The following is a 115,343-nucleotide window of genomic DNA, read 5'->3' as shown; positions in this document are numbered from 1 at the left end:
CATCATGGGTAAAGGCCAATGGACCTGTCGAATTTCCAGCTGATACAAAACCTACAACGAGCTAACTCAACTTTTGAGTTATGTACTTCTCCAACTTTTCGTGCTTTCCAGTATCAAAACGCAAACCCATTTTAGAGCGACGCCAGAGAAAATCTTGCGCATTGTGAACCCATTCGTTCTTGATCGCCCAATCTATCTCTCGAGAATAAATACCATGACCAAAATCAACGCCCATATCTTCAATAGATGATACTTCGCCAAATATGTTTGCCGTCTGCGTGCCGTACTGCCGGATAAGCCTTCTAATGGTAAAGCCGTTTAAAAATGGCAGCTGGCCCGCAAGTTCATTTTGCAAATTTGCGACCTGATCAACCGGAAAATCCCCACCTGGCAAACTAACACCAGCAGTCCAAGGGGCAGTCTGCTTATCCAAAACATCATCGATTTTCTCAAGGGAACTTTCTGCTAGTTTTCTATAGGTCGTGATTTTCCCGCCAAAAACATTCAAAACAGGTGCACCAGCTGTATCATTGATCTTTAACACATAATCTCGTGTCGCTGCCGATGCAGATGACGCACCATCATCGTAAAGTGGACGAACACCTGAATAGCTCCAGACGACGTCATCCCGAGTGAGATTTTTCTTAAAATAATTGTTCACGAAACTAATCATATAGTCAGCTTCCTCATCAGAACATTCAGGTTTGATGGATGGATCTAAATGTTCAGCATCAGTGGTACCTATAAGTGTGTAATCTTCTTCATAAGGGATCGCAAACATGATACGACCATCTTCACCTTGAAAAAAGTAGCACTTATCGTGGTCATACAATTTTTTGGTAATGATGTGGCTGCCACGAACAAGACGGACACCCTCATTGGTTTTAAGACGAACCGTGTCTTGAATAATATTGCCGACCCAGGGACCGCCGGCATTCACAATCATTTTTGCGTAATGCACTGCCGCATTGTCATTCGCATCAAGCGTATGAATTTCCCAAATACCATCTTCTTGTTTTGCGGACACAACCTTGGTTCGGTCCAGAATAGTTGCACCCCTGTTCTGGGCATCTATGGCATTGAGCAGCGTTAGACGCGAATCCTCCACCCAGCAGTCGGAATATTCATAGGCGTTCTTATACTTATCCAATAAAGGTTCACCCTCGACCGAAGATGTCAGATCAATTGAGCTTGTCGCCGGGAGAATTTTTCTACCACCAAGATGATCATATAAGAACAGACCAAATCTTATGAGCCACTTTGGTCGGCTGCCCTTCATCCATGGCATAAAGGTTGAAAGTAATTTCGACGTGGGAGTGCTATTTTCAAACCGCATTTCAGGATAAACCGGAAGCACGAAACGTTTAGGCCAACTGATGTGTGGCATGGCAGAAAGCAATACTTCCCGCTCTATGAGCGCTTCGCGTACGAGACGAAATTTGAAATATTCAAGATAACGCAATCCACCGTGAAAAAGCTTGGTCGAAGCCGATGACGTTGCAGATGCGAAATCATTCATTTCCGCAAGAGCTACGCGATAACCGCGCCCTGCAGCATCCCGCGCAATACCGCAGCCATTTATCCCTCCACCAATAACAAATACATCATATACTTCATTCTCGTGATCTGCTGAGTTACTCATTATTCATTTCCGTCATAATAATTTTCGTGTTTGACTTGACTGCAATTTCTTGAAAGCTGGATGGTGGAGCGGTGTCGGTGACAATGATATCCAGTTGAGAAATATCGCAAATTCTGTGCGGGGCCGAGACTTCAAATTTTGAACCGCCACAAACCAATATTTTAGTACGTGCATTGGCGATAATCGCGCGAGCCACAGCAACCTCTCGCTGATCAAAATCCAAGACAGAACCATCGTGATCTAATGAAGAGGCACCGATGATCGCATAATCTACTTTGTAGTTACGAATGGCATCGACAGCATCAGCCCCGACAATGGCTCCATCAGATAATCGAACTTCGCCACCGATAATAGATAGAGATTTCAATCTCGCATTGCGTAGAATATGAACAACATTAATATTGTTTGTAATGACCGTCAGATCCTTATGAAGTTGCAAGGCATCTGCGACTTGTTCTGTTGTTGTCCCAATATTGATAGCAACCGAACTTCCGTTAGGAATTAACTTCGAAGCGGCGTTGGCGATGCTCGACTTTGATGCTTTAGCTGCTAATCGCCGTTCTTCGTATGTTGCCATAGACGTTGATATTGCACGCCTGGCACCACCATGAACGCGGGACGCAAGACCACGATCACACAATTCACTTAAATCTCGGCGTATGGTCTGTGTGGCAACATCAAATGAAGATGCCAACATCTCCACCTCCACGTACCCAGAGTTGTTTAGAATCTCTAGAATTTTCTCTTGGCGAGAATTAAACATATCTTCCATACATTCAAATGAACATTAATTGTTCAATACATTACATATGAAATTGCAAAAGTCTATCAAAAATCGACATTCAGCTGCATATTCGCGCATATGAAATTCAAATGAACATATCTCAAAACTAAATGAATGGCTCTCTCAACCAACATTGAAATTATATTCTGGTTATCAATCTATATTGCGGGGGATAATGGCGCTGACTTTAGCAAATCATAGACTATATTCGGAGCAGCATTACTCAATATCCCAGATAACAGATTCATTTAGTGTCCGGCGTGCCGATGCCAAATGTATCTCGAACTCTCGCAACGCCTTTGTATTGTCGCCTTCTAACAATGCATCGATGATTGCCAGATGCTCCGCCAAGGCTGCAAGGTTCCGCTCGACCTCCTGCGATTTATTCCACCGATAATGATAGTGAAAAATCACTGCTACTATCTGATAGAAATCATCGACAAATCGATTGCCAAGTTTACGTGTGATTAGAGAATGCATTCTTTCATCAAGTTGACCAAATTCGGTCGTAGAGACTTCTCCACTTTGGATATATCTTACATGCTCTGCTTTTACATTGAGCAAAAGCTGCCTATCTTCATCCGACAGCACATCAGCACAAAGTTTTCTGAAGGCGCTAAATTCGAACATTTCTCGTACATCAGATAGTTCATTTGCATAGGCGCGAGTAAATCCACGTAATATCCAATGGCGGTTAGGCTCTTTTTCAATCAACCCAAACCGCGAAAATCTTATCAGATATTCTCTAATAACAGAGGCGCTGACACCAATCTCTCGTACAAGATCACTTTCCCTAATAATCGCACCGGGTTTCAAATCTCCATTGAGCACGTACTCAATAAAGGCAATCTCTACCTTCTCACTGGATGCACGGGTCTCCTCTATCGGAAAGTGATCTCGCTTAAGTGGCTTACGAAGGATTGTCTTTTTTCGGCCATCCCAGTTTATTATTTTGGCGTCATGTAATTGTTCCAGAACAGAGCGAATAGTCGTTCGGCTGATCCTTAGATCTTTCGAAAGCTGAGTTTCAGAAGGTAGGTTTGCACCACAATCCAACTCAGCAATAGCTGACAACAATTCATTGTAACATTCTTTATATAGGTTCTTCGCGCGTGACAAAATAGCGTCCCTTGGAGGTGTCAGTAACCAATCACCATCTATTATACATCTTCATTTACAATCAACCCTGCTTTAGTAAGATCATCCCATAGAGCATCTGGAATTCGTTGTTCTAGCATATCCATATTACGAGTAAGTGAACTCGCCTTTGCCGTACCGATTAGAATAGACGCCACAAGCTCATGTTTTTTTGGAAAATTAAGGGCAGCGGCAGGAAGTGTTATTTTATGCTTCTTACAAATTTCCATAATTGCGGCAACCCGTTGCTGTATCTGTTTCGGCGCAACTTCATAGTCAAAATGTGCGTTAGGTCCTGGACCTGTCGCCAGAATACCTGAGTTGAAGACCCCGCCAATTACCAGTTTTGCATCATATTCGCGGCACTTCTGAAATAGCGGAAATGCCTGCTCCTGCTCCAAAAGAGTGTAGCGCCCTGCTAATAGGATTAAGTCTATTTCCACTTTACCAAGCAGATATTCGCATATATCCGTTTGGTTGACACCCAGTCCCATAGCTTTGATCACGCCTTGGCTTTTAAGCTCCGATAACGCTTTGTGGCCACCATCCTCAAATTGATCATAGTAAATTTGCTTGTTTGATCCATGCCCAATGTCGCCAAGGTCATGCACAAACAAAACATCAATCTTGTTTAAACCAAGTCGTTGGAAACTATCCTCAACTGACCGCATTATGCCATCGTAGCTAAAATCAAAATGCTGATCAAAGCTAAGTGGGTTCTTAAACCCACTTATTTCGCTATGAATTTCCACGCTCGGTTTTAAGATACGCCCTACTTTGGTAGATAATATCCATTCATCAGGGTTCTTCTCCCGCAAGAAATCTCCTATCCTTCGCTCGCTTAAACCGTGGCCATAATGCGGTGCGGTATCAAAATAACGAATTCCGGCATTCCATGCAGCCTGCAGAACTTCATCTGCTTGTTCACGGCTAACCGTGCTATACATACCTGCGATATTGGCCGTACCCAAAGAAACTTGAGGTAACAACATCACCTTCTCCTACATAACTGCACCTAGTTGCCAGGGTACAAACTCAACACCACCAAACCCTAATCTCTCGCTTTTGGATTTTTTACCTGAGGCAATTGCAATGATTTCTTCAAAGATCTCTTCCCCCTTAGTTTCAAGCGAAATACCGTCCTCAATAATGTCACCACAATTAACATCCATGTCTTCTTCCATACGTGAAAACATATCTGAATTTGTTGCAAGTTTAATGCAGGGAGATGGCTTAAAACCAGAGACGGAACCGCGTCCGGTCGTAAAGATTATAAGGTTTGCGCCAGACGCTATTTGGCCAGTTACAGAACAAGGATCGTAGCCTGGACTATCCATGAAAACTAAACCCTGTGTACTTATTTGCTCGCCAAACTTAAAAACACCGGCAAGCGGCGCTGATCCTGCTTTTGCTACAGCACCTAGCGATTTTTCCAAAATGGTGGTCAAGCCACCCTTTTTGTTTCCAGGTGACGGATTATTGTCCATTGAACCATCATGTTTCTCGCAATAAGCTTCCCACCAATGAATAAGTTCTATGAGATCTTCACCAATTTCAGCCGACAGCGCTCTTCTGGTTAGCAGGTGCTCTGCACCATACACTTCAGAAGTTTCAGATAGAATACTTGTACCACCATGCTTGACCAATAAATCTGAAGCAACGCCAAGAGCTGGGTTTGCAGTTATGCCTGAATAACCATCTGATCCGCCGCATTGCATACCAAGCATCAAACCGGACAGAGGCGCTTCAACACGTTCAACTTCATTAACCACCGTGGCCATATTCTTGATTGCAGAAATTCCAGATTCAATTGATTTCCGTGTTCCGCCGGTTTGTTGAATGGTCATATAATGAAAAGTCCCATCTTTCCGCTTAACCAAATCACCGACCAGTGATGGCAATTGCATCACCTCACACCCAAGCCCTATAAGTATGACACCACCAAAATTCGGGTTTTGAGCGTAGCCCGAAAGAGTTCGAAACAGTGTGTCATACCCCTCGCCGCTTGACGCCATACCGCAACCGGACGAGTGTACAATAGGCACCACGCCATCAATATTTGGATACTCATCAAGCACACCGCTTTTTTCAACCGCCTCAGCAATAAAACGTGCAACAGAACCAGAACAATTTACAGATGTAAGAATGCCAATGTAATTGCGAGTTCCAAATCTACCATTTGCTCGTGGATAGCCCATAAATGTTCGCGGACTTTTTGGGGCCTCCAGCGGAACAACCTTTGTTCCATAGGCATAGTCCTGCGTGTGATCAGACATATCCAAATTATGCGAATGCACATGGCAACCTGATTGGATTATTTCTGTTGCGCTCCCAATTATCTGCCCGTATCGAATAACATTTTCGCCCTTATCAATCTGACGAATAGATAATTTATGCCCTTTTAAAACAGGCGTTTTAAGCTCAATTTCATGGGGAGAAACTTTATCCCCAATACGTAAATTCTCCAACGCAACAACAATATTATCATCAGAATTTAAATGTAACGTTTTAGATTGAGCTATCGACATACAAAAACCTTCTCAAAAATATGCGCATAACCAAAATTGGTCGGCAAAAACGAGCAACTTCACAATTTTCGAAATTCAACACAGAATCATTGCCTAAAAATTTGAAATTTCCAAATATGTACATTATGCAATAAAAACAGAATTCGCAATAATAATGTTTTTTATCAATTATAAACAGAGTGACGGAACTTAAACCTAGCACGTTGAGTGACAAACAAATGATTATCGATGCGCACCACCACCTTTGGAAAATTGAACACGGTATTTACGATTGGATTGGAGATGAGATCTCAGGCATCAAGCGAGATTATCAACCAGAACATTTACAGCCGTACCTTAGCCACCTGAAAATTGACAAAACAATTTTAGTTCAAGCTGCGGAAACACTCAAAGAGAATGAGCTCATGCTGGATGCCGCTGAAAACAACTCATTCATTGGAGGTGTCGTTGCATGGGTGGACCTTTTGTCCGATACCTGCGCTTCAGAACTAGATTTTCTAGCAAGCAAACCAATCATCAAGGGAATACGACCCGTTCTTCAAGGTATTGATGATACAAATTGGATATTGCGGGATGACGTGATGCGTAATCTGAGCAGCTTGCCAAGATTAAACCTGCGCTTCGATGCACTTATCCAACCTCGTCACTTGAACGCGATGGAAACCTTGGCTCGTCAGATCCCTGATCTATCTGTAGTCATTGATCACGGCGCGAAACCAATCATAAAAAATGGACAAGCTCCTGACCAACAATGGCTTGAAGGAATTGCGAAACTAGCGGAATATCCAAACATATACTGCAAAATTTCAGGTCTTATAACAGAGTACGGCGCAGGATGGTCAGCCAAAGCTTTACAACCTGTTACTCACCACCTGTTAGATACGTTCTCGCCAAAGCGAATAATGTGGGGCAGTGATTGGCCCGTATTAGAACTCGATGGCTCTTACACTCAATGGTTCTCATGTATACTGGAATTGATCACTGATTTAAGTGCGCAAGAACAAAAGCGCATTCTTGGTGAAACCGCACGTGAGTTCTATGCCATTGAATAAACAAGTCTCCAAAACAAGTAATGTAAGGAAAATTCATGCTCATCGGATTGGATCCAATTTTATCTCCCGAACTTCTCTATGCACTTCGAGCCATGGGGCATGGAGATGAAATCGCAATTGTCGACGCAAATTATCCTGCCAGTAGCTCAACTGAGCAGCTCATTCGTCTAGATGGTGTGGATGCGCCGACGGCATTAAAGGCGGTTCTTTCAGTAACACCGTTAGATATCTACGTCGAAGATGCAGCCTTTTCTATGCAAGATGCAGGCGATCCCGATAACTTGCCTGCTGCTGTTCAAACGTTCCAGACAATTATAAATGATGTCTGTAATTCCAGTCACAATATCAAACAGCTCGAACGTTTTGCATTTTACGAACATGCAAAGAACGCATTTGCAATTGTCCAAACAGGTGAAACCCGACATTACGGCAATATTATTTTGAAGAAGGGCGTTCTTCCCAGCGCTTAACTCACCGAAAGCGCAGAAAACTTTACAAGTAAACAAAATCGAAATTTATTAAGCTTCGGGTAACCATCAGCGTTTAGGTTTAGTAAACCTATCTCTTTATCGAGAGGAAAAGGAAGATGAAACCGAATGCTAAGAGCAATATAGCAAAATTTGTCTCTCCAGAGGAGACAACATTTAAATACGACCATATGTATGACGCAGGTCTTAAGCTACCACAGCGCGCACGGGCAATGATTGCACAACATTACTATCAACGTGTCCACCTTCGTGAACTGGGTCTTCGCCTTATAGCAACATGCGATTTGCATATTGTTCAGCAGGTTTTTGGTTCCGCTTCTGATGTTCTGTTGCAGCAAGCTGAACAATTTAAAGAACAAGACTAAACGACCAAAACCTCATAACGAACAATCGCTAACTAAGCACCTTAGTCCGCACTTGGTGCATCCTTCGTATTACGCCTCATCTTCGCAAACAATGGCGATAGCATTGGCACAAAAAGACAAGCTACAGCGATTGCCAAAATAGTGAACGTCAACGGACGTTCCCAAAGAAATGACCATGAATCATTGTTAATCAACAATGCACGTCGTAGGTTCTCCTCCATCATCCCGCCCAAAATGAAGCCCAGAATCATTGGGGCAAGCGAGAAAGAAAGCAACCGTAGAACCGTTGCAGCCAAACCAAATAGCACCATCAATTGAATATCAAACGTATTAAACGAAACAAAATAAACGCCAATTAATGAAAAGAACAAGATCAAGGGCAGCAGGAACTTTGCTGGAATAGCCAGAACGCGCGCAATATATGGTATCAGTGGCAGGTTAAGAACAAGCAGAATAATATTGCCCAGCCACATCGACACAATCACTGCCCAGAATACATCCGGCTGATCGATATACAGTCGCGGCCCAGGTTGAATTCCATAACCTATTAATGCGCCAAGCATGATGGCAGTGGTCCCAGAACCCGGAATGCCAAGTGTAAGCAACGGCACAAATGAGCCGGTTGCGGCTGCATTATTCGCGGTTTCCGGAGCAGATAATCCACGCACAGATCCCTTGCCAAACAGCTTACCCTTTTCAGCACCTGCAATACGTTGTTCGGTACCATAAGCAAGGAAACTCGCAATCGTAGCCCCGGCACCAGGTAAAACACCAATCAAGAAACCAAGAACGGAAGAGCGGCCAATAACCGGCACCATTTCTTTCACTTCGTCCTTACTTACGGCCATAGACCCCAATTCAGCGGCAGCTTTGCGCTCTTCCTCGCGTTTACTTTCATCCACTTTCTTAATGATCGCCATCAGCGCCTCTGACAAGGCAAAGGTCGCCATTACAAGAAGGAGAAATGAAATCCCGTCAACAAGATCAATCATCCCTAACGTAAAACGCGGTACACCAACGGTTTGATCGGTCCCAACGGTTGATAACATGAGCCCAAATATTGTCATCAGGAGCGCTTTGAGAACTTCACCTTTACCAGCAAAGGCCGCAACCGCCGATAGGCCAAGTACCATCAATGCAAAATAATCAGTTGATTGAAATGATAGGGAAACAGAGGCCAAGTATGGTGCGGAAACAAGAAGTAATAATGCGGCAATAACACCGCCTGAGAAAGATGAGTAAGCAGCAATAGCTAAAGCCTTACCCGCCATCCCTTTCTTTGCCATCGGATAACCATCAAATGAAGTTGCCACTGTTGATGCCACTCCAGGTGCGTTGATTAGGATTGATGATGTTGAGCCACCAAAAATAGCACCATAATAAACCGCAGCCATCAGGATGATGCCGGCCGAAGGTTCAAGACTTGCCGCAATTGGGATCATCAGCGCAATGGCCGACATTGGACCAAGGCCCGGGAGCATACCAATGAACGTGCCCACAAGGCAGCCCATGATAACGAACCCAATATTTTGCAGCGTAAAGGCAGTTTCTAAACCAATCAGAATACCGTCTAGCATGGCCTTAACCTCTTAAAAAGAATGGAAATGGTTCGATAAATACGCTCAGCCCGTAATTCATCAAAACCCAAAAACTGATAACGAGCGGAACAGCCACAAGAACTAACTTAAGCACGTTACGTTCACCCAACATTGTAAAACCAATCATTAGAAATAACGATGTTGACAGAAGAAAACCCAATGGGCGAACAGTTAAGCCGTAGATTGACATCAAGATAAGAAATGCTAGCCCCAACGGCCAGTTCAAATTCTTAAGAGTAAAACGCTCAGTATTGGACGGGAACACGATGATCGCGACGGACAGTGCCATACCTAAATAGGCCAATGCCTGCGGTATTGTACGCGGCGTAAAAGCTTGCCCCGCTTGAAAGGGAAGTAAGCGAATGTCGCCAATTTTCAAAAAGTAGAAGATGCAAAATGCCAAAAGTAGCATGCCGCCTATGCGGTCTTTTGTAAAGAACATCACATCCTCCCAGAACATGTTCATATAAAATAGGCAAATTGCCGGATCAATCATCTGACCCGACAATTGTTTACTTAGGTTATTGACGTCCTAGAGGAAGCCAAGTTCCTTCATGAGACCACCAATTTGCTCTTCTTGACCTTCCAAGAAATTCACAAAGTCAGCATCCGCGTTGAAGATATCAACCCAGCCATTACGGTCGCGAACAGCTGCCCAATCGTCTGTTGAATACATTTCTTTCAACGCAGCTATATATTCGGCCTTTTTCTCATCTGAAAGACCGGGAGCCCCAAAGAAACCACGCCAGTTCACAAAGCTAGTTCCTTTTGAACCTGCTTCATCACATGTTGGAACAGTATCCATTGCAGCAACGCGTGCTTCTGATGTTACGCAAAGGATTTTAACTTCACCTTGGCGTGCCAATTCAATAGCCTCACCAAAACCAGTCGCAAGAGCTTTGATCTCGCCTGAAAGAAGGCCAGCCATAGCTTTACCGCCAGCATCATATGGAATGTATTTGACTTTCGTCGCATCAGCACCAGCATTTTTCATAACGAGAGCCGCAATCAAGTGATCCATACCACCTGCAACAGAACCGCCACCAACAGCAACATTTGTTGAATCAGCATTATAGGCTGCAACGAGATCACCAAAAGAATTCAAAGTAGAATCCTTATTCACAACCATCGCACCATAATCACCAATTGTACCGGCGATTGGCGTTAGATCACGAAAAGACTGCGGGAACACTTTTGTCAAAGAACGAATGACGATCGGTGTCGAATTTACCATCAATGTGTCTTGATCATTGGTTTCAATAATGTGAGCAATTGCTTTACCGCCGCCGCCGCCAGACATATTTTCATATGTTGCATTGCCAACAAGGCCAGATTTTGTCAAAGCTTCGCCAGTTCCGCGAGCTGTACCATCCCAACCACCACCAGCACCGCCTGGGATCAAGAATTTGATAGTGTCGACTTTTTTATGACCATCAGCTTGAGCAACTCCCATTGCGCCAAACGCAACGGCACTTGCAGCAAGTGCTATTTTAAGTGTATTTAACATATTTTCCTCCACGAAAACTTATCAGAACGTGTGTCCTGTTCGCAGAGTAGAACAAAGGAAGCTGACATTTAGCTGACAATGAGCCAATGTACATCTATTCTCCGCGAAGCGCCCTGTTCCAGCGTTCAAAAAACCGGGCTCGTTTTACTTGGTCAAGATAAGCAACCAAACCAGGTCCAATGGAGATCGGCCTTAATCTTGTACCAAACTTTTCTCTAAAAGCCGATGCGGTATTATCCCCCTTTATGGCTGGATGAACTGCTGCTAGCTCCAGATCCTCCGCCATTATTCTCTGGCCTTTTTCAGACATAAGAAAACGCAAAAATTGCGCACTTAACTCTGGATTTTCAGCTGCCTTTGGTACGAGTGCTATGCGCGTCATCACAACGGTAAAATCTTCTGGCAAAATTATTCCCAAATCAGAATTGGTAGCTGCCCACGACTGGGCATAGGAGCCTAAAATATTGTATCCCAAAGACAGTTTACCATCAGATACGCGCTCGAGTATAGAAGCAGAACTTGGATACAGTTTAACACCAGATGCGCCCATGGCATTTACAAGTGACCATATATCCCTGTCATGCTCGATATCTCTTGCTAAAAACAAGAAGCCAAGACCTGACCGCTCAATGTCATAGGTGCCTATTTGGCCAAACAAATCAGAATCTTGGTCCTTCAAAAGCGATGCAAGCTCCGACCGATTGGCGGGCGGTTTTAACGTCTTAAATTTTGTTTTGTTATAAACAATAACAGATGGCTCAAACGTTAATCCAAAGGCACTATCTTGCCATTTAGCCCAACTTGGCCATTGTGGGTCCGTTGGGCGAATAGCAAGAACATACCCGTCGTTGACTAGCTTGACCTGCAAATCCATAGCTGAGGAAATTACAAGGTCAGCTGTGTTTTGACCGCCATCACTTTCTTGTATTACTCGTTCATAAATATCTAATGTTTGAAGGTCGTAATATTGAATTTCTATGTCTGGATTTTGTTCTTGGAAAACAGCGATTAGAGGCTCAGCCAAAACCTCTTCTAGCGATGAATAAATGGTCAAGATCGAACTATTTTGATCACTTTTTGCTGGAAAAATCGATTGACCGTGAGCAATATCATGGGCATGAATTGAGAAAAAACATGAAAATAGAAATATTAGGATCTTACGCATAGGTTTAATGTGCATGAGTTCTTACCAATGACAAGGTGAAAAATATCTTTCATTGTTTTTGAAGCGAGATTGAATGCGAATTTTACTAATTGAAGACAATGAAGAGCTCGGCTTGGGGATTATGAAACTCCTTGGGAAAACTTATGCAATAGATCAAGCGAACAATGGCGAATATGCCATTTCTTCAATCCTCGTGCAGGATTATGATTTAGTTATCCTGGATCTTGGCCTACCCGATATGGATGGTCTGGACGTTCTAAAGGAAATTCGCAGCAATCGAAAATCCACACCTGTTCTAATTCTAACGGCCAGAGGCGCGCTCGATGACCGAATCTCGGGACTGGATTTAGGGGCGGATGATTATATGACAAAGCCCTTTGAAATCGACGAATTGCAAGCGCGCGTGCGGGCTCTTCTTCGCCGGGTATCAATGGAGAAAACATCTCTTTTAGAGTTTGGCGCAATCAATCTGGATGTCCGATCCAATGTCGTATTGTCCGGATCTGAACCGATAGAGATGACACCGAGGGAGATCATGGTCCTGCAGGCGCTCATGATGGCAAGCGGTCGTTTGCTATCCAAATCGCAACTACTCGAGAGCATCACAAATTTCGAAGAAGATGTCAGTGAAAATGCGATTGAACAATATGTCAGCCGCGTACGCAAAAAACTTACACCTCACGGTGTGACCATTCATGCAGCACGAGGTTTGGGCTATCATTTGAGAGAGTTAAATTGAACAGGCCCAACATAAGTCCCGACACCGAAAATCGGACCTACTCAATTCGCACAAGATTGTTGTTATGGTTGCTTGGGCCACTTATTATAATTGGGTTTGTTGCACTACTTGATGGCTATCGGGAGGCAAGAACCACTGCAGACAAAGTTTCAGATCGCGTTCTTTCTGGGTCAGCACTCGCAATTGCAGAGCGCGTTTTTGTCAATGAAAATGGTGATCTGGAAGTTGACATCCCCTACGTCGCACTTCAAATGCTAACGTCATCAGAGGATGATCGTGTATTTTATAAAGTAGAAAACGGTTCAGGTGAATTCATCACAGGTTATCGAAACCTCAATATCCCAGACCTAGACAACAGATCTGCGGATGAGATAACCTTCACTGACGGGCGATTTCGCGATGTAGCAATACGAATAGCGACCTATAAAGCAGCAGCATCTTCTAACACAAAATCTCTAGGTTTTACTGTAGCCGTGGCGGAAACCACAAATGCGCGAAATGCGATTGCGGAGGACTTGCTAATAAGTTCCGCCATTCGAGTGTCGGCGCTCATTTTTGCAGCAGCTATTCTCGTCTGGTTTGCAGTAACGCGATCCCTGATACCTCTGCTTAAACTAGAAGCAGCCGTAGAACGTAGAAGCCCAGAAGATATCCGTCCTATTGAACATAAAGTGCCAAAAGAAGTATCTGGGTTAGTTGTCACGATTAATGATCTTGTTGCAAGGTTTGCAAACTCTATTAGAGCCTTAAAGAACTTTACGTCCAATGCAAGCCATCAGTTCCGCACACCATTAGCAATCATAAAAACTCATCTGGAAATTGCTTCTCGCGAAGAAAACCCCGACGCTCGAAAGAAAGCAATAGCAGATGCTCAAATTGCAGTTGGAGACGCCGAGCGCCTTATGTCTCAGATGCTTCTTCTGGCTCGTATCGATGCCTCCTCAAAAAGAGAAATGCAAAGTCAAACTTGCAACCTGACATCCATCACCAAAAAAGTATGCGAAGACACGGTTTTACAACTCTCAAATAGCAACAGACTTGATGTCGACCTAGGATATACAGGCAAGGATGATCTTCAAATCATCGGCGATAAAACGCTCATTCAGGAAGTCGTGCGCAACCTTATAGACAATGCAATGAAGCATGGAGGAGCCAATGTGCAAATCGACGTCTCTGTGACAAGATCTGAAAAGCATATAGCACTAGAAATCTCTGACGATGGTCCTCAGTTTGAAATGCCTAGTTTTGAAAAAACCGCGGCAATGCAAGTTAAAAACGAGAGAAAGAGAAACTCCAATGGCTTTGGACTTTCCATTGTGAAAGACATTTTGGACTTATTCGATGCAAAGCTCGTTTATCAGGCCTGTTCTCTTGGACAGGGAAAAACAATCAAAGTAATCTTTATGAAAATCTGAACGCGGCACATAGAAAGACCTGTAGCTTGTTCCAGATCTCTCTACAATTTAGAACGCAGATGTCATATCAACATCGCTGCTGTTTAAAGACAGAAGTTTAAAAGCCTATCCAAAGATCCGTTTAAACTCAGCGATGCACTGCCTGAAACCAGCTTCAAAGTCACCATTGCCGGGATGGTAAACACTTTCGAATGAAACAACACCATCATACTGATCACGCCGAAGAGCCTCTGCAATTGGTTGAAAATGGTTTGCCAATTGCCCCTCGCCCATTTTGCGAACTTCCAATGTTGCACGCGGTGTATCAACCTGAACATCCTTGATGTGGACATGACCTAGATAACCATTACTAACTTCATTATATCCATCTGGATAAGCTAATTCATGACACCAGCAATTATTTGCCGGATCCCAAAGAACCTTTAACGTGTCTTTTGCATCAAGGTCGTCGATCAATTTACGTGCCGTATAGTTGGAATTCACCATTGTCCCATTGCCGGTCTCAACGGCGAGGACAACACCTTCCCGTTTGGCAAGCTCCACTGCAGGCGCAATTAGAGGCGGCATACTATCCCAAGCCCCAAGGGCGACGTTCCACCTTTCTGCTCCGTTCTTGCCCCAAAGGATTTGTTCCTTCTTTTGTGTCATTATTCGAACAAGAGGCGAGTCTACTATATGAGCCATTTCAATAACTCGTTTGAGGGCGTCCATATGTTTAGTGTGCAAATCATCACCCGGCTTATTCGCCGATGTCATACCTGCAAAAATATGTCGCGAAAGACAAGAAACAGGCTTACCGCGGTCACGTAACAACAAATCAATATCGCGGATTTCATCCACGGTATGACCGCCAACTTCCTTATCGTCGACAAATTGAAGTTCTGCATATTCAAGGTCAAATTCATCCATCACATCGATAGCATGCTTAAGATCACGGCTGATGCCGTCACAAATCACTCCTAGTTTCATTTTGATCTGGCCTCCATACGATGTAGTTCAGCACCAACAATATCTTCAATTACTTTCGTACAGATCCAATTATCACCGTCTGGAAATTTCGATTTCCCCGCATGAAATATCTGCATTGCCGCCGCAGCCGTGTGCAATGGAACACCCAGCTCTTCACCCAAATTCATTGATATTGTCAGGTCTTTGTGCATTGTATTGATGTGACTGCCTGTACCTTCAAATTGCCGGTCGATAATTTTTTCAAGCGCATTATTTACCACACCGCAGCCGGCGGATGACGTTGAGAATACATCAAGAATAACTTGCCCAGGAACGCCGGCCTTCGCAGCGAGAGCTGCGGCTTCAAACGTGGCAGAAAATTGAGCCCCTATGAGCGATTGAAGACACGCTTTAACCGTTTGCCCATCTCCGGCCCGTGACCCCACGCGGTGAATATTGGCGGATACCGCTTCCATAACAGGCGCAAATTCATCAAGAACATCATTGGGTGCTGCTGCCATCATCGTAAGTGTTCCGCCTTGTGCGCCCGGAAAGCCACCGGATACAGGACTATCTATCAACTTAACACCTAGATGTTCTATCGCTTCACCAATCTCGCGCGCTTCCTTAGGCTTGATTGTTGCAGTTAAAATAATGGCACCTTGACCATTCATCTTATGAATGAATCCATCTTTGCCATAAATAACAGATTTCGCCTGGGCACCGGTCATAACCATGACAAAAATTACATCTGCATTGGACCCCACTTCAGAAACATCCGATGCAGCATAACCACCCATTTTTGAGAAGGCTTGCATTCGTTCTGGTTTCAGATCAAAACCCCAAGTCTCATACCCATTACTAATAAGATTTTTGGCAATGCCCGACCCCATGTCGCCCATGCCTATGACACCAATTTTTTTCATAACTCTTCTATGCTCCCGTTTTGGACACAATAAACAAAGGCTTTCGCCTCAACCATTGTGCGGGTTTCAAGCACTCCACCGGAGTGTCGGGCGGGTCCGGAAGACACCCGCTGCCCGAAATCAGTCGTTAGCCTGTCTGGCCTCCAACGTATCTTTAACAAGAACCCATGCCACAGAAAGATGCTCACTTAAAGCATTCTCTGCCTGAGTGGGGTCGCGCTCTAAAATAGCTTCATAAATCTTTCTATGTGCGTCATAGTTAACTTGATTATGATCAGCAGGTCTTTTCATTCTGCCCCAGTTCGGTGCCAACCATGAAATATAACCTTTGTGAATTGTCGAAAATATCGGATTATCCATAATCTGATATAAAACCCCGTGAAACTGCATATCAGTTTCAAAAAAAGTCGGTGTATCATTAATTGCTGCCTGATTAGCATTAAGCGCAGCTTTTAAATTGGCAATATCATCTTTTGTAGCATGAAGCGCCGCGTGACGAACTAATCCTCTCTCCACAAATTCCCGGCTTTTATATAAGTTTGCAACGCCACCAGGTTCATCTAAAAGATGTGTAATGATCTTTCCGGTTGCAGTAAGAACCGTGCCATAATCAGGTTTCTTAACGATCGGTCGATATCGAGGTCTCGATTCTATAAGGCCACGATTTGCTAATGTTGAAATTGCCTCACGCACAACAGTTCTACTCATGTTAAATTCTTCCATCAGATCTCTTTCCGCTGGCAAAGGTCTATTATTCTCAAATTGTCCGGAGGCAATTCGTCCCTCTATCTCAGCTACTAGATCATCTGATGCTCTTCGCATAACACTCGCCCGACTTCATATTCAGATCAACTTTGGCACAACCAAAATGAAATTGTAAATATAAAAAAATTTATAAGATATGAAACTAATTGACATGAATCGTCAATGACGAAAATTTTTATTATTTATTTTCAATAACATAATAAATAAATTCGAAGAAATCGTTTGAAAAACTATTAAAAACAACTTGACTCAAACAGACTTTCCCGATTTCCTGCACCCAAGTTTGGTTCTACCAAATAAGATTATTATTATTAAGGGAAGTTGGTTTGGCAAAAATAACCTCTATATGTGTTAGGTTATTTCACATTCCGCTAGCAGAAGTGCTGGTCGACGCTAAGCATGGAAATCACACCCATTTCGAACTCATCACCACAACAATACAACTCGATGACGGACGAAAGGGCACAGGATATACATACACGGGTGGTAAAGGCGGTTTTGCGATCAGTGCAATGATTGAGCATGACCTAGCACCGTTTTTAATTGGAAAAGATGCCGAACCAATTGAAGAGCTCTACGAAGCGATGCTTTGGCATGTCCATTATGTAGCCAGAGGTGGCATCGCGTCATTTGCAATCTCAGCAGTTGATATAGCCTTATGGGATCTTAAAGGTAAAGAACTCGGCAAATCCCTTAAACAAATGGTCGGAAACGCAAATTCCAGTTGCAAAGCATATTGTGGTGGCATTGATTTGGCATTTTCACTACCGAAGCTCTCAAGTAGCGTTGAGAATTATCTTGAACGTGGTTTCAACGGCGTAAAAATTAAAGTCGGGCAGCCAGAACTGAAGATAGACATTGATCGCGTAGAAGCAATACGAAAGCTTATCGGACCTGATTTAGCCTTCATGGTCGATGCAAATTATTCAATGGATGTCGATCAGGCGATCGAAGCAGCAAATGCTTTTTCTGACTATGATATAAAATGGTTTGAGGAGCCTATCATTCCCGATAATTATGCAGGTTATGCACAGATCGCTACGATGACCGGAGTTCCTCTGGCGATGGGTGAAAATCTACACACAATTCATGAATTTGGTTATGCACTAAACCAATCAAAACTGAGCTACATTCAGCTTGATGCTTCAAATTGCGGCGGAATAACCGGTTTCATGCAAGCCGCCAATTTGGCAAAATCCTTTGGTGTGCCTGTCTGTAGCCATGGCATGCAAGAACTTCATGTCAGCCTTCTGTCGGGCATTCCAGATGCTGGGTGGTTGGAAGTGCATGCATTCCCGATTGAACATTATACTGAGCGTCCGCTGGTCATCGAAAACTGCCTTGCCATTGCACCAGACACACATGGAACCGGCGTGACGTTTAATTGGGAGAAGCTGGAAAAAGAAGATCTACTCTCCGCGAACATCCGGAGGGTTGCTTAACAGTTCAATTTTAAACGAACTCATTAATTGAATATATAAAATGTTCAGTTCGGAGGAACCTGTACATTACAAACATTCTAAAGACACATGAAAAACTTTGGAATTTAAGGTCATTACAAAGACCAACAATGTGGCGGCAATTTAGCTGCCAATAAAATGACTAAAGCAAAACTGGGAGGAACCTTATGCTTAAAATACTAACACAAACATTGCTTGCAGGTGCAACTGCATTGGCATTTATGGCTGGTAGTGCAGCTGCGGAACAAACAAAGCTTCGCATTCAAACGCACTTTTCAACTGAAACACTATCTGGCAAAATGGCCGGAGAATTTATTGAAGACGTTAAGGCAATGTCCAACGGCGAAATTGAAATAGAAATGTTCTATTCAGGTGCCGTTGTTAAAGCAGCTGAGACATTTGATGCCGCTGCAACCGGTATCCTCGATTGCGACATGACAGGTGGCGCTTATCAAACTGGTAAAAACCCGGCATTTCAGTTCGCTGGCGATTTAACCGGTGGTTACCAAAACCCATATCAGCAATATGCCTGGCTTCTTCACGGCGGAGGTTATGATGCGCTAAACAAACTCTACAATGCCAATAATATGGAATTCGTTGGCTGGTGGATTCCAGGTCCTGAATCGCTATCTTCAACAAAACCATTTACAGGCGTTGCGGACCTTAAGGGCTGGAAATTCCGTTCACCTCCAGGTGTAATTACCAACATTTTCACAAAGCTTGGTGCTTCGCCAATTGTGATGGATTTCAACGAAATCTTTACAGCTCTTGAAACTGGTATCATCGATGGCGCCGATGCAGCCAACTTGACGAACAATGTCGGTCTTGGCTTGTATGATATTGCGAATAACACAAACTATCCAGGTTTCCACTCAATGCCTGCTGATCACCTGGCTTGTCGCAAGGACATCTGGGATGCAATGCCAGCACACCATAAGGCAATTTTGAAAGTTGGTATGCAGGCACTTGGCCTGAAAAACTCAACAATCAACGAAGTTCAAAACGCTCAAACAGCAAAAGAACTGGCCGCAAAGGGTGTGAAACTAAATACTTGGTCTGATTCCGACATGGCAGTTTATCGTGGTGCCGTTCAAGAAGCTTGGACAGAATTTGCGACAACACCAGAAGCAAAAGAGCTTTTGGATAGTCACGTTTCTTTCCTTAAAGACCTTGGCGCAATGAAATAACAGCCAAACTAAATTAGGTTGGCGGCAGTTGTAAAACACTGTCGCCAATTTTATATGGGCACCCCAACTATGAAAATCATCAAAGTAACCAGTCATATTCTCCAATATGACATGCCGGAGCAACTTGGATATTCGCAACAATATTATGCGAAGCGAAGTGCGCATTTGGTTGAAGTAGAAACTGATGATGGCATCACGGGTTGGGGAGAATGTTTTGGGCCAGGAAACATTGCAATCGCCAATAAATCCATTGTTGAGAATGTCATTCAACCCATGATCTTGGGTGATGATCCGATAGATAGAGACGTCATCTGGCATAAAGTTTATAATCTCATGCGCGATCATGGGCAAAAAGGCATGCCGATGCAATCACTATCTGGTGTAGATATAGCCTTGTGGGACATCGCAGGCAAGGTTGCAAAACTTCCACTATACAAGCTCATTGGCGGCGCGCACAGAAAGGATATTTCCGTATATGGTTACGGAATGATGCTGCGCCCAGAGCCCATAGAGCAACTCATCTCTCGGTTTGCGGACGAGGCTGTCGCAATTAAGGACATGGGCTTTTCAGCTACCAAGATGAAAATTGGCATGGGTCCGAAGGATGACATTCGCCTGGCAGAAACCGTCCGATACAGTGTCGGGGATGATTTTCGTTTTATGGCTGATGCAAACCATTGCTACACGACAAGCGACGCCTTCTACGTTGGCAGAGCGCTGGATGAATTAGGTGCTTATTGGTTTGAAGAACCAATTGCACCTGAGGATTTGGACGGTTATCGTGAACTTCGACAAGGCTTGAAAGTTAATATTTCTGGCGGGGAAGCTGAATTTAACCGATGGGGTTGGCGCGGCCTTCTAGAGGCAAGAGGACTGGACATTGCCCAACCGGAGGTCTGCGCATTGGGCGGAATTTCCGAATATCTACGAGTACTAGCCCTATGTCATGCGCATTTCACACCCGTAGTTAATCATGTGTGGGGTTCGGCAATCGCAGTTGCCACAAATATGCATCTCCTGATGGCAATGCCGGATTTACCGGGTGGATTGCACCCTTGGGAACCAATGCTTGAATTTGACACAACAGATAACAAGTTCCGTGATGAGTTACTCACAACGCCACTTGATATTCAATCACAGGTAAAACAGAATGGTGGACGCGTGGTAGCGCCCGTTGGAGACGGGTTAGGAGTGGAACCTGATCGAGATTTCATTCGCCATTATAAGATTCATTGATGGGAGGGGCTAAATTGGACGAGAAAACTGGTGGTCTAAAGGAGTGGATATACCCATTTGCATTCATTTTTTGTGCTGGTTGGGTCATATGGCACGGGCCTGCATACATTCTTGATTTTGTACCCCATGATAATGAAAGCATGGTTGCACAGATGACAGAACTGCATCAGCGCAAAGACGTTTCACCCGGCCTATCTGGCCTCTTCGGCGGATTAACAGATATTATAGATTGGATTGCGCTTCTACTCGTTCCAGTATTTTTCTATCTTGGTATGCGATCTTTAATGCTAGCGACAATGGAATTTCAACAATATAGTCGCGCCGATAAATTCGCAATGTTCATTGGCCGCATCACCATGATCTTGATCATTTCCATGACATTGATCATGCTATACGAGGTTTTACTACGTTATGCGATTGAGGCTCCAACCCTTTGGGCCAACGAGCTGACTCTTTGGATTGCAGGCTTTGTCTTTATGCTGTCGGGTATTTATGCCATGCAACAGCGCAGCCACATACGTATTTTTATCATCTATGACATCATGCCCAGATGGGCTCAACATGTATGCGACACCATATCAGTTACACTGCTTTGGTTCTTTGCTGCCTGTCTGGTTTTTGGAAGTTACAATCAAGTCTTCATCATCAAATTTTATCGCTGGCAGACGTTTGGAACCGCGTTTGACCCACCCATTCCAGCGACAATTCAACCAATGATCTTGATCACTGTTTGCCTCATTTCTTTGCAAGCGCTGCTTAACTTGATAGCCGATTGGAACCGAGATCCATCAGAGATTATCGAAAAAGATGTTATCGACGAAGAAGAACTTGAAGCGATCAAAAAAAGCGTAGGGGCAAGTTAATGGATATAGGAACTATATCAATAGTATTGGTTATCGGACTAGTCTTTCTGCTGGGTATCGGCATGCCGCTTGGATTTGCATCTGCGGTCCTTGCAGCGCTTGTAATGATCATGAAATTTGAGCCAAATATTCTCGTCGATCCTCTTAGTTTTGGTGAGGGCATGCTGACGGGACGTCCGGGAACAGGTGCGCTCTATATTCTAACTCAAAAAATCTATGACTTGATGACAGAATATGTACTCATATCAGTCCCCTTATTTATATTCATGGCAGCCTTGTTGGAACGTTCAGGCGTTGCGAAACAAATGTATGATAGTCTGGATTTCTGGATGTCGCGTATGCGCGGCGGCATCGCTATTGTGACATCGCTTATGGCAGTTTTGATGGCCGCTATGTCAGGTATTATTGGTGGCGAAGTGGTATTACTTGGCCTGATCGCACTGCCGCAGATGCTGCGCCTTGGCTACAATCAAAATTTGGCGATCGGTACAATCTGCGCTTCCGGCTCACTTGGCACCATGATTCCACCCTCAATTGTTTTGATCATTTACGGTTTGATAACCGAAACATCTATTAAGGCACTATTCACTGGCGCTTTTTTACCGGGCTTCATGCTTGCAAGCTTCATTATCCTATACATTATCATCCGTACACAACTTGATCCTTCACAAGCACCATTACCTGAACCTAAAGAAGGAGATCCAGAAGGCAGCGAGAAGGCTGTTATGTTCTGTGGGTTCCTATCCATTCTGGTTGCCAGTGCAACGACTCTACTGCTGGCCCGGGTAGCCTTCCTCACCCTAACCGAACGTAATGTTCCCACCGGTGAGAATTTCGAACCACCAGCCTTAGGCATGCTAGATCAGGCGCCATATATGATCGGTATACTGATGATAGCATTGGCGTTCATATTCTTTGTTGTCGGAATTGAAAAAACAAAAAGTGGTTGGAAACATGGCAAAGGTTTAGTTCCGCCACTTACTGTTATCGGCATTGTACTCGGCTCAATTTATGGCGGCATAACAGGCATCACAGAGGCCGCAGGCATGGGTGCTTTGGCTGTCTTTGGCATTGCTGCATTACGGGGTGAAGCATCCGTCGAACTCGTATGGGTCAGCCTTATGCGCACCCTACGTTCAACCGGCACAATTATTTGGGTTACAGTGGGTGCGGCAGCTTTGGCAGGCGCATACACGCTTGCAGGTGGGCCGGCCTATATCGCACAATTAATTGTTGGCGCGGAAATGCCGACAATGGTGGTCATCCTGACAATGATGGTCATTCTACTGTTCATGGGTGCTTTCATGGATTGGGTCGGAATTGTCTTGCTCATCATTCCTGTTTTCCTACCTATCGTGAAGAAATTACCAATTGATGAGATTGGCTTTATCGGCCAACTTTCGCCTCAACATGTATCAATTTGGTTTGGTGTTCTGTTCTGCATGAATATGCAGGTTAGCTTCTTGTCGCCGCCATTTGGACCAGCGGCTTTCTATCTGAAATCAGTTGCACCATCGCATATTTCACTAACAGACATTTTCAGAGGTTTCTTACCATTTATCGGTGTTCAATTATTGGCATTGATGGTCCTCCTCATATGGCCATCGATTGTTACGTTATTGCTCTAATATAAGGACTCGCTCGATGATTAACGAAAGTCAGGTCGAAACATTTAAAAATCAAGGCTACCTTGTTGTCGAGGATCTATTGGATCAAAAAACGCTCCGTGCGATTCATCAGGAATATAGCGAGTTGATGGATGAACTATATGAAACATGGTGGCGCGAAGGAAAGCTTAAAAAAACACCAGATAATTTGAGTTTCTGGGAAAAACTTGATTGTGCCTATCAAGGAGGATTTGACTGGTATCAACCATTTGATATCAGCCTGCCTCATTCCAATATCACCGACAAAACGCCCATACATATTGGCCCAGCAGTGTTTGCCATGGCTACGCACAAAAATATTCTTGATATGGTTGAAAAGCTTATAGGCCCCGAAATTACATCTAACCCAATACAACATGTGCGGATCAAACCACCACAACAATCGGTGTCAAATTCTGAAAACCGAGCACACGTGATCGCTACAGATTGGCACCAAGATATGGGGGTTACGTTGCAGGAAGCAGATAAAACAGAGTTTGTAACCGTTTGGCTCGCAATTACAGACGCAACAATTGAGAATGGATGTCTTCAAGTTGCAGCTGGAAATTATGACCAGATGCTGCCGCATTGCTCAAAAACGCAAGTTGGAATTGCAGATAAATTTATACCTTCCGGCAAAACAACACCTACGCCTGTTAAGGCTGGTGGAGCTGTGATTTTTCACCCTCTTACACCACATTCTTCATTGGCAAATAACAGCGATGGATATAGGTGGTCGTTTGATCTTCGATATAATGTAACAGGACAGCCAACCGGGCGTAGCCAATTCCCTAGTTTTGTTGCACGTTCAAAAAACAATCCAAAAACAGAATTAAAGGACTGGAAGGTTTGGAAAAAAATGTGGGAAGATACACGTCACAAACTAGCACACGCCGACCATATCCCTCAGCATCGCTGGAATTCTGATAGTCCCTATTGTGCATAATGTAATCAATAAAACGCAGGCCGTCCGAATTGCGATCATGGGTGCGGGATTAATTGGGGAGCGCCATGCGCGACTTGCTGAGGTGCATCCAGATGTGGAGCTCGCAGCTATTATTGATCCAGACCCCAAAAAAAGCACATTAGCCGCTGAATTGAATTGTGGGCATTTCAATTCTCTGACAGACATTGCACCCAACATTTGCGATGCAGTTGTCATAGCAACCCCTAATTCAGACCATCTAAAGTCAGGCCTCCAATGCCTTGAAATGGGTTTGCCTTGCCTAATTGAAAAACCAATTGCAGACACCGTTGAAAATGCGGAGAAATTAGCTGTAGCATTTGAAAATCAGAACATTCCATTGTTAATCGGTCATCACCGTCGATATCATCATTTTTCAACGCGAGCTAAGGACATCATAGAAAAAAATAAACTTGGGCGACCTATTTTAGCGTCCATAATTTGGGCGGTACGGAAACCAGATTCTTACTTCAAACAAGGAGTTTGGCGAACCAAATCAGACGGCGGTCCACTTTTAATAAACTTTATCCATGAGGCAGATCTGCTCCTCTATATATTTGGTAAAGTTATTAATGTTCAGGCCACAACATCAAATAGGCAGCGCAAACAAAGTGTAGAAGATACGGCTGCAATTATATTGACGTTTGAAACAGGTGTAATTGCGACGGTTGTTTTGAGCGATACTGCGCTTACCCCTTGGAGTTTTGAGGGCGCGTGTGGTGAAAACCCAAACATTGCCGAAACTGGTATTTCCTCATGGAGAATTGGCTGTACTGAGGGGGCTTTCGATTTTCCAAACCTAAACATTTGGACAGATAGCGAAAACGGAATTGGAGACTGGTCCCGTAAGCTTAAATCACAAACTCAGCAAGTGAGCCAAGTAGATCCACTTTATGACCAGCTATCACACTTTGTGGAGTTAATACGCGGCACAGCAAAAAAACCAATCTGCAGCGGTCGTGACGGTTTAGAAGCGCTCCGTCTCGTCGAATGGATAAAGCGTTCCGCCGACACTTCGCATTTCAGTAATGCAGATGTAACCAGTCCCTTGGATATCAAAAAGCGATTGGCATAAATGAACAATATTTCGAAAAAATTTGCTGCAGGTGGGCCACTCGTCGGCATCATAATGATCCTGATCGCAAATTTTCTCTTTTCCTTTGTTGACACCGGAGCAAAATGGCTTGCCATCTTAGGGATGTCTGCATTGCAGATCGCATTCATGCGATATGTAGGACATTTTGCAATTTCGTTGGGGCTCTTCGCTAAAGAAGGTTTCGATTGGAATGTCATAAGATGCGAAAAACAATTTCTAGTCATTTTGCGAGCGCTTTGCATTATGTTTGCAACCATCGCGAACTTCTTTGCAATTCGCTATCTATCACTATCTCTTACATCAACAATTCTGTTTTCCTCACCAATTATCATCTGCGCGTTGTCTTGGCCTCTCCTTAGGGAACGAGTAGGAAAATTCCGATGGATGGCAATTGGTTTGGGTTTCATCGGAATATTAATAGCTATCAGACCTTTTGACGAAAGTTTTCACTGGGCCGTGCTTGTATCTTTGAGCGGAGCATTTGCTTATGCGCTCTACTCAATCATAACACGCAAATTATCCGGTACCGTTCCGGCAAATACGATGCAATTTTGGACCGGGCTTATTGGAACAATTGCGATCCTACCATTTGCAATTCTAGATTGGCAAACACCTGTATCCAACTTCGAGTGGTTAGTTATGTTTAGTTTGGGCGTATTTGCATGGGCCGGGCATCAATTCTTCACAAAAGCTATAGCGCACGCCCCACCTAATCTGCTCATGCCATTTGGGTATGTGTTCATTTTGTATGTAACAACTTGGAGCTTCTTTGTATTTGACGAAGTCCCCGACATGTGGACGATTACTGGTGCGTTCATCATCATCATAGCTGGTCTTTTAATATGGTTCCGAGAGAAAAAATTAAGCGCATCAAATATTCAAACTTAGACGAATACTGCAAATTACATAACCTATTATTGCAACACGATAACACTCACTTGAACCGACACAACATTTAGAGGTATATGTTTTTATCTGCTTGAAGAGAAAAATGAACTTCTTATTTCGAGATCAAGTTTTAGAACATCTATCTGTTTGATTGCAAAGGCGGGTCGAAACTTTAAACTAACTATCAGGATAGAATAATGATCGTCTGTTGCGGAGAGGCATTAATTGACATGCTTCCAAGAAAGTTAACCTCTGGCGAGGATGTATTCCTTCCTGTCCCGGGTGGTGCCATATTCAATACAGCCATCGCTCTTGGTCGTTTGGGCGAAGACGTCGGTTTCATCTCCGGAATATCGACAGACATGTTTGGCACACAGCTTGTCGAGGCTTTAAACGCATCCCATGTTTCCGAAAGCTATTGTATACGAAATGACCAGCCTACCACACTTGCATTTGTTAAGCTGACAGACGGAAATGCCAAATATTCTTTCTTTGATGAACAAAGCGCAGGGCGCAACATCTCCCAACAAGACTTACCGACAATAAGTGCTGATGTTGAGGCGCTTCATTTCGGAGCCATCAGTTTGATCCCCGAACCATGTGGTTCTACTTACGAAACATTATTACTCAAACAAGCTCCCTCCCACGTCATTTCTCTCGATCCCAATATCCGAATAAGCTTCATAAAGGATGCTGAGAAACATCGGGCGCGAATAAAACGCATGGCAGAAGCTTCCGACATCATAAAAGTCTCCGATGAAGACTTGGCATGGATTGCGGAAACTTCAAATGAAAGGTCTCAAATAGATCAATGGCTTTCTGTCTCCGCCTCAATTGTGATCATTACACGCGGAGGCGATGGCGCAGACGTCTACACGAAGAACTATCATTTCAATTCACCCGCAATCAAAACTACAATAGTTGATACCGTCGGTGCTGGTGACACATTTAATGCTGGCTTATTATCAGGGCTTAAACGTGAAAACCTTCTCCGTAAAGACAAGCTTGTATCCATTGGGCAAGACGATCTAGAAAAAGCAGTCCACCTAGCCAACAGGGTCGCAAGCATTACTGTTTCTCGAGCAGGTGCAAATCCTCCTTGGAAGCATGAACTATAGAACGATAATAACCCATGCCCTCAAGTGAAGCGTCTCTAGAAGGTTAACCACAGCTTAATCAAACAAGCTCTTCAAGAAGTTTACGCGTATTCTGCTCGTTCATTTCGATCGGATTTCCGCCGGTACTTGGGTCAGCCAAAGCACCTTTTACGAGCCGATCCATATCTGGATTTTCAATTCCAAGTTCAGACAGAGTTTTCGGAATTTTCATTGAAGCATTGAGATCATCCACATAGGTGCAGAAACCACTAAACCCGCCTTCAATATCTAGATATGCCGCAGCCGAATTAAAACGTTCTTCGATAGCACCTTTATTAAACTGCAAAACAGCAGGCATGCAAACTGCATTGGTTGTGCCATGATGTGTATGGTAGATCGCGCCAATTGGATGACTTAGTGCATGGATAGCACCCAAACCCTTTTGAAAGGCTGTGGCTCCCATCGCCGCCGCAGACATCATATGCGCACGCGCCTCAATGTCTGTACCATCAGCATAAGCACGTGGTAGATATTCTTTAACCAGACGCATTCCTTCAAGCGCTATCCCCTGGCTCATTGGATGGTAATGGGGGCTAGAATAAGCCTCCACGCAATGGGCAAACGCGTCAAGCCCGGTTCCAGCAGTCAAAAACTGGGGCATTCCAACGGTAAGTTCCGGATCACAAATCACAACAGTTGGAAGCAATTTGGGGTGAAAGATAATTTTCTTCTCTTGGCTATCAGATTTTGTGATGATGCTGGCGCGTCCTACTTCAGAACCGGTACCAGCTGTTGTAGGGACGGCAACAATTGGAGCAATTGCATCGGCATCGGCTCGCGTCCACCAATCATCCACATCTTCAAAATCCCATAATGGTCGTGTCTGACCTGCCATGAGCGCTATAACTTTAGCTAAATCCAGGCCAGATCCGCCACCAAATGCGACCACGCCATCGTAACCACCATCACGATAGATACGGACACCTTCTTCGGCATTGTTATCCGTCGGATTGGGATCAACCTCGGAGAACATCCCCCGTCCCAGGCCGTTTGCCTCAAGAATATCAAGTGTACGTTTTGTGATATCCATACTTGCTAATCCGCGATCCGTAACAAGAAGTGGCTTCTTCATTCCAGATTGAATACAAGCATCTGCAATTTCCGAAATTCGACCAACGCCAAATTTCATTGCTGTAGGGTATGACCAGTTTCCAACGAGTTGCATTTAATTAGCTTTCTTAAGGTGGTATGATTTTGGGCGTGTTAGATTATGATAACCGATAATTGAAAGGCCGCCGCCGCGTCCGGTATCCTTGCAACCAGTCCAACATAGAGCCGGATCGAGGTAATCACATCTGTTCATGAAAATAGTACCAGTTTCGATTTGATCACCGATACGCTGCGCGCGATCAACATCCTTTGTCCACAAAGATGCAGTCAAACCGAAATCACTATCGTTCATCAATTTTATAGCTTCATCATCGTCACGAACCGACATAATTCCAACAACGGGACCGAATGACTCATCACGCATTACGCGCATGTCATGGCTCACATTGGTCAGGATTTGCGGAGAAAGATAAGCACCACCATCATCCTCGGCGAACCTATCGATATGAGCTTTGGCGCCAGCAGAAATCGCTTCATCTATTTGCGCACGTACTTCATCTGCAAACCGCTTGTGTGCCATAGGCCCAATTGTAGTTTCAGCCTCGAGCGGATTGCCAAGCTTATAATTCGATACGATCGAAACAGCTTTTTCTACGAAACGATCGAACAGGCTTTCAGCCACATAGATACGCTCAATTCCACAACAGCATTGGCCTGAATTAAACATGGCACCATCGATCAGCGTCTCAACGGCCGCATCAAGATCAGCATCTTCCATGACATAGCCCGGGTCCTTACCACCAAGTTCCAACCCAAGCCCTGTAAATGTGCCCGCAGCTGCTTGCTCCATAGCTTTGCCACCACCGACAGATCCAGTGAAATTTACAAAACCAAAATTTTTAGCAGCGATGAGATCACTTGTTGTTTGATGATCAAGGAATACATTTTGAAATAATCCTTGCGGCAGCCCCGCTCCCAGAAAGGCTTTCGCCATGCGCTCACCCACCAATAGAGTTTGCGTTGCATGCTTTAGTAAAACAGCATTGCCCGCAATGAGCGCCGGAGCAACGGTATTTATGGCGGTCATATATGGATAATTCCACGGCGCAACAACAAGCACTAAACCATGCGGAACTCTCTTAATGTAACGCGCAAAATTATCGTCATTGGAAATTGATACATCAGCAAGAGCATCATGGGCGATATCAGCCATATAGCTTGCGCGCTCGTTAAAGCCGCCAAACTCTCCACCATATCGAACCGGGCGTCCCATTTGCCATGCAAGCTCGGTTACGATTTCATCATTCATCTTACCAATAGCGGCAACGCCAGCCATCACGAGATCTACACGTTCCTGTAACGGGCGTTTTGCCCAATCAATTTGCGCTCGTTTTGCAACGGCAACGGCATGCGAAGCCTCTGATGCGTTTAGAACTGGACGCTCCGCATAGATGGACCCATCAATCGGGGATATACATTTTAGTAGTTTAGACACTGTTGGTTAGGACCTTTCAAAACCACGTGCAACTTCATAATCAGTTACAACTCTATCAAATTCTTCTTGCTCCCAAGTGGCCGCACGAACATAGTGATCAATAACATCATCACCCATCGCTTCACGCAACATTTTGGAATTCCGCAACGTTTCAGCCGCCGCCCGTAATGAGGTCGGGATATCTTCCAGTTTTTCACTTTTATACACATCACCATCGCTTGGCGGCGCAAGTTCGAGTTTGTCTTCAATACCCTTTATGCCCGCAGCAAGTTGCGCAGCTATCGCAAGATAAGGGTTTAAATCCGAACCACCAATACGACATTCAATCCGAACTCCTAATGTCCCCTCACCGCAAAGACGAAAGGCAGAAGTTCTGTTATCGACAGACCAGGTGATCTTTGTCGGCGCAAAAGTGCCAGGCGCAAAACGTTTATAGGAGTTAATATAGGGAGCTAAAAAGTATGTTGCATCGCTTGCGTAGGTTAAAAGTCCAGCAACATAGTGGCGCATGATGTCAGACATTCCGTATTTTTTATCTTTGTCAAAAAACGCACTTTCACCATCCTTTGTCCATAAAGATTGATGTATATGAGAAGATGAACCAACTTTATCATGGTGCCATTTTGGCAAGAAGGTGGCTGCCCTACCCTGCTGCCAGGCGATCTCTTTGACAGCGTGTTTTGCTATCGTATGATATTCAGCACACTCCATTGCAAGCCCATATCGAATGTTTAATTCCTCTTGGCCTGCCTCCGCCTCACCTTTGGTGTTTTCTACAGGAATACCAGCAGCAACCAGATGATTACGCAACGGGCGCATAATGCCCTCTTCCTTCGTGGTTTGCAGAATATGATAATCCTCATTATATCCGCTGATCGGCTCAAGATCTTTAAATCCCGATTTACGAATATCATCGAAGCTCTTTTCAAACAAAAAGAACTCAAGTTCGGTTGCAGTTTTAGCCTCAAAACCCAGTGCAGAAAGTCGTTCAACCTGACGTTTTAAAACAGCGCGAGGTGAATGCGGAATTTCCTCATGTGTATGATGATCAAGAACATCACACAGCACAAGTGCTGTACCTTCCAACCATGGAACAATGCGAATGGATGATAGATCAGGCTTCATGACATAGTCGCCATAACCAGTTTCCCAACTGGTGGAGGCATAACCATCCGGCGTTGCCATTTCCAAATCTGTTGCCAATAGATAGTTACAGCAATGGGTTTCTTTATAGGCGCTTTCCAAAAAATTGGATACGTGAAAACGCTTGCCCATTAACCGGCCCTGCATATCAACAAGACAAGTCAGAACGGTGTCAATTGTACCATCTTCTGCCAATTTTTTGAGTTCGTCAAATGATATGGTTCCGGGCATTTCAGTCAATCCTTTAAAACTTGATGCAAACAGACGCCCGTTTTCGAGCGGCTGTTCTTCTTTTGATTTATGCTAGGACATTGCCTATCTATAAGGACGGCCAGCTTTTTGCATATCCGAATTATATTTGCGGAAGATTTCAACCACTTTTGCTTTTGTTTCAGATTCTGCAGCAATTTCATCCCAGAATTTAACAGCAGCAGCCTCTACCGGTGCCCATTCTTCATCTGGAATAGTTGTAAGCTTCATCTTTGTGCCATTCACACGAAGATCAGCTTCACCGCCCCAATACCACCACTGACGATAATAATGGCTCTGATCTGTACAAACTTTAAACAGTTCTTGAAGATGTGGAGGCAACTCATTCCAACGATCCATATTTGCAAAGAACGAGCCAGCCCATGCACCAGAAATATTGTTGGTTAGGAAGTAGTCCGTCACATCAGCCCAGCCGACCGTGTAATCTTCGGTGATACCTGACCATGCAACACCATCAAGCTCGCCAGTTTGCACGGCAGTTTCAATATCTTCCCAAGGTAGCGTGACGGGGATGACGCCAAATTGGGACAGGAACCGACCCGCCGTTGGGAATGTAAAGACACGCAGCCCTTTCAAATCCTCAAGTGAGTTAATTGGTTTTTTGGTAGCAAAGTGACATGGGTCCCAAGCACCAGCTGAAATGTGCTTCACACCAACTGCTGAATATTCCTGATCCCAAATCTCGCCCAGACCATATTGATTAAACAGAACTGGAACATCTAGCGAATAGCGGCTTCCAAATGGAAAATAACCACCGAACACTGTCACTTCCGTTGGCGATGCCATTGAATCATCATCTGATTGCACCGCATCAATAGTGCCCTTTTGCATCGCACGGAATAATTCACCTGTTGGTACGAGCTGATCTGCATAGAACAGTTCAATTTCCATCTCGTCGCCAGCAATTTTGTTAAAGCTGTCTATCGCAGGTTTTATCACATGTTCTGCAAGTGCAGCGCCTGCATAAGTTTGTAATCGCCATTTGATCTTAGATTGCGCAAGGGCTGGCGTAGCCAATGCAGCTGCTGGCGCTGCAATGGCAGCTCCCTTAATAAAGGTCCGTCTTGAAGTCGTCATTTCATTTCTCCTTGTTGTGGTTGTTCCCAACCGGTTTGGCTTCATTTTAGAAGTTCTTATTATTTTCCATAAACCTGTTCTGGCAGCCACATTGCGATTTGCGGAAACACGATGACCAAAGTCAAAGCGAACAGCATAACCAAAACAAATGGTGCAATGGAGCCATAAATATCTCTAAGTGTTATTTCTGGTGGTGCCATGGCACGCATCAAGAATAAATTGTAACCAAATGGTGGCGTCATATACGCGATCTGGGTCGTGATCGTGTAAAGCACACCATACCAAACAAGATCAAAACCCAATGCCTGAACCAGAGGCACATAAAGTGGGGCAACGATTACCAGCATCGCCGTATCATCCAAGAAAGTTCCCATCACCAGGAATGAAAGCTGCATTAGGATTAAAATAACCCACGGATTTAATCCAAGTTGGTCAGTGAATAATGTCTCAATTGCCTTAACGGCACCAAGACCATCAAACACCGCGCCAAAACCAAGCGCCGCCAAAATAATCCACATAAACATGCATGAAATTGCTAGAGTTTGACGAACAGAAACCTCAAAGACTTTTCGGTTCATGCGACCTTTTAAAACAGCTGCTAAGAAGGCCGTACTTGCGCCCACTGCGGAGCTTTCGACCAACGAAGTCCAGCCTTTTACAAACGGAACCATCATCACCGCAAAAATGAACAGCGGCAGCAAACCCGCGCGTAGGAGCTTCATTTTTTCGCCAAAAGACAGATTATCTCGTTCATCCTCGCTAAGCGCAGGACCAAGTTCTGGCTGTATGCGACAACGAATATAAATATAGATCATAAACATCGCGGCCATCATCAAACCAGGGAACACACCTGCTAACCATAGCTGACCCACAGGTTGGCGAGCGATCATAGCATAAAGAACAAGCACGACAGATGGCGGCACAAGAATACCAAGTGATGACCCTGCCTGTATGACACCTGTGACCATGCGTTTATCATATCCGCGCTTAAGTAATTCTGGCAGGGCTATCGTGGCACCAATTGCCATGCCTGCAACCGATAATCCATTCATTGCTGAAATCAGGATCATCAACCCAATTGTGCCAATCGCTAGCCCGCCCCTAACAGGTCCCATCCAGACATGAAACATCTTGTATAGATCATCAGCGATTTTAGATTCTGATAAAACATATCCCATGAATATGAACATCGGCAGAGTGAGGAGCGGATACCATTTCATGAGCTTCATGGCTGATGAGAATGCAATATCAGAACCGCCAGTCCCCCACAGAGCTAAAGCGGCAATAGCACCCACAGCGCCAATTGCACCAAACACGCGTTGACCGGTAAAAAGCATCAACATCATAGATGCAAACATGAAGAGGGCAATCATCTCATACGACATTAGATTTTGCCTCACGCAGCTTGATTATATCTTTTAAGAATTCTGATATGGCTTGAAGCAGCATTAGAAAAATTCCAACGCACATGATCAGTTTGATTGGCCATAAATATGGTCGCCAAGCCGTCGGTGAGCGCTCTAAACGCCCAACATCTTCCTGTCCGGTTAACAGCCCGGCCAAAAATTGCATCGGCTCGTCGCTATAATGGCCGAGTGAATAGGCCATTGATCCCAAACCGCCATAAAGCAACACACCCAGATACAACATCAGGAATAAAACCGTTATCGCATCAACTTGAGCTTTCTTCTTTGTTGACCATTCGCCGTAGAACAAATCCATTCTAACATTAGAGCCCATCTGGATTGAATATGGCCCGCCCAGAATGTAGTAAGTCACCATAGCAAATTGGGCAATTTCAAGAGTCCAGAGAGATGGCAGAAAAAAAGTCTTGGAAATTGATGACCACATCAAAATGGCGATCATAACAAAAATGCCATACATCATAATGCGCCCAATGCGATAGTTCACAGCATCGACAACACGGATATATGATCTTGCAAAACTCATAAAACCACCGCTTCCGTCGTTTTATCTTTTGCCAGCTGACCAAGAGCAGCTGATATAAGGCTTTCCAAAGTATCAGCTATTGATGTGCAATCCTTGTGACACGTCAACAGATCATTTCGCACTTCAATCATGACATTGAGCAAACCTTTTTCAACACCATGTAATCGAATGGTATGAGTTACACCGTCACTGGGTCCATATGGTTCATTTCGCCTAATATTGAACTCTTGATAGCCTGCAATGGAATTTAACATCGCATCAACGACACGAGAATCATCATCATGCAGTAAGCCAATTTCAACGTCTCGTTTCTGCCCCCTATAAACTGGCGTAAAACTATGAATAGTCACCAACATCGGAGCGACTTGATGTTCTTCGATGGCCTCTTCTAAAGTACGTTTAAACGGTAAATAATAGTTCTCAACGCGATTTGTGATTTGAGCGCCAGAAAGATTTTTGTTTCCCGGAACTTCAAATATTTCGCTTTTTTGCGGAACCGCATCAATCGCATCCGGCGGGCGATTGCAATCATAGACTAAGCGTGAAATACGACTAATCACAGCTGGTGCATTAAATCGATCGGCCAGTATACGAGTTACCGCTTCTGCTCCTGGATCCCATGCAATGTGACTGCTACGCGCTGGATCGACAAGCCCGAGTTCGTTGAAGCATTCAGGGATAAAGGAACTTGCGTGTTCACACACAAAGAAGACCGGAGCCTGCGAATTATTACGGATATGATCAACAATTTCTTCGCTCATTAACCGGATTACCTTAAATTTATCACATATCAGAATTGCAATTTTGTTAAATTCTCTTCAATTCAAATCAGTTTGTCAATATTTGTTCTTAAATTTTCTTCTCATTCCATATTAATATGATTATACTCACTGAGTAAGAGGTACCCAGTGACACCAAAAACAATTGCAGAAAAGTTACGTGATATGGCCGGAGGGCTAACACGTGCGGAGCGCCAGCTCTCAGATTCGATACTTAAAAATTATCCGGTTTCGGGTCTTGGGAGCATTACAAAAGTTGCTCATGCCGCCGAGGTTTCCACACCTACAGTTGCGCGCCTTGTTCAAAAACTCGGTTTCTCCGGTTTCCCTGATTTTCAGGCCAATTTACGCATTGAGTTGGATGAAAAAATTTCCGGCCCTATCGCGAAACGTGAGCGATGGGCAAATGATGCACCCGAAGGGCACGTACTTAATCGTTTTACAGAAGCTGTAATCGATAATATAAGCCAATCTCTGGGCGATATCGATACAGCAAAATTTGACGCAACCTGCGCTCTATTAAGCGATCCAAACAGAAAAATCTTTGTCGTTGGCGGGCGAGTAACCCGTACGCTGGCGGATTATTTTTTCCTACATATGCAAGTTATCAGGAAAAACGTTACGCATATCAGTTCGAGTTCAAATGCCTGGCCGCACTATCTTCTCGACATAGATGAAGGTGACATTGTCGTTATTTTTGACATTCGCAGATATGAAAACAGCACACTAAAACTGGCTGAAATGGCACGAGAGAAAGGCGCGCAGATTATCTTGTTTACAGATCAATGGCAGTCTCCCATCGGGCAGCATACCGAGTTTAGCTTTAGCAGCCGTATTGTTGTACCCTCGGCTTGGGACTCAAATGTAACCTGTATGCTTATTGCAGAAATTATTATAGCGCAGGTTCAAGAAACCTTTTGGGGTGAAACCAAAGGTCGTATGGAAGAACTTGAAACGATGTTTGATAAGACACGATTTTTTAGGAAATTTTCATAACCGCAGTTTTGTTTAAACCAGATTACACTTACTTAATTCTGAAATTTCATTAGAGCCGTCTTGAAGTAGACTCTTTATCCAGCATTTATCTGTCCACATAATTATTCACTGACTTCTGCAACTCTTCGTAGAAGCCTATTATCTTCCCGGAGTTTTCACGTTCCGAACAAAGCCTAGGGAAAGTTATCTTTGCGAAATGCGTTGGATCCAAATTTGGCCAGTTAGACTTCTGACTTTCTAACAAATCCATCGCTTCTTCAGGGCGATCCAATAAATTCAAAATGGCGGCGCGACGCATGATTGTATAAGGAATTTGGAAAATTTGCGCAGACTGTTCCTCAGCTCTCAAAGCTGCCTCATATTCTTCCCGGTTGAGATGTAGCCAACCCAACCATGTCAGCGTAACCCAACGAGCAGGGTTATCAGAATCAAGAGACTGATCAAAATCTACAACTTCATCCAAAACCTTATCGGGAGCCATAGAGCATGTGTAAGGAAGAACAATAGAGAAAAAACGCGCAAATCCATGACTTGGATCAACTTCGAGAACCCGCTTCATCATCGCAATAGAATCGTCAAGTTGTCCTAAATGCCAATAGTGCTGAGCGACATTGAAAAGCGCGTTTCCATCTCCAGCACTAAATTCTAGCGCACGCGTCGCACTTACCCTGGCTTCATCAACAAATTCTTTTGTATCGGAAGCGCCATCTACGGCTGCAAGGTAAGCCAATTTGTCCGCCAAAACAGAATAAGCTGGACCGAAATCCGGATCTTTTTCCAAGGCCAAGCGGGCCAGATCAATGCGCTCTTTCTCCCAAGTTAATGTACTTTTTGCAGGGCCGGGAATCCATGTTGCAAGCACAAACAGCTGCGATGCTGTAAGCGTTCTTGGGTCACGTCCATCCAACGCTTGAACCGACGCTCCTAAAATACGCGAGCTCAGTTCAGTAACAATCTGTAATATAGTATTGTCATTTACATCAAATATTCTATGCGCTTTTGTCCAGTGAAGCCTGCCCGTGTGACCATCTGCCAACTCAATCGCAATATATCTTACAAAATCTGATTGCAGGCCTCTTATATTGATAATGAAGTCTACTTCATTATCAGCACCATTTGCATCTTTATCAGACGATAACTCTTCGGGTAAAATGACGGATAATGCCGAATTTCGAACCAGTGACGATTGTATATTTCTCGAAAAAAACTTCACATCTTCTTTGTCTTTGCCATATGAAAGGTTGCCGTTTTCTTCTCGTATTACAACGGTAATTGTACCCGGGTCATGATCGTCGGTATTGGGAACCTCAGCCCCTCCCAAAATCCAACCAATACACAGGCCAATTATCATTAAACAAACCAATAAACCCGCCAATATGTAACGCTGTTTTATTTTTGTGAACCTCTCCTTATCCTGCGAAATCAACTTTAGTTGTTTTTTTTCATATAGATCCAAGTTCTTTGAGAATACGGGCCGATAGCTACCAAGCGGAACTGATATCTTCAGACGCTCACTTGCACCCTCTTGTAGATAATATTCCTTCAATGCAGATCTTAGTCTGCGCGCCTGAACGCGAATAATAGGATCATTTTGAGGGTCAAAATCAGTGGGATATTTGTACACATCAATCGCAATGGAATATGCTTTTAACTGGTCATCTTGACCGTTGATTTTTTGCGTAACAATATAGCGTAGAAATTGCCTCAATTTTGGAGATGATTTGAATACACCGGAGGAAAATATTCGTTCTAGTGCTGCTTCAATTTCATCATCTGTAAACGATTCCATGCGCCTAGACCGCAATTAAGCGGCACCTCAAAGAATTACTTCATAATAAATACACAGGCATAAACAAATGAGTCAACTAACACCAAATTTATGCCGGGTGAAATTGCGGATACGAACACATAATAGTCACAGATTAAGTTCGAATATTGCATCCATTTTACTGTAAACTCTGTAACTTTACCTAGTACTATAGAGGAAATAAAGCTAGGCGTCTCGAAACTACTCCCTAAAATTTGAGATAAATTATGAATTCCCCCGTGCACACAAACCTGCAGCGTGACGTCCCGTTTCTGATTGAAACCGGATCGGACATTTATAGCTACATGCATGAATTGATGCGAGATTATCCACTTCATAACATAAAGTTATTCGACACAAGTGGAAATGATAGCAACATTGCAGCGCTTATTCCATTTGGTAGCATCTACCCAAATCGCGAAGCGAGCAACACTGGAAGCAATGTCAATTACTTTACTGTTTTGAAAGAGATGAATTCAGCAACTGCTCCAAGCAAATGGGTTCTGGTCGATTGTAATAACATCAAATTAGTTGGATTATGCGATTTAATCTTCAACATATTCAGTACGTTGCAGGATGATTTCGAAGTTACGATCCCATCTATTCAGCCAGACGGCAATTTATGCCTTATCGGATTTGGCGAAACCCCGATCCGAGCAACACCAACAAATGATGCCGTCCGCAAATCTATGATGGCCGCTCACTTTATGGAAAAAATAGTTAGAATTATGATGTTGTGTAGCAAACCAGATTTCGAACTGACTTCGCGCGAGCTTGAATGTATAAAGTGGGTCGCAAAAGGAAAAACCAGCAATGAGATTGGCGCAATCCTTTCCATTACGGAAAGTACAGTAGATAAACATGTTTCTGCCGTTTGTCGCAAACTTAACGCTGTAAACCGCATGCAGATGATCGCAAAAGCAGTTCGCCTAGGGGTCATTTAGACATTTAGTGTAGATGTTGGAATTGCACTAAATGTATTTACAAGCATATCGGAGCACCGCGATTGGGAGTTATAATATCCTACTCAGCGAGAAGCGTTTGATCAGCTTTAAATCATTCGCAATTTTCTTGTAGCATATGATCATCTGTTAGTGCCGCGCGGGCAAGCAATATGCCTGCCAAAGTAATAAATGTTTTCTTCACAAAGAACCCGGGAATTTGAAGACTAGGCTTGAGTCCAAAACCGCAGTGACTCATTAATGACTTATCTATGAATTTAGAGAATCAGAAAAACCACTCCGTTTTATCTGGAGCTATGCGGTCCAATGTAAGCTCTCATCTACGTCTGAACAAATTCAGGCAGCAAACCTATCTGTCACAAAATTCTCAATCAGGTGAAGTACGCTATTGATATCTAAACTCAATTGCCGCGACCTCAAATTTCGTAATTCGAGCGAAGAACGTTGACCAAGTTGGGAAGTCATCAATATATAATGGAGATGTTATTTTATTGGGAGAAGAGCATTTGCTCGAAATGACACATAATCACGGACTAATTTTCGCATCTTTACTCGTTGCTATGATGGCGGGCTTCACAGGTCTTAGTCTCATGCAAGGCGCGTCAAATCTAGCTATACTAGAGCGAAAACGTATTCTTGTTATGGCCGCAATTTCAATGGGAACTGGAATTTGGTCTATGCATTTCATCGCGATGTTAGGAATGAAGTTATCCGCACCTTTTTTTTATGATGCACTTATTACCCTTGCATCCGCATTGGTTGCTATTTTGGTGGTTGGTATAGCACTTATTATTTTGCACTTTATACCAAGAACAACAAAGACCAAACTAGCCGCCGGTATGATTGTTGGTTTGGGCATTCTCGTCATGCACTATCTTGGAATGTATGGCATTCGGTTAGTGCAGCCTCAATATTCCATCATCGGTATTTTCGTAGCTATTGTTACATCAACTATTCTCAGCGTCAGCATGGTATTTATCTCCTATAGTGAAAGACGTAACAAGAACATCATAGCCGGTACGGTCTTATTTGGCATTGCGGTTTTCACCGTACATTTTGTTGCAATGATGGGTACAAGTTTCAGCAGTCTCGAAGATTTATCAGTACCAAACACATGGCTAAGCAACGAATTCTTGGCTATGGGAGTAGCTATTTCAAGCTTTGTAATAAGCGGATCATTCTTACTCATGAGTGTTAGCCTACTCCCTGCGAATGTCACAAAAGAAGTTGGTACAATTGAAAAAAAGACGAACGAAGACGTTCCTCACACACAAGGCCAACATGAGCAAAAAGCCATCAAAACGAACCAGCTAGCAACACCAAAACCGTTTAAAATACCGTATGAAAAAAACAACAGTACCTACTTTATAGATGCTAAAGACGTGGCTGCCGTGCGCGCTGAAGGTCACTACACAATTTTGTATTCAGTCAATGAAAAACACTTTTGCCCATGGAGCATTTCACAAACAACAAAGCGACTATCCGATCAAGGTTTTTTACAAACCCATCGCAGCTATTTGGTTAATCCAGTTCACATAAGCAGCTTCGAGCGTACAAAAGACAATGGGTTTCTGCTTTTTGCTGCTTTTAGCTCGTTTGAAAAAGTTCCAGTTAGTCGCTCCAAACTCGTGGAAGTTCGTGAGAAGTTGGCGCTCTAATAGTAATCAGAATTCGCATCTCATGAATTTTTTTCGCATCTCGTGCGCAGTGCACCGCATTTCGAATATATGCGAATGCAATAGATAAAAATCTCATCTTATGTTGCTCTATCAATTAGATGGAGGAACTAATGATACCAGCAGCATTTGAATACCATCGGCCAAATTCTATCGATGACGCGATTAAAATTATCGTAGAACATGGCGACGAAGCACGGGTTATCGCAGGTGGGCACAGTTTGATCCCCATGATGAAATTGCGGATGGCTGATCTTTCACATCTGGTTGATCTACAGGCGATTAGCGAGTTGAAAGGCATCAACATTGCCGGCAATATTGTAACGGTAGGCGCCACAACAACTCAACATGAAATGATAGCCAGCAAAGAGCTCGCAAAAGCCGCACCAATCATTGTTGAAGCTGCACTTCAAATTGCAGATCCGCAAGTTAGATATGTTGGCACAATCGGCGGCAATGTTGCCAACGGTGACCCGGGAAATGATATGCCAGGCCTCATGCAATGCCTAGACGCCACCTATACACTCGTAGGGCCAAATGGCTCTCGAACCGTGGCTGCACGCGACTTCTACGAGGCTGCATATTTTACCGCTCGAGAAGAAGAAGAAATTCTAACATCCATCTCATTCTCAGCACCATCTGGTGGTTATGCCTATGAAAAGCAAAAGCGTAAAATTGGCGATTACGCGACCGCTGCTGCTGGTGTTTTGATTACCAAAGAAGGCGCGACATGTAGCCATGCGTCGATAGCATTAACCAACCTCGGGGACACACCCATTTATTGCGAGGAAGCAACAGCAATCCTCAACGGCTCTGATTTAAGTGCCGATGTCTTGGAAGCTGCCACAGTTGCAGCAGTCAACACCTGTGACCCTGGCGAGGACAATCGTGGTCCAATTGAATTTAAAAAACATGCAGCAAAAATCGTGATTCTCCGTGCCATCAAGCGCGCGATTGAACGCGCTTAGAAAACTGCCGGAGGATAATTATGGGAAAAATGCACATCAAAATGAAAATAAATGGCGAAGATGTTGAAACACTCGCTGAACCTCGTGAACTTCTTATCCATGTACTACGTGAAAAACTTGATATAACAGGCCCGCATATCGGTTGCGAAACATCACATTGCGGTGCCTGCACAGTCGATATGGATGGAAAATCAGTTAAGTCATGCACTGTGTTTGCTGCTCAAGCAAATGGTTCCGACATCACCACGATTGAAGGTCTTGGAAATCCTGACAAGCTGCACATCTTACAGGAGATGTTTAAAGAACATCATGGCCTTCAGTGCGGGTTTTGCACTCCCGGCATGATCACAAGAGCACATAGACTTTTGCAAGAAATCCCTGATCCAACCGAAGAAGAAGTTCGGTTTGGAATGGCTGGAAACCTATGTCGGTGTACCGGTTATCAGAATATCGTTAAGTCGATTTTGGCAGCAGCAGCTGAGTTAAATGCCGCAAAGGAGGCAGCACAATGAATGAGATGACACCTCCAAAAGAAGAACGTTCCGCCGCTCTAAATGGTCTCGGCTGCTCACGCAAACGCGTTGAAGATGCTCGTTTTACACAAGGCAAAGGCAATTACATTGATGATATAAAGCTGCCTGGCATGCTCTTTGGCGACTTTGTGCGCTCACCCTACCCCCATGCTTATGTGAAAAACATAAACACGGATGCTGCTATGGCAGTACCCGGTGTCGTCGCCGTGCTAACTGCAGATGATCTTCGACCACTTAATCTCCACTGGATGCCCACACTTGCCGGCGACAAGCAAATGGTGCTTGCTGATGGAAAAGTGCTTTTCCAGGGGCAAGAAGTTGCCTTCATTGTTGCCAATGATCGATATGCAGCGGCGGATGCAGTTGAGCTTGTTGAAGTCGAATACGAGGAATTGCCTGCACTGGTCGATCCATACAAGGCAGAGATAGAAGGTGCGCCAATATTACGTGAAGATATTGCAGATCAGAAAACAGGTGCCCACGGGCCGCGCCGTCACCCCAATCATATTTTCACTTGGGAGGTTGGTGAGAAAGAAGCAACACAAAACGTGATCGATAGTGCTGAAGTGACGGCTGAAGAAACAATGTATTATCACCGCACCCACCCCTGCCCGCTTGAAACCTGTGGCTCTGTTGCCAGCATGGATAAGGTAAATGGAAAACTCACGCTTTATGGAACCTTTCAGGCACCGCATGTCGTGCGCACAGTCGCATCGCTTTTATCTGGCATTGCAGAAAGCAACATCAGAGTCATATCGCCAGATATTGGCGGCGGATTTGGAAACAAAGTAGGTGTTTATCCAGGTTATGTTTGCTCAATAGTCGCGTCCATTGTGACGGGTAAACCTGTTAAATGGGTTGAAGACAGAATTGAAAACCTGACGTCAACCGCATTTGCTCGTGATTATTGGATGAAAGGGAAGATTAGCGCCACAAAAGAGGGGAAAATAACAGGTCTCGACGTTCATGTTATTGCTGATCATGGTGCATTTGATGCTTGTGCTGACCCAACCAAGTTTCCAGCGGGTTTCATGAATATCTGTACTGGGTCATATGATATCCCTACCGCTTATCTAGCTGTTGATGGCATCTACACCAACAAAGCACCTGGCGGTGTATCCTATCGGTGCTCATTCCGTGTAACGGAAGCAGTATATCTCATTGAACGAATGATAGAAGTTTTGGCAATCGAGTTAGGCATGGACTCCGCTGACTTACGCCGGATCAACTTTATCAAAAAGGAACAATTTCCATATCAATCTGCGCTTGGCTGGGAATATGATTCTGGTGATTATCACACCGCATGGGATAAAGCCCTAGATGCGGTTGATTACAAAAGCTTACGTGCAGAACAAACAGAACGCATTGAGGCGTTCAAACGCGGGGAAACCCGTAAATTGATGGGAATAGGACTATCGTTCTTTACCGAAATTGTTGGCGCAGGCCCCGTTAAAAATTGTGATATTCTGGGCATGGGCATGTTTGATTCATGCGAGATCAGAATTCACCCAACAGGTTCAGCAATTGCGAGACTTGGAACGATCTCCCAGGGTCAGGGACATGCAACCACCTTCGCTCAGATCCTAGCCAGTGAAATTGGCCTATCCGCGGATGATATTACACTTGAAGAAGGAGACACTGACACCGCACCTTATGGCCTTGGAACCTATGGGTCGCGCTCTACACCCGTTGCAGGCGCAGCTGCCGCCATGGCTGGCCGTAAAATCCGAGCAAAGGCACAGATGATAGCCGCCTATTTACTGGAAGTTCATGATGGTGACCTTGAATGGGATGTAGACCGCTTTGTTGTAAAAGGTGCACCAGAACGTTTCAAAACGATGAAAGACATTGCCTATGCGTCCTATAACCAAGTCATTCCAGGATTAGAGCCGGGGTTGGAAGCTGTAAGTTATTATGACCCGCCTAACATGACCTATCCATTTGGCGCCTATGTTTGTGTCATGGATATTGATGTTGATACTGGTGTAACAGACGTTCGCCGGTTCTATGCTCTGGATGATTGCGGAACGCGCATCAATCCAATGATCATTGAAGGGCAGGTTCATGGTGGCTTAACTGAGGCGCTTGCCGTCGCGCTGGGGCAGGAAATTGCCTATGATGAGATGGGGAACGTGAAGACTGGCTCACTGATGGATTTCTTCTTGCCAACAGCTTGGGAGACACCCAATTATGAGACGGATCACACGGTAACACCTAGCCCTCATCACCCGATTGGAGCAAAAGGTGTTGGCGAAAGCCCTCATGTTGGCGGTGTACCTTGCTTCTCAAATGCTGTTCAAGATGCATTCAAAGCCTTTGGACTGCGACATACAAATATGCCTCATGATCATTGGCGTATTTGGCAAACCGCCAATAAATTGGGCTTGCACGACTAGTAAAGACAACGGCCCGAAACTAAGCTTTTGGGCCGCAAACTTCAAAGTGAACATATGACCTGGACCCAATTAAAAACCGAGTTGGCTGATAACAACTATGTGGCTTCTGACGCGCTTGCGATGGCTCTTCACTTGGCAATTGAGTTAGAGCGTCCTTTATTGCTTGAAGGTTCGGCAGGTGTCGGCAAAACGCAAATTGCAAAGACACTGGCTGATGTAAAAGACACAAACCTGATTAGGCTTCAGTGCTACGAGGGACTAGATTCAGCTTCGGCAATCTATGAATGGAATTATCAGCGACAATTACTAGCCATTCGTGCAGATGCTGGAAATGACAAAAAGAAAAATATTGAGGAGCGTATATTTTCTGAAAGGTACCTGCTTCGGCGCCCCTTATTAGAAGCAATCTCTCAAGAAACACCTCCCGTCCTGCTAATCGATGAGGTAGATCGTGCAGACGAAGAGTTTGAAGCTTACCTTCTAGAAGTACTCTCTGACTTCCAAATCTCCATTCCAGAACTAGGAACCATCAACGCAACTAGTCGGCCACTTGTTGTTTTAACAGCCAATGGTGCCCGTGATTTATCCGATGCGCTTCGCCGTCGTTGTATTTACTCATTTGTCGAATATCCCGATCTACAAACTGAATTAGCCATCTTAAATAAGCGCGATCCAAGATTAAATACACAACTTGCCAATCAGATCGTTGGATTTGTTCAAGCAATACGAAAAGAAGAGTTGGAAAAAAAGCCTGGCATTGCCGAGATGCTAGATTGGGCAGCAGCTATTTCCGGTTTGGGGATTAATGATTTATCTGATGATCCGGCTACACTGCAAGCAACGCTCGTTTGCTTGCTAAAAACACAATCAGACCAAGCTGCCATTCCGTCAGAGGTTGCGGAGCGGCTATTGGGAAAGGTAGCATAATGCCAGTGACTCAATTTCCAGAAAGAGTGCATAATATAGCTGAACGCATGACAGACTTCATGGCTCATCTGCGTTTTAATGGCATCAATGTTGGTGTTGCTGAAACAGAAGCTGGGCTTCTTGCTCTGCGCCACATTAATCTTACCAATATTCACGAAACAAGGCTCGCACTCAAATCAATCTGCGCAAATAATGCTGATCGGTTCGCCAAATTTGACGATCTTTTCAAAGCATACTGGATGAACAAAGGTCGCACTCACGACCGTGATCGACAGACTGAACATGCACCTGAGAAAAAAAATTGTCAAACTAGCAAAAACCCATTTGAACCTGTTGGTGATACCAGCTCAACCGGCGAACAAGATTTGCCAGATGATGATCGCACTGGCGAAGCTAGTCAATCAGGAAATGGCGAATTAATCTCATCAAAAATTGCCAATATTGAGAAAACTGACCTTCGCGAGTTTATGAAACCTAAAGACTTAATTCACGCAGAGAAAGTAGCTGAAGATTTGGCAAAAGCGATGCGCTACCGCCGATCACGTCGCCGTCGCGCCGCGCAAAAAGGTGCTGACCTCGATCTGCGTAAAATCATCCGAAGAAGCGTGTCCACAGGTGGCGAACCCTTATGGTTGCTAAAACGTAACAAGCCCAGTCGGCCTCAACATATTGTCGCGCTTTTAGACGTTTCCGGTTCCATGACTGTTTATTCCCGTGTGTTTCTGGCTTTTCTGAAGGGGCTAATGAGTGCCGATCAAAACACGGATGCATATCTATTTCATACTCAACTTGTTCGAATTTCAGACGCTTTACGTGATGGAGATACATTCCGCGCAATCAACCGGCTGTCTATGATGGCTCAAGGCTTTGGCGGCGGCACCAGGATTGGCATAAATCTGCGTAGATTTAACGAACAATATGCTGCGAATCAGGTCAATGGGAGATCTGTCGTGATCATTTTATCCGATGGGTATGACACCGACCCGCCCAATATAATTTCTGAACAACTAAAGCGGCTAAAAAAGCGTGGTTGCAAAATCATATGGCTTAACCCGCTTAAGGGTTGGAAAGATTACGAACCCATAGCTAAAGGCATGGCAGCAGCTTTACCTTATCTCGATCTTTTTGCCGCAGCCACGACACTCAATGATTTGGCCGCTCTTGAACCTGAATTGGAGAGAATATGACAATGGTGAAAAATGCGCCAACCGATATTCTTGATGTCATATCGGAACTGAAGTCAAAAGGTGAAGCTTTTGCCATGGCAACAGTTGTTAGAACTGTTTCAGTCACATCTGCCAAGGCCGGCGCAAAAGCAATTATTATGGGTGATGGCACCATCTCAGAAGGTTGGATCGGCGGAGGTTGCGCACGTTCTGCGGTATTAAAGGCAGCGCGCGAAGCCTTAGATGATGGAAACCCAAGACTAGTTTCAGTGCAACCGGAAGACCTCCTCTCAGAACAAGGAATTACATCTGGTGAAATTAAGGATGGTGTAAAGTTTGCAACCAATATGTGTCCAAGCGAAGGCTCGATGGATATCTTTGTTGAGGCTGTTCGCCCTAAGCCTGAACTTGTGATTTTTGGTGCAAGCCCCGTCGCCATAGCGCTAGCTCAACTCGCAAAGCCAATGGGCTACACATGCACAATTTGCACGAAACAAGCTGATCACCATGCATTCACAAATGTCGACCGCCATATTGAAGGGTTCGAACTTCCAGAACGTAAAGGTCAAAGATTTATTGTTGTCTCAACTCAAGGAAGTGGGGACGAAGCAGCACTCAAATCCGCCTTATCTGGCCCTGCTGAATTTATATCCTTTGTCGGAAGCCGCAAGAAAGCTGCGCGTTTAGGCGAAAAATTAATCAGTGCTGGTATGTCACAAGACACCTTCGCTCAGTTAAAGGCACCTGCGGGGTTGGATATAAAAGCAGTCACTCCCGAAGAGATCGCCCTTTCCATTATTGCTGAAATCATAATGAAAAAACGCGCCACTTCGGCCAAGCGTGTTCCTTTGCCGGGAACGAGTGCGATTGTAGATGCGGAAAAACCTGAACCTAAAAACTTTATATCGTTCGTAACTGACAAATTTACAAAACAGAAGACTAATCCCAATCATGAAACGGAGGACCAACCTGAGCAGGAAGAAATTAACGCCTTCTTGCTGATGCGTGGCCCATGTTGTTAGAGGAATAAAATGGAACTTCAAGACGAAATTTTTATCAATGCACCCCGAGATGTAGTGTATGCAGCACTGAACGATCCAGAGATTTTAAAGCAATGCATTCCTGGCTGCGAGGAACTTGTAAAGGAATCTGATACCGAACTTACAGCTAAAGTCGTGTTAAAGGTAGGGCCAGTTAAAGCCAAGTTCAGCGGCGAAGTAAACCTTGATGGTAGCGGCGCGCCAGACACATTTTCCCTTGTTGGAAAAGGCAATGGCGGGGTAGCAGGCTATGCAAAAGGTGGGGCCGATGTAGAGTTGGTGGAACAAGACGACGGCACGATGTTAAAATACATGGCCAAAGCAGAAATTGGTGGTAAATTAGCTCAACTGGGCAGTCGGCTCGTCTCCAGCACAGCAAAAAAACTATCTAAAAACTTCTTTGATAACTTTGAGAAAGTAGTTTGCGGTGATCCAGAAGATGACCAAGATGAAAAGAAAGGCTTTTGGGGTAAATTAGTTAGCTCTTAAAACAAACAATATTCTCTTACGGTCAAGCAACATATGATTTACGTATCAGATATAGATCCGCTCAAAGCACTATCGAGTGCCGACGAACCGGGAACCCTAGCGATCATTACCAGTATCGAAGGGCCATCGTATCGGTCTTTGGGTGCAATGATGGCCATCTTGGCTGATGATTCAAATGTCGGCACCCTGTCATCAGGGTGTATCGAATCTGATCTTCTACATCACGCTGAGCAAGCTAAATCTAAAGGAGAGCCAATAACAGTTCGATATGGCAACGGCTCACCATTCATCGATATTCAACTGCCATGCGGGGGAACATTAGAGATCACATTAATCTACGCGCCAGATCAGGCAATCTTGCGCCAGGTTATAACAAAAACACGTAACCGCTCCGCCACCACATTACAAATCAACTGCGACACTGGAAGTTTGTCATTTTCAGATAAAACCAAAACAGAGAGAAATGGAGAATTTTTCCACGCCCGCATCATACCTGAATTACGATTTTTAGTATTCGGCAAGGGACCGGAAGCACTTACATTCACGTCCCTTGTCCGAACCGCGTCATTCGACAGTCTGTTATTATCACCAGACAGGCAGATGATTGAATACGCAAACAATATTGGCTGCGGTACATTCTATCTCACTAAACCTGAGTTTCCTAAATCTGTTGAGATAGATGAATGGACCGCAATTTTGCTGTTTTTCCACGACCATGACTGGGAACCCCCAATCCTGAAAAACATTCTTTCTTCACCAGCATTTTACATTGGCGCACAAGGAAGTAAGCGAGCAAGACAAACATTATTGAACGAACTAACCTTACAAGGGTCCTCGAGTAAAGAGTTGGCAAATTTACAAGGTCCCATTGGACTTATTCCGTCCACACGAGACTCCAGAACACTAGCAATATCAGTTTTAGCCGAAGTCTTATTGAAAGCTTCCGTCTTCAAACCAAGTTAAGTTTAATAAAGGAGGTGTCTATCAAGAAAAAAACATCCCCATCGTTCCATCAAAACAGATAAATGCAACCTTGGTCTATTGTCCAATCTTACTGAAAAAGTTCCATGCGATTTTGCTTTGCGCAGTGTGCAATGTTGGCTCTGTATAAATGACCAATTTTAAATCGACTTGCCAATCATCCTCACCAATTACGATTAACTCTTTTCTAGCAATCTCTGACTTAATCGCAGCCTCTGATAGCCATGCAATACCGGCCCCTTGCAGACACAAGCTTTTAAGAGATTCAGAAAATGCATCTGTGTGGCGAACAAATAAGTTTGGCTGTTTAGTATCAATCAATTTATCAACTATGAGCCCCAAAAATGATCCCGTAGAGTAACATAGATATGGCAGAGGTTTTTTTTCAGCTTCCACAAATGACGGATACAAACTTGCAGATAGGACTGGAACCAGACGGTCTGCACCTATCTCTATGAATTGAAAACGCTCTTCATCAAGCGTTAATGCAACATCTGGAGATCTGTAGCAAACAAGAAAATCGCTATTTTGCTCCGAAAGATGATCGCAGCAATTATAAAGGTTATCTGACGTAACACGTGTTTTTAAATTTGGAATAATATGTCCAAGTTCGGAAAGCAAAGGCATGAGGTTATGAATGGAGATCGAATGGGGGGCAGCAAAACGAAGAGTATCCAGCTCAATCCCAATCGTTTGCCGAACCTCTTCTCTACCACGTTGTAAATTCTGCAACAGCTCTTTTGCAATTGGCAAAAACTCTTTTCCCGCTCGAGACAGCAAAGCCGGGAATGAGCGTCGATCGACTAAATCTGCACCCACCCAAAGTTCTAACGACCTTATTCGACGTGAAAATGCGGATTGTGTAATATTTCTCTCATTGGCAGCTTTCGTAAAATTGAGATGATGCGCAAAGCTGACAAAGTCTTCCAACCATTTAGTGTCCATTTACTCTCCTTTAAGGCCTTATAAAAACAGAGTTTTATACGTTATGCAAATTTGGAATAACAAAATGAAAATATAACATTGGTAAAAATTTGAGATATCAAGAATATTAAAGAAAATAAAAATAACCCAGAAAGAAAACACATGCATCTAGCTCGCTTTAACCGAATTTCTCTTGGGCACTTCCCAACGCCTTTAGAAAAAATGGAAAACTTAACAAAAGCTCTAGGTGGGCCGCAATTATGGATTAAGCGAGATGATTGTACAGGGTTAGCCACTGGCGGCAACAAAACAAGAAAACTCGAATTTCTCGTAGCTGACGCTGTAGCAAAGGGTGCCGACACGCTGGTAACTCAAGGTGCAACGCAATCGAACCACGTTCGCCAAACAGCAGCAGCAGCAAGAAAGTTGGGTATGAAATGTTTCGCATTGCTTGAACACCGCGTGGTCAATCAGGGCGATAGATATGCGCAAACGGGAAATGTATTCTTTGACGATCTACTTAAGTGCGAATATGAATTTCGACCTGAAGGTCTAGATATGAACAAAGAAGGTCAGGAATACGCAGATAAACTTCAGGAAAAAGGTTTAAAGCCCTACTTCATACCAGGCGGCGGCTCTAACACAGTGGGTGCTCTAGGATATGCAAATGCAGCGGCGGAGCTGGTTTATCAGGCGGATCAACAGGGCCTGCGCATCGACAAGCTGGTGCATGCAACCGGTAGCGCAGGAACGCAGGCTGGTCTGGTTGCGGGTTTTCATGCAATGAACACACCTATCGATATCGTCGGGATATCAGTGAGAGCTGCCAAAGAAAAACAAATCGACAATGTTCATAAACTTGCTTGTGCTACGGCCGATTTGATCGGAGCAAAAGGCGACCTCGCACGAAGCAAAGTAGAAGCCTATGATGAATATGTTGGCCCGGGTTATGGTCAGCCTACCGATGAAATGGTCGATGCGATAAGCATGTTGGCAACAGAAGAAGCTATCTTCCTCGATCCCGTATATTCCGGAAAAGGCATGGCTGGACTTATAGGCCTCATACAAAAAGGATACTTCAAAAAAGACGAGAACGTCGTATTCCTTCATACCGGTGGCTCGGCAGCATTGTTTGCTTATGAACATCTGTTTTCAAGACAACAGGCGGCTGAATGAACGAACTGGTCTTTAAAACTGCCGGAAAAGGGTTTCCCCTGGTTCTAGTTCACGGATATTTAGCAGGCGCTGATATCTGGCAAGAACAACTCGAATTTTTTAAAGACCATTTTAAAGTTATCGTACCTAATCTTCCCGGTTTTGCAGATAGCGCGCAAGTTAAAGCGCCGAACTCTATTATTGATATAGCAAATCTGTTATTGTCAGAGCTTACGGATAGAGGTGTTGATAAGTTCCACCTGATGGGACATTCCATGGGTGGAATGATTGTTCAAGCAATGGCTGCAATTGCTCCCGATCGCATCGATCATTTGATATGTTACGGAACTGGACCTGTTGGCGTACTGCCTGATCGCTTTGAAACCATTGAGCAATCACGCGACCGATTGAATAATGATGGGTTAGAAAAAACCGTTAAACGTATCGCCGCAACCTGGTTTTTACACAGGGAAGATGCAGAAGGCTATGATCAATGTGTTAAACTTGGGTTGCAAGCAAATATGCAAGCAGCTTTAGCCAGTCTCACCGCATGGGAGAATTGGGATGGCCGAGAGGAATTAAAAAACATTCGCGCTAAAACACTGATCATTTGGGGAGAAAGTGATCGATCCTATAACCAAAGCCAACCCGAAGCACTTTGGCACGGTATCGAAAACAGTTGTTTGGTCGTCGTTTCAAACTGTGCACACAATGTGCACATGGAAAAACCTATATTTTTCAACGCAATCATAAAGGATTTTTTGCCAACACAATCCAACTAAAACAAAATGTCGAAATACCCGTCGGACAACAGATGGGTTGCTATAAAAAAGGGAACTATAAAATGAAAAAAACTATTATTGGCGCAGTGGCAGCACTTGCAATGTCATCAACTGCTTTGATGGCGGAAACCGTTAAAATTGGTGCACCTGCTTGGACCGGCGCGCAGGCAATTGCTCACCTCATTCAGGAAGTTGTAACAAGTAAAATGGGTAGTGAGGCGGAGCTGGTCCCAGGCGACAATGCTGCAATTTTTGCTGCAATGGACGCTGGGAAAGGTGATATTGATGTCCATCCAGACGTTTGGTTGCCCAACCAAAAAAGCTTCACTGATAAATATGTTGACGGCACAGGTAACGTCGCACTTTCTGAAAATGCCTATGAAGGAAAACAGAGCTTTTGTGTTTCAAAAGATTTCTCTGAAAAAAATGGTGTCACATCTATCTTTGATCTAGCACGTCCAGAAATTGCAAAACTTATGGATGCTGATGGCAATGGTAAGGGTGAAATATGGGTAGGCGCTCCGGGCTGGGCATCTGCAAATGTCAACCAAGTTAAAGTACGCGACTACGGTCTACTGCCGTTCATGGATGCTGTTCGTGCTGATCAGTCGGTTATGACCGCAACAGTTGGCGATTCCATCAAAAAAGGTATTGGTTATGCGTTCTACTGCTATTCACCACATGCCATCTGGTTCCAGCACGATGTCGTGAGACTTGAAGAACCTGCTTTTGATGCCGCAAAATATAAGGCTTTACAGCCTTCTGAAGATCCGAACTGGTATGAAAATTCAAAAGTCATGACCGAAGATGCTTTGAAACAAGTGCAAATTGCCTATTCAAAATCTTTATCATCACGTTCACCGGCGATCACCGAATTGCTCAAAAACATGAAACTGACAAGTGAAGATGTATCCAGTTTTGCTTTTGAAATTGAAGGTGGAAAATCAGCGAGTGACGTTGCCAAAAAATGGGTCGCGGAAAATTCTGACCGCGTTGATGGCTGGCTTGGACTAAATTAGTCCACACTCGACATGGTGCCCACAATGTTGGGCACCAATTCCCGTTTATATAACACCTCAGGATCGACATGAAACAGCAAGGCTATTCTATCGAGATATCAGGCGTTTGGAAAATTTTCGGCAAAAATGCCGAAAACGCTCTAAAAGATATCAAGAATGAAGGATTTACGAAGAAGCAAGTCCTCGAAAAACACGGATGTGTCGTCGGCGTAGCCGATGCGAACATGAGCATCAATCCCGGTGAAATATTCTGTGTCATGGGCCTATCCGGAAGCGGTAAGTCAACATTGGTCCGACATATTAATCGCCTTCTTGAACCCACAGCTGGTCAAATTCTCGTCAATGGCGAAGACATAATGGCCATGCCCCCTGATCTGTTGCGACAATATCGAAACGAGCACATCTCCATGGTGTTTCAAAACTTTGGATTGATGCCGCATCGTTCTGTTCTGGATAACGTCGCTATGCCGCTCGAAATTCGCGGCATTAACAAGAATGAGCGCAATGAAATTGCAGAACGCACCATTGATATGGTTGAACTAACCGGATGGGGAAACAAATTTGCCCATGAACTATCAGGCGGGATGCAACAACGGGTAGGCCTTGCAAGAGCACTTGCAGCGGATCCTAAAATATTACTTATGGATGAACCATTCAGTGCGCTGGATCCACTAATCCGCAGACAATTGCAAAACGAGTTTATGAAGCTCGCCTCTCAAATGAATAAGACAACTGTGTTTATCACACACGATTTAGATGAGGCCGTTCGGATTGGTGACAGGATTGCAATTATGCGCGATGGCCGCGTCGTTCAAATCGGAACACCGGAAGACATCGTCTTAAACCCAGCAGATGAATATGTTTCTGATTTCGTTGCCGGAATATCACGATTAAAGGTGGTAAAAGCTCATACTGTCATGCAACCCTTAGCTCAATACGAACAAGATAATGGCGAGCTCTCAAAATCTAGCCATTCATTCCCACTTGATGCATCGCTCAGTGTGCTGATTGAACATGCCATTGAGCACAAAGAGCCTATGGCAATTACTGACGCAGATGGAAAGATACAGGGCGTGATTGATCAAAGTGATTTATTACGAACAGTTATTGAAGGTACGGAGACATCATAATGGTTATGGATTCAGTGATCGAAGACAAAAGCGCACAAGAGCTCGCTGCTGATCGTGCAGAAAACCGCGATGAGTTGCTCCGAGAATTTGTGCAAAGTAGTCCGGATTATTACAGCAAAAACTTTGCTAAAATTGGAGCATCAGCTTCATTTACCTACACCTTCAACTGGATGGCAGCTCTTCTTGGGCCAATCTGGTATGGCATGCGGGGAATTTGGAACTGGGGCCTACCATTTGTCATTGTAGAAACATTTGCCCTCATTCAGATCGCGCGTGGTACTTTCGGTGATTTAAGCGCAGGTGCACGAGAAAGAATATCGCAAATCGAGGGAACTTTAGATTTTCGAAATCAGCAGTTGGAAGCAGCGATTAACAAGGGTGCTGACAACGTTGATGTTTTCAAGCGTGCGATTGCTTCATTGGAACAAGCCATCGTAGACATTAATACCGAGATACTCGTTGCCGAACAAAACGCCGTCTGGATCGCCCTATTTGGCCTAGCATTGCTATTGATCACCAAATTTTTCGAAGGAATTATTGCGAACGCCGCATTAGAAGGTCGGTTCTCCATCTGGCTTTCTGATCGAACCATAAAAGCTGGTCTAAATCCATTTCGAACGATAACTAGCTCCGTTTTTGTATTACTTATCTTCGCTGTCAGTATCGTTCATTTTGCCTTCCCGGGCATAATGCCTTGGCTTGCGGATTTCCCAACGGACGTGAATATTCGCCTAACTGCAATTAAAGTTGTTGAGCAATTATTCGAGTTTATTCGGTCTTCAGGACAATGGTTATTCGATTTTGTAAGCTATGGAATTCGCGTCGTTCTTGATGGTCTCGAAGTTCTATTCGTTGAAACGCCATGGCCAGTTATCGCAAGTATCATTATCCTCTTAACATGGCTTTCTGCGGGCATTGCAGGAGCAGTCGCTTCATCCGCATTCTTAGCGTATATGGGTCTGTTTGGATTCTGGGAAAAGGCTATGACGACCTTGGCTCTTTTAGGAACAGCAGCATGTATATCCATTGCACTTGGTGTGCCATTAGGCCTGTTCTGTGCAAGGCGTCCTAGATTTTATGCAATCATCAGACCCATCATGGATTTCATGCAAACCATGCCGTCATTTGTTTTCATGATCCCTGTCATTGCTTTCTTCAGCGTCGGCAAACCTGCTGCGGTCATTACAACAATGATCTTTGGTGGCACCCCAGTTGTCCGTCTTACCGTTCTTGGAATGCGGGGTGTGCCAGAGGCTGTTCGGGAGGCCGCAATAGCCTATGGTGCATCCAAGTGGTATTTGCTTACTAAGGTCGATTTGCCGCTCGCAGCACCATCGATCCTAGCTGGCATCAATCAGACCATCATGCTCAGCCTAGCCATGGTTGTTGTTGCCTCATTGATTGGCGCAAAGGGATTGGGCGAAGATGTTCTTGAAGCCCTACAATACTCTTCCGTTGGGCAAGGAATATTGGCAGGTTTTGCAATTCTCTTCTGCGCAATGATTTTGAACAGAATTGTTCAAGGTCAACGCGATTAGATCGGCATTCAACGCATAGATCTCGAACCTCGATGGTAACGTTGATCTATGCGTTGTTTACATAGCGCACTTAGAATTTAACAAACATTACATGATTGGATTAATCTAAATCCAGACCACTCGGGACAGCTTTCGGAATCCCAAATGGCGTTGCATCAACTGTTTTACCCGTTAATCCATTGAGAAATGCAACCAATTCACCAATTTCATTATCACTCAGATTGATTACGTCTGTATCACGCACATTCGATTGTCGCTTCATTTCCCGATAATCGTCCTGTATCGCGAAATCTACAGATTGGATCCATGGTGCAGTTGGTAATTTGACCAAAGCTCGCGACCACATCGGGGTTTCTTCCACATGTGCACGAACTATGCCTTCAAGTGTCGGATAGGCACCATTGTGGCCATAAGGAGCAGTCAACGCAACATTACGCAACATTGGTGTGCGAAAACGATATGCATCTTCCAACAAATCTGACTTTCCCATTCGCCCAACATCGCGGGGAATGGGATCAAACCGGCGCGTACGCCCCGGGCCGAATGCCGGCAATTGAAGCGCATGAAATTTCTGATCGCTTAAAAGCGCTCCAGAATGACAATCGACACAATTTGCCTTACCAAAAAACAAATCCATGCCGCTTTTCTGTTCGGGCGTCAGCGCAAGCTGGTTCCCGCCTAAAAAATCATCGTAGGGGCTATCAAAACTTTGCCATTCAGTACCCATGAAAGCCGCCAGCGCATTTGCAATATCGACAATAGTAATTTGATCGGCGCGCTCTATATGATCAAATGCTTGAACAAAAGCTTTGCCATATTCCGGTATGATGCGAACGCGTTTAGCTAGTAATGGCCAGGCTGCATCAATTCGATCATGAACAGCACCGGCAATTTCATTTTCCTTTGGATTGCCCGCCATTTCAAACTGCGCAACAAGTGGAAAAACAGCCTGGGCGGCCAACAGCGAATTAAACCCCTTAGGCAACCATTCCTCCGCAGGACTATCAAAACCATTCTCATAGCGCTCGCTTATACTAAGGCGTCCATCATGAAACATGGTATGGATAGACTTCGCGCCTAAATTCCAAAGTGCTGGGGCATTTCGAGGGATACGCTTTTTTATGCGATTATCGCCCATCCCCGTTGTCCGTTCAGGACCAAGACCTTTACCGCCCTCACCCACGCCCAAAGGCAATCCGTCCGCTGTACCAAAATCTGGATGATGACAAGTTGAACAAGCAATATTTCTATTGCCAGATAAGATTTTATCATAGAATAACAACTGGCCAATTGCAGCTTGCTGACGATCAAATTTTATGAAATCTTGTGAACTTAATTGAGCTGGAACTTCTGCAGTCGCGGAACTAAGAAAACTAACCAGAGCGCCCAACAGGAGACCCGATTGAAAAATAAATTTGCTACACTTGCGTTTGTATCTGCACTTTTTATGAGCCAGCCCGTTTTTGCCGGACTTGAAGAAGGTCGCAATTTTATGGAGAAAAACGACTTCAAAGCCGCGATGGAAGAGTTTTTGCCGCTGGCACGCTCCGGCAATGCAGACGCGGAAGAATTGATAGGCGTTTTGTATGCGCTGGGCTTGGGCGTTGAACGCGATGATGAGCGGGCGTTTGAATGGTATTTGCGTGCATCTCTTAAAGGGCATCCAGGGGCGCAAAGCGGCATTGGCTGGTATTATGAAGTCGGTCGGGGCATGCCGGCACCCGACCTTACCCGCGCTTATATGTGGTACGTTCTCTCGGCCATCGGCGGTGATCCTGATGCTGCGATATCGCAAGAAGAAGTGGTTAAAAAAATGACCAAGGAACAAATTGATAAAGCCCATATTTTAATCGATGATTACAAAGTTTGGTTATACCCATTTAGATAATTCAGTGTATCACTGCGTTATTTAATTTACGCTATTTTATGAAAAGAAAGATACTTTTCGTCAACAAGACGGACGAAAAAGCCCCGCGAAAATCGCGAGGCCAGTGTTATGTTTGACCTTCTTAGTTGAGATCTTTCATATTCGCTTCTTTAATTGAAGCTTCAGCATCGGCAACAGCAGATGTTAGAGCGTTGAAGACTTCTTCGCCGCCTTTTACATTTGTCTTAAACCAGTCATATACTGGTGATGCCGCTGCCTTAAAGGCTGCTTTTTCTTCCGGTGTTGGCACATACAGGTCACCGCCACCTGCAACAAATGCTTCGTAAGCTGCAATTGATTTACGCTTAGGAGATGCAAACGTTGCTTGCTGAAGAGCAGAGAAACCATCGATAACAACTTGACGAAGATCTTCAGGCATCGACTTAAATTTGTCGTTGCTCATCCACCAGAGGGCGCCCATGTAAGCATGACCATCCAATGTCACATATTGAAGCCCAGCATCTGGAAACTTCATGCCCATAATGTCTGTGATACCATTTTTTGAACCTTCGACAACACCAGTTTGAAACGATGTGAAAAGCTCTGGCCACGGGATAGGCGTAGGCGCAGCACCGAGCGCTTTAACCAACTCCTGAGGAAGATCGGCAACAACTGTGCGGATTTTTAGACCTTCCATGTCAGCAGGTGATTGAACACGACGTTTTGTATTCGCAAAATTACGCCAGCCACCAGTATTGCCAACAGTCATCAAACGAATTTTGTCTCCTGAATCAGCTAAAGCCATATCACGCACAGTGCGTGTGAAATCACTTTGCAAAACCGCTTCCGCAACACGGTCATTTGCCATTAGATATGGCAGATCCAATACTTGAACATATGGGAAGGCACCTGCAGCGCCACCAGATGTTGAGATGTATACATCAATCGTACCATCTGCGACACCTTGAAGACATTCAGCACCTTTTGAGCAAAGCTGAGTGCCAATGAAAAGCTCAACAGAGATTTTGCCGTTTGACGCTGCCTCAACATAGTTCTTGAAAACAACCAGACCATCATAATCTTCGTCATTTTCATTTGAATTTGCAGTCGCGCGGATGTTAATGTCTGCTGCAAATGACGAGACCGCAGTACCTGCAAAAAGACTCAGACCAAGGGCAGCAGCACCCAAACTGTTTAGAAGTTTATTCATATTTTTCCTCCAATTATCAAACCACCATGGTTCGTTATAGTAAACACATATAGCCCCATGAACAGGGATATAATTTTTCAAAAACCTAGAATATGGCCCCTAGCAACGGGCCCATAAGGTCTGCATCTTTCACAAATCCCAGCCATTTAGGAATTCCCAATGATATAATCGGGAAATATGTAATCAGGAAAATTACGAATACTTCCACAGCCAGAAAAGGTAGGATTGCGCGTGAAATTGTTTCCACTTTCACGCCTGAAACTGATGATGCAACGAACAATACCAACCCCATAGGCGGGGTGGCTAAACCAACGGTCAAGTTGACTGACATGATCATCGCAAAATGAACGGGATGAATTCCCATATTAATAAAGATCGGAGCCAGAATAGGCCCCAAAATAATAATTGCCGGCCCTGCATCCAAAAACATACCAACAATAAACAGAAGGATATTAATCAATAGCAAAAGGAACAGCGGATCGCTCGTGATTGAAACAATAAACACCGCCAGATCTTCTGCAGCATGCGACAAGCTGACAACTGTCTTAAATGCCATCGCAGCACCAACCAACAATAGCACAACACCAGATGTAGTCGCAGAACGTACCAAAACACCTGGTAACTCATTGAATTTGAGTGTGCGCAATACAACTAAGCCAAGGATCGCTGCATAGGCAACCGCAAGTGCAGAAGCTTCCGTTGGCGTCGCTATACCGCCCAATATACCACCAAGAATAATAACTGGTGTTAACAGCGGCAGCACAGCTCGTTTTGTAACAGTTCGGAAATCCTGCGACATCATGCGTCGTTGAATTTGGACCAATACCTCACCCACCAACAGAGCAATAACAAAAGCAAGTGCGGTCGCTCCTCCAGACATCTCGTCACCAAATCCACCAAGTTTCGTTACCAACGGATAAAGCACAGCCGCCAGCATTAATCTTGCAAGAATGCGTGCTGCGATATTTTCAATTGGTGAAATAGTGACATTACGCAACACAACGCGTTTGGCCGCGGGATATTCATAATGATTTGCCATAACGCGTGTGACGATCATTAAACCCAAGCCAACCAAAATCCCTGGAATAATCCCACCAGCGAATAAGGCCGCAACGGAAACTTCCATGACATATGCATAAATAATCATAATACCCGATGGCGGAATAATTGGGCCAATAACTGACGATGCGGCAGTAATTGCTGCGGAAAATTTGCGTGTGTATCCTTCTTTTTCCATAGCTGGAATAAGCATGGAACCCAGCGCAGACGTGTCCGCCACTGCTGACCCCGACATTCCGGCAAACAACATGGAAGACAAGATGTTAACCTGCGCCAGACCGCCGCGCACTGAACCAATAATCGCTTGGCAAAAACCCACCAACCGCTCGGTAATACCACCACGGTTCATCAGTTCGCCAGCGAGCATAAAGAATGGGATTGCCAGCAATACACCATTGTCCATACCATTAAAAATATTGCGATACATGAGTGCAACATCGCGCTCTTGACCATTGAAATATAATAGTAATCCCGGTGCTGCCAACATAGCAAAGAAAACAGGCACACCAACCAGTAGGAACAATAAAAATAGAGGGAGAAACAGTGCTAACATGATTACCCCCCTGCCATGATTGCTGGTGCTTGCAGCGTTGGGAACTCTTCCTCAGACCAAAGAAACTGCCCAACTTGGCGTAAGATTAACTCTGCCGACACAATCAGCATGACGACAAGTAAAACCGTCATAGCCAAATAAACATAAGCTGTTTTAAACTCGAGACTTGTCCCCAAAAGCTGGTTGATACCGCTATCTTGTAACAATCGGTTCAAGCCGGATGAATCAAACAACAGCGGGGCAGAGAAATGCGCCCAAGCGTGACTTAACATGACCGCTATCACCATCGTTGCAAGCACCAATATTGCAAACATGAGTAGAGCACGGATTTTCCTCGGCATCATATCCGGCACCATTTCTATGGCTACAAACCCCGCGTAGCGATATGCAGAAGGCGCAACAAGAGCCATCATCCAGATCATCAGAGCACGTGCTGCTTCTTCTGGCCAAGGAAGCGCATTGTTTAATGCGTACCGGAAAAATATTTGAAGTAGAATACAAAAGACCATCAAGACCATCGCGATGCACGCGATGCTTCGACCAAAACTTAGTAGTTTGTCATTTATTCTACTTAAGATAGTCAGTAATACTGATAGTAGTTTCAAAATACCCTCCCCAGATTATTTTGAATTCCAGATTATGCTAAATCTCTCCTAGATCGTATCATTATCTGAAAATGTGCCGAACTTGCCGGCTGTAAAGATTAACGGTTGGCCTGCTCTTTGTGAAAAGCGAACAACTTTTCCTATAAGAATAGAATGATCACCTCCATCATGAACAGTCTCACGCTCACATTCAAACCGCGCTAAGACACGTTTTGCAAGCGGAACCGTACCCGATTTCATATCCCAGTCGTGCTTATCAAAACCATCTGCATGTTTTGCGAAGGATAAAGCCAAGTCTTTTTGGTCCTTTGCCAAAACATGAATTGCATAGTGAGAGGCATTCCTAAATGCCTCATATCGCCCAGATTTCTTAGCAACAGACCAAAGCACAAGTGCTGGATCAAGCGATACAGATGCAAAGGAATTAACGGTCATGCCAATCGGGCCTTGTTCTGTATTTGTTGTGATCAACGTAACGCCAGTACCAAAACACCCCAAAGCATCTCGGTAAGCTCGTTCAGTCTCCGGACTCGGTTTAATGTTTTCTGTCTGCAAAACGTGCACATTACTCAATATTGATGGATCAATATCTTGCTGATGATTATGTATATTCTCTGTACATTCATTTTCAATTTTCTGTACAAGCATTGCAACCCTTTCGTTTAAGCACGGTGGTGCTCAAAATTGGTATTTGATTTTTACATCGAACCACGTCATTCATTATCGACGAACTCCCTCAGCAAGTGGTGTAAAAGGTGCAGAAGCAGGAACACGATTATAGGCATGTGGCAGTGAACAAGTTTCAAGGTGTGGTAAAACAAGTTTGCCAAAATATTCTGCTTCATCAATATGAGGATAACCAGAGAAGATAAAAGCGCGCATGCCCATTTTCTTATATTCATCAATTTTGGATAAAACCTGATCAGCCGACCCTACTAACGCTGCGCCGCAGCCAGAACGAGCACGACCAACACCTGTCCAAAGATTAGGTTCAATATAGCCAAACTCATCGGCAACATCGCGATTTTTTGATTGGTGTGAAACACCAAGAGAAGTTGCATCCAGCGCTCGCTCGCGGATCATGCGCCCATATTCGTCATCAAGCTTGGAGGTAATATATTCGGCATATTCATTGGCTTCCTGTTCAGTATCGCGAACAATCATATGAACACGCAATCCGTAATCTAATGTGCGATCATATTTCTCTGCGACAGCATTCACTGCCTTCATGCGGCCCGCAAGTTCATCCTGCTTTTCCGGCCACATAAGATAAACGTCACAATGTTCACCACAAAGATCCAATGCAGAAGGCGAATAGCCACCGAAATATAGAAGTGGGCCGCCATTTTGATAAGGTTTTACAGGATCAGTTGTAAGACCTTTAGAGAAGTCATAAATTTCACCTTTATAATTAATCTCATCTTGCGTCCACGCTTGCTTTAATATCTCGACAACTTCACGCGAACGCTGATAACGATACTGACTGTCTTCTTTCTGCCCGGGAAAATCAGAACTAATAATATTAACTGTCAGACGGCCCTCAAGCATATGATCAAGCGTAGCAATCGTGCGCGCCAACATGATCGGCTGCATTTCACCACAACGAACAGCCGCAAGAAAATTGATATCCTTGGTGATTGGAGCGCAGCCAGCCACAAACGATAATGTATCCTGACCAACCTGATAGGATGAAGGGCAAAGAATATTTCTAAATCCTTGCGCCTCTGCAACTTTTACAATGTCGCTACAATGATCCCAACTTGACCGCAAACTCCCGTCGGGAACGCCCAGAAACTGATAATCATCAGAGCAAAGCGCTGAAAACCACGACACTTCAGCTTCTTTTAAATCTGGCGATGAAATGGGTACGACTGTCATCGCAAACTCCGAAAAATAATTTTTACTATCAAGACATTATCATCTTGTTTGAAAAGTATCAATAGTGTATCAATTTTTTCAAATTAAAAAATGAAAGGGGGTCACATTTTGAAAACATTGAACTCAAGTCCAAACCAGCTCCCCATGTATGTTCAAATTAGCGAGCTATTAATAAGAGAGATCAGTGCCGGACGTCTTCTCGATGGAGAGCGCCTTCCGCCAGAGCGCGAACTTGCACAATCACTCAACACGACCGTCCGCACATTACGCAAAGCTCTCGCAATACTGGTTGATAAAAAACTTCTGGAACGCGTTCAAGGTTCTGGCAACTACATACGCCATAGCGACGAGGTCAACAGCGTATACTCTATGTTCCGGCTTGAACTCCCTGAAGGAGGCGGCCTCCCTAAAGCAGATATTTTATCTGTTGGCGCGATGGAAAAACCATCCGATCTACCAGTATTTGGCACTGCAAACCATGCCACAAGGATACGCCGTTTGCGATATCTGGATCAGTCAATCATCGCCGTAGAAGAAATTTGGCTTGATGGAAACTCAGGCGAAATACCTGAAGATAAACTATCCGACTCTCTTTATGAATTTTACAAAAAACAACTGGGGTTTTGGATCAACCGAGCAGAAGACAGGGTTAGCATAGGTCAGGTCCCTGCATGGAGCCCATCCAAATTTGGTAAAAAACCCGGAGAGATTTGTGGTTTCATTGAAAGGTTCAGCTGGGCAAACGATCCTGAACCTATCGAATATTCAAGAACTTGGTTTGATACCGATCAATCAGTTTACATCGCACGTCTAAAATAGGGAAACAATAAGAAGAATGTCAAAAATTACCAAGTACGGAGTAATCGGTGGCGGTATGATGGGCCAGGAGCACCTCAGAAATATTGCATTGTTGCCAGACACGAAAGTCATAGGATTATTTGAACCAGACGAATGCATGGCGAAAAAAGCCACAGAATTTGCTCCTGACGCAACACTTTGCAATAGTATTGACGACCTATTGGCACTGAGCGAACTTGATTGCTTGGTTATTGTTAGCCCAAACCACATTCACTTAGAGCAATTGGAAACAATCTCTGAAACTCGCCCATTGCCCATATTAGTTGAAAAGCCCTTATTTACAGACCCAAAAACATTTGGAAGAGTTCTTAGGTTTCAAGAAAACTATCCAGCGCCTATCTGGGTGGCAATGGAATATCGTTACATGCCCCCCATTACCGCACTTTGTAGCTCTCTTCACAATGCAATTGGCGATGTGAAAATGTTGACAATCCGTGAGCATCGTTTCCCATTTCTTCCAAAGGTTGGTGATTGGAATCGATTTAACGCGATGTCCGGCGGAACATTTGTCGAAAAATGTTGTCATTTTTTTGATTTAATGCGCCTAATCACCAAGTCAGAACCCACACGCATCGTTGCAAGCGCAGGTCAGGATGTAAATCATCTAGATGAGAACTACAGCAATGGTAAACCCGATGTATTAGACAATGGTTATGTCATTGTGGAGTTTGAAAATGGTATACGATCCATGCTTGAACTGTGCATGTTTGCAGAAGGGTCTCGCTACCAAGAAGAAATCAGTGTGATCGGACCGGACGGAAAAATTGAAGCTCATGTTCCCGGACCTGCCAGATTTTGGCCTGACCATCTTGGATTGCCTCCGGTGCCAAAGGTTGTTATCAGCAAAAGAGAACCAAAGGGACCTGAAACCCAGCAAATCCCGGTAGACCCTACACTACTGGACGCAGGTGATCATAATGGCTCCACATTTTATCAACATGAGGGTTTTTTAGAGCTGGTCCGCGGCAATCGAAGCGAAGCAGATGTTACGTTAGAAGATGGTTGGAAAGCAGTTGTCATGGGTATGGCCGCTCAAAAAAGTGCAACTTCCGGACATTCTGTCATATGGAGCGAATTCATGGAGGAGCTTTCCAATTGTTAATGTACGGCAAAACGAGTGCCTTGTTTATCACTGCGCTGATATGCCCAAACAGATGATAATAATCGCGTGCTGAAAACCGGACCCTTGTTCCAGAACAAGACTATTAATTAGTCATCGCATTCGACGACAAGGTGCTACAGGATGGAACTGCTCGATAAGACCTTGAGCAGTTCATCTAGGCTGGAGTAAATTTTCATAAAAATTATTCGCAATTAAGTTTATTAATCATCAAAAACAGCATCTTTTTCTGCTGACGAGTTATAAATATCCTTGATAGCTTTTAACGTAGCCCCTGTCTCAAATCCGTCACACAAAATAAGAGCTTCCATCTGAGCGCTAGCCATATCACCCGATCCTACAAAACGGATTGCTCTCATAAGGTGGCGTTCATGATCGGACAAATTTACAGCACAGTTTTCGCAGCATGGATTAACAAAACGGAAAACAGCTCGCCGAGATGAACGTACAGCCTGTAAAATACGTAACAATCCATAGGCCGCATATGCTCCATTCGCTTCGCCATAAACTGTTATGGATATCTCAAAAGCTCGCTCCCAGTGTGGTTGCTTTGAATCCGTGTAAGCGAGAAGAAATTGCCTGAATATTGCAAGCATCATTTCCTCATGAAAATCTAAACCGGATTCTGAAATTGATATGTCGCTTGACTTCGCTTTATGATTATTCATCACCGCCCCTGGTTAACCGCCGCGGTATCCACCTGTTTGAACAAAGCACTGAAAGCTTTCCTAGCGCCACCTCTCTGTCGCACATTCTTTGCCTCTTCATAATTCACCTGATAATCACCGACTAAAATCAAACCGACCATTCCCATATGTAAATGCGGAATACAGATATATCCGTATGTACCATCGTGATCGAAAGTAATCTCCAACTCTTCATCGAGCCTGCTGTTCCAAGGCATTCCTCCTTCGGGCAACATTCCCTTTTTGGAAGCACTATTGTGACCTTTATCAATTGCGACAAATTTCACACTGTCACCTTTTCCAATACGAAGTATAGGGGGATTAAACAGGTTGATATTATTGGGGTCACTGGGGTCAGTATTTCGCATCTCAACAAGATGGGTTTCTGCAACCGAGCAGAATGTTGCTGATAATAAAATCCCAATCACCAGCACGATTTTCTTAAATCTCATTGCACTTAATCCTTTGAATTCACTAATCTTCTACAAACTCGCCGAAATGGCCTTTACGCCCCCTTTCGTCTCATACATCTCAATGTTAACACCATAGGTATCGGCTAGGTGAGTTGAAGAGAGTACTTGAGACGCTGCTCCATCTTCGATAATCATTCCTTCGCGCATAAGAATAAGCCTATCAGCATAACGTGCTGCCAAATTCAAATCATGAAGGGCTACAAATGTTGTTGTATTTCGCTCATGAGTTACCTTGCGCACTGTGTGCATGATCTGAAGTTGGTGCTTAAGATCAAGTGCACTCGTTGGTTCATCAAGCAGAAAAATATCAGGTGTACGAACAAATGCTTGCGCCAGTGAAGCCATTTGCTGTTGGCCACCTGACAAATCACTTATGTATGTCTGAGAAAGGTGTCCTATGTTCAGCTCACTAAGTATATCTGACACGGCTTCGATATCCCGATTACGCACCCGCCAGCCGTTCATATGTTTTTTGGCAAGCAACACCGTCTCAAAAACAGTCAAAGCTGCATTGCTGGAAAAAAACTGTGGCGTGAAGCAAACATGCTTGCTCCACATAGCTGGACCGAGCTCTTGCGCAGTGTTTCCACTAAACGAAATTTGTCCCTTCGCTGGTTTTAGCAATCCTGCGATACATCGAAAGAGTGTCGATTTTCCTGTTGCATTTGGCCCAATAACAGCGATGACTTCGCCTCGTGTATCAGCCGATAAGTTTACATCACGAAGAACATTTTTTCCTGGGTAATTAAATGAAAGGTTTTTTATTTCCAGATTCATTGCCAGCTCTTTCTTCTTACTGAGAGGATAAGACTTATGAAGAAGGGAATCCCAATAAGTGATGTAATCATCCCGATTGGATAAACCACCCCCGGATTTAGTGCTTTACTTAAAATCGATGTTAGAGACATGATTAAGCCGCTTGAAACAGCTGACAGTGGTAGGAAATATCGCTGATCTTCCCCCACAATCATTCGTGCAATATGCGGGCCAACTAAGCCAACAAAGGCAATCGTGCCGACAAATGACACAGCTGTTGCAGCAAGCAATGAGATAAGCACAAGCATTTCAATACGAAGTCTTTTTACATTAACACCCAAACTGGCTGCTTTATCATCACCCATCCGCAAAGCTGTTAGTGCCCAATTGCGCGACATAAAATAAGGAATAGATATTGCCAGAAGCCCAACACACATCGCCACCTTTGGCCAGCTGGCACGCGATAAAGAGCCCATCATCCAGAAAACAATTTGCGTAAGTTGTATCTCCGAAGCAGCATACTGCATAAGAGCTAGAAGCGCGTTGAACGTGAACATCATGGCAATACCGACAAGAACCATTGTCTCCGTCGTAACACCTCGCATTTTGGTAAATGCATAAATAATAAACGAAGTTGAAAGCGCCAGAACAAATGCATTGACAGTCACAAGAAATGGACCTGCAATTGGAATGAGGTTAATTTGAAATACGATAGCTAGCGCGGCGCCGAAACTTGCCGCCGATGAAATGCCCAATGTGAACGGATCAGCAAGTGGATTGTTGAGGATTGTTTGCATCTCAGCCCCGGCACACCCCAGCATAGCACCCACAAGAACCGCCATTATAGCGATTGGCAACCGTAAATCCCAAACAATAACATGAGTCTGAACATCAGCACTTGAGGGGTTGGCAATTGTCGCCAAAACTTCACCTACAGGCATGAAGCTTGGCCCCCAGCTTATATCAATAATAAAACTGGTTAACAGCAAAGCTGTTGCTATCAGGATTAAAATTCTACGCCTATAGGAGCGCATAATAAATTTGGTTACGGTATCATCTACCACAAGTTCATCTGGTGCTATTTGTATGGTCATTTTTGATTTCGCAGCTTGGCAACCGATGAAAACAAACAAGGTACTTCTCTTGTTTTAACATCTTACTGCCCTAAAAAGAGCCGGTCTGCATCAGCATAGCAGACCGGCATTGTTACATTACTTGCGCATTATTGGAGGGTAGCCCAAAAAACGCCGCTAGCTTCGATAGGCAGGAATTGGTCGTGTAATTCCTTAAAAGTTTCCTCTGGATCGAGATCACTAAACTCTTCCGGATGGAACCATTTTGCAAAAGCTTGCAATGCAACAAAGTGATAAGGACTATTATAGAACTGGTGATAAACTGAGTGGAAACGCTTACCTGTGACAGCATCCATAGATGACCAGCCTTTACGATCAGCAAGTCCTTTGAGGCGCTCCTGCACAGCCGCATCAGTCGCATCATAACCAAGAAGAACAGACGTCACAGACGGGCGGTTAACAGACCAGTTTGCGCCTGTTCCAATAACGATTTCTGGGTTATCTGCAAGTACCGCTTCAAAGCTTGCCTCACCAGAAAACCCTGGGAATTTTTGCGTTCCCCAATTCACGCCACCTGCTTCATCAACAAGGCGTCCAAAATTAGCGCCACCATATGTCTTGCAACAAAATTCAGGATTCCAACCCGGTGCATTTTCTATAAACACCAATGGTCGCTGGTCATTATCCATATTATCTACAATGTTCGTTACTCGGCGCATTTGCATAATGTAATAATCTACAAACTTTTGCGCTTCGTCTTGCTTATCAAATACACGTCCCATTAACATAAGACTGGGCACAGTATTTTGTGTCGGGCGCTTACGAAAATCAACAAAGATAACTGGAATACCAACCTTTTCTAGCTTCTCTATCAACCCTGTTTCTTCTGCTTTGAATAGGTTACCCAAATTAAGGATTACAAGATCAGCATCCAAGGAAATAGCACTTTCGATACTGAAGTCACCTGAATACGGACTGCCAAAATTTTTGATATTTTCAGTCTTCCCAGGAAACTTCGCTTTATATTTCTCAAACGCATCCGGGTCATATTTAATAAGATCATCTTTCCATCCGATTATACGTTCAAACGGGTTTTCACGATCAAGAATAGCAACGGAGTACATCATACGCCCCTCACCCAGAATGACCCTCTTAACACCCTTCTTTACTTCAACAGTACGTCCCGCGACATCTGTTACAGATATCGTCTTTTTATCCATCGCAGAAACTTCTACGGCAGATATTGTCAAGAAAGCTGCAAATAAAAGCGAAATGACTCGCCCAAAATCTGGACGAGAAAATTTAAATATCATTATGATCTCCATGTTCGAGTTCAAGGCTCGATTTTTAATATGAGTATTTTACTCATATTTACAAAAGCAAATAATCAAACATGATAAAAATAGTCAAGTATTATTTTAATATTATTAAGTTATTATGATTTCCTGCCTGAGCCAGGCTAACTCAAACATAAATTGCCATGCCTAAAACCTTGGATGAAAACACGTTATCATAAGATACAGCGCTTTAAATTTTCGCTGCAATACTCTTTATCTTACAATAACTTTTCAGGCCTTCCAGACCTTTTTCACGACCGAAGCCTGATTGTTTATTGCCGCCAAACGGTACCTCAATACCACCTGCAAAATACTCGTTAATATAAACTTGGCCAGCATCAATATCACGCGCCAATTCCAATGCTGTTGATATATCACTGGTATATACACCCGCCGCCAGACCGAAATTACTATTGTTTGCTAACGACAGTGCATCCTCGGCATTTTCAGCAATTTGAATAGTTAGGACGGGACCAAAAATTTCGTCCTGTACCAGTTCATCATCTACAGGGCGATTTGCAATGATTGTGGGTTGATAAAACCAACCCTTCCCCGTTTGTGGATCAGAAGTGACTGCACCACCTGTTAAAATTTCAGCACCACGTGTTTTTGCCCGGTCTACAAAACCGGCTACTTTTTGCAGATGCTCAGCACTATTAACCGGCCCAACTTGCGGATTTCGCAACCCATGTCCGAGCGTCAAATCTTGCGCACGCGCACATATTTTCTCAACAAATTCATCATGTATGCCACGTTCGATAACAAGGCGTGATCCAGCGGAACAAATTTGCCCCGCATTTTCAAAAATCGCCCCTAAAACGCCTTCAAGGGCACTATCTTGATTACAATCATTTAAAACGACGACAGGAGATTTCCCGCCTAATTCAAGCACAACCCGCGTTACAGAATCTGCTGCAACTTTCATAACCGACTTACCCGTCGCCACTGATCCAGTGAACGTGATTTGGTCTATACTTTTATGTGCAACTAATGGTGCACCGACATCAACGCCAGTGCCAGTGACAACATTACATACTCCCGCAGGTAATCCCGCCTCAACCAATAACTCAGCAAGCAACAAAGCAGAAAAAGGAGTTTGTTCTGCTGGTTTGGCGACCACAGTACAGCCAGCGGCAAGCGCAGGTGCTATTCCACGAGCGGCCGTAGAAATCGGAAAATTCCAAGGAATAACATGCGCTGTGACACCCACAGGCTCAATCAGACTAAATCCAATATAACCGTGAGTTAATGGGAAAGTATCACCTTGTAGTTTATCGCAGGCACCAGCATAATATTCAAATGCTCGCGCCGCACCACGGACATCACCCAAAGCCTCATTCAATGGCTTTCCACAATCAAGACATTCAACAAATGCTAGTCGCTCTTCATTCTGTAAAATCAGCTTCGCCGCGTTCTGTAATATTCGAGCGCGTTCAGCCGGGGGAACTTTTCGCCATTTTGTTTCAAATGCGTGTTGCGCACTCGCAACAGCGTCATTGACATCAGCAACAGTGCCATTTGTAAACTGAGCAAACACTTCACCTCGTCCAGCATCAAAACTGTCCATTGATGTACCGCCTTGCGAAGTTACATATTCACCTTCGATAAAATGATTATGCGGCAGTCCCTCAACCGGCTTTCCCGAAAAAATGTCCGCAATGGTAAGTTGCATGTTAAGTGTCTAGCTCGCTAATTTGATATGTTGATTTTGATAGCCATTCCGGGTTGATGTCTACTCCCCAACCCGGCGCATCTGTAACGGTGGCCTTGCCATCCGAAATTTCATAAGGGTCGTTTACAAAAATTTTGTCTTGCCATGGATAGTAATCTAGCCCCTCGATAGAGAACTCCAAATATTTCCCAACATTGGGTATAGCTCGCAAAAGATGCATAGTGAACAACGTTACCATAGATAAGTTGGCGCAGTGTGGCGTGACGGGAATACCTGCTTCTTCCGCCATTTTAGCTACTCTAAGTGTACGATTTATGCCACCAAGATAACAAATATCGGGCTGGATAATATTCACAACTCCATCACTAATCATTTTTTTCCAGTTGGCCATCATGCAATCTTGCTCACCGCCAGTCACATCAATATCGAGTGCCTCTGTAACCTCTCTGGTTTGCTCAAACTCCCAGTAAGGGCATGGCTCTTCAAAATGTGAAATCCCATGATCTTGCAAAATACCACCCACCTCGATTGCACGATCCGGTGAATAACAGGAATTAGCATCCACAAGTAAGGCAACATCATCGCCCATCGCTTTACGCATTGTTGGGATAATCTCCTCCGTACGTCCCGGCCACTCATCAATGTTACGACCAACTTCAGCACCAATCCGGAATTTGAATGCATCAAAACCCTTTTCATCTCGCAGACGTTTAAGTCGCTCAGCTTCATCATTAGGCGTAATATCGCGTTTCATAGACGACGCATATGCTCTAAAAGTGCCGGGCGAACCACCGATCATAGAGCAAACAGGCTTGTCCTCGCATTTACCTCGCAAATCCCAAAGGGCTGTATCAATGCCACCTATAGCTCTGCGTAAATATGATCCGGGAAATTTATGTTCTCGATCCCGCACGATATCAACAATAGAATCTATATCGTAAACATCCATACCTAATACATAAGGAGCGACTTGCCGCTGGACAACCTGTGCCGTAATATCCGCATAATAGGGCGCAACCTGCCCCCACCCTTGCGATCCATCTTCTGTTGTCACGCGTGTAAAACAGATGAATTCGTCTGTAAAAGTCTCAATTGATTTGATTTTCATGCGGGTACAACCTTACAAATGTCTTACATATTTATGCTTGACGATACTTAATATTGGTCTTTTAATAAGATCCATTACGGCGTTTTTGTCAGACCAATTTTGAAAGCCTCAACGACATGAAAAAACAAGCCGGAGCGTTGCTCTCGTCCATTCATATCGATCGTGGGTCAAATAGAAAAATTGGTGTGCAACTTTATATGGGGCTTCGCGACATCATCTTGTCTGGTGGTCTATCCGCTGGTGACCGCTTGCCTGCCACCCGCACACTAGCAAAAGAACTCATGATATCCAGAACAACGGTGATCGATGCTATTGATCGGCTTACAGCAGAAGGAATTCTTGTCTCACGGGTGGGCGCAGGAACATTTGTCAGTGATATTCTAGAGCATAAAAGACCAATTCTTACAACAAGTGGATTATCTGGTAAAACACCTGAGAAACCGCGCATTTCTCACGCGATAAGTCACGCGGCCGACGTTTACGGTCCCCGCACTTGGTTACCACATACCCCGCGAGCATTTGTAACGGCATTGCCTGCACTTGATGCTTTTCCAATGGCACATTGGTCTCGTATTTCCGCCCGTCATCTTCGCAGCAGTCGCGCCGAAGTTATGGGGTATGGACAGCCACAGGGGCATAAAGATCTACGCCGTGCAATAGCCTCCCATCTAAATGCATCTCGTGGAATAAAAGCCTACCCGGAGCAGATATTTATAACATCAGGTGCACAACAGGCATTCTCGCTCATAGCACGTATTCTTCTCAATGCAGGTGATCGCGTTTGGTATGAAAACCCTGGTGCAACGGGTGTGCGCAATGCCTTTATCGCAAGTGGCGCTCAGCTTGTGCCTGTACCTGTAGATTCCGAAGGCTTGAACGTTGCCGAAGGTCTGGCAAAAGAACCTCATTTCCGGCTTGCATTTGTAACCCCTTCACACCAGCAACCACTTGGACATACGATGTCGATTGCCCGTAAACTGGCGTTACTTGAAGCAGCCAACGAAGCACAGGCGATCATCGTTGAGGACGACTATGACGGTGAGTTTTATTTCGGTGAGCTCGCCCAACCGCCGCTTAAAAGCATAGACACCTATGACCGTGTCATCTATGTGGGCACGTTCTCCAAAACGCTATTTCCTTCGCTTCGTCTTGGCTTTATTCTGGCTCCACAAAACCTTGTTAGCATCTTTGACCAAGTATTTTCTTCATGGATAAGCGGGCCGCCCACATCAACACAGGCAATTGTCGCTGACTTTATGGATGAAGGTCAGTTTGCCACACATATTCGGTTGATGAGAAAACTATATAAAACGCGTTATGAAGAGCTTATGGATGCAAGTCAAAGCTTACCAGAGACCATAAAAGTACAGCAAACAACAAGCGGATTTCATACAACAGCCTATCTAGACAAATGGGTAAATATTGATGAAGTAATCACACAAGCCGCTGAAAAAGGTGTCACGATTGCGCCGATCAGCCGATATTGTCTCCAACCTATCGCCCAAAATGGACTTGTACTTGGTTTCGGGAGCACCAACCCAAGCGACATTCAAGCGAGCTTGAATATTTTAGGCTCCTTACCTGCACTGCACAAGTAATTGGTCTGAAAAATATTTCATAATGGATATAAACCGTAGTCCAATCTATTCATAAGCTCGAAATCTAGCATTTGCAGACTGTTGATGTAATGAAGCGGTCAAAATTGGGAGAATATAATGAAAACAACGTATAAATTAGCGGGAATAGTATCCGCATTGATGCTGTCTACAGCACCGATAGCGCAAGCAGAAACATTGCGACTTCTCACTTGGGGTTCCTATGCTCCTGAGGCGCTCGTCCAAAAATTCGAGGAGCGTTATCCAGATATAGAAGTTGAAGTTACATTTTCAAACAATGAAGAAATGATTGCAAAACTTCGCGCGACAGGCGGTGCTGGTTTTGATCTAGCGCAACCAAGCCATGACCGTATTTATTCAGCTCAACTTGAATATGACATCTATAAGCCTTTAGATCTATCCAAGATTGACACATCGGTAATGGACCCCACCCATCTGGAAGGCGTAAAAGCCAATACGACAATTGATGGTGAAGTTTATGCTGTGCCGCATCAATGGGGTACATCCGGCTTGATGGCTGACAAAACAAAAGCACCAGACTTTAAAGGTTGGGGTGATTTGTGTGACCCTCAATATGCTGGCCGCACATCCATGCGTTTAAAGCGCACTATTCTTTTGGGTACAGCCTTCTCACTAGGACATGATCCATTTGCAGCCTATTCTGATCTGGATAAATATCAGTCTATCCTCGATCAAGTTGCCGATAAACTGATTGAATGCAAATCCAATATCAAAGCCTATTGGAAAGGTGGCGATGACTTGTCAGCTATGATGCTTTCAGGCGAGATTGTCGCATCTGAAACATGGGATTCAACAGCCTACAAACTGTTTGCGCAAGACAGCAATATTGTGTTTGTTCCACCTGAAACTGGTGCGCTAGCATGGATCGACACCTTTACAATTCCACGTAAGGGAAAGGCCGATGATGCCGCCTATAAATGGATCAACTTCGTGCTTGAACCAGAAAATGTAAGCCTTATGTCAGCAAGTACAGGTGCAATTGCAGCCGTTCCTGGTGGTTTGGAGTTACTACCAGAAGACAAGCGCGCTGCAGTAACTGCAGCCTTCTCAGCTGATGACATTGCCAATCTTAAATTCTTTGCGAACATTCCCGCAGGTGTTGAAGATATGGAAGGTAAAACACTTGAAAAAATTAAAGCTGCCACTGGTGGCTAGTTAGACTTTTTGTGCGGTGGTTTCTGTACTCTCTTCGAGAAATCACCGCATTTTTATATCGATGTTTTATCTTCTAAAACATTTTATGTGAACAAATTTCCCCAGTCTGGATTTGTAGATGTCTAATGCCGATGATCAGGTACATGATCTTGAATGCACAAATATTGTAAAGACTTTTGGAGCTGTTCGTGCCGTCGATAATGTTTCCTTTAGTATTCCAAAGGGATCGTTTTTTTCAATTCTTGGCCCTTCTGGATGTGGCAAAACCACTCTCATGCGTATGATAGCAGGATTTGAAAATCCAAATTCCGGCGACATTCATATTAAGGGCACTTCAGTGCTGAACACGCCGCCCAACAAGCGCAATGTTAAAATGGTTTTTCAACATCTTGCGCTGTTTCCCATGATGAATGTTTATGAAAACATTGCATATGGTCTGAAATGTAAAGGAGCCGACAAAGCCGAAATTGATCGAAAAGTAAAAGATGTACTTGAGCGAATCGCCCTTCCCGATGTTGCAAATCGCGAAATTCATCAATTATCAGGCGGTCAAAAACAACGCATCGCGATTGCACGTTGTATGGTTCTTGATCCAGATGTTTTACTATTGGATGAGCCATTAGGTGCTCTTGATCTAAAATTGCGCGAAGCAATGAAGATCGAACTTAAGCTTTTACAACATCAGTTCAACACAACCTTTATTTACATAACCCACGATCAATCTGAAGCGTTGGTGATGTCTGATCACGTGGCTATTATGAACAATGGTAAATTTGAACAAATTGGACGACCTGAGGAACTATATCACGCGCCCAAAACAGCTTTTGTCGCAGGCTTTGTCGGAGATTCAAATCGCTGGAACGGCAAAATTACAGATTTGGGGAAAGACTTTGCACAAGTAACAACAAATGCAGGCTTAACAATGGCATGTAAACGCCGAGATGATGATGGTCTGGCCCAAGGGGATGCCGTTGATATATTTGTTCGACCTGAATTTATCGGCGCTCAGAAAGTCCAAAACACTAAGACAAACGCAAATTCTGCTCCTGAAAATAAGCTCCTTGGAAAGGTCGATTCCGTACTATTTAACGGCGCGAATAGTCGTGCACTTGTTCGCGGACCCTCGCAAGAATTGATTGAGGCCGATATAGTTGTCACAGGTGGCACTGATGATTTACGCGCGGGTGATGATGTTAAGCTGACCTGGTCTGGTCAGCAAACCATGTGTTTTGCGACTTAGGAAGGCGATCATGCAAAGTGACATAAAACGTCTTTCCCTGATCTTGCTATTTGCACCATTCGCCTTATGGATTCTTCTTCTGATCATAGTGCCGCATATGGGTATGGTTGTATTATCCCTACGTGAGAAAGTTGCGCCCCGTGTTTATGAATTCGGATTAGGCAATTACATCGACTTCATTCATGAGCCTATCTACTGGAACACATTGTTACGCACCGGAAGTATGTCGCTTTTAGTCACAGTTCTCGCATTGATTATCGGTTTCCCGATTGCTTATTACATCGCCAAAATAGCAGGTAGAAGATCTCGCGGCGCATTGTTTTTGTTGTGTCTGATCCCCTTATGGGTGAGCGATCTAATTCGCGCATTTGGCTGGATCCTATTGCTTCGTGAAACTGGCGTTTTCTCCACTTTCTTACAATGGAGTGGGATAGTCAGCGGGCCGATTGAATTTCTTTATAACGACATCACCGTTGTCGTTGGTCTCGTTTATACGGTTATTTTATTTATGATCGTTCCACTCGTATCCACATTAGACGGTATGGATGACGCTATGATTGAAGCCGGCTATAATTTGGGTGGCAATGGTCGAACTGTCTTGCGCAAAATTATCATTCCGTATGCGATGCCAGGTATCGTATCCGGCTGCATTGTGGTGTTTATGTTGACAGCAGGTAGTTACCTTACCCCAATTCTTCTGGGTGGCAAAAATTCCAGCTGGTTTACTGAACAAATTTACGACCAATTTATCACACGCTTTAATTGGGAGTCTGGCGCAGCGTTTGGTTTCTTATTACTCGCGTTCACATCACTGGTTATTTGGCTTGGCCTTAAACTTACTGGGCAAACACTTGCCAACACAGTTGCGAAGAGTTGAGGAGCAAAACAATGGCATCATCAACAAAAAATGAGGCATTCCTTTTAGGATATCGACTTTATGTCATCGCCTTCTTCATATTCCTTGCAGCGCCTTTAGTCGCAGCGGGTAGCTTTGCATTTAACGATTCCTTGTTCCCTGCGCTCCCATGGCAAGGCTTTACGCTGGATTGGTTTTTTAATGACAGTGAACCAAAACTCGGGATGTTTCATGACAGGCGGTTGCTCCGCGGGTTGTATTACTCTGCCATCATTGGCTTCTTTGTCTCCACGCTGTCTGTTTTTGTCGGCACCTGCAATGCATTTTTGTTTGTAAGAGGAAATTTCCCTGCCAAGAACTTCCTGTATATCCTGATGATTTTACCACTGGTTATTCCGGGTGTGATTTTGGGTATTTCTATCCTTGTCATGGCCAGCAACATTGCAAATGGCCTTGAAGATAAATTCAACTTTGAACTCGAATTTCTCAGACCTGGCATCATTCTCGTCGTTCTGGGACAATTCTCCTTTGTTACGACGATAACCTCATTGATAATTACCGCACGTCTGAAGAAATTTGATTACACAATGGAAGAGGCTGCACTCAACCTTGGTGCCAGCCGAATGCAAGTATTGCGTTCTGTTACTTTACCTTATTTAAGACCGGCAATGATCGCTGCGGGCATAGTTGCGTTTCTGGTTTCATTTGAGAATTTCAACACGACATTATTCCTTGTCGGGTCAGAATCTCCACTTACAATCACAATGTTCGACCGAATGGCAAAAGTTGGCTCGACGCCAGTACTAAATGCCGTATCATTTTTCCTTATTGTCGGCTCTGGTTTCCTCGCTCTGATCAGTGTTGTCATTCAACGCGATAAATCTTCGGACTAAGTAAAATGCCGGAATTTGATTTTGTAATTGTAGGCGCTGGGTCAGCTGGGTGCGTTCTCGCCAATCGTTTAAGTGAGAACGGAAAATATAAGATTTTGTTGCTCGAAGCCGGTGGCAGTGACCTAAATTTTTGGATTTGGATGCCAATAGGTTACGGCAAGACCTTCTATCGCCGCAGTGTAAACTGGATGTATGAAACCGAGCCGGATGCAGCGTTAAATGGCCGCGTATCCTATTGGCCGCGCGGCAAGGTTATGGGTGGTTCAAGTTCCATCAACGCGATGGTCTATATTAGAGGGCAAAGGGAAGATTTCGAAGACTGGAAAAATATGGGAAATACCAACTGGGGTTGGTCTGATGTTCTACCATATTTTAAAAAGTCGGAGCAAAATGATAAGGGACAGGATGATTTTCGCAGCGAGACCGGCCCCCTTCACGTTGCAACAATGGACAAACATCTGCATCCGCTTTGTCAAAATTTTATTCAAGCGGGTCAACAAATACAAATCCCGCATAATTCTGACTTTAATGGTGCTGAGCAGGAAGGGATCGGCACATATCAAAATACCATGAAAGACGGCATGCGCATGTCAACAGCGCGCGCTTATATTCGCCCAGTAAACAAAAGGAAAAACCTGCACATTATAAAGAAGGCAATGGCATCACGGCTTTTATTTGATGGCACGCGCACAATCGGTGTGGAATACAACCAGAATGGTAAGATCAGACAAGCATTTGCAAAACATGAAGTCATACTTTCTGCAGGTGCAATCAACTCCCCGCAAATTTTGCAGTTGTCCGGTATTGGTCCTGCAAAGTTTTTGAAATCCAAGGGCATTGACGTCATTCACAACGCTAGGGGCGTAGGACAGAACCTACAAGATCACCTTGGTCTGGATTTTATATATCGCTCAAAAGTACCAACACTGAATGACCAACTACATTCATGGCATGGCAAATTATGGCAGGGAATGCGTTATGTTTTAACGCGTGGCGGTCCCTTATCGGCAGGCGTGAATCAAGGTGGCGGTTTTGTTCGAACTCGCCCGGATTTAACCCGACCGAATATGCAACTATTCTTTTCGCCAGTCAGCTATACCAAAGCTCCGCCAGGCAAGCGCCCATTGATGAATCCTGACCCATTCTCAGGTTTTTTATTAGGATATCAACCGACCCGCCCAACCAGCCGCGGACATCTGGAAATCAAATCCATCAATCCATCCGATGCACCTGTAATTTATCCCAATTACCTTGCCACAGACTACGATATTCAAGAGATGCTGGAAGGGTCAAAGTTCATACGAAAAATCTCCGAAGCACCGGCTCTTAAAGAGATCATTGAAAGAGAAATTTCACCTGGTCCAGAGGTACAAAACGATAATGAATTTATAGATGACATAAGAGCAAGGGCTGGAACAGTATTCCATCCAGTCAGCACATGCAAAATGGGTAGTGATCCTAAACGTGATGTCGTCGATCAGCGCTTACGAGTTTACGGCGTACAAAACTTGCGCGTTGTGGATGCATCCATTTTCCCGACACTGACTTCAGGAAATACCAATGCGCCGACAATCATGGTGGGTGAAAAGGGTGCTGATTTGATATTGGAAGATCATAAATGAATGTGTTTACCGATGATTTTAAACCTCAACCTTTTTGGTGGGATGCTGCATCTCTTGAGCAGCAAACAACGCAGAACCTACCGCAATCCGCCGATGTTGTTATTATTGGTTCTGGCTACACTGGATTACAAGCCGCATTGCAGGTTGCGCGCGCTGGCAAATCAACGCTTGTGCTAGACGCAGAAGCTTTGGGGTTCGGTGCAAGCAGTCGAAATGGCGGGCAAATTTCAACATCCATCAAGCCGTCATTCTCAAAACTTCGCAGGAAGTATGGAACGACGATCGCAACAAATATCATGCGCGAGGGGCAAGCTTCACTCGATTACATGAAAAACTTTATGGTTGAGGAAGATGTTGAGTGCGAGTTCAAAACACCGGGGCGCTTTCACGCCGCTCATACTCCTCGCGCCTATGAAAGGCTTGCCAAAGAATGCGAGGATGTCACGGGGATTGTAAAAACGGACGCCTATGTTGTAACCAAGGCAGAACAACATAGCGAACTTGGAACAGACGTCTATCATGGCGGTGCTGTTTACCCCCATCATGCAAGTATTCATCCCGGTCTTTACCACAAAGGCCTGTTGAATTTGGTGCGCAAGGCAGGTGCAGAGATCATATCACATTGCCGAGTTACCAACATTGAACGACAGAAGAACGGATTTCAATTATCCACTGGTTTGGGTCAAGTTCGAGCTGGGAACGTAATCATCGCCACCAACGGATACACAGGCACGTTAACACCATGGCAGCAAAGACGCATTATCCCAATTGGGTCATACATTATTGCAACAGAGGAATTACCGAAGCATACAATAGATCAATTAATGCCAACAGATCGCATCTTGTCGGATACGCGAAAATTGGTCTATTATTATCGGCCATCTCCTGACAGAAAACGTATTCTTTTCGGCGGGCGGGTCTGTCTTAGTGAGACCGACCCAAAACAAACCGGACCATTGCTACGAGATGAACTTATTCGCATATTTCCCGAGCTGGCAGACGTCCGCATTAGCCATTCATGGTCTGGGTTAGTCGGTTTTACATTCGACTCAATGATGCACGCTGGCAATGAGAACGGGCTATATTATGCGATGGGTTATTGCGGCTCAGGTGTAGGCATGGCAAGTTATTTGGGAATGAAAATCGGTCAGCAAGCAGCTGGCAACTTGCCAAATGTAACAGGTTTTAGTGAAATCCCATTTCCAACACGCACACTGTATAGCGGCAATCCATGGTTTCTGGCGCCATCAGTCCTATTTTACAAATGGCGTGATCGTCTTAACTTTTAGGCTACAATCACTAACTTGGTCCGAACACTTGCTAGAGTTTAGCTCGGTTTAACATCCCATACAAATCCCTTGGATCATCAGGGTCAGCAATCATATCCAGATCATAAAAATAGCCGGTTTCTGAAAGCTGATCGTAGATATACCGAAGAGCAGAGAAATCCTCGATTGCAAAACCAACACTATCAAAAAGCGTGGTCTGATTATCATCTTTACGGCCCACGACTTCACCTGTGATAACTTGCCATAACTCAGTTACCGGGTAATCATCGTCTAGCTGTTGAATTTCACCTTCAATTCTGGTTTGCGGCGGATATTCAACAAAAATATCCGACCTTAATAGAATATCTTTGTGCAGCTCCGTTTTGCCCGGACAGTCACCACCAATAGCGTTGATGTGCTGTCCGCGCCCAACCATATTATCCGTTAGAATGGTCGCATATTGTTTATCGGCAGTGCACGTCGTGATAATATCGGCGCCCTGTACTGCTTCTTCTGAAGACCTGCAAACCTTGATGTTCAAACCTGTTGAAGATAGATTTTGCACAACCTTATCAGTGGCAGCTGGATCAATATCATAAAGGCGAATACTGTTAATGCCCATAATCTCCTGAAATGCCAACGCTTGAAATTCGCATTGTGCTCCATTGCCAATTAGTGCCATTGTCTTTGAATTTTCCGGCGCAAGATATTTCGCTGCAAGCACAGATGTTGCAGCTGTGCGAAGCGCGGTTAGAACCGTCATTTCCGACAGCATGACAGGGTAACCATTATCAACGCTTGCCAGTAATCCAAATGCAGTAACGGTTTGAAACCCGCGCGCCATGTTCGCAGGGTGCCCATTAACATACTTAAACCCATAAAGCTCACCATCAGATGTTGGCATAAGTTCGATAACCCCGTCGGACGAATGGGCTGCCACACGTGGCGTTTTATCAAAATCGGGCCAGCGTTTGAAATCACTTTCAATATAAGATGCTATCCCAGCAATCGCGTTACGAATACCGATGTGGTGAACAATCCGCATCATATCAGCGACACTTACGAATGGCACCATCGCAAGCTCAGAAGGCTGAGGTGGTCTCTTAAACATCTATAACTCCATTAATATCTAGTCGTAGGTCGATCAAGAACATTGCGGCCTGTCAGGCTAGCGCAAAGATCAACCATTAGCTGGGCCGTCCGCCCACGTTCATCCAAAAAAGGGTTAAGCTCAACCATATCTATGGACGTAACTAGTTCACTTTCGAAAAGCATTTCCATAACCAAATGAGCTTCTCGAAAAGTCGCACCGCCTGGCACAGTTGTACCAACAGCTGGGGCAATGCTGGGGTCTAAAAAGTCAACATCAAAACTGACATGCAGTCGCCCCTTGTCTGTATGAACACGTTCAAGAAACGATTTGAGCGCAGATTTAATTCCGATCTCATCGATACGCCGCATATCATAAGTTTCAATAGGTAGCTCATTGATAAGTTCACGTTCTGAAACATCCACTGATCGCAACCCTATAAAACAGAGGTTCTCAGGCTCAATCGGCGCAGCTAGCTTCGGATAAATATTATCAAATCCATCTCGCCCAAGTAGATAATTAATTGGAGTACCGTGGAGGTTACCAGACTTGGTAGAGGAAAGGCTATGCATATCGGGATGTGCATCCAACCATAATACATATTGCGGCTGCCCTAGTGATTTAGCATATTCTGTAACACCGGAAACAGTTCCAATCGACATTGAATGGTCACCACCGAGGAAGATGGGAACATCACAAAAAGTACATGCAGAGCGCGCAATATTTTGTAAGTTTTTCGCCCAATTCGCGACTTCACTTAAGTTTTTTATTGCTTCATTAGGGTGGGTGTACTGCTTAAAACTATCCAAGCGGGCGTTTCCAGCATCTGTTACTTGATGACCCAATTCTTTGAGAACATCGATCAATCCGGCCGTACGAAGCGCATCCGGTCCCATGAGACAACCTGCCTGGCTGGCGCCTTCCTGAATAGGGGCGCCGATAATGTGATAATGTTTTGGCGACATGATAATTCCTGTTTTTCATACCTTACTGAGAATAAAGCTGGAAAACGAGCCAGAAAATTGTATAATAAGTCTAATATTATATACAATTTATATAGAAAATTATCATAATGTTTGATGCCGTAAAAATTGATGAAATGGATCGAAGAATCATCACCCTGCTAAAACATGATAGTCGGATTCCAATCACCTCGATTGCAAAAACGCTTCTCATTTCACGTCTTACGGTAAAAGCGCGAATAGACAAATTATTGAAATCGGGAGCAATTCAAAAATTCACAGTACAAATCGCAACAATGGCCGAAGCGAATATAGTTCACGCCATCACCAACATAGAGGTTCAAGGCTTAAAATCGGAACTGGTCCAGCGACATTTGCGAAAAATACCGGAAGTCATCAGCCTTTATACCACGAATGGAAAATGGGGATTAGTTGCCCAAACCGAAACATCCGACTTGCAGCATTTTGATGAAGTTTTGTTCAAAATTGATAAAATCCCGGGTATTGTCAGCGCCGAAACATGCATCCTGCTCAATAAAGTTGTATGATTTCATATCAAAATCGCAAAATACATCTGCGTCGACCACAGAATATAATTTATAGATCAATCGCTATTTCGTCGGTGTGACCTTCTAAATCAGCAAGCTCCCTTGATATTGATTTATTGCCGCGGTTTTCGCTGCTTTTATCTCCAGATATTGTGATGTTGAACATAACGATCGATGCATTGATTATTGATTTTCAGTCTCTCAATAACTTAGATTAAAGCAACACTGTTGTTTATACTCGTCATTGAGAATCAATTTAGCAAACTCTTTTGAGATACAGTAAGGTTAGAACTCTTGCCGCACACGAAACCAAATACGAATGCGAAGGACCGCTTGGATGACGCTCGCATTGAAGAGATTGAACGTCTAACAAAAGACGTGTTCGACCAATCACCAACACGTGTAGCATTTCCAGGCGGAGCACACCGAGCAGCATTTGTTGCTGAAATTTCGAATGAGCTATACGTACTTGCGAAACGTGAAAGGGAAGCAGATGCGCAACTTGAAGCAATCGTTCTTAAAACATTATCACCTTGCGGGCACGTACCCAAATTTATTGCCCGATCTGGCCGCTGGTTAATTCAAGAATGCTTATCTGGGGCTCGAGTGCCAGTAACAATGAACAATCAGACAAAGATGAGTGCGCGTGTTGAACTGCTAGAGAGCTCTATCACATCGCTTCTTATAATCCGTGACTTTGCTCATCAGGAAAATTTGCAACATCGTGTCCCAAAAATTGGCGCAAAACCGGACTGGCTTGCTCGTAGAGTCGGGAACATGGCCACCATATCTCAAAAACTTGATATTCCTTTACCTCAAATTGATCCACATTTTTTGCAAGCCGCCTATCAGAATAAGCATCAGGATTTTGTCAAATGGGACTCACGTCCAGGTAATGCACTTAAGTATAATGATAAAATATACTGGTTTGACTGGGAAGATTGCGGTCGACGCAATGCTCTAGATGACTTTATCTGCCTCATGATGGATGAATGGACTATGATTGATTTTCCAAATGAGGCAAAACTGATTGAACAATATCTGCCAAAATTTGCTGGTGGTATGTCTACCGACCAGGCCTACACATATTTTCCCATCGCATCTCTCATACAAATCGCATTCCGGCTTCGACTGGCAATAAAGTACAAGATGCAAGAAGGTAAATGGTGGGATCGCGAAAAATGTTTGGCAGGCGATAAAGTTGGCGTAACACCACCTGAAGTAACACGGCTCTTAAATAGAGCAATCCGACTTACTAATGGTTCTATAGGGTGTAATGAAAGAATAAAAGATTGTCGTGTCTGGATTGATAATATCGCAAAGAAACTTGAGCTACATCTATCAGAATAGATAACACCTTCAATTTATACAACAAAGATGACCGTTGTTAAATTTAAAATTTGAATAAAATCCGGCTAGTTAAGTTTAATCTTTAAGGTTAAAATCGGTCAATTTCCACACACCCCCTTATTTGATGTAGATGAGATACCTCATAAGAACTGGAGGTGTCACGATGGCCTATAATAGCGACAAAATTTTTAACTGGTACAATTGGGGTAATCATCCCCGCTATGATGACAGCAATCATGGCAGTGGATCAAAAGGTGGCAAAGGCTCCGGTTCTGGCTCAGGTAGCGGCTCTGGCAGCGGCAAAGGTTCCGGCGGACACAACGACCCGTGGCAGGATCCATGGCAGAACAACGGTTCTGGATCTGGTAGCGGCAAGGGCTCAGGCTCCGGTTCTGGATCAGGTAGTGGCTCCGGCAGCGGCAAAGGTTCCGGTAGTGGAAGCGGAAGTGGCAAAGGTTCTGGTTCCGGCGGACACAACGATCCGTGGCAGGATCCATGGCAGAACAACGGTTCTGGATCTGGTAGCGGCAAAGGCTCAGGCTCCGGTTCTGGATCTGGTAGCGGCAAAGGCTCAGGCTCCGGTTCTGGATCAGGTAGCGGCTCCGGCAGCGGCAAAGGTTCCGGTAGTGGAAGCGGAAGTGGCAAAGGTTCTGGTTCTGGTTCCGGCGGACACAACGATCCGTGGCAGGATCCATGGCAGAACAACGGTTCTGGATCTGGTAGCGGCAAGGGCTCAGGCTCCGGTTCTGGCTCAGGTAGTGGCTCCGGCAGCGGCAAAGGTTCCGGTAGTGGAAGCGGAAGTGGCAAAGGTTCTGGTAGCGGAAGCGGAGATACAGATGGCAACAGTTGCGATCCTATACACGGTACCAAGTACGATGATTATCTTGTAGGTGGCGACGGGTTAGATGTATTTGTCGGATCAAAAGGTAATGATTACATTGATGGCAAAGGTGGCGACTACAATCAGGTGGACTATTTAGGTAAAGCTTCGCAATTCCAGTTTACGGAAAATGATGATGGCACAATAACCGTAATAACCCCGGATCACGGCACTGATACGCTAGATAATATTGATGGAATCTGGTTCTCTGGTGAAGACAAATGGTACTCGATTAATGATCTATTCAGCAATGATGAAGTCGATCAGGGAGAACATAACCCATTTATCGGTACAGAGGATGATCAGACTTTTGTTGGCCAGACGGAGAATTACAGTCAGGTTGATTTGCAAGGTTCAAAATCAGATTATATCTTTACCAAAAACGACGATGGAACAATGACATCATCAAGCGATCAATATGGTACTGATACATACGAAGATATCGATGGTATCTGGTTCCTTGATGAAGAAGTCTGGAGTTCAACAGACGGTTTAATCTAAGATAACATATGTCTACCCGGTGGGCTTGCTCACCGGGTAGCTTCACGACAATAGATTCCCAATGCTAAATTAGCTCAATCCTCCAGCTTAAACATTAAGCATAATACGGCAACAGATAATTCAATGAATTACGATTGAATTGGCGTAGTCCCAAAGATCTCATCTTACAGAACAGTTACTTGACCCAGTTACTTGGCCCAGTTTCCATAAAGTATAGGCATCATGCCCGCCAGAACTTTAAACCGCGGCCATGACTTTCGTTCGTGCTGCGTCCAGCCTGCTTCAGCAATGGCCGATAATCTTGGAAAAACCAATCTGTCGAAAATTGCCCTGTCCGTCATGGATTCACACCATATACACGCTTGTACTCCGAGTAATTGTTTACGTTGCGCATCTGTCCAACCTTCAGTCGGATTGAACATATAGGTTTCTTCAGGACCAGACCAACCAGCCCACCCCGCACCAGGTTCCGACCAAGCAGTGCTATTGGCCATATCCAGATAATATCGCTGGCCGGGAGATACGACAACATCATATCCGGCACCTGCGAGGGAAGCAGAAGTTTCAACGGAACGCCAACCGACCAAATAGCATTCCGATTTTTCGATCACATCCCCATGGGCAGCTTCTTCCCAACCGCCCGTTACGCAACCACGAGAGGCCAAAAACGTTTGTATGCGCTCTAAAAAAGCAGCCTGCAAAATAGCAGCACCGGACCCATCAATCTCATCTGCCCCCTCATGATTGCTTATTGTGTTGGTTAGTTTTGCGTGCCCATCTGCAACCGCATCACCAGCCAACTTGCACAACATCGCCAATGCTTGCGGGGAACCCGACCATGCTGCAATCGGCACTTCATCAGCCCCAATATGTATTATTTTTGATGGAAATAATTCTATAATTTCATCGAAAACAGTTTCCAAAAATTGAAAAGTCTCGTCACGAGCAGGATTCAGGCAATTATTGGGAAAGCCCTGTACAGAGTAATAGGTCCCAGTTTCGTCGGGGTCCAGAAGTTCGGGAACCGACCGCAATATCGGGTAACTATGGCAGGGTATATCCACCTCAGGCACAACCATGATGCCATAATTATCAGCCTGCGCTACAAGCTCGCGAATGTTGTTTTTCGTATAGTAGCCACCGGAGCGCTCTGGGCCGGATCCCAAAAGAGGTGGCATGACCAATCCATGGCCGCGCCATGCGCCGATTTCGGTCAGTGCAGGATAGGCATCAATTTCGATACGCCATGCCTCATCATCTGATAGGTGCCAATGAAACCGGTTTAACTTATTCCACGCCATAATGCTTAAAAACTGACCGACCTCAGCTGTACTAAAAAATTGCCGTGCAACATCAAGGTGACTTCCACGCCAACGATGGCTTGGTTCATCCTCGATTTTACCAGCGGTAGGAAACACAAAGTTTTTCTTGTGTTGGCGGGCGCCCCTTAGAATTTGACCAAGTGTGATTAGCCCGTAGAAAAAACCGGTGCGGGTTGTTGCACGAACCTCGACATCACTCTCTGAAAATTCAATTACGTAGGCTTCTGGCGCGAGATTTTTTTCATCTACAAAGCGCACGGGAAAGCCGCCCTCTGCCGCATCCCGCACCAATCCCTCTAACGGAAAAAGACGCGTTGCCAGTGTGGTAAAATTCTGGGCTGCGGCCTCGGACATTTCGCTATTCGGCTGCAATTCCAAACCTTGAGGTACTGAACGAGAACCTTCTATTGAAACTGAATTCGGCCATGGAATAATTGACACGGCAACTGGTGTTTTTTCAGGTACAGGAAAACGTGCGGCACCCTTAAGCAGAGCTTCATTATTGCCGACTGCCTGAGTGGGAGAAACATCGACAGGCACGATATTTTCATGTTCCAAAACGAGATAGGCTGTATTCGCTCCATCGCTCCAATGTCGCAGCGGATAGCTCAATCCATGCACAGTAATAGTCCATTTGTCACCGGGGGCTAGCTCAAAACCCGACGGAGGAGATAATTGCGTGTGATTAGACAATCGAACATCTAAATTAGCGCCGTCAATTTTTGCGAGCGGATCAATACGCGCTGGCCCGCTAAAACACAGTTTGAACTCACTAATGGTGTGTTCACCATCATTCGTTAGCTCCAAAATATAAGATAAAGGTGTGTCAGAACTTTCCGGCACCCATTTGGTTTCCAGCGAGATGTTATGTGCGTACTTCATGTTTGTCTCCAATGAATCTTGGCGCTTATCAGACAAGATAAAAGTTCAAAATTTCACGGTCATTGATCAAGTAATATGCAAGCCGATCTCTTCGAGATCGTTACAGAACCAACTTCTATTACGTAAAAAAACCGAAACTGCAGGGATACCAAAAAAAAATTAGTGAACAGCCAATTCATCGGCATCAAATAGATGTGCAGCATCCAAGGTAAATGACATTTTGGCAGGTTTATCTTCCGAAAGATCCGGATTACCATCAAACAAAGCAATGAAAGTATCATTTCCGGGCAATTCTGAATATGTAATCGTATGGATGCCGAGATGTTCAACAATATTTGGCTTCAGTTCGATAGTAAATTCACCCTCGCCCAAAAACATATGTTCAGGACGGATACCCAAGGTGACTTGCTGTCCTGCCAAATGATCTGCTTTGCGCGGCAAGGTAATCGTCCCCAAATCACCCAAATCAACTTTCAATGTTTTACCATCGGCAGAAATACATTCACCCTTAATAAAATTCATTCTAGGACTACCAATGAAACTTGCAACAAATTGATTGTCCGGTCTGTTGTACAAATCTAGCGGTGAACCAATTTGTTCAAAATTACCAGATCGCATTACCACGATCTTGTCCGCCATCGTCATGGCTTCAACCTGATCATGGGTTACATAAATCATAGTTGACCCGAGTGTTTTATGAAGCTCCATCAATTCAATACGCATATCGGACCGTAGTGCTGCATCCAAATTTGAAAGCGGCTCATCGAAGAGAAAGATTTTAGGGTGACGTACAATCGCACGACCAATAGCAACACGTTGTCGCTGGCCACCAGACAAAGTACCCGGGCGCTGCTCTAGGCGCGCATCCAACTGTAGTACTTTTGCGGCAACATCCACACGTTTCTTAACTTCATCATTTGGAAGACGCTCCACGCGAAGTGGGAAGGCCATATTTTCGAACACGGACATGTGCGGATATAGAGCATAGGACTGGAACACCATCGCTATACCACGTTTAACGGGAGGAAGATTATTCACGGACTGATCATCGATAACAATGTCACCACCCGTCACATCCTCAAGGCCAGCAATCATACGCAACAATGTGGATTTACCACACCCGGAAGGGCCGACGAAAACGACAAATTCACCCTCTTCAATTTCAAGATCAATACCGTTGATGATGCTGACATCACCGAAGCTTTTTTGAATATTTTTAAGTTGAAGTTGTGCCATGTTTCCGTTTCTCTGTCTTTATACAAGGCGCGCTTGCCGCCATGATCAATCCGATGACTTGGATTAACTAACAAAAATGGTTGCCGCCGCAATGTGCAGCGACAACCACTATAGACTTACTTGTGCTGTTCAAGATCAGCAGCAGCCTTTTTCAAAGCATCTGCGGGTTCAGCCTGACCAGTAACAACTGACTGGACCATCTCAATCATCACGTTTTGCAAACCGCGATAATCGAAGAAAAGCGGTTCAGGACCACCAAACTCGATGCCATCGAGGAATGGTTTCCAATAAGACTTTTCAGCAACCAGCTCATCAGTACGCGGCTGCAATGGGCGCAACGGCGTCAAACCCTGTGCCATTTCAGCATCCCACTGACGATCTGGAGAAGTGATATATTTAGCAAGGCTGATTGCCTGCTCTTCAACGCCTGTTCCGCTGAACACAGCAAGCGAGTCAGTAATCAATAGCGTACCTGGGCCCTTAGCGCTTGGTCCAAGCGGCAGCGGAGCTACACCCCAGTTGATATCGGTGCCTTCAAGACGATTCACCGCACCAACCGATGCATGAATCATCCCAAGCTTGCCATCAAGGAAAATGGCGCGCACTTCGTTTTGCTCATAAGCGGTCGGACCTTCCTCAGCATAGGCAGTAATATCACGCAGGGCGGTTAAAGCCTCAAGGTTTTCCTTACTATCGAGAGTAATATTACCATCACCATCAATCACTGAGCCATTGTTCGTATAAGTCCAGTGCAGGAACTGATGCATAGTGTTATCGAATGTCTTGGCAACAACACCAAAACCATCTGCATCTGTATTTTCTTCAATCGCTTTAGCAAATGCGATTTCTTCTTCCCAAGTTTTTGGTGGTGTTTCAGGATCAAGACCAGCTGCCTTGAACAGATCCTTGTTCCAATAAAGAGACTTGGTAGAGAATGCGACTGGAATGCCCCATTGCGTGCCATCAAATGTCACAGTGTCCGGCACATAATTATAATAGCCGGCCTTCTCTTCGTCCGTCATTGGGATCGAAACGATCAGATCATTAGCTGCAAAAGATTTGAGTGTGCGCGAACCAACATAGGCAAGCCCAACCGGACTGCCAGATACGGCAAGCGTAGTTGCTTTATCCTGGCACTGACCCCAGCCAACGAGCTCAACTGCAACTTTATAACCAGGATTAGCTGCTTCCCACTCGGAGATATATTGCTCATAACCTTGCGTTAAAACATCACCACAATTTATGAAACTGATTTCTTTGTCCGCGGCATTTGCCAATGATGCAGACGTTAGAAGTGCAAACATTGCACTGCCAAATATTTTTGAGTATTTAGTCATCAAAGTCCTCCCTTGAGATCATCCCATCCAGAGATGAATTGTGCTACTTTACGGCACCGGCGGTTAAACCAGCGACGAGATAGCGTTGCAAAAATATAATTATTATGAACACAGGCGCTATACCAACAAAGCTGGCGGCCATAAGTTCGTTCCATATCACTTCCTGACGACCAAAATAAGCAAATAGTCCGATGGGAAGAGGCATGAACTCGGTTTTGGAGTTAAACGTCAGCGCAAAAATGAATTGCTGAGCATAAGCCCCAATGAAAGTAGTTATGGCGACAACCGCGATACCGGGCATAGCCAAGGGTAAAATAACACGACGCAGTGTGTAAAAGCGACTTGCGCCATCAACCCATGCAGCTTCGTCTAACTCGCGCGGAATACGCATCATGTATGTACGTAAGAGCCAAATTGCGGTTGGGATCAAAAACGCTACGCCTGGTACGATCATCGCAAAATAAGTATTGAGCAGTCCCAATGCCCGCATCAATCTGAATAAGGGAATAAGAAGGACGGCACCCGAAAACATATTAACTGCCAAAAACATACCCAACAATGCACCGCTACCACTAAACGGAAAACGCGCAAATGCGTAGGCTGCGGGCACAACCAAAATCAACACAACAATCGTGCACACACTTGAAATGAAGATACTATTTAAGATGAACCGAAACAGGCCGGGCACTGTTTCCAACATTGAAATATATGCGTCAAATGATCCATTTTCTGGAATGAAACTGTATGGCGAAGAGAAGAGCAACGACAGTGGCTTTAAGGAGACCAAAAAACCTTCAGCAAACGGCGCTAAAATAAATGCCAGAAACAGGAATATCCCGGCATAAATTGCAATAAGCTCAATCCAACTATACCTGTCAATCATAGGTTTGGTGCTCATTATTTGTCTCCTGCCCCAATTTTGCTAACGACACGAAAGTAAGCGAAAGAAAAGATCGATAAGAAAATACATATCATCACTGCTCGTGCAGCACCCTCACCATATTTGAATGATCCGATCGCTGTATGATATGTGTCGATAATCATCGTTGTCGTCGAGCCTGATGGCCCACCGCGCGTCAGAATCCAGATGATATCGAATGAATTAAAAGTAAATATCAGAGAGATCATCGACATGGTTATGATCGCTGGCAACATCATAGGTAGTGTGATGCGTCGAAAGCGATAAAAGCGCCCCGCTCCATCAGTCCATGCGGCTTCATAAAGGTCACGTGGAATAGACTGCATAGCCGCAAGAAAATAGATAGTTACAAGCGGTACACCAATCCATACATCGGTAATGATTGTCGCCCAGAATGCGGAATTCCCGTAGGCAAGGAAAGCAACTGGTCCGTCGACCAAACCAAAGTTCTGCAGAAGACCAGAGATCATGCCAAACTGACCGTTATACATCCAGCCCCACATAAAAATACCAATAGCCATCGGCACAATCCACGGCGGCATCGTCAGCAATCTAAAGAGAGCTCGGCCAGGCACGGCAGCGTTCAACAAAACGGCACCACATGTGCCAATCGTCATTTTAAGCAGGACTGAGAAGAACGTCCAAACAAAGGTTCGAACAATAACTTCATCAAAATTTGCTTTGAAAATCTTCTGATAATTTGCCCACCCAACAAAATCATATGTCTTGCGTAGCGAGGCGTTCGTAAAAGACAGATTAATCGTATCAACAAGTGGATAAGCGACAATACCAAGAATATACAATACTGCGGGTGCAAGTAACACTATCGCAAACATTGTACCGCCACGCGTATTATTCATCTTATTCTCCTCAGCTTGCCTTGCCAAGAGCAGCATCAAATTGCTGCCATATCGGGCTCATATCTATAACACTATTTGTTCGGCGAGCCTCATCCATTGTCAAGGCCAAAAGACCCGCCTCCAGAGCATCAGTTACGGAAACCGGAAGCGGTTGCCCGTCATTCATATGATTTAATATATCTTCTGCCATCTGCTCGTCAGCGCCGTAATGTTGCGATAAACCAGATACATCATAGGATTTATCCACCAGTCTATCTGAGGTGCGAGAATCTGTAATACGCAAAAAATTACGAATAAAATCGCCTTCCGCCATTCCCTTGGCGCCCATAACAGCAAATCGACGAAAATCATCCGGCACGTTCAGATTGGTATGAAAACTAAGTGCCGCACCGTTTTCGTACTGAACCATGGCAGTTTGAAAGTCGATGATATCGCCATCGCTATCAAACACTTTATCGCTTCCCATCCAACCACTTGGTTTACGATGGTAGACTTCCATATCATTCGCACCATCAACAGCGGGCGCATTTTCCGGGACAAAAGTGCGACGTCCCCCGAAGCTTGACACATAACGCGGACGACACCCCATCACACCGTTATAAAGATCCAGATCATGGCAACATTTTTCCAACATAAAGCTGCCAGAATAGCGCTCATAACGACGCCAATCACGTATAAAAAAAGCACCATGATAAGGCGGAATATGTTCTGATGCTTCAATGGATGTCACATCCCCAATTGAACCATCAGCTTGAGCTTGTAAGAGATCAATATAAAGGGGCGCATAACGTAAAACCAGGCCGACCATAAGATTGTCAGATCCGTATTGCGCAACCAGTTTGGCAACCTCCATTGTTTCTTCAACAGAGATCACGACAGGTTTTTCAGTAAATATTTTTTTGCCGCGCTCAAGACCAATACGAATATGTTCTAAATGCATATGGTTTGGCGAACCAACCATCAACAGGTCGATTTCTTCACTATCAAGCATCTGCTCAAGCGTTGTATATTGAGTGCCCATACAAACCCCATGCTCCTGCGCATAAGGCAAGCCTGCAGGTTGAGGATCGACATAAGCAACGAAAGATAAATCGGGTTTAGCTACCGAAAATATGTGAGACAAATATCCAATTCTATACCCAAGCCCCACAACACCAATCTTCACAAGCTCCTCCACAAGCAATTGACTATTAGTCTCAATATGTAACTAAATTCAATAAATTATGTAAGTTAATTTCAATATGCATACAAAACAACTGAATTAATGTAACTTACTTTCAATGTTACGCTTGACATAGCAATCATGTCAACACCAGAATAAGTTAAGTACAGCTTCAAATTACATTATGATTTTCACAATTGGTATTTTCATGCATTTCGGTGATTTGTTCTCTGCCAATTCACAAAAGATGACAAACAGATGACACAATTATGAAAATCCAAGATCTAAACATTCGACCGCGATCAAGGGTTTTCAATATTGAGTTCTTTCAAAAACAAACTCAGGAGCTACAATTGTCGAGCCAAGTAAACCCATTTCATAACAACGCAGAGAAAAGCCAAATATGGAATATGCTTGTTAAGCGTGACATAGTGGCGTTCGTCACCCAAGACTGGAACATGGTCGCTTGTGACTTTATACAGGAAGGTTTTTTGGGCATTGATGCGAAAGGCTCAAACAATCCTGATGATTGGGCAATCAATTTTCCCACTCTTGCGATCTATCGAGACGAATGGCTCCGACAAGCTGCTGAAAGTGCTAAGACCAAATATACAGAAGACCGGACAGACGGTATTTTTCGTGCCACAACTTTAGAGCAAATTGATATTAATGGAAATTCTGCTGTCGCGCACAAAAAATTTGACGGCTCGATACAGCGCACTGATGGCGGTGCAGACATCCTGCATTGGCAAACACTCTATTTTTGTCGCAAAGAGGACAGCATCTGGAAGATCACAGGATTTATTGGTTATCTACCGCTCGACATGGGTGGATCGGCATTGTCAGATTAACAGAAATCAGATGATAAAAATTGAACTAGCGCGCAGTTGAAACATGCTTATTAGCCTCACCAATCGTTGTTCGTAGAATACCACCGTACCAGTCCAATACATTCTCGCAATCGGATGGCAACTCACAGCCAAGCTCATCACTGAATAATTTCCAGTCAGGATAATGCTCTTCTTTTACCGCAGTTAAAACTGGGATCCCCATTGAAATAGCCTTACCTATCACATCACGGAAACCACCGCCTTCTGCTTCGCTCCGACCAAATCTGTTGACAATCAGAAGGTCCGGAATAAGGTCTAAGTCTCGCATTGCAATATCACTGAGTTTTAACAGCATTGAATTATCAAGCTTACATCCCCTTGCTCCATTGCCTAAATCCTGTGAGATTTTTATCTGATCACCGTTCATCAAATTCTCAAGATAAGTATCGCATTTACACCTGTCGGGAAGCATAATTTCCTTCTGCAAATAACCTTGCACACTAAGCTTATTTGACTGCAAACGATCAACCACGCTCTGCAACAAAATATTGATATCTATGCCACCATTTAGACGTATAGCCGCAAAAATTTTATCTGACCGCTGTGTCATACTACTTCTTTCAATATAACGTTTTGTTGTTAGGAATTTCACATGTTTGCCCACTGCAACCACAATTCAGATCATGGATGAGGCCATTGCTGAGACCGTAAACCCAACCATGAATTTCAATTTTTTTGCCCCGTTGCCATGCAGACTGGATAATCGGCGTTCGAGAAAGACTTTTAACCTGTGCCTCAATAGATAATTCACACAACCGATCCAGACGAGACTCGGTTTCTTCAATGGCCTCTAACTCTTGATGATATTGATCAGCCACATCGCGAACCGGTTGAATCCAATGATCGACAACACCATGCTGAACACCATCCATGGCAGCCTTAACACCGCCACATCCGTAATGACCACAAACAATGATGTGTTTGATATCAAGCGCTTCCACCGCGAATTCCAGCACGGACAGAAGATTAAGGTCACCTCGATGCACCAAGTTGGCGACATTGCGATGAACAAACACCTCACCGGGCTCTAAACCGGTTATCACATTGGCTGGCACGCGGCTATCTGAGCATCCTATCCATAAATATTCCGGGTGTTGCAGTGCGGACAATCGTTTGAAATATTCAGGGTCTTGCTCACGCTTACCACTTGCCCATTTTACGTTTGTTTCAAGTAGGTCAGTTAACATCACTTGCCTCCGGATAATCTAAGCCTCGGCGCGTTGCCATTTCTTGACCCATTTGGCTTAAATCATCGGATGTAAACCTAACTTTCGCCAAAGGCATTACAATCGCGTTCTCCAAAATGAGGTGGTGCCGTTCATTAGATGTAAATCGATGGGCCATCTCGTTCACCTCAAAGGAAATCGGATAACTGCTCGTGCCATCAAGCAGATACTCAAGCTCACGAAGTATCTGTTTTGCGTCGATATGATCAGACTTATGCTCTTCACTGAGCTGATCCAATATTTCATCAATCTGATCATCAGGCTCCGCTCGCTTGCGTAAAATAGGGAACAGATTTTCTTCCTCATCCGCTATATGATATTTCAAATCATCCTTGAGGAACCGATAGACCGCATGTGTAAGTTCCGGATCCAGTATGTCCGCATCAAAAATTTGATCAAGCACACTACATAAAACACGCTGCCGAAAATGATCGGCAAAAACATAATCCAGTGGATGGCGAAGCAAATGAGTTGGCGGAGCATCATTAAGCGCCTCCAATGCCATTTGCCTCGCTTCATCCTGCTTTTTCATGTCCTTCTACTCCTATTGAACCAACGGACTATCCGCACTGGAAAGGGAAACTCCGGTCACTTTGGATTTTCCTGCAAGAATTGCAATATATTGCGCAACAGCTTTCGACCAACTCGCGGCTTCCAGCCATGCTTTCAAACGCACCTGCATTGCTTCAAATGGTAAAACCTCACCTGGTGTTTTTCGATCAAGTGCGATGATGTGGAATCCAAAACGGCTCTCAATGGGTGATTTTGATATCGAACCGACATCCATAATATCAATCGCTTTCTCAAATTCTGATACAGTTGACCCTTTCGTTAACTGACCCAAATTTCCACTCTGCTTTGATGATGGACAGGCAGAAAACTCTTTAGCTAAGTCGCCAAAATCTTCGGGTTTATCTTCTAAAATGGAAATCAGTTCATCTGCTTTAGCCCGCGCTGTTTCCCGCACGCCCTTATCATCTAGAGCCGCCGGAATTAGGATGTGACGTGCCTCGGAAATTGTTTCCGACATGCAACGCTGCGGGTTTTGTTCATAATACCGCCGACATTCGTCTTCGCTTGCGTAAGGAACATCGATCTCAGCTTCAATTAGCACTCGGATCGCAGCATCCTGCTCAGTTTCCATGCGATTATTCTCATCAAGAATAGGCTTGAAATCAAGTTTTTGAGTTTTGGCTTCCTGCCACAACAACTCTCGAATAACCAAAGCGCGTGCGGCTTCCAGCAGCGCCTCACCCGGGTTTATGGCCGAGTGATTTTGTGCTTCTGCTAGTATGTCAGCCTCTTTGATTTCGACACCATTGACAGTTACTTCATTTAGAACGGGCTTGGCTTTTGGAGGGATTTTGGTGTCTGGTTCTTTATACGTGGAATAACCTTCACCGACTAACCCCACAGCCGAACCGTCAGTCTTTGTATTGATAACGGTTGCCATTTAATTCGCCTCCATTTTAGATTTTGCAGACGAATTACGAGAGTTCCGCACACGAACCACCTGATAGCCTGGTCTCCAAAAATATCGAACTGGAACTGAGAGCATGTGAACAAGCCGAGTAAATGGGAAAATCAACAAAATCGTTAGTCCTAAAACCAAATGCAATTTGAAGAAGATCGATGCATCAATCACATAGCTGGATGCTGAAAAATCAAACGTGAATATACCTTGCGCCCATGACATAAATTTCACCATCTCATGTCCATCAAGATGCTGCATCGAAATAGGGATTGTGGCCAATCCCAACAATAACTGCAGCCAAAGCAAGATAATGATTAAGGTATCTGACGTGCTTGAGTTAGCGCGCACCCTTGCATCAAATAATCTGCGGTGCACCAGCATGGTTGCACCAATGATAGCCATAACACCGGCTATACCTCCGGCGATAATAGCGAGGAGCTGTTTTGCACCATGACTAATACCGAGAGCATCAAATATCTGTATTGGTGTCAGCAGACCAACCAAATGACCAAAAAAGATTACGATCACGCCAACGTGAAATAATACCGATCCCCAAACCAGCTGTTTACGCCGTAGCAATTGTGAAGATCCGGCCCGCCAAGAGTAAGGCTCATGGTCATAACGTATTATGCTACCAAGGATGAGTACAACGAGTGCAATATAAGGATAAATTCCAAAAAATAGTGTGTTGAGATATTCAGACATAATTACACCTCCTGCATGGGGTGAGAGCGAGCAGATTGTGGATCAACTGGCTTGCGCTTAGACGCACGCATTTGCGTACGCATACGATCAGGCCCACAGGCCTCTTCACCCGCATTGCCACCGAACGTGACGGCTTCCTCTTCCCAAATCTGGTCCATAGCTTCTAAATCATCCGGATCGTCTTCTGGATTACTCAAGATTTCTGCAACCAGCTTTTCATCCGGTTTTTGCTCGGATACATCCTGCAAAATGTCGAAAATTCCTGCATAAATCGATTTGCGTTTTTTTAATCGCTCACTCAGAACTGCATAGATATGAGAAGTTTGCCCTAACAAATCTTCAATCTCGACATCGGATCGTGTGGATACAAATTCAAGGAAAAGCGGTAGGTAATCCGGCAACTCCTTGGTGTCGATTTCAAACCCGTTGTCTTCATACATTGTCATAAGGTCAACCATGGCTTGACCCCGATCGCGGCTCTCACCGTGAACATGTTCAAACAAGTGAAGAGATACGGTTCTTGTACGATCAAATAAATGAACGTAACGCTCTTGGGCTTCATAGAGATCAAGGCCAGCAATATCTTCGATAAGTTCAACGAGATATTTTTTTTGTTCTGGCTTTAAACCCTGATCATCTCGTACAGCAGAAGCAAGTTCACCGGCCTCTTTTTGTATATCGCGACTAGGATATGTGAGCAGTAATGAGATAATTTTAAGTGTCGTATTCATTACACTTTCTCCTTGAATAAATCATTAGGTGTATGAACCGTTTTAGGGCGGTTCGAACCAAACAAGTCGGCATCCGATGACCCACCAGAACAGCCATTGCCGAAGGAGAAACCACAAGAACCGCGTACGTCGTAAGCATCCTCACTAATTTCACGATGGCTGGTTGGCACTACAAAACGATCTTCATAATTTGCAATCGCCATGATTTGATACATGTCTTCGATCAATTTGGAATCAAGACCAACTCTCTTGGCAATCTGTTCATCGATAACACCATCAACGGTTTTTGCACGCATGTAAGACCGCATTGCCATCATCCGCTCAAGAGCGTTGATCACAGGCTCTTCTTTACCCGCAGTCAGTAAATTCGCCAGATATTTAACCGGGATGCGAAGAGAACGCACATCTGGCATTCCACCCTCTGTTCCAATCTTACCTGCCTCCGCAGCATTTTGAACCGGAGACAATGGCGGCACATACCAAACCATCGGCAATGTGCGATATTCCGGGTGAAGTGGGAATGCCACCTTCCAATCAATTGCCATCTTATAAACTGGTGATTTTTTAGCAGCCTCAAGCCACGCATCAGGGATACCGTCTTTACGGGCCTGCTCGATGACTTTCGGATCATTCGGATCTAGGAATATCTCCAGTTGTTTTTCATATAGATCCTGCTCATTTGCCGTCGAAGCCATTTCTTCAATGCGATCTGCATCATATAAAATAACACCAAGATATCGGATTCGACCTACACATGTTTCAGAGCAAACAGTCGGTTGACCTGATTCAATGCGCGGATAACAGAATGTACATTTCTCAGATTTACCAGATGACCAGTTATAGTAGATTTTTTTGTATGGACATCCAGAAACGCACATGCGCCAACCACGACATTTTTCCTGATCGATAAGAACAATGCCATCATCATCACGTTTATAGATAGCACCTGATGGACAAGCCGCCACGCAGGTTGGATTAAGACAATGCTCACAAAGACGCGGCAAATACATCATAAATGTATTTTCAAACTCACCGTAAATTTCTTTTTGAACACCTTCAAAATTGTAATCAACTGACCGTTTTGAAAATTCCCCACCGAGAATTTCTTCCCAGTTCGGACCCCATTCTATTTTCTCCATACGCTCACCACTAATGAGCGAACGTGGACGTGCAGTTGGTGTGGCTTCTACTTCCTTTGCAGTTTGCAAATGACCATAGTCAAAATCAAATGGCTCATAATAATCGTCAATTTCAGGCAAATCCGGATTGGCAAAAATCTTTGACAAGATGCGCCATTTCGCACCCATTTTCGGTTGGATTTTACCGTTTTTATTGCGTGTCCAACCGCCATTCCATTTCTTTTGATTTTCCCAATCTTTTGGAAAACCGACACCCGGTTTAGTTTCAACATTGTTGAACCAGGCATATTCAACGCCTTCGCGATTGGTCCAAACGTTTTTACAGGTAACAGAGCATGTGTGACATCCGATACATTTATCTAAGTTCAGCACCATGCCTATTTGCGCACGAATTTTCATACTTTTGCCTCCTGTTTGCCTTTGTACGGGCCTTCCATCCAATCCACCTTCTCCATTTTATGAACAACGACAAATTCATCTCTGTTAGAGCCCACGGTGCCGTAGTAGTTGAAGCCATATGAGAGTTGAGCATAGCCACCAATCATATGTGTTGGCTTGGTGATGGCACGTGTCACTGAATTGTGAATTCCGCCGCGATTACCCGTGACTTGAGACCCGGGGGTGTTCACGATCTTCTCCTGTGCGTGATACATGAAAATCGTACCCTCCTTCATTCGTTGAGACACAACCGCTCTTGCAACAATTGCACCATTTGAGTTGAACACCTCGACCCAGTCATTATCGACAAGATCAGCTTTGGCAGCATCCACCTCAGACAACCAAACAACAGGTCCACCGCGGTTTAGGGTGAGCATCATCAAGTTATCTGAATAGGTTGAATGGATGCCCCACTTCTGGTGTGGCGTGATAAAGTTGAGCACAATCTGCGGCGCACCATTAGATTTTGCCTCAATCACCGGATTGATGGTTTTAGTATCAATTGGCGGACGATACACACAGAAGCCTTCGCCAAATGCCCGCATCCATAAATGATCTTGGTAAAGTTGCTGACGTCCTGACACAGTTCGCCACGGTATCAGCTCGTGCACATTGGTGTAGCAGGCATTGTAACAAACTTTTTCAGATTCAAGACCTGACCAGGTTGGTGAAGAAATAATCTTGCGCGGCTGGGCGACGATATCTCTAAAGCGGATTTTTTCGTCTTCTTTAGGCAGCGCCAGATGCGTATGATCAAGCCCTGTTTTCTTCGATAGTGCTTCCCACGCCTTAACGGCAACTTCACCATTGGTTTCAGGTGCAAGAGATAAAACTACCTCAGTAGCTTCGATGTCCGTTTCGATCTTGGGCATGCCCTTTGTCACGCCTTCATCAGTTACAACACCATTCAAGTTTCCAAGTAGCTCAACCTCATGTTCTGTATTCCACGCGATGCCTTTACCACCATTTCCGAGCTTATCCATTAAAGGACCAAGAGCCGTAAATCGCTTGTAAAGGTTAGGATAATCCCGTTCAACAACAACGAAATTCGGCATCGTCAAACCAGGAACAGCCTCAGTTTCTCCCTTCTTCCAGTCTTTTACGTCAAGTGGCTGAGCAAGTTCACCCGGTGTATCGTGGAGTGTTGGAACAAGTACTACATCTTTCTCAACACCCAAAACCTCCGGTGCAACTTCAGAGAATTTCTCTGCAATGCCTTTAAAGATATCCCAGTCCGTCCGAGACTCCCATGCAGGGTCCGCAGCACTTGTTAGCGGGTGGATGAACGGATGCATATCCGATGTATTCAGATCATTTTTCTCGTACCAGGTTGCGGTTGGCAAAACGATATCTGAGTAGACACACGTCGTTGACATTCTAAAATCAAGTGTCACAAGAAGGTCAAGTTTACCTTCTGGCGCCTCATCATGCCATTTGGCCTCTTGAGCTCGCTCACGACCTTCTTCGCCCAAATCTTTACCCAGCACACCATGAGATGTTCCTAGCAAATGTTTGAGGAAATATTCATGCCCCTTACCTGAAGAACCAAGAAGGTTAGAGCGCCACACGAACAAGTTTCGTGGCCAGTTAGCTTCATCATCAGGGTCTTCGCAGGACATTTCCAACTTGCCTGCTTTTAGCTGATCAACAATATAATCCTTTGGTTCCTTCTTCGACTTCGCGGCAGCAGCTGCGACATCCAGAGGGTTTGTTTTCAATTGTGGTGCTGATGGTAGCCACCCCATTCGTTCAGCACGAATATTGTAGTCAATCAGCGTTCCACCCCAATCCCCGTCAGGTGCAGTTGGCGACATAATCTCATTGACTTTCAACGTTTCATATCGCCACTGATCTGTGTGCGCATAGAAGAATGAAGTTGAGTTCATATGGCGCGGTGGGCGGTTCCAATCCAGACCAAAGGCGAGCGGCAACCAACCCGTTTGCGGGCGGAGCTTCTCCTGACCAACATAGTGGCTCCAGCCACCGCCGGATTGACCAATACAGCCGCACATGATCAACATATTCATGATACCGCGATAGTTCATATCCATGTGGTACCAATGGTTTAGACCTGCGCCCAAAATGACCATTGAACGGCCATTTGTTTTCTCGGCATTGGTGGCAAATTCACGTGCGACAGTAATAATATTCTCACGCGGAACACCTGTAACTTTTTCAGCCCATGCTGGTGTGTATGGCAAATCTTCGTCGTAAGATTTTGCGGAATTTGCATCATTCAAACCACGATCGAGACCATAGTTTGCGATGAACAAATCAAAGACCGTTGCAACAAGCGCTTCACCATCAGCGAGTTGAACTTTTTTGGTTGGAACACTTCTTACCAATACACTTTCATGATCAGTACCTTCAAAATGGTCATGTTCGCGATTACCAAAATAGGGGAATGCAACAGGTGTAATCGCATCATGGTTCTCATCTAAAATGAGACTCATTTCCAGCTCTACATCTTTGCCTTTGCCATCCTTTTGTTGAAGGTTCCATTTGCCTTCCTCACCCCAACGGTAGCCTATGGAACCTAAAGGCGCCACTAGCTTGCCAGTTTTGGAATCAATAGCGACTGTTTTCCATTCAGGATTATTTTTCTCACCTAGCTTGCCTTTAATGTCAGATGCACGGATTTGATTACCAGGAATAAACTGACCGTCTTTTTCTTCCAGACGAACAAGCATCGGCATATCGGTATAACGACGGCAATAATCTTCAAAATATTCTGCCTGTCGGTCCAAATGATATTCACGCAAAATGACATGACCAATAGCCATAGCAAGCGCTGCATCCGTGCCCTGTTTGGGATGGAGCCACATATCAGAGAATTTAGCAGCCTCAGAATAATCCGGTGACACAACAACAGATTTTGTGCCTTTATACCGAACCTCGGTGTAAAAATGCGCATCCGGTGTTCGCGTTTGGGGAACATTGGATCCCCAAAGCATCAAGTAACCTGCATTATACCAATCAGCAGATTCCGGTACATCCGTTTGTTCACCCCATGTCATGGGTGATGATGGCGGCAGATCACAATACCAATCATAAAAGGACATGCATACGCCACCAAGAAGTGACAGATATCTTGATCCCGCCGCATAAGAAACCATCGACATGGCAGGAATTGGTGAGAAACCAATCACCCGGTCGGGGCCATATTTCTTTGCAGTGTACGCGTTCGCTGCTGCAATAATTTCATTGACTTCGTCCCACGTCGCGCGCACAAAACCACCGTGGCCGCGAACTTGAATATAGTCTTGCCGCTTTTCAGGATTGCTTTGAATAGCCTCCCATGCCGCGATAGGCGTTTTTAACACCCGCTCATTGCGCCATTGTTTAATCAAGCGCGAACGAATGAGAGGATATTTCACCCTATTGGCTGAGTACATGTACCATGAATAACTTGCACCCCGGGCGCACCCGCGCGGCTCGTGATTTGGCAAATCCGGCCGTGTACGAGGATAATCTGTTTGCTGGGTTTCCCAGGTCACAATGCCACCTTTTACATAGATCTTCCAAGAGCAAGAACCCGTGCAGTTCACACCATGTGTTGATCTTACAATCTTGTCGTGTTGCCAGCGTTTTCGATAGGCTTCCTCCCAATCGCGGTTCTCGTTTGTTGTCACACCGTGACCATCTGAAAAAGTGCCAGTATTCTTGGCTTTCAGAAAATTCAATCTATCTAATAAAAGGCTCATGGTAATTTCCTTGTTGAAGATCACTCCATCCAGCGGGTCCTAAAACCCGCCAGTGGATCTTTATTATTCTTATGGATTTTGAACGTAGGCGTTCTTGCGAAGATAGAACCACCAGTTAATCACGATGCAGATGGTGTAGAAGATCGCAAAGCCATAGAGGGCTATCTCAGGTGTGGCTGCCTTGATCTGCTCACCCAACACTTGGGGGATAATGAAGGCGCCATAGGCCGCCACCGCTGATGTCCAGCCAAGAACAGGCCCAGCTTGTTCTCTATTAAACACCACGGCAATCGTACGGAATGTTGAACCATTTCCGATACCAGTTGCGGCAAACAACACAAGGAACAACAACAAGAACGGAACGAAGTATTGTTCCGGTGTAGCTGATGCGTAAGCCTGCTGCATGTAATAGGCGACACCTAGTGCACTTGCGACCATGATAACTGAAATAATTTGCGTAACCTTTGCGCCACCCATCTTATCTGAAATCATACCGCCTAGAGGGCGAATGAGCGCGCCGATGAATGGTCCCATCCATGCATAGGTAAGAGCGCTTGGGCCAGCCAGATTAACCGTGTCATGGGTCAAAACTCCATCGACCATGATGTGCTGAAAACCAAAGATAACTTTAATCGCCAGTGCAAATGCGGCAGAGAAACCGATAAATGAACCAAAGGTCATTGTGTAAATGATGGTCATTGCCCATGTGTGTTTGTTGCCAAAAATTTTATATTGACGATTAAGGTTCTGCCCAACTGCACCAGGTATGATCTTTAGCAGCAATACCGTCAACGCAATGACAAGCGGAAGTACGATCCATTTGCTGATCATGAAGCCAGATCCGCCAACACCTGCTGGCAACATAAGCCATAGCCCGCACGCAGCTGTGAAGAAGCCGATGATCAACATGAAAGTGATGATAGCAAATGCGCTTATTGGACTATTTGCATCAGGAGAAACATGCTCATCGCGAATATTGTTCATTCCAAACCAGCCTGCAAAAGCAAGCGGGATTAGAAACACAAGCCAGATCCAACCCGCGTTATGGATGTAAGTTTCAGCACCAGCTGGAATTTTGCCGATAAGTGTACCACTTGCGTTTTGAAGCGTAAGAGACTCACCACCGAAAATGCCCATTGTCATGGCAAGAGGAATAAGGATCTGCATGGTTGTCACACCAAAATTACCCAGACCCGCATTCATACCCAATGAATAGCCTTGCATCTTCTTCGGAAAGAAAAAGCTGATATTAGACATGGAAGAAGCAAAGTTACCTCCGCCAATACCTGATAAAAAAGCAAGAATTTGAAATTGCCATAAAGGTGTATTTGGATCTTGTAGCGCAAAACCCGCCCCTGCTGCCGGTATCATCAGTAAAGCAGTTGTGAAGAAGATCGTATAACGACCACCTGCGATGCGAATGAAAAACGTACTCGGAATGCGAAGCGTAGCACCTGTCAGGCCCGCAATGGCAGCAAGTGTAAACAGTTGTGATTTTTCAAACGGGAAACCCAGATTTAACATCTGAACCGTTATGATGCCCCAATATAACCATACGGCAAATCCGCATAAGAGGCTCGGAATGGATATCCAAAGGTTACGATTTGCAATCGCCTTTCCTTCAGCTTTCCAGAATTTTTCGTCTTCTGGGTTCCAATTTCTAAGATCCTGTCCCACTCTTTTCTCCAATTCATGTTTTAAGTTGGACCATAATCAGGCTGCCACGGATTTGACCGCCCGATTTTGCATTAAGTTTAAGTTGTTTTCTTCGCGATACTTTGCATCGCTAATTCAAGATCAGCATTTGCTTTTGCGGCCTTAGCCCTGATCACATCAATATTGGCAGCTGCAAAGTTTGCCCGCTCTTCATCCTCCTGCTTGGTGCTAAAGCGCACGAAGAAGGCTAAGAAGGATGCAATGGTCACGACCACGCCAATAATGAAAAACGCTTCTGACCAGTTCAATGTACCTTTGAACAAAAAGCCTGCTGCAACCGCGCCAGCATTACCACCTGCGCCAACCACGCCGGCGACCGCGCCAAGCGCTTTCTTGTTAATGAAAGGAACCACTGAATAGGTGGCACCTTCAGCCATCTGCGTAAACAATGAGAACAAAATCAGTGCAGGAATTGCGAGGAATAAAACCTGCATCTGAGAGAAGAGCATCAAAGCCAACCCTTCGCAGAACAAGCAAATGAACAACCAGAAAGCTCGCCCTTTTAGACCCCAAATCGCACCATAATTATCACCGAAGATTCCACCAAGTGTACGAGCAAATATGTTCATCAAACCAAATGATGCAGCAACAAGACCTGCTGTAATCAATCCAAGGTCAAAGTAATCGGCAAAATAGAGTGCAGCAACGTTGTTAACGGTCAACTCAATACCAAAGCATGCGCCATAGATCAGGAAGAGTACCCAAACGCGACTATCTTTAAGAGCCTCAAAATAGTCGCCGGTAACTTTCTTCTTCTCGGGCATCATGCCTTTTGCACGAAGTTCCTTAAAGTTTCCGTCCGGCGCATCTTGGGTCAGGAAATAATAAGCAATACCCGTGACAAATATTGCGGCCCCGACAACAACCATTGATAAACGCCAGCCCAGCGCTTCGCTGAAACCAAATCCAATCACAAAGACGGAGAAGATCATCGGCATAGCAAGCTGTGTAACGCCGCCGCCAAGGTTACCCCACCCCGCAGATGTTGCATTTGCTTGACCTACAACATTGGGAGCAAACATGACTGATGTGTGATATTGGGTAATAACAAAAGATGCACCAATTGCACCGATCATAAGACGGAATATCAAAAATGTTTCAAAATCTTGCGCAAGGCCAATCCCCATCACTGGAAACGCTCCAAGCGTCAACAGACCTGTATATGTAAGCCTTGGGCCAATCCTATCACACAGCCACCCGATAAGTAGTCGCGCAAAAATCGTAACAGAAACAGACGCAATAATGATCCAACCAATTTGATCCTTGGTAAGAGATAATTCATCACGTACGACTTTCATCAATGGCGCGATGCCAAACCAGGCAAAAAAGCAAAGAAAAAATGCAAACCACGTCATGTGAAATGTTCTTATTTGCACCATGGAAATTTTGAAAAAATTTCCCCACAGACTTGTTGCTTTGTTTTGTAGTTCCATCAGTATCCCCTTTGCGCAACAACATTGACCAACCATCAACAAGGTCCCGATATTCAAGTTTGCGGTCTCTCAGTTGAGGTCGTTTGCGGGGACAATTGTCTTGAAATTAAAACACCGGTTTGATCCAGATCAACTCAATGACCGATTGAGCTTGAAACAAGAGAGGTGGCACACTATTGCAAGAACCTGAGAAGTGCATGTCAATTTAGTCAGTTGCAGTATGCATCATTGCATGGTAAAAATATCAATTCATTCATTGATAAATATCAAGCAGAGTTCACATGCGCCCTACTGATTTGCCGATTGTAAGAGAGTTAAATCTGTTTTCCGAAATGGCAGAGGTCAATTTTCAGTCTATGATGGAAGCGTCTTATTTGCAGACTTTCCCTGCACATGTGGAATTAATTCGCGAAGGCGATCCGGCTGATTTTCTTTACATCGTTGTTGAAGGAAGCGTAGAACTGTTCGCCAAATCCAATGGCCGCGAAGCAACCATGGGCAATGTACGACCCGTCGGAGCATTCATCTTAGCTGCCGTTTTGAAAGACGCAGTATACCTGATGTCAGCAAGGACCTCTGAGAAGTCCCGGGTCTTGATGATACCGTCCCAAAATGTAAGAGAAGCATTTGAAACCGACGATGCATTTACACGCTCAATCGTTGTTCAGTTAGCGAACTGTTATCGAGGTGTGGTAAAAGAATACAAAGATCTAAAATTGCGAACCGCCGTCGAAAGGTTAGCAAACCGTCTTCTTAGATACCATAAAAATCAGGGTGCTAATGGCTCCATAGAACTCCACCATGATAAACGTAAATTAGCATCACTTCTTGGCATGACCCCTGAAAACCTCTCAAGAGCATTTAATACGCTTAAACCTTATGGAGTGCAGGTAGATGGCTCAAAAATTCACCTCAATGATTTGCCAGCCCTTGAGACATTGGCAAAACCTAACGAGTTAATCGATAATCACCAAACTTAAAGGCATGGCCCAACGGTTTGCGCATCGAGCCATGTTACTTCATTTTGTTGAGGATCCTCAACCTTACTTAGATGTAAAAATTTAGATTCTGATTTTCATCTTAAACTAAACTATCGATCTGATACCACTGCTCTTCTTCTTCAAACCAGATGCCTTCGATGTTGGTCAAAACATCAACATAACCCTCATCATCGGTTACTTGGTAAGAACCATTCTCACTTTTGGTGAAGGTATAATCATCTGAACTACCAGCATAATCTACCTGGTTATATTCTGGTCCTCCACCATTGATGATGTCGTTCCCGCTAGAGCCTCGAATAGTATCATTTCCTAATCCACCATCAATATTATCATCACCGGAAGTGCCCACAATATAATCATCGCCATCAGTTCCGATAATGTCTCCACCAGTGGTTACAAGCTCATCAATGGGCTTCCATACGGCTTCACCCTCAAACCAAATGCCGTCTATATTTGTTAGCACATCAACATAGCCGTTGTCGCTGGTCACGCTATAAGAACCATCGTCATTTTTGACGAATACATAATCACTTGAACTGCCGGCATAATCTACTTGGTTATACTCTGATCCACCACCATTGATGATATCATTCCCATCAGAGCCACGAATTGTATCTCTTCCAAGACCAGCATCAATGTTGTCGTCTCCCGAAGTTCCAATAATGTAATCATCGCCGTCAGTTCCGATAATGTCTCCGCCTGATGTAACAAGTTCCTCAATCGGCTTCCATACGGCTTCACCTTTGAACCATATGCCACGAATATCGGTCAATATATCTGTTCCAGTTGGCTTTGTGACAGTAATTGTCTGATCCTGATTGCGTACAAAAGTGTAGTCGGAGGAAGATCCATCGTAGTCAACCTGATTGTAACCCAAATCTCCACCGTTGATAATATCATCACCTGCAGACCCGTTTACAACATCAACACCGCCTTTGAGATTGATAAGATCATTCTCATCGGTTCCAGATAAGTAGTCGCTGTATTCTGTCCCGTCGATGATGTTCACGTCACCGTTGTTGTTTCCATCAGTGTAATTCGGTGCCAACACGACATTATCGATTTTTGTTTTTTGGTCATTAGAAACGGAACTATCTGACCTGAAAGTTAAACGGTCATTACCACCAGTTCCAACGACCTCCATCTCAAATGTTTTCCAAATATCAATTGGATCGATTGTGCCAACCAGTTCTCCATTCCATAGAACTTCCACCGCACCATCAACATCTAGTGTAGCTTTGGCAGCGTCAAACGTTAAATGATAGGTTTCTCCAGACCTTGTTGGCACATCCTGATATATTTCATTCTGGGAATCTGTTTTTTCAATGATTAAGACTTGGTTTGCCTGATCAAGACCATAATGAACGCGATCACCAGCTTCATTGCGCCAACCCACAGAATGTTCATTTTCATTCCCGTCTTCATCAAACTCACGTAGGCTTATCTCACCATCCACAACGACAATTTGTTGTTCGTCCATTCGTCCGTTCAACAATACATTTCGATCATCATGATCAAATTTAAAGTTGCCATGAGACAGGTCCTCAATTCTCACACTTTTAAGCGTGATTTTTGAGTCTCCAACTTCCAAAATCGTGCTCCCACCATCTGATGAGATACTGACAGTAGCTAACAAGTCATCGATATTACGCACATCAAAAAGCGTTAGATCAACTCTATCTTTATTAATATTAAAGTCCTTGATCGTGACCTGACCTTCATTTTCAGACATTAGAACAATATCTTTGCCGGTACCGGTGTAAACTTTGTCATCTCCACCATTGGTTTGGATGAAATCATCACCCTTGCCACCAACTAGTAAATCATCACCAAGGCCGCCCTTAAGTTCATCATTTCCGGCACCGCCATATATGCGGTCATTACCAGCATCACCGTTTAGAACATCATCACCAGCACGACCAAACAAACGGTCGTTACCACCATTACCATGCAATGAATCATTATCTTTACCACCGTCGAGATAATCATTGCCGTTACCACCTACAAGCCGGTCATCGCCCTCTCCACCAAGAAGATAGTCATTGCCGTCCTCGCCTCTTAGGCCATCATTACCAGCTTCGCCATAGATGATATCATTACCATCTTGTCCATAGACGGTATCATTACCACCACCAGCTCGAATGACATTATCTAGATCATTTGCAACAATGGTTTCTGAAATGTCGTCAAAATTTGCGGTCTTTTCTGTTGCGCCCATTTTGACTTGCTTTGAAAGAGCAAAAACTTCGTCAGCAAGGAACTCTTGTCCGGTGTTTCGCATGAGGATATCTGAAAAATTCTGGTGCTCCAGAATAGCTAAAATCTCAGTATCTTTAAAATATTCATTGTAGTAGAATTTATCACCATCTTGCAGGCGATCCATTTGTTCCCAGAAAATCCATGTAAACGTGGTGCCCATCTGACCTTCAGTAGCGCTACGTGGTTTTTCAGCAAGGCCACCAATCCACAAGTCAACATCGTCAACTGTATCGTAAACTTCCTTGAAAACCTCAACTAAACTTGGGTCACGCAAATTAGCAGCAAATTCCTCCCAATTTTCATATGGTTTTAGTTCTTCATTACCCTTTAGTGCACGCGTTACATCGGATCCGTTTACTTCTGCATTTGAACCTTCATCGTAGAGTGCCCTTCTCACATCATTGAGTGTTTGGATACCCACCTCACGACCGCGTGCAATATTAATGGCCGCCAAATCGGAAGGTCTACCAAGCAATTGATTGCGTATGGCATTGACTATATTTTCATCTATTCGTTCATGGGAGAACTTGGTTGATCCACTGATAATTGAATCTACACCCAGTTCCTCATACTTCGCGGGACTAAGAAATGCCTCAACCAAAGATATTTCCTTAATCGTGCCATCCTCGGTGGTATAAGGAATTTTTTCCGTTACCATGGAATGCCCTACACGATAAACGGCATGGGCAAACTCTTCCGAGATTTGACCGTCAACCCGTGATTGATAGCCGTTAAATCCGTTGGGGCCCTGCCCTGGTATCGATCCAGCTAGCGCTGGAATGAATTCTTCATAAACAATGCGCTGATACTCAGCACCGACAATTAATTTAGCCGACTGATAAAGCTCCTCTTGTGAGAGATGGGGCGCCTTTTCCTGCAATGTTTCAATCCAGAAATTATGGTCCCTGAAAAAAACCGTATGGAGCGATGTCAAGGCAACATTCTCGTTCAATCTGCCGTCACCAGCGACGTGGTGATCAAGCAATTTCTCCAAATTGAAGGATCCATGACCGGCAGGATTTGCATCGTGAGCAACATCAGCAAGCAAAGGATGCCCGCTTGGTTTTCCAGTCTCAGGATCGATAACATTTCGGAAATCTACGAAATGCTCGCCAGCCCGTAACATATCAAAGTCATTTGCAGCTATTGCCGCATCAATAACGGCTTCGGACATGCCATTATTTACTAGAATGTCGCGATAGGTTGGTAAATCATCATACCCACTGACATCTTTATCGCCAGTTTTGAGACGCGCATGCTTAATGATCAGACCATCATCGTCATACAGGACATTACCATTTTCATCCGTAGCGCTCTGACGAAGATAGTAGCCAATCGCATCGTCTGAGCCATAGACCTGACTTTGATCAATAAAAGGTGACGTTTTGTTGATATGAGCGCGTGGTGTATAGACTTCACCAGTCTCAGGATTGATCGCGCCCTCACCTCGCTTAATAGCGATTGAAGTGACATCATTAAAAGGATTACCATCATCGCTGAATTTATACAACGGATCGCTCTCATCCAAAGGAATGTAATATTTTTCATTTGGATCGCTAGAACGTTGTAAAAAGTCGAGACCATGGTCAAAATATTGACCGAACGAAGTCAGTAACTGGTTTGTACCGTGAAGACTGACGGTTGCATCCTCCTGCCCGTCCCCATCATCATCCTGATCAGCAATTGTGTTTGATATCACGCGCTCGTTGGCTAATGTTTGTTGACCATCAACGACCCCACGCGCAGACCCATTTTCACCATATTCTGCATCAGTAAGCCGAATGAGCGGTTGGTCTGTATTACTAAAATATGGATTATTTGCATTATTTCCATATCCATCCAACGTACGCTGATCACCTGAATCCAAAAATTGCTGGATCTCATCAACACTTTCGTCGCCAATATTGATTGGGTCTAAACTGGGAGTCCGTTCGTCTAAATAGGTACGATTTCTATCTTCATTCGTGTTGCTATTATTCGAATTGTTTTGCTGAGAATCTGCCATTTCATTAATCCGCCTGCTAAGATTTTTTTCAATAGATATCTCAAAAAATAAGCAGCGTGGATTTATAGTTATTTTAACCTTAACGAGTAAGGTAAACAGAAATTATTTTAATAAAACACCTGGATTCAGGATGTTATGCGGATCTAATGCATCCTTTATCTGACGCATAATTTTAACCTTCACTGGATCAGCATATCGCTCCAGATCGTCGACCTTAAGTCGGCCAACTCCATGTTCAGCACTAATGGATCCTGTATTGCTCGCTGTTGCTTCGTTGATTGCCATACGTAAATCGACAACAACATCCGAATTTTTTTTAACGAAATCGACTTTGCTTTCGCCGAGTGGCGGAAATACGTTATGATGTATGTTACCATCTCCGATGTGACCATAACTGTTAATCCGCAACTCTGAATGAACTTTAGATACTTCACTAACTGTATCATCTATAAAATCTGAAATCTTTGAAAGCGGCACCGCTGTATCGCTACTGCATATGGCGCCTTCGGCCTTATTTGCCTCTGCCATTAGTTCGCGAAGTTGCCATAATTTTTCACGCTGCGCGCCCGACGTAGCTATCACGACATCCTTCAGATAATCTTCTTCAAACAGACCTGCAAGCACGGTCTCTAAATCAGGCTGTAATGCTCTTGATCCTGCGACCTCTATTAAAAGATACCAATCCGAATGAGTGTTGAGAGGAGATTTACATTGGTCAAAATGTTGTGAAACAATCTTCAAACCAATATTAGACAACAACTCAATCGCTGAAACAGTATCTCCAAGTTTGGCACGAAGTCGTTTTAATACTACTAAAGCAGCTTTCACATTTGGAACCGCGCAAAAACTTGTTAGAACCTCTGTAGGTTGCGGCTTTAACGTGAGCGTTGCAGCCGTAATAATCCCCAGTGTTCCTTCACTGCCTATAAGTAAATTTCGCAGATCATAACCTGTGTTATTTTTGCGCAAAGGGTTTAAATCACTATAGATTGAGCCATCGGGCAAGACGGCTTCAATTCCTAAACATAAGTCCCGCGCATTACCATATCTTAAAACCTGCAACCCACCAGCATTTGTCGCCAAGTTACCACCAATTTGGCAACTACCTTTTGATGCCATCGAAAGCGGAAATATAAAATTCTTGTCTTCTGCAGCCGTGTGAATATTCTCCAAAATACAGCCAGCGTCCACGGTTATTGTCTCATCATCAATAGACAATTCTCGCACTTTATTCATGCGTTCGAGAGAGAGAATAATCACATTTTTATTATCAATTGATAGCTGCCCAGCTACAACGCCGGTACCTCCCCCATAAGGTATAATTGCTAGCCTTTGATCATTGCAATATCCAACTATTTGAGAGACTTCTTTTGTTGAAACTGGGCGTAAAATTATCTGGCCATTTCCATGAAAACGCCCTCTTGGATCATCAAAATACTGAGCACCATTATCCACATGATCCCAGCCATTTTTATCAACCATATTTTTTAACGCATTCAAGTGCTCACTTGTGATATCGCTACTCATGGTAGGGGTACCAAAAGTGCATAACGAAAGAGCACATAAAAGGCCGTCATAATCACAGCTCCCGACAACCAATATACAAATATTGTCTTTGGTGACCATCTATCATGCATCGCAGCAATTAGCCCGCCTGCAAAGCCGATAGCGCCGGCCAGAAGAAAACCTATAAACGGCATAGCAAAGCAGGCCAGCAACATGGTTCCAACCAAAAGGAGGCGCCGCCCCCATGAGCCATTACCAAAGCCATCATCAGCCGATGGTTTTAGAAAACAAGTTATAAACGAAATTGTAGCGCATATTACGAGAACGGTTGCCACTGCACGAGGAAACACTTGGGAATCAATATCTGAATAGCCAGTTGTGTCATATAAAGTAACGGCTCCAGCTAGAATGAAAAATGCTGAGATTGTAAGCGTACCAAAGTTGGAAGGTGTTGTCGTATTACGAGTACTCATACCTTTTCCTCCGAGTGACGACTTGCGCGACGTTCGCGCCATTGTATGTAGATCGGGTAGCTTAGCGACAAAATGGTGAACGCTATGATCGCTTGAGAGATTGGTTGTCCAAAGAACATTCCAAATAAATTCTCCGTTGCAGCACCTATTATCCAACTTTGCACAAACCCTTGTTCTGCTATTGGCCCTAGTATAAGCCCAAGAACAATTGGAGATGCAGCAAAGCCAAAACGGCCGACCAACCAACCAAAGATGCCAAGTCCGATCATTAAGACTACATCTGAGATGCTATTGCGTATCGCAAATGTTCCAATGATCGTCATAAATCCAACGGTGGGAACGAGAACAGCTTTTGGAATTGTTACGATCGTTTTGTATGCATACCTGCCAATGAGTAAACCAATTGGCAGCATAATAATTGTCGCGATCAACAGGCCGTAAATAAATGTGTAAACGATCGAACCACCATCTGATTGAAACAATGCAGGACCAGTACGTACGCCTTGAACCAACAGCGCACCTAAGATCACGGCATCAGGCGGCGTGCCGGGAATACCAAGAACAAGTGTCGGGATAAAACCTCCACCCACTGTCGCGTTATTGGCCGCTTCCGTGGCCATAATACCATCAGGCTCTCCCTCACCAAATTTTTGGTCAGGTCCCGCATTTCGCTTCGCTTCTGAATATGCGACCAACCCCGCAACAGAGCCACCGGCACCAGGCAAAATGCCAACAAGAGTCCCGATGACAGATGATCGGATCAAATTCCACTTTGATCCCCAGGCTACTCGGGCGGCTTCTACAATTTTAACTGATCTGACTTCTTCCTTGAGTTCCAAATGTCGATCAGGAACGGCGA

Annotated in this window: 101 protein-coding genes and 1 pseudogene (2 of these 102 cut by a window edge); 46 read left to right on the top strand and 56 right to left on the bottom strand. The window is 44.4% G+C overall.

What is annotated here, in order from left to right; translation table 11 throughout:
• Positions 1–65 carry the 3' end of a rhodanese-like domain-containing protein gene (locus AB2J24_RS00780; RefSeq protein ID WP_367384082.1) on the top strand. It extends 349 nt beyond the left edge of the window, so the window shows 65 of its 414 coding nt (coding positions 350–414); its start codon lies beyond the left edge, outside the window; its stop codon occupies positions 63–65.
• Here AB2J24_RS00780 and glpD read toward each other — a convergent pair.
• From glpD to AB2J24_RS00755, 5 genes are all read right to left on the bottom strand, one after another.
• Positions 62–1,642 carry a glycerol-3-phosphate dehydrogenase gene (glpD, locus tag AB2J24_RS00775; protein WP_367384081.1) on the bottom strand — a complete coding sequence of 527 codons (1,581 nt, stop codon included), beginning with the start codon at positions 1,640–1,642 and terminating at the stop codon, positions 62–64. The two genes, AB2J24_RS00780 and glpD, sit on opposite strands and share 4 nt — an antisense overlap.
• Positions 1,635–2,414, bottom strand: a complete 780-nt coding sequence (locus tag AB2J24_RS00770) for a DeoR/GlpR family DNA-binding transcription regulator (RefSeq protein ID WP_162652768.1) — start codon at positions 2,412–2,414, stop codon at positions 1,635–1,637. Before AB2J24_RS00770 ends, glpD begins: the two co-directional genes overlap by 8 nt.
• 231 nt (positions 2,415–2,645) lie before the next feature.
• Positions 2,646–3,545 (bottom strand): GntR family transcriptional regulator, encoded by a 900-nt coding sequence (locus tag AB2J24_RS00765; RefSeq protein WP_367384080.1) that lies wholly within the window; start codon positions 3,543–3,545, stop codon positions 2,646–2,648.
• A gap of 41 nt (positions 3,546–3,586) precedes the next feature.
• Positions 3,587–4,555 carry an aldo/keto reductase gene (locus AB2J24_RS00760; protein WP_367384079.1) on the bottom strand — a complete coding sequence of 323 codons (969 nt, stop codon included), beginning with the start codon at positions 4,553–4,555 and terminating at the stop codon, positions 3,587–3,589.
• Between the two features lie 9 nt (positions 4,556–4,564).
• Positions 4,565–6,091, bottom strand: a complete 1,527-nt coding sequence (locus tag AB2J24_RS00755) for a UxaA family hydrolase (RefSeq protein ID WP_367384078.1) — start codon at positions 6,089–6,091, stop codon at positions 4,565–4,567.
• A gap of 218 nt (positions 6,092–6,309) precedes the next feature.
• Between AB2J24_RS00755 and AB2J24_RS00750 the strand changes: the two genes are divergently transcribed.
• The 3 genes from AB2J24_RS00750 to AB2J24_RS00740 all read left to right on the top strand — a co-directional run bounded on the left by AB2J24_RS00750 (position 6,310) and on the right by AB2J24_RS00740 (position 7,996).
• Positions 6,310–7,143, top strand: a complete 834-nt coding sequence (locus AB2J24_RS00750; RefSeq protein WP_367384077.1) for an amidohydrolase family protein — start codon at positions 6,310–6,312, stop codon at positions 7,141–7,143.
• A 35-nt stretch (positions 7,144–7,178) separates the two neighbouring features.
• Positions 7,179–7,613, top strand: a complete 435-nt coding sequence (locus tag AB2J24_RS00745; RefSeq protein ID WP_367384076.1) for an RbsD/FucU family protein — start codon at positions 7,179–7,181, stop codon at positions 7,611–7,613.
• Positions 7,614–7,729: 116 nt separating this feature from the next.
• Positions 7,730–7,996 (top strand): hypothetical protein, encoded by a 267-nt coding sequence (locus tag AB2J24_RS00740; RefSeq protein ID WP_162652774.1) that lies wholly within the window; start codon positions 7,730–7,732, stop codon positions 7,994–7,996.
• 41 nt (positions 7,997–8,037) lie between these two features.
• Here the strand turns inward: AB2J24_RS00740 and AB2J24_RS00735 are convergent, their stop codons facing one another.
• From AB2J24_RS00735 to AB2J24_RS00720, 4 genes are all read right to left on the bottom strand, one after another.
• Entirely contained in the window at positions 8,038–9,573 is a 1,536-nt protein-coding gene (locus AB2J24_RS00735) for a tripartite tricarboxylate transporter permease (RefSeq protein WP_162652775.1), read from the bottom strand.
• 4 nt (positions 9,574–9,577) lie between these two features.
• Positions 9,578–10,036 carry a tripartite tricarboxylate transporter TctB family protein gene (locus AB2J24_RS00730; protein ID WP_367384075.1) on the bottom strand — a complete coding sequence of 153 codons (459 nt, stop codon included), beginning with the start codon at positions 10,034–10,036 and terminating at the stop codon, positions 9,578–9,580.
• Between the two features lie 90 nt (positions 10,037–10,126).
• Entirely contained in the window at positions 10,127–11,101 is a 975-nt protein-coding gene (locus AB2J24_RS00725) for a tripartite tricarboxylate transporter substrate binding protein (RefSeq protein ID WP_367384074.1), read from the bottom strand.
• A gap of 94 nt (positions 11,102–11,195) precedes the next feature.
• Positions 11,196–12,266: an ABC transporter substrate-binding protein gene (locus tag AB2J24_RS00720; RefSeq protein ID WP_367384494.1), complete on the bottom strand. Its 1,071-nt coding sequence runs from the start codon at positions 12,264–12,266 to the stop codon at positions 11,196–11,198.
• A gap of 73 nt (positions 12,267–12,339) precedes the next feature.
• Between AB2J24_RS00720 and AB2J24_RS00715 the strand changes: the two genes are divergently transcribed.
• Positions 12,340–13,005 (top strand): response regulator transcription factor, encoded by a 666-nt coding sequence (locus tag AB2J24_RS00715; RefSeq protein WP_367384073.1) that lies wholly within the window; start codon positions 12,340–12,342, stop codon positions 13,003–13,005.
• On the top strand, positions 13,002–14,420 hold the full coding sequence (locus tag AB2J24_RS00710; protein WP_367384072.1) for a sensor histidine kinase: 1,419 nt from the start codon (positions 13,002–13,004) through the stop codon (positions 14,418–14,420). Before AB2J24_RS00715 ends, AB2J24_RS00710 begins: the two co-directional genes overlap by 4 nt.
• A 105-nt stretch (positions 14,421–14,525) precedes the next feature.
• Here AB2J24_RS00710 and AB2J24_RS00705 read toward each other — a convergent pair whose 3' ends face one another.
• From AB2J24_RS00705 to AB2J24_RS00695, 3 genes are all read right to left on the bottom strand, one after another.
• A complete protein-coding gene (locus AB2J24_RS00705) occupies positions 14,526–15,389 on the bottom strand; it encodes a sugar phosphate isomerase/epimerase family protein (protein ID WP_367384071.1) in 864 nt (287 codons plus the stop codon).
• On the bottom strand, positions 15,386–16,294 hold the full coding sequence (locus tag AB2J24_RS00700; protein ID WP_162652781.1) for an NAD(P)-dependent oxidoreductase: 909 nt from the start codon (positions 16,292–16,294) through the stop codon (positions 15,386–15,388). Before AB2J24_RS00700 ends, AB2J24_RS00705 begins: the two co-directional genes overlap by 4 nt.
• A 120-nt stretch (positions 16,295–16,414) precedes the next feature.
• Positions 16,415–17,116, bottom strand: coding sequence for an FCD domain-containing protein (locus AB2J24_RS00695; RefSeq protein ID WP_162652782.1), 702 nt, complete (start codon positions 17,114–17,116; stop codon positions 16,415–16,417).
• A gap of 269 nt (positions 17,117–17,385) precedes the next feature.
• Between AB2J24_RS00695 and AB2J24_RS00690 the strand changes: the two genes are divergently transcribed.
• The 9 genes from AB2J24_RS00690 to AB2J24_RS00650 all read left to right on the top strand — a co-directional run bounded on the left by AB2J24_RS00690 (position 17,386) and on the right by AB2J24_RS00650 (position 27,517).
• Positions 17,386–18,501: a mandelate racemase/muconate lactonizing enzyme family protein gene (locus tag AB2J24_RS00690; RefSeq protein WP_367384070.1), complete on the top strand. Its 1,116-nt coding sequence runs from the start codon at positions 17,386–17,388 to the stop codon at positions 18,499–18,501.
• A 185-nt stretch (positions 18,502–18,686) separates the two neighbouring features.
• Positions 18,687–19,706, top strand: a complete 1,020-nt coding sequence (locus AB2J24_RS00685; RefSeq protein WP_162652784.1) for a TRAP transporter substrate-binding protein — start codon at positions 18,687–18,689, stop codon at positions 19,704–19,706.
• Positions 19,707–19,775: 69 nt separating this feature from the next.
• A complete protein-coding gene (locus AB2J24_RS00680; RefSeq protein WP_367384069.1) occupies positions 19,776–20,942 on the top strand; it encodes a mandelate racemase/muconate lactonizing enzyme family protein in 1,167 nt (388 codons plus the stop codon).
• A 14-nt stretch (positions 20,943–20,956) separates the two neighbouring features.
• A complete protein-coding gene (locus tag AB2J24_RS00675) occupies positions 20,957–21,805 on the top strand; it encodes a TRAP transporter small permease subunit (RefSeq protein ID WP_162652786.1) in 849 nt (282 codons plus the stop codon).
• Positions 21,805–23,433: a TRAP transporter large permease gene (locus AB2J24_RS00670; protein WP_162652787.1), complete on the top strand. Its 1,629-nt coding sequence runs from the start codon at positions 21,805–21,807 to the stop codon at positions 23,431–23,433. The genes AB2J24_RS00675 and AB2J24_RS00670 overlap by 1 nt, the downstream gene beginning before the upstream one ends.
• A gap of 16 nt (positions 23,434–23,449) precedes the next feature.
• Positions 23,450–24,397, top strand: coding sequence for a phytanoyl-CoA dioxygenase family protein (locus AB2J24_RS00665; protein ID WP_367384068.1), 948 nt, complete (start codon positions 23,450–23,452; stop codon positions 24,395–24,397).
• On the top strand, positions 24,390–25,490 hold the full coding sequence (locus AB2J24_RS00660; RefSeq protein WP_367384067.1) for a Gfo/Idh/MocA family protein: 1,101 nt from the start codon (positions 24,390–24,392) through the stop codon (positions 25,488–25,490). Before AB2J24_RS00665 ends, AB2J24_RS00660 begins: the two co-directional genes overlap by 8 nt.
• Positions 25,491–26,399 carry a DMT family transporter gene (locus AB2J24_RS00655; RefSeq protein ID WP_162652790.1) on the top strand — a complete coding sequence of 303 codons (909 nt, stop codon included), beginning with the start codon at positions 25,491–25,493 and terminating at the stop codon, positions 26,397–26,399.
• Between the two features lie 197 nt (positions 26,400–26,596).
• Complete coding sequence (locus AB2J24_RS00650; protein WP_367384066.1) at positions 26,597–27,517, top strand: carbohydrate kinase family protein; 921 nt, start codon at positions 26,597–26,599, stop codon at positions 27,515–27,517.
• Between the two features lie 58 nt (positions 27,518–27,575).
• Here the strand turns inward: AB2J24_RS00650 and AB2J24_RS00645 are convergent, their stop codons facing one another.
• From AB2J24_RS00645 to AB2J24_RS00615, 7 genes are all read right to left on the bottom strand, one after another.
• The gene (locus AB2J24_RS00645) at positions 27,576–28,721 is read right to left on the bottom strand and encodes an iron-containing alcohol dehydrogenase (RefSeq protein ID WP_367384065.1); all 1,146 of its coding nucleotides are present in this window, start codon (positions 28,719–28,721) and stop codon (positions 27,576–27,578) included.
• The gene (locus AB2J24_RS00640) at positions 28,722–30,101 is read right to left on the bottom strand and encodes an aldehyde dehydrogenase family protein (RefSeq protein WP_367384064.1); all 1,380 of its coding nucleotides are present in this window, start codon (positions 30,099–30,101) and stop codon (positions 28,722–28,724) included.
• A gap of 6 nt (positions 30,102–30,107) precedes the next feature.
• Positions 30,108–31,475, bottom strand: a complete 1,368-nt coding sequence (locus tag AB2J24_RS00635) for a glutamine synthetase family protein (RefSeq protein WP_367384063.1) — start codon at positions 31,473–31,475, stop codon at positions 30,108–30,110.
• Between the two features lie 84 nt (positions 31,476–31,559).
• The gene (locus AB2J24_RS00630) at positions 31,560–32,591 is read right to left on the bottom strand and encodes a TRAP transporter substrate-binding protein (protein ID WP_162652795.1); all 1,032 of its coding nucleotides are present in this window, start codon (positions 32,589–32,591) and stop codon (positions 31,560–31,562) included.
• 59 nt (positions 32,592–32,650) lie between these two features.
• Positions 32,651–33,976: a TRAP transporter large permease gene (locus AB2J24_RS00625; protein WP_162652796.1), complete on the bottom strand. Its 1,326-nt coding sequence runs from the start codon at positions 33,974–33,976 to the stop codon at positions 32,651–32,653.
• Entirely contained in the window at positions 33,966–34,541 is a 576-nt protein-coding gene (locus tag AB2J24_RS00620; protein WP_367384062.1) for a TRAP transporter small permease subunit, read from the bottom strand. The genes AB2J24_RS00625 and AB2J24_RS00620 overlap by 11 nt, the downstream gene beginning before the upstream one ends.
• Complete coding sequence (locus tag AB2J24_RS00615) at positions 34,538–35,302, bottom strand: N-formylglutamate amidohydrolase (RefSeq protein ID WP_367384061.1); 765 nt, start codon at positions 35,300–35,302, stop codon at positions 34,538–34,540. The genes AB2J24_RS00620 and AB2J24_RS00615 overlap by 4 nt, the downstream gene beginning before the upstream one ends.
• 147 nt (positions 35,303–35,449) lie before the next feature.
• Between AB2J24_RS00615 and AB2J24_RS00610 the strand changes: the two genes are divergently transcribed.
• On the top strand, positions 35,450–36,316 hold the full coding sequence (locus AB2J24_RS00610; RefSeq protein WP_367384060.1) for a MurR/RpiR family transcriptional regulator: 867 nt from the start codon (positions 35,450–35,452) through the stop codon (positions 36,314–36,316).
• A gap of 85 nt (positions 36,317–36,401) precedes the next feature.
• Here the strand turns inward: AB2J24_RS00610 and AB2J24_RS00605 are convergent, their stop codons facing one another.
• A complete protein-coding gene (locus tag AB2J24_RS00605; RefSeq protein ID WP_367384059.1) occupies positions 36,402–38,105 on the bottom strand; it encodes a tetratricopeptide repeat protein in 1,704 nt (567 codons plus the stop codon).
• A gap of 245 nt (positions 38,106–38,350) precedes the next feature.
• Here AB2J24_RS00605 and AB2J24_RS00600 point away from each other — a divergent pair, with 245 nt between their 5' ends.
• From AB2J24_RS00600 to AB2J24_RS00555, 10 genes and pseudogenes are all read left to right on the top strand, one after another.
• Positions 38,351–39,067, top strand: coding sequence for a helix-turn-helix transcriptional regulator (locus AB2J24_RS00600; protein WP_367384058.1), 717 nt, complete (start codon positions 38,351–38,353; stop codon positions 39,065–39,067).
• 533 nt (positions 39,068–39,600) lie between these two features.
• Positions 39,601–40,743, top strand: a complete 1,143-nt coding sequence (locus tag AB2J24_RS00595; protein ID WP_367384493.1) for an MHYT domain-containing protein — start codon at positions 39,601–39,603, stop codon at positions 40,741–40,743.
• A gap of 131 nt (positions 40,744–40,874) precedes the next feature.
• Complete coding sequence (locus AB2J24_RS00590; protein WP_367384057.1) at positions 40,875–41,729, top strand: FAD binding domain-containing protein; 855 nt, start codon at positions 40,875–40,877, stop codon at positions 41,727–41,729.
• Between the two features lie 20 nt (positions 41,730–41,749).
• The gene (locus AB2J24_RS00585) at positions 41,750–42,241 is read left to right on the top strand and encodes a (2Fe-2S)-binding protein (RefSeq protein ID WP_367384056.1); all 492 of its coding nucleotides are present in this window, start codon (positions 41,750–41,752) and stop codon (positions 42,239–42,241) included.
• Positions 42,238–44,658: an aerobic carbon-monoxide dehydrogenase large subunit gene (locus tag AB2J24_RS00580; RefSeq protein ID WP_367384055.1), complete on the top strand. Its 2,421-nt coding sequence runs from the start codon at positions 42,238–42,240 to the stop codon at positions 44,656–44,658. Before AB2J24_RS00585 ends, AB2J24_RS00580 begins: the two co-directional genes overlap by 4 nt.
• A gap of 54 nt (positions 44,659–44,712) precedes the next feature.
• Positions 44,713–45,585 carry an AAA family ATPase gene (locus tag AB2J24_RS00575; protein ID WP_367384054.1) on the top strand — a complete coding sequence of 291 codons (873 nt, stop codon included), beginning with the start codon at positions 44,713–44,715 and terminating at the stop codon, positions 45,583–45,585.
• Positions 45,585–46,772 (top strand): vWA domain-containing protein, encoded by a 1,188-nt coding sequence (locus AB2J24_RS00570; protein WP_367384053.1) that lies wholly within the window; start codon positions 45,585–45,587, stop codon positions 46,770–46,772. Before AB2J24_RS00575 ends, AB2J24_RS00570 begins: the two co-directional genes overlap by 1 nt.
• Positions 46,773–46,774: 2 nt before the next feature.
• Positions 46,775–47,575, top strand: a pseudogene (locus tag AB2J24_RS00565) (XdhC family protein); the annotation flags it as partial.
• Between the two features lie 207 nt (positions 47,576–47,782).
• A complete protein-coding gene (locus tag AB2J24_RS00560) occupies positions 47,783–48,280 on the top strand; it encodes a CoxG family protein (protein ID WP_162652807.1) in 498 nt (165 codons plus the stop codon).
• A 33-nt stretch (positions 48,281–48,313) separates the two neighbouring features.
• Complete coding sequence (locus tag AB2J24_RS00555; RefSeq protein ID WP_367384052.1) at positions 48,314–49,243, top strand: XdhC family protein; 930 nt, start codon at positions 48,314–48,316, stop codon at positions 49,241–49,243.
• A gap of 75 nt (positions 49,244–49,318) precedes the next feature.
• On the opposite strand, the gene AB2J24_RS00550 is transcribed toward AB2J24_RS00555, so the two are convergent.
• Positions 49,319–50,206: a LysR substrate-binding domain-containing protein gene (locus AB2J24_RS00550; protein WP_162652809.1), complete on the bottom strand. Its 888-nt coding sequence runs from the start codon at positions 50,204–50,206 to the stop codon at positions 49,319–49,321.
• 141 nt (positions 50,207–50,347) lie between these two features.
• On the opposite strand from AB2J24_RS00550, the gene AB2J24_RS00545 reads away from it, so the two are divergent.
• The 5 genes from AB2J24_RS00545 (at position 50,348) to AB2J24_RS00525 (ending at position 55,809) form a co-directional block, all read left to right on the top strand.
• Entirely contained in the window at positions 50,348–51,361 is a 1,014-nt protein-coding gene (locus tag AB2J24_RS00545; RefSeq protein ID WP_162652810.1) for a D-cysteine desulfhydrase, read from the top strand.
• Positions 51,358–52,122, top strand: a complete 765-nt coding sequence (locus tag AB2J24_RS00540) for an alpha/beta fold hydrolase (RefSeq protein ID WP_367384051.1) — start codon at positions 51,358–51,360, stop codon at positions 52,120–52,122. Before AB2J24_RS00545 ends, AB2J24_RS00540 begins: the two co-directional genes overlap by 4 nt.
• Before the next feature lie 62 nt (positions 52,123–52,184).
• On the top strand, positions 52,185–53,141 hold the full coding sequence (locus AB2J24_RS00535; protein WP_162652812.1) for a glycine betaine ABC transporter substrate-binding protein: 957 nt from the start codon (positions 52,185–52,187) through the stop codon (positions 53,139–53,141).
• Positions 53,142–53,209: 68 nt separating this feature from the next.
• Complete coding sequence (locus AB2J24_RS00530) at positions 53,210–54,271, top strand: quaternary amine ABC transporter ATP-binding protein (RefSeq protein WP_367384050.1); 1,062 nt, start codon at positions 53,210–53,212, stop codon at positions 54,269–54,271.
• A complete protein-coding gene (locus AB2J24_RS00525; RefSeq protein ID WP_367384049.1) occupies positions 54,271–55,809 on the top strand; it encodes an ABC transporter permease in 1,539 nt (512 codons plus the stop codon). Before AB2J24_RS00530 ends, AB2J24_RS00525 begins: the two co-directional genes overlap by 1 nt.
• A gap of 100 nt (positions 55,810–55,909) precedes the next feature.
• Here AB2J24_RS00525 and AB2J24_RS00520 read toward each other — a convergent pair whose 3' ends face one another.
• Complete coding sequence (locus AB2J24_RS00520) at positions 55,910–57,199, bottom strand: cytochrome-c peroxidase (RefSeq protein ID WP_367384048.1); 1,290 nt, start codon at positions 57,197–57,199, stop codon at positions 55,910–55,912.
• Between the two features lie 12 nt (positions 57,200–57,211).
• Here AB2J24_RS00520 and AB2J24_RS00515 point away from each other — a divergent pair, with 12 nt between their 5' ends.
• Positions 57,212–57,697, top strand: a complete 486-nt coding sequence (locus AB2J24_RS00515; RefSeq protein ID WP_367384047.1) for a tetratricopeptide repeat protein — start codon at positions 57,212–57,214, stop codon at positions 57,695–57,697.
• 121 nt (positions 57,698–57,818) lie between these two features.
• On the opposite strand, the gene dctP is transcribed toward AB2J24_RS00515, so the two are convergent.
• From dctP to AB2J24_RS00490, 5 genes are all read right to left on the bottom strand, one after another.
• Positions 57,819–58,886 (bottom strand): TRAP transporter substrate-binding protein DctP, encoded by a 1,068-nt coding sequence (dctP, locus tag AB2J24_RS00510; RefSeq protein WP_367384046.1) that lies wholly within the window; start codon positions 58,884–58,886, stop codon positions 57,819–57,821.
• Positions 58,887–58,971: 85 nt separating this feature from the next.
• Positions 58,972–60,498, bottom strand: a complete 1,527-nt coding sequence (locus AB2J24_RS00505) for a TRAP transporter large permease (protein ID WP_367384045.1) — start codon at positions 60,496–60,498, stop codon at positions 58,972–58,974.
• Between the two features lie 2 nt (positions 60,499–60,500).
• The gene (locus AB2J24_RS00500) at positions 60,501–61,103 is read right to left on the bottom strand and encodes a TRAP transporter small permease (protein WP_162652817.1); all 603 of its coding nucleotides are present in this window, start codon (positions 61,101–61,103) and stop codon (positions 60,501–60,503) included.
• A 48-nt stretch (positions 61,104–61,151) separates the two neighbouring features.
• Positions 61,152–61,751 (bottom strand): flavin reductase family protein, encoded by a 600-nt coding sequence (locus AB2J24_RS00495; protein WP_162652818.1) that lies wholly within the window; start codon positions 61,749–61,751, stop codon positions 61,152–61,154.
• 72 nt (positions 61,752–61,823) lie between these two features.
• Positions 61,824–62,981, bottom strand: a complete 1,158-nt coding sequence (locus tag AB2J24_RS00490) for an LLM class flavin-dependent oxidoreductase (RefSeq protein ID WP_367384044.1) — start codon at positions 62,979–62,981, stop codon at positions 61,824–61,826.
• A 117-nt stretch (positions 62,982–63,098) separates the two neighbouring features.
• On the opposite strand from AB2J24_RS00490, the gene AB2J24_RS00485 reads away from it, so the two are divergent.
• Positions 63,099–63,800 (top strand): GntR family transcriptional regulator, encoded by a 702-nt coding sequence (locus AB2J24_RS00485; RefSeq protein ID WP_420883607.1) that lies wholly within the window; start codon positions 63,099–63,101, stop codon positions 63,798–63,800.
• A 16-nt stretch (positions 63,801–63,816) separates the two neighbouring features.
• A complete protein-coding gene (locus AB2J24_RS00480) occupies positions 63,817–64,941 on the top strand; it encodes a Gfo/Idh/MocA family protein (protein WP_367384043.1) in 1,125 nt (374 codons plus the stop codon).
• Between the two features lie 221 nt (positions 64,942–65,162).
• Here the strand turns inward: AB2J24_RS00480 and AB2J24_RS00475 are convergent, their stop codons facing one another.
• The 7 genes from AB2J24_RS00475 to AB2J24_RS00445 all read right to left on the bottom strand — a co-directional run bounded on the left by AB2J24_RS00475 (position 65,163) and on the right by AB2J24_RS00445 (position 72,064).
• A complete protein-coding gene (locus AB2J24_RS00475) occupies positions 65,163–65,627 on the bottom strand; it encodes a hypothetical protein (RefSeq protein ID WP_367384042.1) in 465 nt (154 codons plus the stop codon).
• On the bottom strand, positions 65,627–66,097 hold the full coding sequence (locus AB2J24_RS00470; RefSeq protein WP_162652823.1) for a pseudoazurin: 471 nt from the start codon (positions 66,095–66,097) through the stop codon (positions 65,627–65,629). The genes AB2J24_RS00475 and AB2J24_RS00470 overlap by 1 nt, the downstream gene beginning before the upstream one ends.
• A 30-nt stretch (positions 66,098–66,127) precedes the next feature.
• Complete coding sequence (locus AB2J24_RS00465; protein ID WP_367384041.1) at positions 66,128–66,895, bottom strand: ABC transporter ATP-binding protein; 768 nt, start codon at positions 66,893–66,895, stop codon at positions 66,128–66,130.
• Positions 66,892–67,968: a FecCD family ABC transporter permease gene (locus AB2J24_RS00460; RefSeq protein ID WP_367384040.1), complete on the bottom strand. Its 1,077-nt coding sequence runs from the start codon at positions 67,966–67,968 to the stop codon at positions 66,892–66,894. Before AB2J24_RS00460 ends, AB2J24_RS00465 begins: the two co-directional genes overlap by 4 nt.
• A gap of 128 nt (positions 67,969–68,096) precedes the next feature.
• A complete protein-coding gene (locus tag AB2J24_RS00455) occupies positions 68,097–69,260 on the bottom strand; it encodes an ABC transporter substrate-binding protein (RefSeq protein WP_244627869.1) in 1,164 nt (387 codons plus the stop codon).
• A 214-nt stretch (positions 69,261–69,474) separates the two neighbouring features.
• Positions 69,475–70,956 carry an aldehyde dehydrogenase family protein gene (locus tag AB2J24_RS00450; protein ID WP_367384039.1) on the bottom strand — a complete coding sequence of 494 codons (1,482 nt, stop codon included), beginning with the start codon at positions 70,954–70,956 and terminating at the stop codon, positions 69,475–69,477.
• A 1-nt stretch (position 70,957) separates the two neighbouring features.
• Complete coding sequence (locus tag AB2J24_RS00445) at positions 70,958–72,064, bottom strand: mandelate racemase/muconate lactonizing enzyme family protein (protein WP_367384038.1); 1,107 nt, start codon at positions 72,062–72,064, stop codon at positions 70,958–70,960.
• Positions 72,065–72,180: 116 nt separating this feature from the next.
• On the opposite strand from AB2J24_RS00445, the gene AB2J24_RS00440 reads away from it, so the two are divergent.
• The 7 genes from AB2J24_RS00440 (at position 72,181) to AB2J24_RS00410 (ending at position 80,756) form a co-directional block, all read left to right on the top strand.
• A complete protein-coding gene (locus AB2J24_RS00440; RefSeq protein ID WP_162652828.1) occupies positions 72,181–73,662 on the top strand; it encodes a PLP-dependent aminotransferase family protein in 1,482 nt (493 codons plus the stop codon).
• A gap of 117 nt (positions 73,663–73,779) precedes the next feature.
• Positions 73,780–74,856 (top strand): extracellular solute-binding protein, encoded by a 1,077-nt coding sequence (locus AB2J24_RS00435; RefSeq protein WP_162652829.1) that lies wholly within the window; start codon positions 73,780–73,782, stop codon positions 74,854–74,856.
• A gap of 118 nt (positions 74,857–74,974) precedes the next feature.
• Complete coding sequence (locus tag AB2J24_RS00430) at positions 74,975–76,096, top strand: ABC transporter ATP-binding protein (RefSeq protein ID WP_162652830.1); 1,122 nt, start codon at positions 74,975–74,977, stop codon at positions 76,094–76,096.
• A gap of 10 nt (positions 76,097–76,106) precedes the next feature.
• The gene (locus AB2J24_RS00425; RefSeq protein ID WP_162652831.1) at positions 76,107–76,973 is read left to right on the top strand and encodes an ABC transporter permease; all 867 of its coding nucleotides are present in this window, start codon (positions 76,107–76,109) and stop codon (positions 76,971–76,973) included.
• A gap of 11 nt (positions 76,974–76,984) precedes the next feature.
• Positions 76,985–77,845 carry an ABC transporter permease gene (locus tag AB2J24_RS00420; RefSeq protein ID WP_367384037.1) on the top strand — a complete coding sequence of 287 codons (861 nt, stop codon included), beginning with the start codon at positions 76,985–76,987 and terminating at the stop codon, positions 77,843–77,845.
• A 5-nt stretch (positions 77,846–77,850) separates the two neighbouring features.
• Positions 77,851–79,467: a GMC family oxidoreductase gene (locus tag AB2J24_RS00415; RefSeq protein ID WP_367384036.1), complete on the top strand. Its 1,617-nt coding sequence runs from the start codon at positions 77,851–77,853 to the stop codon at positions 79,465–79,467.
• Complete coding sequence (locus tag AB2J24_RS00410; protein ID WP_367384035.1) at positions 79,464–80,756, top strand: NAD(P)/FAD-dependent oxidoreductase; 1,293 nt, start codon at positions 79,464–79,466, stop codon at positions 80,754–80,756. The genes AB2J24_RS00415 and AB2J24_RS00410 overlap by 4 nt, the downstream gene beginning before the upstream one ends.
• A gap of 31 nt (positions 80,757–80,787) precedes the next feature.
• On the opposite strand, the gene AB2J24_RS00405 is transcribed toward AB2J24_RS00410, so the two are convergent.
• Together AB2J24_RS00405 and rocF are read right to left on the bottom strand one after the other, a co-directional pair.
• The gene (locus tag AB2J24_RS00405) at positions 80,788–81,846 is read right to left on the bottom strand and encodes an ornithine cyclodeaminase (RefSeq protein WP_162652835.1); all 1,059 of its coding nucleotides are present in this window, start codon (positions 81,844–81,846) and stop codon (positions 80,788–80,790) included.
• 11 nt (positions 81,847–81,857) lie between these two features.
• Positions 81,858–82,790 carry an arginase gene (rocF, locus tag AB2J24_RS00400; protein ID WP_162652836.1) on the bottom strand — a complete coding sequence of 311 codons (933 nt, stop codon included), beginning with the start codon at positions 82,788–82,790 and terminating at the stop codon, positions 81,858–81,860.
• A 107-nt stretch (positions 82,791–82,897) separates the two neighbouring features.
• Here rocF and AB2J24_RS00395 point away from each other — a divergent pair, with 107 nt between their 5' ends.
• From AB2J24_RS00395 to AB2J24_RS00385, 3 genes are all read left to right on the top strand, one after another.
• Positions 82,898–83,335, top strand: a complete 438-nt coding sequence (locus AB2J24_RS00395) for an Lrp/AsnC family transcriptional regulator (RefSeq protein WP_367384034.1) — start codon at positions 82,898–82,900, stop codon at positions 83,333–83,335.
• A gap of 294 nt (positions 83,336–83,629) precedes the next feature.
• Positions 83,630–84,685 (top strand): hypothetical protein, encoded by a 1,056-nt coding sequence (locus AB2J24_RS00390; protein WP_367384033.1) that lies wholly within the window; start codon positions 83,630–83,632, stop codon positions 84,683–84,685.
• A 163-nt stretch (positions 84,686–84,848) separates the two neighbouring features.
• Positions 84,849–86,066 carry a hypothetical protein gene (locus tag AB2J24_RS00385; RefSeq protein ID WP_367384032.1) on the top strand — a complete coding sequence of 406 codons (1,218 nt, stop codon included), beginning with the start codon at positions 84,849–84,851 and terminating at the stop codon, positions 86,064–86,066.
• 188 nt (positions 86,067–86,254) lie between these two features.
• Here AB2J24_RS00385 and AB2J24_RS00380 read toward each other — a convergent pair whose 3' ends face one another.
• The 6 genes from AB2J24_RS00380 to AB2J24_RS00355 all read right to left on the bottom strand — a co-directional run bounded on the left by AB2J24_RS00380 (position 86,255) and on the right by AB2J24_RS00355 (position 93,787).
• The gene (locus AB2J24_RS00380; RefSeq protein ID WP_367384031.1) at positions 86,255–88,270 is read right to left on the bottom strand and encodes a beta-N-acetylhexosaminidase; all 2,016 of its coding nucleotides are present in this window, start codon (positions 88,268–88,270) and stop codon (positions 86,255–86,257) included.
• A gap of 159 nt (positions 88,271–88,429) precedes the next feature.
• Positions 88,430–89,506, bottom strand: coding sequence for an ABC transporter ATP-binding protein (locus AB2J24_RS00375; RefSeq protein ID WP_367384030.1), 1,077 nt, complete (start codon positions 89,504–89,506; stop codon positions 88,430–88,432).
• Between the two features lie 116 nt (positions 89,507–89,622).
• Positions 89,623–90,843: an ABC transporter substrate-binding protein gene (locus AB2J24_RS00370; RefSeq protein ID WP_367384029.1), complete on the bottom strand. Its 1,221-nt coding sequence runs from the start codon at positions 90,841–90,843 to the stop codon at positions 89,623–89,625.
• A gap of 43 nt (positions 90,844–90,886) precedes the next feature.
• Positions 90,887–91,741 (bottom strand): carbohydrate ABC transporter permease, encoded by an 855-nt coding sequence (locus AB2J24_RS00365; RefSeq protein ID WP_367384028.1) that lies wholly within the window; start codon positions 91,739–91,741, stop codon positions 90,887–90,889.
• Entirely contained in the window at positions 91,741–92,622 is an 882-nt protein-coding gene (locus AB2J24_RS00360) for a carbohydrate ABC transporter permease (protein WP_162652844.1), read from the bottom strand. Before AB2J24_RS00360 ends, AB2J24_RS00365 begins: the two co-directional genes overlap by 1 nt.
• Positions 92,623–92,632: 10 nt before the next feature.
• On the bottom strand, positions 92,633–93,787 hold the full coding sequence (locus AB2J24_RS00355) for a Gfo/Idh/MocA family protein (protein ID WP_367384027.1): 1,155 nt from the start codon (positions 93,785–93,787) through the stop codon (positions 92,633–92,635).
• A gap of 350 nt (positions 93,788–94,137) precedes the next feature.
• On the opposite strand from AB2J24_RS00355, the gene AB2J24_RS00350 reads away from it, so the two are divergent.
• On the top strand, positions 94,138–94,635 hold the full coding sequence (locus AB2J24_RS00350; RefSeq protein ID WP_367384026.1) for a hypothetical protein: 498 nt from the start codon (positions 94,138–94,140) through the stop codon (positions 94,633–94,635).
• Between the two features lie 25 nt (positions 94,636–94,660).
• On the opposite strand, the gene AB2J24_RS00345 is transcribed toward AB2J24_RS00350, so the two are convergent.
• The 10 genes from AB2J24_RS00345 to AB2J24_RS00300 all read right to left on the bottom strand — a co-directional run bounded on the left by AB2J24_RS00345 (position 94,661) and on the right by AB2J24_RS00300 (position 107,240).
• Positions 94,661–95,224, bottom strand: coding sequence for a DUF2478 domain-containing protein (locus tag AB2J24_RS00345; RefSeq protein WP_367384025.1), 564 nt, complete (start codon positions 95,222–95,224; stop codon positions 94,661–94,663).
• Positions 95,225–95,234: 10 nt separating this feature from the next.
• Positions 95,235–95,861: a carbonic anhydrase gene (locus tag AB2J24_RS00340; RefSeq protein WP_162652848.1), complete on the bottom strand. Its 627-nt coding sequence runs from the start codon at positions 95,859–95,861 to the stop codon at positions 95,235–95,237.
• Entirely contained in the window at positions 95,851–96,432 is a 582-nt protein-coding gene (locus AB2J24_RS00335) for a hemerythrin domain-containing protein (protein WP_162652849.1), read from the bottom strand. The genes AB2J24_RS00340 and AB2J24_RS00335 overlap by 11 nt, the downstream gene beginning before the upstream one ends.
• A 12-nt stretch (positions 96,433–96,444) precedes the next feature.
• A complete protein-coding gene (locus AB2J24_RS00330) occupies positions 96,445–97,353 on the bottom strand; it encodes a peptidylprolyl isomerase (RefSeq protein ID WP_367384024.1) in 909 nt (302 codons plus the stop codon).
• Entirely contained in the window at positions 97,354–98,079 is a 726-nt protein-coding gene (gene narI, locus AB2J24_RS00325; RefSeq protein ID WP_367384023.1) for a respiratory nitrate reductase subunit gamma, read from the bottom strand.
• Between the two features lie 2 nt (positions 98,080–98,081).
• Positions 98,082–98,810 (bottom strand): nitrate reductase molybdenum cofactor assembly chaperone, encoded by a 729-nt coding sequence (narJ, locus tag AB2J24_RS00320; protein ID WP_162652852.1) that lies wholly within the window; start codon positions 98,808–98,810, stop codon positions 98,082–98,084.
• Entirely contained in the window at positions 98,810–100,348 is a 1,539-nt protein-coding gene (narH, locus tag AB2J24_RS00315; RefSeq protein ID WP_162652853.1) for a nitrate reductase subunit beta, read from the bottom strand. Before narH ends, narJ begins: the two co-directional genes overlap by 1 nt.
• A complete protein-coding gene (locus AB2J24_RS00310) occupies positions 100,345–104,091 on the bottom strand; it encodes a nitrate reductase subunit alpha (protein ID WP_367384022.1) in 3,747 nt (1,248 codons plus the stop codon). The genes narH and AB2J24_RS00310 overlap by 4 nt, the downstream gene beginning before the upstream one ends.
• 69 nt (positions 104,092–104,160) lie before the next feature.
• Positions 104,161–105,768: an antiporter gene (locus AB2J24_RS00305; RefSeq protein WP_162652855.1), complete on the bottom strand. Its 1,608-nt coding sequence runs from the start codon at positions 105,766–105,768 to the stop codon at positions 104,161–104,163.
• Between the two features lie 77 nt (positions 105,769–105,845).
• Positions 105,846–107,240, bottom strand: coding sequence for an MFS transporter (locus tag AB2J24_RS00300; protein WP_162652856.1), 1,395 nt, complete (start codon positions 107,238–107,240; stop codon positions 105,846–105,848).
• A gap of 281 nt (positions 107,241–107,521) precedes the next feature.
• On the opposite strand from AB2J24_RS00300, the gene AB2J24_RS00295 reads away from it, so the two are divergent.
• The gene (locus tag AB2J24_RS00295; protein WP_367384021.1) at positions 107,522–108,220 is read left to right on the top strand and encodes a cyclic nucleotide-binding domain-containing protein; all 699 of its coding nucleotides are present in this window, start codon (positions 107,522–107,524) and stop codon (positions 108,218–108,220) included.
• A gap of 100 nt (positions 108,221–108,320) precedes the next feature.
• Here the strand turns inward: AB2J24_RS00295 and AB2J24_RS00290 are convergent, their stop codons facing one another.
• The 4 genes from AB2J24_RS00290 to AB2J24_RS00275 form a co-directional block, all read right to left on the bottom strand.
• Positions 108,321–112,505, bottom strand: a complete 4,185-nt coding sequence (locus tag AB2J24_RS00290) for a peroxidase family protein (RefSeq protein WP_367384020.1) — start codon at positions 112,503–112,505, stop codon at positions 108,321–108,323.
• A 102-nt stretch (positions 112,506–112,607) separates the two neighbouring features.
• Positions 112,608–114,032 carry an FAD-binding oxidoreductase gene (locus AB2J24_RS00285; RefSeq protein ID WP_367384019.1) on the bottom strand — a complete coding sequence of 475 codons (1,425 nt, stop codon included), beginning with the start codon at positions 114,030–114,032 and terminating at the stop codon, positions 112,608–112,610.
• Positions 114,029–114,484 carry a tripartite tricarboxylate transporter TctB family protein gene (locus tag AB2J24_RS00280; RefSeq protein ID WP_367384018.1) on the bottom strand — a complete coding sequence of 152 codons (456 nt, stop codon included), beginning with the start codon at positions 114,482–114,484 and terminating at the stop codon, positions 114,029–114,031. Before AB2J24_RS00280 ends, AB2J24_RS00285 begins: the two co-directional genes overlap by 4 nt.
• A protein-coding gene (locus AB2J24_RS00275) for a tripartite tricarboxylate transporter permease (RefSeq protein WP_367384017.1) crosses the window boundary here: on the bottom strand, positions 114,481–115,343 show its 3' portion. Its footprint extends 652 nt past the window's final position; the window shows 863 of its 1,515 coding nt (coding positions 653–1,515); its start codon lies beyond the right edge, outside the window — the gene reads right to left on this strand; it ends in the stop codon at positions 114,481–114,483. The genes AB2J24_RS00280 and AB2J24_RS00275 overlap by 4 nt, the downstream gene beginning before the upstream one ends.

The sequence above is a fragment of the Lentilitoribacter sp. EG35 genome, from assembly GCF_040784015.1.
GTDB lineage: Bacteria > Pseudomonadota > Alphaproteobacteria > Rhizobiales > Rhizobiaceae > Lentilitoribacter.
This window is presented reverse-complemented; position numbering and strand designations above follow the sequence as displayed.

Coding starts and splice junctions, on each gene's coding strand:
- AB2J24_RS00505 (WP_367384045.1), bottom strand. CDS start 60,498: ATGTTAGCACTGTTTCTCCCTCTATTTTTATTGTTCCTACTGGTTGGT.
- AB2J24_RS00655 (WP_162652790.1), top strand. CDS start 25,491: ATGAACAATATTTCGAAAAAATTTGCTGCAGGTGGGCCACTCGTCGGC.
- AB2J24_RS00455 (WP_244627869.1), bottom strand. CDS start 69,260: ATGATATTTAAATTTTCTCGTCCAGATTTTGGGCGAGTCATTTCGCTT.
- AB2J24_RS00740 (WP_162652774.1), top strand. CDS start 7,730: ATGAAACCGAATGCTAAGAGCAATATAGCAAAATTTGTCTCTCCAGAG.
- AB2J24_RS00725 (WP_367384074.1), bottom strand. CDS start 11,101: ATGTTAAATACACTTAAAATAGCACTTGCTGCAAGTGCCGTTGCGTTT.
- AB2J24_RS00630 (WP_162652795.1), bottom strand. CDS start 32,591: ATGACGACTTCAAGACGGACCTTTATTAAGGGAGCTGCCATTGCAGCG.
- AB2J24_RS00380 (WP_367384031.1), bottom strand. CDS start 88,270: ATGAAGTACGCACATAACATCTCGCTGGAAACCAAATGGGTGCCGGAA.
- narJ (WP_162652852.1), bottom strand. CDS start 98,810: ATGAATACGACACTTAAAATTATCTCATTACTGCTCACATATCCTAGT.
- AB2J24_RS00680 (WP_367384069.1), top strand. CDS start 19,776: ATGAAAATCATCAAAGTAACCAGTCATATTCTCCAATATGACATGCCG.
- AB2J24_RS00540 (WP_367384051.1), top strand. CDS start 51,358: ATGAACGAACTGGTCTTTAAAACTGCCGGAAAAGGGTTTCCCCTGGTT.
- AB2J24_RS00620 (WP_367384062.1), bottom strand. CDS start 34,541: ATGAGTTTTGCAAGATCATATATCCGTGTTGTCGATGCTGTGAACTAT.
- AB2J24_RS00570 (WP_367384053.1), top strand. CDS start 45,585: ATGCCAGTGACTCAATTTCCAGAAAGAGTGCATAATATAGCTGAACGC.
- AB2J24_RS00475 (WP_367384042.1), bottom strand. CDS start 65,627: ATGAATAATCATAAAGCGAAGTCAAGCGACATATCAATTTCAGAATCC.
- AB2J24_RS00560 (WP_162652807.1), top strand. CDS start 47,783: ATGGAACTTCAAGACGAAATTTTTATCAATGCACCCCGAGATGTAGTG.
- AB2J24_RS00735 (WP_162652775.1), bottom strand. CDS start 9,573: ATGCTAGACGGTATTCTGATTGGTTTAGAAACTGCCTTTACGCTGCAA.
- AB2J24_RS00375 (WP_367384030.1), bottom strand. CDS start 89,506: ATGGCACAACTTCAACTTAAAAATATTCAAAAAAGCTTCGGTGATGTC.
- AB2J24_RS00490 (WP_367384044.1), bottom strand. CDS start 62,981: ATGACAGTCGTACCCATTTCATCGCCAGATTTAAAAGAAGCTGAAGTG.
- AB2J24_RS00525 (WP_367384049.1), top strand. CDS start 54,271: ATGGTTATGGATTCAGTGATCGAAGACAAAAGCGCACAAGAGCTCGCT.
- AB2J24_RS00285 (WP_367384019.1), bottom strand. CDS start 114,032: ATGAGTAGCGATATCACAAGTGAGCACTTGAATGCGTTAAAAAATATG.
- AB2J24_RS00635 (WP_367384063.1), bottom strand. CDS start 31,475: ATGCCCGGAACCATATCATTTGACGAACTCAAAAAATTGGCAGAAGAT.
- AB2J24_RS00625 (WP_162652796.1), bottom strand. CDS start 33,976: ATGTCGTATGAGATGATTGCCCTCTTCATGTTTGCATCTATGATGTTG.
- AB2J24_RS00465 (WP_367384041.1), bottom strand. CDS start 66,895: ATGAATCTGGAAATAAAAAACCTTTCATTTAATTACCCAGGAAAAAAT.
- AB2J24_RS00665 (WP_367384068.1), top strand. CDS start 23,450: ATGATTAACGAAAGTCAGGTCGAAACATTTAAAAATCAAGGCTACCTT.
- AB2J24_RS00750 (WP_367384077.1), top strand. CDS start 6,310: ATGATTATCGATGCGCACCACCACCTTTGGAAAATTGAACACGGTATT.
- AB2J24_RS00330 (WP_367384024.1), bottom strand. CDS start 97,353: ATGGCAACCGTTATCAATACAAAGACTGACGGTTCGGCTGTGGGGTTA.
- AB2J24_RS00575 (WP_367384054.1), top strand. CDS start 44,713: ATGACCTGGACCCAATTAAAAACCGAGTTGGCTGATAACAACTATGTG.
- AB2J24_RS00705 (WP_367384071.1), bottom strand. CDS start 15,389: ATGAAACTAGGAGTGATTTGTGACGGCATCAGCCGTGATCTTAAGCAT.
- AB2J24_RS00555 (WP_367384052.1), top strand. CDS start 48,314: ATGATTTACGTATCAGATATAGATCCGCTCAAAGCACTATCGAGTGCC.
- AB2J24_RS00415 (WP_367384036.1), top strand. CDS start 77,851: ATGCCGGAATTTGATTTTGTAATTGTAGGCGCTGGGTCAGCTGGGTGC.
- AB2J24_RS00460 (WP_367384040.1), bottom strand. CDS start 67,968: ATGACCATACAAATAGCACCAGATGAACTTGTGGTAGATGATACCGTA.
- AB2J24_RS00760 (WP_367384079.1), bottom strand. CDS start 4,555: ATGTTGTTACCTCAAGTTTCTTTGGGTACGGCCAATATCGCAGGTATG.
- AB2J24_RS00700 (WP_162652781.1), bottom strand. CDS start 16,294: ATGAAAAAAATTGGTGTCATAGGCATGGGCGACATGGGGTCGGGCATT.
- AB2J24_RS00535 (WP_162652812.1), top strand. CDS start 52,185: ATGAAAAAAACTATTATTGGCGCAGTGGCAGCACTTGCAATGTCATCA.
- AB2J24_RS00300 (WP_162652856.1), bottom strand. CDS start 107,240: ATGGAACTACAAAACAAAGCAACAAGTCTGTGGGGAAATTTTTTCAAA.
- AB2J24_RS00420 (WP_367384037.1), top strand. CDS start 76,985: ATGGCATCATCAACAAAAAATGAGGCATTCCTTTTAGGATATCGACTT.
- AB2J24_RS00585 (WP_367384056.1), top strand. CDS start 41,750: ATGGGAAAAATGCACATCAAAATGAAAATAAATGGCGAAGATGTTGAA.
- AB2J24_RS00360 (WP_162652844.1), bottom strand. CDS start 92,622: ATGAATAATACGCGTGGCGGTACAATGTTTGCGATAGTGTTACTTGCA.
- AB2J24_RS00720 (WP_367384494.1), bottom strand. CDS start 12,266: ATGCGTAAGATCCTAATATTTCTATTTTCATGTTTTTTCTCAATTCAT.
- AB2J24_RS00590 (WP_367384057.1), top strand. CDS start 40,875: ATGATACCAGCAGCATTTGAATACCATCGGCCAAATTCTATCGATGAC.
- AB2J24_RS00695 (WP_162652782.1), bottom strand. CDS start 17,116: ATGCGAAGAGCATCAGATGATCTAGTAGCTGAGATAGAGGGACGAATT.
- AB2J24_RS00650 (WP_367384066.1), top strand. CDS start 26,597: ATGATCGTCTGTTGCGGAGAGGCATTAATTGACATGCTTCCAAGAAAG.
- AB2J24_RS00530 (WP_367384050.1), top strand. CDS start 53,210: ATGAAACAGCAAGGCTATTCTATCGAGATATCAGGCGTTTGGAAAATT.
- AB2J24_RS00495 (WP_162652818.1), bottom strand. CDS start 61,751: ATGCTTGTACAGAAAATTGAAAATGAATGTACAGAGAATATACATAAT.
- AB2J24_RS00295 (WP_367384021.1), top strand. CDS start 107,522: ATGCGCCCTACTGATTTGCCGATTGTAAGAGAGTTAAATCTGTTTTCC.
- AB2J24_RS00450 (WP_367384039.1), bottom strand. CDS start 70,956: ATGCAACTTACCATTGCGGACATTTTTTCGGGAAAGCCGGTTGAGGGA.
- narI (WP_367384023.1), bottom strand. CDS start 98,079: ATGTCTGAATATCTCAACACACTATTTTTTGGAATTTATCCTTATATT.
- AB2J24_RS00445 (WP_367384038.1), bottom strand. CDS start 72,064: ATGAAAATCAAATCAATTGAGACTTTTACAGACGAATTCATCTGTTTT.
- rocF (WP_162652836.1), bottom strand. CDS start 82,790: ATGTCGCCAAAACATTATCACATTATCGGCGCCCCTATTCAGGAAGGC.
- AB2J24_RS00290 (WP_367384020.1), bottom strand. CDS start 112,505: ATGGCAGATTCTCAGCAAAACAATTCGAATAATAGCAACACGAATGAA.
- AB2J24_RS00715 (WP_367384073.1), top strand. CDS start 12,340: ATGCGAATTTTACTAATTGAAGACAATGAAGAGCTCGGCTTGGGGATT.
- AB2J24_RS00370 (WP_367384029.1), bottom strand. CDS start 90,843: ATGACTAAATACTCAAAAATATTTGGCAGTGCAATGTTTGCACTTCTA.
- AB2J24_RS00470 (WP_162652823.1), bottom strand. CDS start 66,097: ATGAGATTTAAGAAAATCGTGCTGGTGATTGGGATTTTATTATCAGCA.
- AB2J24_RS00730 (WP_367384075.1), bottom strand. CDS start 10,036: ATGTTCTTTACAAAAGACCGCATAGGCGGCATGCTACTTTTGGCATTT.
- AB2J24_RS00365 (WP_367384028.1), bottom strand. CDS start 91,741: ATGAGCACCAAACCTATGATTGACAGGTATAGTTGGATTGAGCTTATT.
- AB2J24_RS00595 (WP_367384493.1), top strand. CDS start 39,601: ATGACACATAATCACGGACTAATTTTCGCATCTTTACTCGTTGCTATG.
- AB2J24_RS00405 (WP_162652835.1), bottom strand. CDS start 81,846: ATGTTTAAGAGACCACCTCAGCCTTCTGAGCTTGCGATGGTGCCATTC.
- AB2J24_RS00280 (WP_367384018.1), bottom strand. CDS start 114,484: ATGAGTACTCGTAATACGACAACACCTTCCAACTTTGGTACGCTTACA.
- AB2J24_RS00410 (WP_367384035.1), top strand. CDS start 79,464: ATGAATGTGTTTACCGATGATTTTAAACCTCAACCTTTTTGGTGGGAT.
- AB2J24_RS00340 (WP_162652848.1), bottom strand. CDS start 95,861: ATGTTAACTGACCTACTTGAAACAAACGTAAAATGGGCAAGTGGTAAG.
- AB2J24_RS00600 (WP_367384058.1), top strand. CDS start 38,351: ATGAATTCCCCCGTGCACACAAACCTGCAGCGTGACGTCCCGTTTCTG.
- AB2J24_RS00755 (WP_367384078.1), bottom strand. CDS start 6,091: ATGTCGATAGCTCAATCTAAAACGTTACATTTAAATTCTGATGATAAT.
- AB2J24_RS00745 (WP_367384076.1), top strand. CDS start 7,179: ATGCTCATCGGATTGGATCCAATTTTATCTCCCGAACTTCTCTATGCA.
- AB2J24_RS00770 (WP_162652768.1), bottom strand. CDS start 2,414: ATGGAAGATATGTTTAATTCTCGCCAAGAGAAAATTCTAGAGATTCTA.
- AB2J24_RS00645 (WP_367384065.1), bottom strand. CDS start 28,721: ATGCAACTCGTTGGAAACTGGTCATACCCTACAGCAATGAAATTTGGC.
- AB2J24_RS00335 (WP_162652849.1), bottom strand. CDS start 96,432: ATGAAAAAGCAGGATGAAGCGAGGCAAATGGCATTGGAGGCGCTTAAT.
- AB2J24_RS00385 (WP_367384032.1), top strand. CDS start 84,849: ATGGCCTATAATAGCGACAAAATTTTTAACTGGTACAATTGGGGTAAT.
- AB2J24_RS00345 (WP_367384025.1), bottom strand. CDS start 95,224: ATGACACAGCGGTCAGATAAAATTTTTGCGGCTATACGTCTAAATGGT.
- AB2J24_RS00435 (WP_162652829.1), top strand. CDS start 73,780: ATGAAAACAACGTATAAATTAGCGGGAATAGTATCCGCATTGATGCTG.
- dctP (WP_367384046.1), bottom strand. CDS start 58,886: ATGAATAAACTTCTAAACAGTTTGGGTGCTGCTGCCCTTGGTCTGAGT.
- AB2J24_RS00480 (WP_367384043.1), top strand. CDS start 63,817: ATGTCAAAAATTACCAAGTACGGAGTAATCGGTGGCGGTATGATGGGC.
- AB2J24_RS00430 (WP_162652830.1), top strand. CDS start 74,975: ATGTCTAATGCCGATGATCAGGTACATGATCTTGAATGCACAAATATT.
- AB2J24_RS00440 (WP_162652828.1), top strand. CDS start 72,181: ATGAAAAAACAAGCCGGAGCGTTGCTCTCGTCCATTCATATCGATCGT.
- AB2J24_RS00670 (WP_162652787.1), top strand. CDS start 21,805: ATGGATATAGGAACTATATCAATAGTATTGGTTATCGGACTAGTCTTT.
- AB2J24_RS00615 (WP_367384061.1), bottom strand. CDS start 35,302: ATGAGCGAAGAAATTGTTGATCATATCCGTAATAATTCGCAGGCTCCG.
- AB2J24_RS00605 (WP_367384059.1), bottom strand. CDS start 38,105: ATGGAATCGTTTACAGATGATGAAATTGAAGCAGCACTAGAACGAATA.
- glpD (WP_367384081.1), bottom strand. CDS start 1,642: ATGAGTAACTCAGCAGATCACGAGAATGAAGTATATGATGTATTTGTT.
- AB2J24_RS00685 (WP_162652784.1), top strand. CDS start 18,687: ATGCTTAAAATACTAACACAAACATTGCTTGCAGGTGCAACTGCATTG.
- narH (WP_162652853.1), bottom strand. CDS start 100,348: ATGAAAATTCGTGCGCAAATAGGCATGGTGCTGAACTTAGATAAATGT.
- AB2J24_RS00550 (WP_162652809.1), bottom strand. CDS start 50,206: ATGGACACTAAATGGTTGGAAGACTTTGTCAGCTTTGCGCATCATCTC.
- AB2J24_RS00425 (WP_162652831.1), top strand. CDS start 76,107: ATGCAAAGTGACATAAAACGTCTTTCCCTGATCTTGCTATTTGCACCA.
- AB2J24_RS00310 (WP_367384022.1), bottom strand. CDS start 104,091: ATGAGCCTTTTATTAGATAGATTGAATTTTCTGAAAGCCAAGAATACT.
- AB2J24_RS00545 (WP_162652810.1), top strand. CDS start 50,348: ATGCATCTAGCTCGCTTTAACCGAATTTCTCTTGGGCACTTCCCAACG.
- AB2J24_RS00395 (WP_367384034.1), top strand. CDS start 82,898: ATGTTTGATGCCGTAAAAATTGATGAAATGGATCGAAGAATCATCACC.
- AB2J24_RS00580 (WP_367384055.1), top strand. CDS start 42,238: ATGAATGAGATGACACCTCCAAAAGAAGAACGTTCCGCCGCTCTAAAT.